Origin of the sequence: Metapseudomonas resinovorans DSM 21078 (genome assembly GCF_000423545.1) — a bacterium.
Classification (GTDB): Bacteria; Pseudomonadota; Gammaproteobacteria; order Pseudomonadales; family Pseudomonadaceae; genus Metapseudomonas; species Metapseudomonas resinovorans.
Genome location: NZ_AUIE01000002.1, coordinates 338,509 through 445,128 on the forward strand (window position 1 = coordinate 338,509; position 106,620 = coordinate 445,128).

Here is a 106,620-nt window from a genome sequence, read left to right on the forward strand (position 1 = left end):
TAGTTCGACATGGCAATCCGTTGCCTCGTGTTCGCGTCTGCTTGGTGGGCTGAAGCCCACCCTACGGATCATTCCGCATGGGTGGGCTGGTTGCTCAGGCGCGGGCGCCGCGTACGCCTTCGGCGAGGGTCTTGCAGAGGCTGAGGACGCCGTCCACGGCCTGTTCCGGAGTCTCGGCCTTGGCGATCTGATCCACCAGGGCGGAGCCCACCACCACGCCGTCGGCCAGCCTGGCGATGTTGGCGGCGTGCTCGGCGGTGCGGATGCCGAAGCCGATAGCCACCGGCAGCTGGGTGTGGCGGCGCAGGCGGGTAACCGCTTCCTGCACATGCTCCAGGGTGGCGGAGCCGGCGCCGGTCACGCCGGCCACGGAGACGTAGTAGACGAAGCCGGAGCTGCCTTCGAGCACGGTGGGCAGGCGATTGTCGTCGGTGGTCGGGGTGGTCAGGCGGATGAAGTCGATGCCCGCGGCCTGGGCCGGGTGGCAGAGGTCTTCGTTATGTTCCGGCGGCAGGTCCACCACGATCAGGCCATCGACGCCGGCTTCCTTGGCGTCGCCGATGAAACGTTCCACGCCGTAGTAGTGGATGGGGTTGAAGTAACCCATCAGCACCAGCGGTGTGGTCTGGTTGCCGGCGCGGAATTCGCGAACCATCTGCAGGGTCTTGGCCAGGTTCTGCTTGGCGCCCAGGGCACGGATATTCGCCAGCTGGATGGACGGGCCGTCGGCCATCGGGTCGGTGAAGGGCATGCCCAGCTCGATCACGTCGGCGCCGGCGTCCGGCAGGCCCTTGAGGATGGCCAGCGACGCGTCGTAGTTCGGGTCGCCGGCGGTGACGAAGGTCACCAGGGCGGCACGGTTCTGTTCCTTCAGTTCGGCAAAGCGGGTCTGCAGGCGGCTCATGCTTTCTGCTCCTGTTGCATGTGGTGCATAACGGTCTGCATGTCCTTGTCGCCACGACCGGACAGGTTGACCACCATGATGTGGTCCTTCGGCAGGTTCGGGGCGCGCTTGAACACTTCGGCGAGGGCGTGGGAGCTCTCGAGCGCCGGGATGATGCCTTCAAGGCGGCAGCACTGGTGGAAGGCCGCCAGGGCTTCGTCGTCGGTGATCGAGGTGTACTCGACGCGGCCGATGTCATGCAGCCAGGCGTGTTCCGGGCCGATGCCGGGGTAATCCAGGCCGGCGGAAATCGAATGGGCGTCGATGATCTGGCCGTCCTCGTCCTGCAGCAGGAAAGTGCGGTTGCCGTGCAGCACGCCAGGGACGCCGCCGTTCAGGCTGGCCGCGTGCTTGCCGGTCTCGATGCCGTGGCCGGCGGCTTCGACGCCGATGATGGCAACGCTCTGGTCATCGAGGAAGGGGTGGAACAGGCCCATGGCGTTGGAACCGCCGCCGATGCAGGCGACCAGGCTGTCGGGCAGGCGACCTTCCTGCTCGGCCAACTGCTCGCGGGTTTCCTTGCCGATCACGGCCTGGAAGTCGCGGACCATGGCCGGGTACGGGTGCGGGCCGGCAACGGTGCCGATCAGGTAGAAGGTGGTGTCGACGTTGGTCACCCAGTCGCGCAGGGCCTCGTTCATCGCGTCTTTTAGGGTGCCGGTGCCGGCGGTGACCGGAATCACTTCGGCGCCCAGGAGCTTCATGCGGAAGACGTTGGCCTGCTGGCGGTCGATGTCAGTAGTGCCCATGTAGATCACGCATTGCAGGCCGAAGCGGGCGGCCACGGTGGCGGTGGCCACGCCGTGCATGCCGGCGCCGGTCTCGGCGATGATGCGTTTCTTGCCCATGCGCCGGGCCAGGAGGATCTGGCCGATGCAGTTGTTGATCTTGTGTGCGCCGGTGTGGTTCAGCTCTTCGCGCTTGAGGTAGATCTTCGCGCCGCCGCAGTGTTCGGTCAGGCGTTCGGCGAAGTACAGCGGGCTCGGGCGGCCGACGTAGTCGCGCTGGAAGTAGGCCAGTTCTTTCTGGAATTCCGGATCGTCCTTGGCCTTTTCGTATTCGCGGGCCAGGTCGTGGATCAGCGGCATCAGGGTCTCGGCGACATACTGGCCGCCGAAGGCGCCGAACAGGCCCTTGGCGTCAGGGCCGGTGCGCAATGAGGTCATGGTGTGCTCCTGCTCTTGTTCCCCTCTCCCGCCGGGAGAGGGGCCGGGGGGGAGGGAGAAATGGGTGATGGCAGCCATTCTACCGCTGGCTGGCCAGCGGAAAAGCGATTAGATTGCTTGAATCTGTCAGTAAAACTCACGGATTGTCATGAGCCGAGACCTGCCTCCCCTGAACGCCCTGCGTGCCTTCGAAGCGGCGGCCCGCCTGCAGAGCATCAGTCGTGCGGCCGACGAGCTGCACGTCACCCATGGCGCAGTGAGCCGTCAGGTGCGGTTGCTTGAGGAGGAACTGGGCGTCGCCTTGTTCAGCAAGGACGGCCGCGGCGTAAAACTCACGGATGCCGGCCAGCGCCTGCGAGATGCCACCGGCGATGCCTTCGAGCGCCTGCGCGGTGTCTGCGCCGACCTGCAGAGGCGCAGCGAGGATGCGCCCTTCGTCCTTGGCTGCCCAGGCAGCCTGCTGGCGCGCTGGTTCATCCCGCGCCTGGACCGACTCAACCGCGAGCTCCCCGAACTGCGTCTGCAGCTCTCGGCCAGCGAGGGCGAACTGGACCCGCGCCGCCCTGGCGTCGACGCCACCCTCTGCTTCGCCGAGCCGCCCTGGCCGGCGGACATGCGGGTGTTCGAGCTGGCAGCGGAATCCATCGGCCCGGTGCTGAGCCCGCGCTACGCCCATCACGACGCCCTGGTCTGCGCCGCACCGGCCGCATTGCTGGAGGAACCGCTGTTGCACACCGTGTCGCGGCCCCAGGCCTGGCCCCAGTGGGCGGTGGCGCAGGGGCTGGCGATCGAGCGCCTGCGCCTGGGCCAGGGCTTCGAGCATCTCTACTACCTGCTGGAAGCGGCCGTGGCTGGCCTCGGGGTGGCCATCGCCCCGCAGCAACTGGTCGCCGACGAACTGGCGTCCGGCCGCCTGGTGGCGCCCTGGGGCTTCGTCGAGACGCCGGCACGCCTTTCTCTCTGGGTGCAGGCGCGGCAGCTGGATCGCCGCGCCGAGCGCCTGGCCCACTGGTTGCGTGAGGAGCTGACGGGCCGATAGCGGCATTCTTGGCTAGCCTTGCTGGGGAACCCACCCGTGCCTGCCACAGGAGATACGCCATGTCTGATCACCACACCTACAAGAAGATCGAGATCGTCGGTTCCTCACGCACTAGCATCGATGAGGCGATCAACAATGCCCTCACCGAGGCGTCGCGGACTATCCGTAACCTGGAATGGTTCGAGGTGGTGGAAACCCGTGGACATATCGAGAATGGCCGGGTCGGCCATTACCAGGTGACCCTGAAAGTCGGTTTCCGGATCAGCGACAGCTGACACCCATCCGGGCGAGCGAGGTGATGCACACCCCCGCTCCTGATTTCGGTTAGGCTCTGACCGTCCGCCCCTGGCCTTGCTGGAACCAGGCGGGAGCGGATGGCTCATGCGAGTCGATCATCCATTACGAGGGAGCGTCATCCATGAAGAAATTGCTGTTGGGCCTTGGCCTGTTTGCCCTGGCCGGCTCGGCCTTCGCCGCCGTGAAACCCTGCGAGGAGCTCAAGGCCGAGATCGACGCCAAGCTCAAGGCCAAGGGCGTTGTCTCCTACAGCCTGGAAGTGGTCGACAAGGGCAGCGCGGCCGGCAAGCAGGTGGTGGGCACCTGCGAGGGTGGCAGCAAGGAGATCGTCTACCAGCGCAATTGATCGCGCCGCGGTTCCGGGGCCGGCATCCCCTGCCGGCCCAATCCTTACCTTCTGGTGCCCTGGTTACCGAAAAGTGCCTTCTAGCGGCCTTGGACGCCAATCCCTAGAGTAAGACCTACTGATTCACTCGGATAAGTCTCCGGCCTATCCCCTGCCAAGGTCTTGCCCATGTCTGCCCTGTCCAATCTGCCCCTTTCCGTCCTCGATCTGGCGCCCGTCCGCGACCACGGCGGCGCCACCCAGGCCTTGCACAACTCCCTGGCGCTGGCGCGCCATGTCGAACACCTGGGCTTCTCGCGCTTCTGGGTGGCCGAGCACCACAACATGGATGGCATCGCCAGCTCCGCCACCGCCGTGTTGCTCGCCTACCTCGCCGGTGGTACCTCCCGCATTCGCCTGGGCTCTGGCGGCATCATGCTGCCCAATCACGCGCCGCTGGTGGTCGCCGAGCAGTTCGGCACACTCGCCAGCCTCTACCCGGGGCGAATCGAACTGGGGCTGGGCCGCGCGCCGGGTGCCGACCACCTCACCGCTCGTGCGCTGCGCCGTGATCGCCTGGGTAGCGCCGACGACTTCCCGCAGGATGTCGAAGAACTGGAAATGCTCCTTGGCCCGCGTCAGCCGGATCAGAAGGTGATTGCCATGCCGGGGGCGGATACCAATGTGCCCATCTGGCTGCTCGGCTCCAGCCTGTTCAGCGCACAGCTCGCCGGGCAGAAGGGGCTGCCCTATGCCTTCGCCTCGCACTTCGCGCCGCGCTACATGCACGAGGCGATTCGTGTCTACCGCAACCACTTCCGCCCCTCGGCGGTGCTCGATAAACCCTATGTGATGCTCGGCGTGCCCCTGGTGGCTGCACCCACGGACGAAGAGGCGGAGTTCCTCGCCACTACGGTGTATCAGCGGGTACTTGCCCTGATTCGTGGCGAAAGCCTGGTGCTGCGCCCGCCGGTTGAAAGCATGGCCGGTCGCTGGCTGCCCCATGAGAAGGATGCCGTGGGCAGTTTCCTGGCCATGGCCATGGTGGGTGGGCCGGAGAAGATTCGCGCGCGCCTGCAGGTGCTGCTGGACCAGACCGATGCCGATGAGCTGATCTTCACCTGCGATCTCTACCAGCACGAACATCGGCTGCGGGCGTTCGACATCCTCGCCAGCCTGCGGGACTAAGCGGGATCAGAAGGGGCCGCAGCGCGGGAAGATCTCGTGCCTGGCGAGCACTTCGCGGTTCTCGCCATAGAGCCAGGCCATCGGCTGGTTGGCGGCGTTGCGCGCTTCCACGCGGTAGCGCTTGCCGGCCTCGAAACCGTCGTAGCGCAGAATCATGTAGCACGTGATGCGGCTGGGCTCGGCATTCATGCCAAAGCCTCCGCCCGCGCCGCCAACCTCGAACTGATAGCGCAGCTCCAGCTCATGCTTGCCAGGCAGCACCTGGTAGTAACGGCCGTCATCCCAGCGCCTGTCGTCCAGGCGGTTGGCCATGAGGGTGTCGCTGGGGTCAGGCACGATATCGATCCAGGCCATTCGCGGGTCGGGGTCAGGCAACTGGCTGGCACAGGCGGTGAGGCTGGCCAGCAGCGTCAGGGCGAACAGCGTGCGCATGGCGAGACTCCTTGAGGGGCGGATGATCCCAGAATACCTCCTTGTCGGAGATTTCAGACATCGCCGCAGCGACTTTCCCGAGCCTTGGCGACCTCCTTGTTCTGTTCGTCATACAGCCGCGCCCAGGGGCGAAAGCCGATGCCGCCGGCTTCCAGCTGGTAGCGCTCGCCTGCGGCGAAATCCGCGTAGGCCAGCTTGAGCAGGCAGGTGCGCCGGTAGCTCGGACTCTCCTGGCCGATATCGTGTCCGCCGACCTCGAACTCCAGGCGAACCTCCAGTTCATGCCGCCCCGGCGTGACCTGAAAGTAGCGCGGATCGGCCAGGGCCTTGTCGTCTACCCGGTTGGCCTGCACCACCTGGCCCTCCTGCTTGCGCAAGGAAATCCACGCCTGGTCCGGGTCGGGGCTGGGCATCAGCAGGGCGCAGCCACCAAGGCTGAGCAGCGGCAGGGAAAGCAGCAGAAGGCGCATGCAGGACTCCGTTCAATGGCAGTAGGTGGTTCCAATGCGCTAGTGTCGCGGCATGCCGACCACCTTTCTTATCGAATTGCTTGACCGCATCCGCCGGCCTTGGGTTCCCCTGTTGGGCGCCTGGCTGCTGAGCGGTTGTTCCAGCCTGGATTACTACACCCAACTGGCCCGTGGGCAGATGGCGCTTTTGTACGCCCGTCAGCCGGTGCAGGGCCTGATCGACGATCCGGCCCAGCCGCAGCAGCTGCGCCAGCGTCTTACCCTTACCCAGCAAGCGCGGACCTTCGCCAGCGTGGCGCTGGGGCTGCCGGACAACGGCAGCTACCGGGTCTATGCCGATATCCAGCGTCCCTTTGTGGTCTGGAACCTGTTCGCCACGCCGGAGTTCTCCCTGCAACCGGAGACGCACTGCTTCCCCATCGCCGGCTGCGTCGCCTATCGCGGTTACTACCAGTTGGGCCGTGCCCGTGGCGCTGCGGCGCTACTCAGGCAGCAGGGGTTGGACACCTGGGTCGGGGGCGTCGAGGCCTATTCCACCCTTGGCTGGTTCGATGACCCGCTGCTTAACACCATGCTGCGTTGGGACGACGACCGCCTCGCCGCGCTGATCTTCCACGAGCTGGCCCACCAGCGGCTTTACGTGCCGGGGGATACCGCTTTCAACGAATCTTTCGCCAGCTTCGTCGAGCGTGAAGGTCTGAACCAATGGCGCACAAGACGTGGCCTGTCGAGCCAAGGCGATGACGTCTCCGAGCGCCGGGACGCCCTCACCCGCCTGGTGCTGGATACCCGCGAGCGCCTGACGCGTCTTTACGCCAGCGGCCTGCCCCCCGAGCGGATGCGTCAGGCCAAGGCCGAGACTTTCGAGCGTATGCGCCGCGACTACCGTGCGCTGCGCGACCGCGAGTGGGGCGGCTACAACCGCTACGACGCATGGGTGGAGGGGCCGATGAACAACGCAAAGCTGCTGCCCTTCGGTCTGTATGACCAGTGGGTGCCGGCCTTCGCCGCGTTGTTCCGGGAGGTGGGCGGGGACTGGCCGGCTTTCTACCAGCGGGCTCGTGAGCTGGGTGAGCTACCGCTGCAGGCGCGTACGAAGGCACTGGAAAGCCTGGTGGCAAACCGCTAGAACTTGCCAGGCTGGCTGCCAGTCAAACGGCCAGGACACCAAGGAAATGGAGCAGGCGATGAAGAGAGTTGCTGTAGTCCTGATGCTGAGTGCGCTGGCAGGTACCGCCCTGGCGGCGCCCAAGCCCTGCGAGGAGCTGAAGCAGGAGATCGAAGTGAAGATCCAGGCCGCCGGGGTGACCAGCTACACCCTGGAGATAGTCCCCAATGCCGAAGTGAAGGACCAGAACATGGTGGTCGGCTCCTGCGAGAATGGCACCCGGAAGATCATCTACCAGCGCAATGGGGATTGATCTGAAAACGCCAAGCGAACGTTTGCAGGGGCGAACACATTGGCTGTGTCTGCGTTAGCTGTTGCTAGAGGGCAACCGGTGAACCTGGACGCCTGTAGGAGCCAGCTTGCTGGCGAAAATGTCCGCGTTCGCTAGCAAGCTAGCTCCTACAAGGGATTCCAGGACCTTCAACACTTTACGCAGACATAGCCAACACATTCACCAAGCAAGCCGAAGGGTTGCCCCTGTGGCCTTCCAAGGCGCACTGCGTGCCCCTTGGCGATTGAAATCGCCCCTGCAGGGAGATCGCGTTACCCGAACGCCCGGCTCAGTTCATCCAGGCAGGCGAAGTAATAGGCTGGCGCCTCTCCCATCAGTTCCTCGCGGCTGCCGAAGCCGTAACCCACTCCCGCACCGTGCAGGCCATTGCGGCTGGCGCCGATCAGGTCGTGCTTGCGGTCGCCAATCATCAGGGTGTTGTCGCGGTCCAGGCCTTCCTCCTCCAGCAGGTGAGCGATCAGCTCGACCTTGTTGGTACGGGTACCGTCCAGCTCGCTGCCGTAGATGTGCTTGAAGTGCCGGTCGAAACCGAAATGCCGGGCGATCTCGCGGGCGAAGACCGTCGGCTTGCTGGTGGCGATGTAAAGCGTGCGGCCTTGCTCGCGCAGGCGCCCGAGCAGCGCATCGATACCGTCGAACACGCGATTCTCGTAGAGCCCGGTGACCTTGAAACGTTCGCGGTAGTGGTTCACCGCATCCCAGGCGCGCTCCTCCGAGAGGCTGTAAGTCTGCATGAAGCACTGCAGCAGCGGCGGGCCGATGAAGTGTTCCAGGTTGGCCAGGTCCGGTTCGTGGATGTCCAGCTTGGCCAGCGCGTACTGCACCGAACGGGTGATGCCCTCACGCGGGTCGGTGAGGGTGCCGTCGAGGTCGAAGAGGATGTTCTGGTAGTGCATCAGGGGTCCTTCTTGAGCTTATTCCGCTCGTTTTCGAGCTGCTGGATACTGCGCTCGGGTGTCGGCAGCTCCTCGGGCATGGTTCCGCCCAGGTCCTGGATGGTCTGGCGCACCTTCTGGCCGACCTCAAAATGCACCTGGTTGGCTTGTTGCTTGCCCTGTACATCGTCACGGCGCAGCTTTTCTTCGGCCTGGGTAGCGCGGAACAGGTTGGCCGCCAGTTCGGTGCTGCCCATGTGATCGAGGATTTTCTGGCTCTTCTTCAGTCGCTTGCGCGCGTGGATCTCGCGTGCTGACAGGCCGCCGTAGAGTCCGCGATAGCCGTGGTCCTGGAAAATGGCGTAGTCCAGGCCGCTTTCCACGCCGACATCCCGCGCGGCGGCTGCCAGGTACTTGTTGTGCTGCGCCAACTCATTGCGGATAGCCAGACGCTTTTGGTCTTCGTCGAGCCGGGCGAACTGTTCGTTATCCGCCAGCTCCTGACGGCGCGTCTGGATGGCGAAGTACGTCTGGCCGTTGGCGATGACGGGCTTGGCAGGGTCGCCGTTCTGCACGATCAGGTAGCAGGCGTAGCGGGAGAGGCGGATGTCCGCAATCTGTCGCCGGGCATTGGAGCCGATTTCGACCATAGTGAGGACCTCCTCAAAATGGTCCTCGACGGGTTGGCCACTGCGTCGGCAGGCCTCCTCCGCGCGCTCGACCACCGGCATGAAGTGCCGGTACTGCGAGTACTCCAGCACCCCAGCCAGCTGGCGAGCCAGCCAGTATTCGCTACCGTTGGCATCCTGTTGGCGGATGCTCTCGAAGGTGGTGTGGTGCGGCGCGGTCATCTTCGTGCTCATGAGAAGATTCCTTTCATGGTGACGGGTCACACATGATCAGAGCCCGTAGCCTTCGGCGATATGCAGATCCTTCAGCTTCACATAGTTGGCGGCGCTGTAAGTGAAGAAGGCCTTTTCCTTGTCGGTCAGCGGGCGGGCCTGCTTCACCGGGCTGCCGACGTAGAGGTGGCCGCTCTCCAGGCGCTTGCCTGGTGGCACCAGGCTGCCGGCGCCCAGCACCACGTCGTCCTCGATCACCGCGCCGTCCATGACAATGCTGCCCATGCCGATCAGCACCCGGCTGCCGACCTTGCAGCCGTGCAGCAAGGCCTTGTGGCCAATGGTCACGTCATCGCCGATCTCCAGCGGGTAGCCGTCCGGGTTGAAGGGACCGGCATGGGTGATGTGCAGCACGCTGCCGTCCTGCACGCTGGTGCGCGCGCCGATGCGGATGCGGTGCATGTCGCCGCGGACGGTCACCAGCGGCCAGACGGAACTGTCATCGCCCAGTTGCACGTCGCCGATGATCACGGCGGAGGCATCGACGAAGACTCGTTCGCCGAGCTGAGGGGTGATGCCCTGGTAGGTTCTGATCGGGTTCATAGCGATTCCTGAGGCTGCGTCTGGCGGCGATTGTAATTAAGATGGCCAACATCCGGGTTGTGTCTCGTCTCCTCGCGCAGCCCGCGCCCTTTCCCGAATACAGGTGAATGCCGTGACCCTGAGCAATCCCCTCCTGCAAGACTTCGATCTGCCGCCCTACTCCGCCATTCGTCCGGAACACGTCGAGCCTGCGGTCGACCAGATCCTTGCCGACAACCGCGCCGCCATCGCCGACCTGCTGGTGCGCCAGGACGGTACGCCGACCTGGCAGGGCCTGGTGCTGGCGCTGGACGAACTGGGCGAGCGCCTGGGCCGCGCCTGGAGCCCGGTGAGCCACCTGAATGCCGTGTGCAACAACGCCGAACTGCGCAACGCCTATGAGGCTTGCCTGCCCAAACTGTCCGAGTACTGGACCGAGATCGGCCAGAACCGCGCGTTGTTCCAGGCCTACGAGGCCCTGGCCGCCAGCCCTGAAGCGGCCGGCTACGAGGTGGCGCAGAAGACCATTCTCGACCACGCCCTACGTGACTTCCGCCTGTCCGGTATCGACCTGCCGGCCGACAAGCAGCAGCGTTACGGTGAAATCCAGATGAAGCTGTCCGAGCTGGGCAGTCGCTTTTCCAACCAGTTGCTGGACGCCACCCAGGCCTGGACCAAGGAAATCCACGACGAAGCGGCGCTGGCCGGCCTTACCGACTCTGCCAAGGCGCAGATGAAGCAGGCCGCCGAGGCCAAGGGCCTGGACGGCTGGCTGATCACCCTGGAGTTCCCCAGCTACTACGCGGTGATGACTTACGCCGACGACCGTGCCCTGCGTGAAGAGGTCTACACCGCTTATTGCACCCGCGCCTCCGACCAGGGCCCCAACGCCGGGCAGAATGACAACGGCCCGGTGATGGCCGAAATCCTCGATCTGCGCCAGGAGCTGGCCCGGCTCCTGGGCTTCGCGCACTTCTCCGACCTGAGCCTCGCCACCAAGATGGCCGAGTCCACTCCGCAGGTGCTGGGCTTCCTCCGCGACCTGGCCCAGCGCAGCAAGCCCTTCGCCGCCAAGGATCTGGAAGAGCTCAAGGCCTTCGCCGCCGAGCAGGGCGTGGCTGACCTCAAGAGCTGGGACGTGGGTTACTTCAGCGAGAAGCTGCGCGAGCAGCGCTACAGCATTTCCCAGGAGATCCTGCGGGCCTACTTCCCCATCGACAAGGTGCTGTCCGGGCTCTTCGCCATCGTGCAGAAGCTCTACGGCATCGAGATCAAGGAGCTGTCCGGTTTCGATACTTGGCACCCTGACGTGCGCCTGTTCGAAATCAGCGAGAACGGCCAGCATGTCGGGCGCTTCTTCTTCGACCTCTACGCCCGTGCCAACAAGCGTGGCGGTGCCTGGATGGATGGGGCCCGCGACAAGCGCCGCAACACCCGCGGCGAGCTGATCGCGCCGGTGGCCAACCTGGTGTGCAACTTCACCCCCGCCGTCGGCGACAAGCCCGCGCTGCTGACCCACGACGAAGTCACCACCCTGTTCCACGAGTTCGGTCATGGCCTGCACCACCTGCTGACCCGCGTCGAACACGCCGGTGCTTCCGGCATCAATGGCGTGGCCTGGGACGCGGTGGAACTGCCGAGCCAGTTCATGGAGAACTGGTGCTGGGAGCCCGAGGGCCTGGCGCTGATCTCCGGCCACTACCAGAGTGGTGAGCCGTTGCCCCAGGACCTGCTGGACAAGATGCTGGCGGCGAAGAACTTCCAGTCCGGCCTGATGATGGTGCGCCAGCTGGAGTTCTCCCTGTTCGACTTCGAGCTGCACGCCACCCACGGCGACGGACGCAGCGTGCTCGACGTGCTGGAAGCGATCCGCGACGAGGTGGCCGTGATGCGACCGCCGCTGTTCAACCGCTTCGCCAACAGCTTTGCGCACATCTTCGCTGGCGGTTACGCGGCGGGTTACTACAGCTACAAGTGGGCGGAAGTGCTATCTGCCGATGCCTTCTCCCGTTTCGAGGAAGAAGGCGTGCTCAACCCGGCCACCGGCCGTGCCTTCCGCGACGCCATCCTGGCCCGTGGTGGCTCTCAGGAGCCGATGGTGCTGTTCGTCGATTTCCGTGGTCGCGAGCCGTCCATTGACGCCCTGCTGCGCCACAGCGGCCTGACGGAGGACGCGGCATGACGGCGACACCGAAACGCTTCATTGCCGGTGCCGTGTGCCCGGCGTGCAGCGAAATGGACAAGATCCAGATGTGGGACGAAGACGGTGTGCCGCACCGCGAGTGCGTGGCCTGCGGTTACGCCGACACCCTCAACGCCCAGGGCCAGTCGGTGCCGAAGGAGCTTGGCACGCGGGTCAACCAGCCCAAGCCCAAGCCGGCCGATCCCAAGGTCCAGGGCGTGCAGTTCTTCCCCAATCCCAAGCTGAAGAAACCCAGCGAATAACGCGCAAGCCAAGGAGGGCGTATGTGGCATCTGGTGTGTGGGGATGTGGCGGCTGTCGGTGTTGGTCGCGTGATTGGCGAGGCGGCTGCCGCGAGCCATCTGCGTGTGTTGCGCGATGATCTTGCGGTTGGCGCGCTGGTGGATGTCGAGCAACCGCCCTGCACCGTCCGTGCGCAGTTCTGGCTGGATGTCTGGCCCGAGGCGGTGACACCCAGGCCGGATTTCGCTCGCGGGCTCAGTGCCGATGCCGACTGGCTCGCCGGGCTGGCCCGCCAGGATCAGCCGGTGACCGTCTGGCATGGCGACAGCTGCTCCGAGCAGCTCCTGCTGGCCCGCGTGGCTGCAGCACTGGTGCAGAGTGAGGTGCCGTTCTGGGAAGTGCCTTGTGGCACTGGCGACAGCAGCGTTCGCATGCGTCGCGCCGTAGGTATGGTTGAGCCTGATGCGCTGGCGGCCTATTACCTGCCGAAACGGGTCGAGGCAGGGCGCAAGGCACAGCTCGCCGCACAATGGCTCGCCGCCGTGGCGGCCAACGCCGATATTCGCCGCTGGCACGATGGCGATTTCCACGGCGAGGGCCACGCCGCAGTGGATGCCATGCTCCTCGCCGCCTGCACCCCGGAATGGCAACCGCTGCCACGGGTGATGGCCGAGCTCATGGCCAGTAGCGACGGTTTCTTCGTCACGGACTTCTTCGCCTTCTGGCGCGCTCGCGAACTGGCCGGCCAGGGGCGCATCGAACTGGGCGGGACTGCCGGCCAGCAGGGCTACGGCGCGCTGACGGTTCGCCTTGTGTAGGTTGATCCGCCATCCGGCAGAAACTGGCCAGACGTAGGAGAAAGCTGCATATACTGTATGAATATACAGCTAGCGTGGAGTTCGCCCGATGTCCGCCACTCTCCCTCCCCGTGGCCGCGGTACCGCCAGTAATCCGTTCAATCGCTACGCGCCAACCACCTCGGTGGCGCTGGATGACGGCTGGTTCCAGGAGGTCCTGCCCAGCCGCGCCACCGAGGTGCGACTGGAAACCGCCAAGAGCATCATCACCCGCAACCAATCGCCGGACCTGCCCTTCGACCGTTCGGTGAATCCCTATCGCGGCTGTGAGCACGGCTGCATTTACTGCTACGCGCGGCCCAGCCATGCGTACTGGGATATGTCGCCGGGGCTGGATTTCGAGACCCGGCTGATCGCCAAGACCAACGCGGTGGCCCTGCTCGAACAGCAGCTCTCCAAGCCCGGCTACCCGTGCGCGCCGATCAACCTTGGCTCCAACACCGATCCGTACCAACCCATCGAGCGAGAACACCGTCTCACCCGCCAGACGCTTGAAGTGCTGCTGCGCTATCGCCACCCGGTGACCATCGTCACCAAGGGTTCGCTGGTGTTGCGCGACCTCGACCTGCTCACCGAACTGGCGGAACAGAACCTGGTGGCGGTGATGATCAGCCTCACCACCCTCGACGATGAGTTGAAACGTACCCTCGAACCTCGTGCCGCGGCCCCGTCGGCGCGACTGCGGGCCATCCGCGTGCTGAGCGAGAACCGTATTCCGGTGGGCGTGCTCTGTTCGCCGATGATCCCGATGATCAATGACATGGAGCTGGAAAGCCTGCTGGAAGCGGCCCGTGATGCCGGTGCGCGACAGGCGAATTACATGTTGCTGCGTCTGCCGCGGGAAGTGGGGCCGCTGTTCGAGGAGTGGCTCCAGGCGCACTACCCTCAACGTGCCGCCCATGTGATGAGCATCATCCGCCAGTGCCGGGGAGGCGAGATCTACGACAGCCGCTTCGGGCACCGCTTCAAGGGCGAGGGGCCCTTCGCCGAGTTGCTGGCCCAGCGCTTTGGCGTGGCCATCCGCAAGTTGGGCCTGAACCGTCGTCGCGGCTACGAACTGGACTGTTCGCGCTTCTGTCCGCCCGGCGGACAAATGGCGTTACTTTGAGGTGTGACTCGGGAGGCTGTTGCGGCAGTCCTGTAGGAATTCAAATGCCGGCAATCAGATGGATAATGGGCGGCATACAAGACAATTCCTACGATGACCGAGGTTGGCAGCATGAGCAACGAGCATGACAAGCAAGGCAGTGAAAGTGCGGAAGAGGCACTGCGGAACATCGTCGAGGGCTTACAGCGGTTCCGCGACGAGGTCTTCCCGCAGCAGGAGGAACTGTTCAAGAAGCTCGCCCATGAGCAGAAACCCCGCGCCATGTTCATCACCTGCGCCGACTCGCGCATCGTCCCCGAGCTGATCACCCAGAGCTCCCCAGGCGACCTGTTCGTGACCCGTAACGTCGGCAACGTGGTGCCGCCCTACGGCCAGATGAACGGTGGCGTTTCCACTGCCATCGAGTTCGCGGTGATGGCCCTCGGCGTGCACCACATCATCATCTGCGGCCACTCCGACTGCGGCGCCATGAAGGCGGTGATGGACCCGCAGACCCTGGAACGCATGCCTACGGTCAAGGCCTGGCTGCGTCATGCCGAGGTGGCCAAGGTGGTGGTGCAGGAGAACTGCGGCTGCGCCAATCACGAATCCCTGGGCGTGCTTACCGAGGAAAACGTGGTGGCCCAGTTGGACCACCTGCGTACCCACCCCTCGGTGGCGGCGCGCCTAGCCAGCGGCCAGTTGTTCATCCACGGTTGGGTCTATGACATCGAGACCTCGGTGATCAAGGCTTACGACGCCGAGCAGGGTCGCTTCCGGGTGATTGGTGATGGTCCGCTGCCGATGGCCACGCCACGGCCGCGCTACCTGTCGGAGTGATGCAAAGGGGCTGCTGATGCAGCCCCTTTTTCATTGCCTGGGTCAGTCAGTAGCCCGGATGAAATCCGGGGTAGAGTCCAGCCACCGCTCCCGGATTTCATCCGGGCTACGATTTGCCAACTTCCTCCGACAAGGGTGAGTCATTCACCATTCAGCTTGCCGCACGCTGGCCCGGGTTGAGTTCCAGCCCGACGCCCAGTTGCTGGGACAGGCACGGCCAGCGCTTCCAGGCCTCTTCCACCTTGGGATCGTGCAACTGCTGGCGATAGGTCTGGGCCGAGGGCAGGTTGAACACTTCTTCATCGAGAAGTCCCTCCACGGCGTGGTGCACGGCTTCATCCAACTGGTTGGCGAAGGGTTCGCCGATCAACTGGTGGGCGATCAGGTTGGCCACTGTGGTATCCAGCGGAATCAGTGGCTGGCCGAAGTGGACGATGTAGCGGTCGTTGACTTCTTCCACCAGGCGATGGGCCAGGTAGGCCTCATCGAGCAGGCCTTCCAGGCCCTCGTGGCCGGCCATCAGGGCAGGCGGTTGCAGGAAGAATTGTTCGGCGACCTTGAGTACTGGCTTGATGTGGGACTCGATGCCGGCTTCGCGGGCGACGGTGGCGGCGGCATCCAGCACGTCCGGAACCTGTTCCACGTAGGCGGCGATGAAACGGGCGAGCACGCCCTGCGCGTCGTCCGCCGGCAGGCGAATGGCGGGGTGCAGGCTGTCGATCTGGGTTTCGAGAATCTGGGTCAGTTGGCTAGAGGCTGCTTCGTTCTTGAGGGCGCGCTGGATGACTTCGCGCAGTGCGGCGGTGTTCATGACTGCTCCTGAAAAGGACATGGCGGTTTGCGGGGATTAACAGGTGAAGAAGAGACCTTAGCTCGCCCGACGAAACCGCTAAGACCGGATTGTCATAATCGCTTAACAGTTATTCGGGCGCGCTATAACGGCACTTTGACATCTGCTGCCGACCCACGCCAGCCGTGGCGTTTAGGACAAGGCTTACGCGCCTTCAGACATTTCTTGGATCGCGTTGCGTGCCAGAAGTCCCTGTCTATACTCCGACTCGAAAGGCATTACCTGATGGAACCCGACTGTGCACCTGCGTGCCGAGGTCGGCGGTCTGAGTTTGGTAGTCCGGACAGCCGTCCCCAAGCCGTTGGCCCAGCCGGCGGGATAACAAGAACGAGAAGGGGAACCCGCAATGATGCGACATCCACGAGTCTGGATGGGACTCCTGCTGTGGTCGATTCTCAGCCAGGCGGAGGCTGCCTGGACAGTCAACATGGCGCCCGGCGCTACCGAGGTCAGCCGCACCGTTTTCGATCTGCACATGACCATCTTCTGGATCTGCGTCGTTATCGGCGTTGTGGTCTTTGGTGCCATGTTCTGGTCGATGATCATCCACCGCCGCTCCACCGGCCAACAGCCGGCGCATTTCCACGAGAGCACCACTGTGGAAATCCTCTGGACCGTCGTGCCCTTCGTCATCCTCGTGCTGATGGCGGTGCCGGCGACCAAGACCCTGATCGACATCTATGACACCTCCGAATCCGGACTGGATGTGCAGATCACCGGTTACCAGTGGAAATGGCACTACAAGTACCTGGGCCAGGACGTGGAGTTCTTCAGCAACCTGGCCACACCTGCCGATCAGATCCACAACAAGGCGCCGAAGGACGAGCACTACCTGTTGGAAGTCGACCAGCCGCTGGTGGTTCCGGTGGGCACCAAGGTGCGCTTCCTGATCACCGCGGCCGACGTGATCCACTCCTGGTGGGTACCTGCGCTGGCGGTGAAGAAGGATGCGATTCCCGGCTTCGTCAACGAATCCTGGACCCGCATCGAAAAGCCCGGCCTCTACCGTGGCCAGTGCACCGAACTGTGCGGCAAGGACCACGGCTTCATGCCCATCGTGGTCGAGGCAAAGTCCCAGGAGGACTTCGCCAAGTGGCTGGCCCAGCGCAAGGAAGAGACGGCCAAGCTCAAGGAGCTGACCGACAAGGAGTGGACGCTAGAAGAGCTGGTCGAGCGCGGCGACAAGGTCTACCACACCAGCTGCGCGGCCTGTCACCAGCCGGAGGGCCAGGGCATGCCACCCATGTTCCCGGCGCTCAAGGGTTCGAAGATCGCCACCGGACCCAAGGCAGATCACCTCAACATTGTCTTCCACGGCAAGCCCGGCACCTCCATGGCCGCCTTCGGCAAGCAGCTTTCCGAGGTCGATATCGCCGCCGTCATCACGTATGAGCGCAACGCCTGGGGTAACAACACCGGCGACATGGTGACGCCGAAGGAAGTGCTCGCCCTGAAGCAGGCGGAAAGCCAATGAAGAACACACCGGCCTATAGGGAGACTGACATGAGTGCAGTGATCGACCACGATCATGCCGGGCATGATCACCACCACGGTCCGGCCAAGGGCCTGATGCGTTGGGTGTTGACCACCAACCACAAAGACATCGGGACCATGTACCTGTGGTTCAGCTTCGCCGCGTTCCTGCTGGGCGGCTCGATGGCCATGGTGATCCGCGCCGAGCTGTTCCAGCCCGGCCTGCAGATCGTCCAGCCCGAGTTCTTCAACCAGATGACCACCATGCACGGCCTGATCATGGTCTTCGGCGCGGTGATGCCGGCGTTCGTCGGCCTGGCCAACTGGATGATCCCGCTGATGATCGGCGCGCCGGACATGGCGCTGCCGCGGATGAACAACTTCAGCTTCTGGCTGCTGCCGGCTGCCTTCGGCCTGCTGGTCAGCACGCTGTTCTCCGCAGGCGGAGGGCCCAACTTCGGCTGGACCTTCTACGCGCCGTTATCCACGACCTACGCGCCGGAGAGCGTGACGTTCTTCATCTTCGCCATCCACCTGATGGGCATCAGTTCGATCATGGGGGCGATCAACGTGATCGCCACCATCCTCAACCTGCGCGCTCCAGGCATGACCCTGATGAAGATGCCGCTGTTCGTCTGGACCTGGCTGATCACCGCCTTCCTGCTGATCGCGGTGATGCCGGTACTGGCCGGCTGCGTGACGATGATGCTGATGGACATCCACTTCGGCACCAGCTTCTTCAGTGCTGCCGGCGGCGGTGACCCGGTGCTGTTCCAGCATGTGTTCTGGTTCTTCGGCCATCCTGAGGTGTACATCATGATCCTGCCCGCCTTCGGTGCGGTCAGCGCGATCATTCCGGCCTTCAGCCGCAAGCCGCTGTTCGGCTACACCTCGATGGTCTACGCCACGGCGTCGATTGCCTTCCTCTCGTTCATCGTCTGGGCGCACCACATGTTCACCGTGGGCATCCCGCTGACCGGTGAGCTGTTCTTCATGTTCGCCACCATGCTGATCGCCGTGCCCACGGGGGTGAAGGTGTTCAACTGGGTGAGCACCATGTGGGAAGGCTCGCTGACCTTCGAGACGCCGATGTTGTTCGCCGTGGCCTTCGTCATCCTGTTCACCATCGGTGGCTTCTCGGGGCTGATGCTGGCAATCGCACCGGCGGACTTCCAGTACCACGACACCTACTTCGTGGTGGCGCACTTCCACTACGTGCTGGTGCCGGGCGCCATCTTTGGCATCTTCGCCTCGGCGTACTACTGGCTGCCGAAATGGACCGGCCACATGTACGACGAGACCCTCGGCAAACTGCACTTCTGGCTGAGCTTCATCGGCATGAACATGGCCTTCTTTCCTATGCACTTCGTGGGGCTGGCCGGCATGCCGCGGCGGATTCCGGACTACAACCTGCAGTTCGCCGACTTCAACATGATCTCGTCCATCGGCGCCTTCAGCTTCGGCGCGACCCAGTTCCTCTTCCTGTTCATCGTCATCAAGTGCATCCGTGGCGGCAAGAAAGCCCCGGCCAAGCCCTGGGATGGCGCCGAGGGGCTGGAGTGGACGGTGCCTTCGCCGGCGCCTTACCACACCTTCACCACGCCACCGGAAGTGAAGTGAGATGAGCGGGGAATTGAGCACTCGCCGCCTGATCCAGCGCCTGTTGGTGCTGGTGGTGGCGATGTTCGGCTTCGGTTTTGCCCTGGTGCCGATCTACGACGTGATGTGCCAGGCCTTCGGCATCAACGGCAAGACCACGGGCTCGGCCTACGAGGGCGCGCAGTCCGAAGACCAGCAACGTCAGGTGCGGGTGCAGTTCCTCGCCACCAACGCGGCGGGGATGAGCTGGGAATTTCGCCCCAGGGCGGATGACCTGGTGGTGCATCCGGGCGCGAGCAACGAGATGCTGTTCGTCGCCTACAACCCGACCGACAAGCCAATGACCGCCCAGGCGATTCCCAGCGTGGCGCCGTCCAAGGCGGCGGCCTTCTTCCACAAGACCGAATGCTTCTGCTTCACCCAGCAGGTCCTGCAGCCCGGCGAGCGCATCGAGATGCCGGTGCGCTTCATCGTCGACCGTGACCTGCCGGCCGATGTGCATCACCTGACACTCGCTTACACGCTGTTCGATATCACCGCCCGCAAGCCACCAGTCGCCAGGAATGACGGCTGACGGGACGATAAGGAGAACAACAACGATGGCAAGTCACGAGCACTATTACGTTCCGGCCCAGAGCAAGTGGCCGATCATCGCCACCATTGCCTTGCTGGTCACGGTCTATGGGCTGGGAACCTGGTTCAACGACCTGAAGTACGACCGCCCGGAATCCAACGGGCCGATGATCTTCTTCGTCGGCGGACTGTTGATCGCCTACATGATGTTCGGCTGGTTCGGCGCGGTGATCCGCGAGAGCCGTTCGGGCCTGTACAGCGGGCAGATGGACCGTTCCTTCCGCTGGGGCATGAGCTGGTTCATCTTTTCCGAGGTGATGTTCTTCGCCGCCTTCTTCGGCGCCCTCTTCTATGTTCGCTACTTCGCCGGCCCCTGGCTTGGAGGCGAGGGCGACAAGGGTATCTCCAACATGCTCTGGCCGAGTTTCGAGTACGCCTGGCCGCTGCTGGAGAACCCGGACTCCAAGCTGTTCCCGCCGCCCAAGGCCGTGATCGACCCCTGGCACCTGCCGCTGATCAACACCCTTCTGCTGGTGACGTCCAGTTTCACCGTGACCTTCGCCCACCATGCCCTGCGCAAGAACAAGCGTGGTCCGCTCAAGGCCTGGTTGGCGGCGACCATCCTGCTGGGTGTGGTGTTCCTGGGCTTCCAGGCCGAGGAATACATCCATGCCTACAAGGAGCTGGGGCTGACCCTGGGGTCGGGCATCTACGGGGCCACTTTCTTCATGCTCACCGGATTCCACGGTGCCCACGTAACCATGGGGGCGCTGATCCTGACGGTGATGCTGATCCGAATCCTGCGTGGCCACTTCGACAGCGATCACCATTTCGGCTTCGAGGCGGCGGCCTGGTACTGGCACTTCGTGGACGTGGTGTGGATCGGCCTGTTCACCTTCGTCTACGTGCTGTGAAAACGGTGGCCGGAGGTGGGGGCTTCCGGTCTACCAGGTGACTTGAGAAACGAACTGGCCGCTGTAGAAACCCCAGGCGATGAGCGCCAGGGTCAGGGCGGCCAGGACCACACGAACCGTTAGCGCATTGACCACGCGGGAGCTGCGGCCTTCGTCCTTGACCAGGAAGAAAAGGCCGCTGAACAGGCTGACCACCGTGGCAAGCAACATGAGGACGATCGCTGCCTTGAGCATGCGTGACTCCGGGGGAAGGGGGATGTTGTGCAGTATAGCCAGCCCTGCTCAGCCTCACGGACGGCGCTCCTGAGCGCCTTCCGGCCCGGCCTGGTGCCCACCCTGGTGGTGCTGGCCATGCTGCCGGTGTTGCTCGGGCTGGGCTTCTGGCAGCTCGCGCGCGCGGAAGAGAAACGCCAGCTACTGGCTGCCGCCGATGCCCGCCGCCTCGCCTCGCCTGTCGCGATCGAACAGCTCCTCGCCAGTCCCGCTCCCGCCTACCTGCGTGTACGCCTGCGCGGCCATTTCGACGCGGCGCACAGCCTGTTTCTGGACAGCCGCATCCGCGACGGCAAGGCCGGCATCGAGTTGCTGCAACCCTTTCAGGACAGCACGAGCGGGCAATGGCTCCTGGTCAACCGTGGCTGGCTGCCCTGGCCGGACCGCCGCGTGGCGCCAGCCTTCACTACCCCCGCAGGCGAGCTGGAACTCGTTGCCTGGGCCTACGTGCCGCCGGGCGCTGCCTTCGAACTCAAGCACCTGGAAGCGAGCGGCTGGCCTCAACTGATCAACCAGGTGGATACCGCGGGTCTCTGGCAGCACCTCGGTCGCAGCGGCCTGCCCCTGGAGCTGCGCCTGGAAGAAGGCGCGGCGGCTTACCGCACTGACTGGGCGGTGGTCGCCATGGGGCCGGAAAAACACCTCGGCTACGCCGTGCAGTGGTTCGCCCTGGCGGCGGCCCTGTTCGGCCTTTTCATCTATTTCGGATTGCGCAAAGGACGGGAGAACAACAATGAACCCAGCACTCGCCATGCCTGAGGCCGCACCGCCGCGCCGCCGTGGGCGGATTCAACTGCTGCTGATCCTGATGGTGGTGATCGGCCCGATGATGCTTGCCACGGCCATGTACAAGTTCAGCTTCTGGGTGCCGGAGGGCCGCAGCTATCACGGTGTCCTGATTGGCAATGGCCAGACGCTGGCCAACCTCGGCGTGCAGGACGCGGCGCCGCAGGAAACCTGGCAACTGCTGGTGACCGCTCCGGGCGGCTGCGAGGCCGATTGCCAGGCGTTGGTCTATGCCGCGCGGCAAATCCATATCGGCCTGGGTCGCGATGCCTCCCGCGCCAGCCACGCGCTGGCCGTTACCGGGTTGCCAGCGGATTACGCCGACAAGCTCAAGCAGGAGTACCCCCAGCTCAAGCGCTATGGCCTGGATGCCGGCGCCTACGGTAAGAGCACCGAGAACCTTGGCGGCGCCTTGCTGTGGATAGTCGACCCCCACGGCAATCTGGTCCTGCGCTACGACGGCACCACGAAGGGAAAGCAGATTCTCAACGACCTGCGCCACCTGCTGAAGCTGTCCAATATCGGTTGAACGACCCCTTTCACTGGAAAGGTGAGGAGCGGTTGCTGTGGATAAGTACAAGAGCCTGCCCGGATTCCGCCTCGCGCTGTTCGCCATCCTGCTGGCGGTTGTGGTCGTGCTACTGGGCGCCTACACCCGCCTGACCCATGCCGGCCTCGGTTGCCCGGATTGGCCCGGCTGCTACGGCTTCATCGCCGTGCCGCAGACCGAAGCCCAGCTGGCCCATGCCGAAGCCAACTTCCCCCACGCGCCGGTGGAAGCCGACAAGGGCTGGAACGAAATGGTCCACCGCTATTTCGCCGGTGCCCTGGGACTGGTGATCCTCGGCCTTGCCGTCCATGCCGTGCGCCAGCGTGGTCACGACGGACAGCCACTGAAGTTGCCGTTGCTGCTGGTGGGCGTGGTGATCGCACAGGCCGCGTTCGGCATGTGGACGGTGACCCTGCAGCTTTGGCCCCAGGTCGTCACCGCGCATCTGTTGGGCGGTTTCACCACCCTGTCACTGTTGTTGCTGCTCTGTCTGCGGCTGTCCAACGCTTTCCCCGCCCTCGAGCTGCCGTCCCGACTTCGGCGCTGGGCAGCCTTGGGGCTGGTACTGGTGATCGGGCAGATCGCGTTGGGCGGCTGGGTCAGCTCCAACTATGCAGCGGTAGCCTGCGTCGACCTGCCCACCTGCCACGGCGAGTGGTGGCCAGCGATGGACTTCGCCAATGGTTTCCACCTGACTCAGCACATCGGCCCCAACTACCTGGGCGGCCAGCTCGACAGCGACGCCCGCACCGCCATTCACATGACTCACCGCCTCGGTGCGCTGGTCGTGACCCTCGTGCTGCTGGGTGTTGCCTGGCAACTCCATCGCAATGGACTGTCGCGACTGGCCGGACTGCTGCTGGCGGCACTCTGCCTGCAGGTGGGGCTGGGCATCAGCAATGTGCTGTTCCATCTGCCGCTGCCGGTGGCGGTCGCCCACAACGGCGGTGGCGCCCTTTTGCTGCTGGTGTTGGTTTCAGTGAATTACCGGGTGCGTGCACCGGCGCCGGCCGCCGACACGTCCGCTACGGCTGCTCGGCATCACGCCGGCAAGCCTGCCTGAACACAAGAAGAAGGAGAGACGCCATGGCCACTCTGCTCAGCCGAGGACACAGCCAGGCCCACGCCAGCTGGCGCGACTACCTGGAGCTGACCAAGCCCAAGGTAGTGGTGCTGATGCTGATCACCTCGCTGGTGGGCATGTTCCTCGCCACGCGCGCCGGCGTGCCCTGGACGGTGTTGCTGTTCGGCAACCTCGGCATCGGCCTCTGCGCGGGCGCAGCAGCGGCGGTCAACCATGTGGTGGACCGGCGCATCGATTCGATCATGGCGCGGACGCTGAAGCGCCCGGTGGTGAATGGGCGTGTCTCGCCGGTCGCGGCCCTGGCGTTCGCCTTCATCCTGGCGCTCGTCGGCCAGGCCCTGCTGCTGGCCTTCACCAACGAACTGACGGCCTGGCTCACCCTGGCTTCGCTGGTGGGTTATGCGGTGCTCTACACCGGCTTCCTCAAGCGCGCCACGCCGCAGAACATCGTTATCGGCGGCCTGGCCGGCGCCGCACCGCCGCTCCTCGGCTGGGTAGCGGTCACCGGCCACCTGTCCGCCGAACCGCTGCTGCTGGTACTGATCATCTTCGCCTGGACCCCTCCGCACTTCTGGGCGCTCGCCATTCATCGCAAAGAGGAATACGCCAAGGCCGATATCCCGATGCTGCCGGTGACCCACGGTGAGCACTACACCAAGGTGCACATCCTGCTCTATACGCTGGTGATGTTCGCGGTGAGCCTGCTGCCCTATGCCATCCACATGAGCGGCGTGCTCTATCTGGTTTGCGCGGTGGCCCTGGGTGCGCGCTTCCTGCAATGGGCCTGGGTGCTGTACCGTGACAGCAGACCGCACGCCGCGATCAAGACCTTCAAGTACTCTATCGCCTACCTCTTCCTGCTGTTCATCGCCCTGCTGGTGGACCACTACCTGATGCTGAACCTATGACCCGAATCCAGAAAACCGTCTTCGTCCTCGTCGCCCTGGTTGCCGTGGTGCTTGGCCTCACCGTGCACAAAGTCCTGACCGGCCAGGCTCAGGCCGACCCGACCAAATTGCTCGATGCCGGCATCGTCCTGCTGCCGCAGAGCCGCACCCTGCCGGAACTGGAAATGACCAACCAGGACGGCGAAAAGATGCGCGTCGACCAGTTCAAGGACAAGTGGAGCCTGGTGTTCTTCGGCTACACCTTCTGCCCGGACATCTGCCCCACCACGCTGGCGCAAATGCGCGAACTCAAGGGCCTGCTGCCGGAGGAGGCGCGCAACAACCTGCAGATCATCCTCGTCAGCGTCGACCCCTACCGCGACACGCCGCAGCAGCTCAAGCAGTACCTGGGCTACTTTGACCCGGCCTTCATCGGCCTGACCGCCGACCTGCCGACCCTGCAGAAACTCTCCAATGCGGTAAGCATCCCCTTCATCCCGGCTGACACCAGCAAGGAAAACTACACCGTGGACCACAGTGGCAACCTGGTGGTCCTGGGCCCGGACGGCACCCAGCGTGGTTTCATCCGCTCGCCGCTGAACAACCAGAAGCTCAAGGAGCAACTGCCGGGGCTGGTGACGCCGAAGGGCTGAGCTCGGGACCGCTTCGCAGCCCTTGGCGAATGAATTGGCTATGTCTGCGTTAGCTGTTACGAGAGATCTACCATCGGGCCAAGAGCCTTGTAGGAGCTGGCTTGCCAGCGAAACGGGGCCATTCGCTGGCAAGCCAGCTCCTACGGACCATGCGCTGCTTGCAACACGTCATGCAGACATAGCGAATGAGTTCGCCCCTACAGTTGGTGCTGCCCACGGATACCTCGACACCCACAAAAAAGCCCGCTCAATCGAGCGGGCTTTTTCATTCAGCGCGAAGTGATCAGAACGCCGGCACCACGGCGCCTTTGTACTTCTCCTCGATGAACTTCTTCACCTCGGGGCTGTTCAGGGCCTTGGCCAGTTTCTGCATGTCGGCGCTGGCCTTGTTGTCCTCGCGGGCAACCAGGATGTTCACGTAGGGCGAGTCGCTACCTTCGATCACCAGGGCGTCCTTGGTGGGGTTCAGCTTGGCTTCCAGGGCGTAGTTGGTGTTGATCAGCGCCAGGTCAACCTGATTCAGCACGCGCGGCAGGGTCGCGGCTTCGAGCTCGCGCACCTTGATGCCCTTCGGGTTCTCGAGGATGTCCTTCGGGGTGGCGGTGATGCTGGTGTTGTCCTTCAGCTTGATCACGCCGGCCTTGTCCAGCAGCAGCAGGGCACGGCCGCCGTTGGTGGCGTCGTTGGGGATGACCACCTGGGCGCCTTCGGGCAGTTCGGCCAGGGATTTCACCTTGCTGGAGTAAGCGCCGAAGGGCTCGACGTGCACGCCCACCACGGACACCAGTTTCACCTTGGTCTGACGGGCCTTGTTGAACTCGTCGAGGTAGGGCTGATGCTGGAAGAAGTTGGCGTCCAGGCGGCCTTCGGCGACCTGTACGTTGGGCTGCACATAGTCGGTGAAGACTTTCACCTGCAGGTCCACGCCTTCTTTGGCCAGCTGTGGCTTGATGAACTCGAGGATCTCTGCGTGGGGCACCGGGGTGGCGGCGACTTTCAGGGTGTCGGCCTGGGCGGAGAGGGCGGTCAGGGCGGCGAACGCCACCAGCAGTTTCTTCATGAGCGGCTCCTTGTGGGAAGTCATTTGGCGGCGCGGTCGGCGCCGGCCTGGGTCATTTACGAGAGAAGTGCACCACCAGCTTGTCGCCGACGGTTTGCAGGATTTGTACGAGTACCAGCAGCAGGATCACGGTGACGACCATCACGTCGGTCTGGAAACGCTGGTAGCCGAAGCGGATGGCCAGGTCGCCCAGGCCGCCCGCGCCCACCACACCCGCCATCGCGGTGTAGGACACCAGGGTGATGGCCGTGACGGTAATGGCGGCGAAGATTCCCGGCCGCGCTTCCGGTAGCAGCGCGTTGACGATGATCTGCCGGGTGGTGGCGCCCATCGCCTGGGTCGCTTCGAGGATGCCGCGGTCCACCTCGCGCAGGGCGGTTTCCACCAGGCGCGCGAAGAACGGTGTGGCACCGACCACCAGCGGCGGGATGGCGCCGGCGACGCCCAGGGAGGTGCCGGTGATGAACACGGTGAAGGGAATCATCACGATCAGCAGGATGATGAAGGGCAGCGAGCGCAGCACGTTGACGAGCAGCGACAGCAGGCCGTACACGGCTTTCTGTTCGAACAGCTGGCGCGGGCCGGTGAGGAACAGCAGCACGCCCAGCGGCAGGCCGAGCAGCACGGTGAACAGCAGCGAGCCGCCCAGCATCAGGAAGGTGTCGACGGTGGCGAGCCAGATTTCGTACCAGTCGATATTGGCGAGCAAGGCGTCCATCAGCGCAGGATCTCCAGGTGCACGTCGGCCTCGCGGAAGCAGACGAGCGCGGCGTCAATGTCGCCGCCGGTCAGGGCCAGGGTCAGCTGGCCATAGGGGGTGTCCTTGATGCGGTCGATGCGCCCGGCAAGGATGCTGTAGTCAACGCCGGTCTGGCGCGCGACGGTGCCCAGCAGCGGGGAGTAGGTCGCTTCGCCGCGGAAGGTCAGGCGCAGGATGCGGCCGGCGACGTGGGCGAAGTCATCGCGCTGCTCACCCTCGTCCACTTGCTCGTCCTCGAGCACGAAGCGCTGGGTGGTGGCGTGTCGGGGATGCAGGAACACATCGGCCACCGCACCTTGCTCGACGATCACGCCACCATCCATGACTGCCACGCGGTCGCAGACCCGACGGATTACATCCATCTCGTGGGTGATGAGGACGATGGTGAGTTTCAGTTCACGGTTGATCTCGGCCAGCAGCTGCAAAACCGAGGCAGTGGTCTGCGGGTCGAGGGCGCTGGTGGCTTCGTCGCAGAGCAGGATCTTCGGCTGGGTAGCCAGCGCGCGGGCGATGCCGACGCGCTGCTTCTGGCCGCCGGAAAGCTGTGCCGGGTACTTGCGCGCATGGTCGCTGAGGCCGACGCGGGCGAGCAGTTCGGCAACGCGGCGATCGATCTCGCTGCGCGACAGTTCGCCGGCCAGCTTGAGTGGCAGGGCGACGTTATCGGCCACGGTCTTGGACGACAGCAGGTTGAAGTGCTGGAAGATCATCCCTACGCGCTGACGGAAGCGGCGCAGGCCTTCGCTGTCGAGGGCGGTGATGTCTTCGCCATCGATGACGATGCGACCGCCGGAGGGCTCTTCCAGGCGGTTGATCAAGCGCAGCAGGGTGCTCTTGCCGGCGCCCGAATGGCCGATCAGGCCGAACACTTCGCCACTCTGGATGGCCAGGTCGGTCGGCTGCAGGGCTGGGATTTCGCGGCCTTCGACGCGGTACGCCTTGTGGACGTTATGAAATTCGATCACTGCGGAAACCTTGTGGGTTCGTCGTTAGCCGGATCGGCTAAAAACCGGCAAGTTTACCTGTTGGTACATAGGCACAGAAAATCTTTCTGGACCTATGGCTATAGCAATAGGGAATAAGCGACAGGCGGATCTTCTGCAGTCTAGTCGCCACCCCGCAGGGGCGTTCAGTGGCGGGGGCTGAGTACCAGGCGAGGTACCTGATCGGGCTTCAGGGCCTGGCTGTACTGCGCCTTGAAGCCGGGGTCGAGTTTCTTCACCCGTGCCGACAACAGGGCGGCGACCCAGGGGTAGTCCTTGGCCTCGCGCACCTGAATCTGCACGGCACAATCGTGGGCGACGATATCGGCGGCCACACCATCGAGCAGGCGACGCAGGTTCTCGTTGTCGTCACGGTCGAGTTGCGGCATTTCCACCAGCGGCGTCAGGGCGCGCAGCGGCTTGGCGGCCTGGACGACGGGTTTCTCACCCTCGGGGGCGTTGGGCAGTGTGGTGTTCGCCTGGATGGCGGCGGCCTGGCGCTCGGCGGCTTCGCGCAGTTGGCGGGCCTGCTCCAGGCGTGCCGCATTTTCCTTGGCGGTTGCGGCCTCGGCGGCGCGACGGGTTTGCTCGGCACGGGCTTCGGCCGCTTCACGGGCCTTGTCGAGGGCACCGTCCAGGCCGGTGGCCAAGGCGGGGGCCTGGGGCAGCAGGCTGCGGGCATGGCTGAGCGCCTTGGCGGCAGTGTCCAGGTCGCCTTGCTGCAGTGCGGCCTGGCCGCGCTTCAGCCAGGCTTCGGCAAGCTGACGCTGGTATTGCTCAAGGCGAGTATCGCCAGCGGCGGTGCTTTCCAGGCCCTTGAGGCGGCCTTCGGCCTCGGTGAGCTTGCCTTCGGACAGGTCCTGGTCAAGTTGGCGGAAGCTGCTAACCAGTTCGTCCGTTGGTACGTCGGCCACTTGCTGGACGGTCTGGCAGGCAGCCAACAGCAGGGAAAAGGCGACAACGGGCAGGCAACGAGTGGCGAACAGCTTCATTCCGGCGGGTCTCTGATTGCTCAAAAAACGCGCGATTCTACACGGCGGCACTGTTCAGGACAAAAAGTAGGGGCAAATCGGCCGCGAGGATGGCATTTCTGGAGGCATCTGACCGGCCTTGCGGACCTTTCGCGGCTCCTGTCCGGCCCGGAGTTGCTGCAAGATGGCTGGCCATAACGACAGGAACGGCGAGGAGTGCCATGTACCCAGTCCACCAGGAGTTCGACTACCTCATCGTCGGCGCCGGCCCGGCCGGTTGCCTGTTGGCCAATCGGCTCTCGGCCGATCCAAGCGTGCGCGTATTGCTGCTGGAGGCTGGCGGTCGCGACAGCTATCCCTGGATTCATATCCCGGTCGGCTACCTCTATTGCATCGGCAACCCGCGCACGGACTGGTGCTTTCGCACTGAGGCAGAGCCCGGCCTGCACGGCCGCAGCCTGGGCTACCCGCGTGGTCGGGTGCTGGGCGGCAGTTCCTCGATCAACGGGATGATCTACATGCGCGGCCAGGCAGCCGACTACGACCGCTGGGCCGAGCTGGGCAATCCGGGCTGGGGCTGGGACGACGTGCTGCCATTGTTCCGCAAGAGCGAGAACCACTTCGCCGGCGCCAGTGAGTTCCACAACGACACCGGCGAATGGCGAGTGGAGCGCCAGCGGCTGTCGTGGGAAATCCTCGATGCGTTCCGCCAGGCCGCCGGTGAATGCGGCATCGCCCCGGTGGAAGACTTCAACACCGGCGACAACCAGGGCTGTGGCTATTTCCAGGTCAACCAACGCAGCGGCGTGCGCTGGAACGCATCCAAGGCTTTCCTGCGACCAGTCCTGCAGCGACCGAACCTGACGGTTCGGACGGGCGTCGAGGTGCATCGCCTGCTGCTGGAGCAAGGCCGCGCGGTGGGTGTGTCGGGACGCTGGGAGGGTCTGCAGCAGGAGTTTCGCGTGAGGCGAGAGGTGATTCTCTGTGCCGGAGCGGTCGGTTCGCCCATGCTGCTGCAACGTTCAGGGATCGGCCCCAGGCCATTGCTGGAGCGCCTCGGAGTCGGTGTGCGACATGAACTGGCCGGAGTGGGTGGCAACCTGCAGGACCACTTGCAGCTTCGGCTGATCTTCAAGGTGTCCGGTGTGCCGACCCTGAACCAGATGGCGGGCAGCCTGTGGGGCAAGCTGGGCATGGGGCTGCGTTATCTGGCCAGCCGCAGCGGGCCGCTGGCCATGGCGCCGAGCCAGTTGGGTGCCTTCGTTCGCTCAGGTCCGGAGCAGGCGCGGGCGAACCTCGAGTACCACGTGCAGCCGTTGTCCCTGGAGCGCTTCGGTGAGCCGCTGCACCCCTTCCCCGCCTTCACCGCTTCGGTGTGCAACCTGCGTCCACGGAGTCGCGGTCGAGTGGATATCCGCTCCGTGGATTCCAAGGCTCCGCCGCTGATCCAGCCCAACTACCTGAGTCACGTCGAGGATCTGCGCGTGGCCGCCGACGCCATCCGCCTGACCCGGCGCATTGCAGCCGCACCGGCCCTGGCGCGCTATCGGCCGGAAGAGTACCTGCCAGGTTCGGCGCTGCAGAGCGAAAAGGAGCTGTATGAGGCGGCGGGCCAGATCGGCACCACCATCTTCCACCCGGTAGGCACCTGCCGCATGGGTCAGGGGCGTGAGGCCGTGGTAGACGCCGAACTGAAGGTGCACGGGGTGCCGGGATTGCGCATCGCCGATGCCTCGGTGATGCCGGAGATCGTCTCCGGCAACACCTGCTCACCGACGTTGATGATCGCGGAGAAGGCCGCGTCCCTGGTGCTTGCCGACCTCAGGCGCGCCGCGGCAGGGCAAAGCTGAACAGGAACAGGCTGGCGGCAGAAACCACGATGGACGGGCCGGCCGGCGTGTCCTTGAACCAGGACAGCGCGAGGCCCGCGCATACGGCCACCAGGCCCAGCAGGCTGGCACCCAGGGCCATCTGTTCAGGGCTGCGGGCGTGGCGTTGGGCCGCCGCTGCCGGAATGATCAGCAATGAGGTGATCAGCAGTACGCCGACGATCTTCATGGCCACGGCGATGACGATGGCGATCAGCAGCATCAGGGCAAGACGGATCGCCGCCACCGGCAGGCCCTCGACCCGCGCCAGCTCCTCATGCACGGTGATCGCCAGCAACGGCCGCCACATGGGGATCAGCACCAGCAGCACCAGGGCACTGCCGCCGAGGATCCAGTAGAGGTCGGTGCGGCTCACTGCCAGCAAGTCGCCGAACAGGTAGGCCATCAGGTCGATGCGCACTTCGCTCATGAAGCTCAGCACCACCAGGCCGAGTGACAGTGTGCTGTGAGCGAGGATGCCCAGCAGGGTGTCTGAGGCCAGCGGCTGGCGCTGTTGCAGGGTCACCAGCAACAGGGCAAGCAGCACGCAGCCGACGGTTACGGCCAGGGTCGGGCTGACGTCCAGCATCAGGCCGAGGGCCACACCGAGCAGCGCAGCGTGGGACAAGGTGTCGCCGAAATAGGCCATGCGCCGCCAGACCACAAAGGAACCGAGGGGGCCGGCCACCAGGGCCAGGGCGAGGCCGGCGAGCAGGGCGTTGAGCAGGAAATCAGCCATGGTTGCAGTCGGGGCCGTGCTTGTGGACGGGAGTGAAACGGGTGCCGCTGGGGAAGGGCGTCTTCACCACTTCGCCATGCAGGTCGTGGGCATGGTCGTGATGGTGGTGGTAGACGGCCAGGCTCTTGGCATCCTGGCCGAACAGCTCGACGAAGGCCGGATCGAAGCTGACCTGTTCCGGGTGGCCGGAGCAGCAGACGTGGCGGTTCAGGCAGACCACCTGGTCGGTGGTGCTCATCACCAGGTGCAGGTCGTGGGAGACCATCAGCACGCCACAGCCGTGGCGGTCGCGCAGGCGGGTGATCAGGCGGTAGAGCTCGGCCTGGCCGGCGACGTCGACGCCTTGCACCGGCTCGTCCAGCACCAGCAGTTCAGGCTCGCGCAGCAGCGCGCGGGCCAGCAGTACGCGCTGTAGCTCGCCGCCGGAGATGGTTTGCAGCGGGCTGTCGATGACCTGGGTGGCGCCGACTTCGTCCAGGGCCGCGAGCACCTTCGTGCGGTCCACGCCCGGCACCAGGCGCAGGAAGCGCAGTACGGTCAGAGGCAGCGTCGCGTCCACCTGGAGCTTCTGCGGCATGTAGCCGATATGCAGGCGCGGCTTGCGCCATACCTCGCCGCTGTCGGGCTTGAGCAGGCCGAGCACGGTGCGTACCAGCGTGGTCTTGCCGGCGCCGTTGGGGCCGATCAGGGTGACGATCTCCCCTGCCTTCACCGCCAGGTGAACGTCCTGCAGCACCGGCTGGCCGGCGAAGTCGACGCCGACTTTGTCCAGGCGGATTAGCACATCGCTCATGCGGCCACCTGGCAGCTGGCGCAGAGACCGACAACCTCCACGGTCTGGCCTTCGACGACGAAGCCGACGGACTTGGCGCTGTCGACGATGGCCTGGCTGATGCTGGATTGCTCCAGCTCGATGGCGGTCTGGCAGTTGCGGCAGATGAGGAACTGGCCCTGGTGGGCATCACCCGGATGGTTGCAGCCGACGAAGGCGTTGAGCGAAGCGATGCGGTGTACCAGGCCATTCTCCAGCAGGAAGTCCAGGGCACGGTAAACGGTGGGCGGCGCCGCGCGGCGACCGTCTTCTTCAGCCAGCACGCCGAGGATGTCGTAGGCACCTAGTGGCTTGTGGCTCTGCCAGACCAGTTCCAGCACGCGTTTGCGCAGGGTGGTCAGGCGCAGGCCCTCGCGGCTGCAGATGGCATCGGCTTCGGCCAGGGCATTGGACACGCAATGGGAGTGGTCGTGGGGGCGGCAGGCCAGGGGAGCTTTCACGCTGATCGGCTTGAGCATGGTGGCGGCGACGTTTGGGGAAAGAGACGTTATTCTATTACTCTTTTGCCGCCGAGTCTGTGCCGTGTTCCGTCTATTCGTCTCCCTGTTCCTCAGCGCTTGCGCCCTGTCGGCCCAGGCCGACGTGCGCCTGCTGACCAGCATCAAACCGCTGCAACTGATCGCTGCCGCCGTGCAGGACGGCGCCGGCCAGCCCGACGTGCTGTTGCCCCCCGGCGCCTCGCCGCACCAGTACGCCTTGCGCCCATCCGACGTACGTCGGGTACGCGAGGCGGATCTGTTCTACTGGGTTGGCCCGGACCTGGAAGGCTTCCTGCCTCGAGTACTGCAGGGGCGCGACAAGCCCAACGTAGTGCTGCAGGAGCTTCCTGGCATGCAACTACGCCACTTCGAAGCCCCTCACGACGAGCATGAAGAGGAGGGCCACGATGAACACGAGCACGACCATGACCACCGTCCGGGCTCCCTGGACGCGCACCTCTGGTTGCTGCCGGCCAATGCCCGGGTGATCGCCGCGCGCATGGCCGCCGATCTTGCCGCTGCCGATCCGGCCAACACCGCCCGCTACCAGGCCAACCTGAAAGCATTCGAAGGCCGCCTCGACCAGCTCGACGCCCGCCTCAAGGCACGCATGGCCAAGGTTTCCAGTAAGCCGTTCTTCGTCTTCCACGAAGCCTTCGACTACTTCGAGGCAGCCTATGGCCTGCGCCATGCCGGCGTCTTCAGCGTGGCCAGTGAAGTGCAGCCCGGCGCCCGCCATGTCGCCGCCATGCGTGAACGCCTGCAGAAAGCCGGTCCGAGCTGCGTGTTCAGCGAACCGCCGGTGCGCCCGCGCCTCGCCGACACCCTGACCGCCGGCCTGCAAGTGCGCTTGGCCGAGCTGGATGCCCTGGGCATGAATGCACCGGTCGCGGCCAATGGTTACGAGACCCTGTTGCAGAACCTCGGCGATGGCCTCGCCGGCTGCCTGGAAGCGCTGTAACCGCTCCAAGGGTGGGCTGCAGCCCACCTTGCGTGGGTGGTCGGCAGTGCCTGCTAAGGTGAAAGAGGGGCCGCGGGCCGCTTTGATGCGAATCAGCGGCCGGCATTCGTGGTCAGACTAGTCTGGACTCTTCATTGAAGGAGGGCAGCGGATGGCCAGGACGGGAGCGCCCAAGCAGGTTCAGGGCAGCCATGGCATCGCCTTGCAGGCGGCGTCGGAGGATATCTGGGACAGCAAGTACCGCCTCAAGCACAAGGACGGTACACCTATCGATCTCACCCCGGACGCCACCTGGCAGCGCGTGGCTCGTGCGCTGTCCGAGGTGGAGGCCGACACCGCGGCTCGCGAGCATTGGTACGAACGCTTCCTCTGGGCCCTGCGCAACGGTGCCATTCCTGCCGGAAGAATCATCTCCAATGCCGGCGCCCAGGACATCAAGCCCGCCACCTCGACTATCAACTGCACGGTTTCCGGCACCATCCGCGACTCCATGGACGACATCCTCGGCAAGGTCCACGAAGCCGGGTTGACCCTCAAGGCCGGCTGCGGCATCGGCTACGAGTTCAGCACCTTGCGCCCGCGTGGCGCGTACGTTTCCGGGTCTGGCGCGCAGACCAGCGGGCCGCTGTCCTTCATGGATATCTACGACAAGATGTGCTTCACCGTGAGCTCCGCTGGCGGCCGCCGCGGCGCGCAGATGGGTACCTTCGACGTCTGCCACCCGGACGTGCGCGAGTTCATTCGCGCCAAGCGCGAGGATGGCCGCCTGCGCCAGTTCAACCTCAGCCTGCTGGTCAGCGACGCGTTCATGCACGCGGTGGAGAACGACACTGAATGGCCCCTGCTCTACCCGGTACACCCCAAGGAGCGTGATGAGCTGGACTTCGGCGACTCTGCCCAGGTGATCTGGCGCGACTGGCCGGTGCACGACGGCTACTTCACCCGCGAGGACGGCCTCGTGGCCTGCAAGGTCTACGGTCGCGTCCAGGCCCGGCACCTGTGGGACATGATCATGGTCTCCACCTACGATTTCGCGGAGCCAGGCTTCATCCTCATCGACCGGGTCAACGAGCTGAACAACAACTGGTGGTGCGAGGCGATCCGCGCGACCAATCCTTGTGTCACCGCGGATACCTGGGTGCATACCGCGGAGGGACCGCGCCAGGTGCGTGAATTGCTGGGCAAGCCCTTCTGTGCACGGGTCGACGGTGTCGACTACCCGTCCGCTGCTCAGGGTTTCTTCCAGACCGGTATTCGACCCGTGTTGGCCCTGCGTACTCGCGAGGGATATCAACTGCGCCTGACCGCCGATCACCGCGTGCGCAGGGTCACCGCAACCACTCGCTGGCGCCTGGAAACCCAGTGGTGCGCCGCCAGCGAGTTGCGACCCGGCGACCAGGTATTGCTTGCCGATCACCGCGCCAACGCCGTCTGGCCAGGGGATCTCGGGCAGGACGAGGGCTACCTTCTGGGGCTGTTGGTGGGGGACGGCACCCTCAAGGCGGATGCGGCGATTCTCTCCGCCTGGCCGTTGGCCGCTGCGGAAAACGACTGCGGCATCGACCGTTCACTGATGGACGAAGCGCTACGCTGTATCCGTCGGTTGGGTCACAGGGCGGACTTTTCCGGGTGGGTGGCTGTAAGCGGGCGTGGCGAGTGGCGGATGAAGTCCGCGGCCCTGCGGGACCTTGCTTATTCCCTGGGCATGAAACCCGGGGACAAGTGCCTCACCCCGAACCTGGAGCGCCTTTCCAGCGACGCTTGCCGTGGCTTCCTGCGAGGCTTTTTCGATGCCGACGGTTCCGTCCAGGGGATGCAGGAAAAGGGCGTATCCGTCCGCTTGGCGCAGTCCGATCTGGCGCGCCTGCAGACCGTACAGCGCATCCTGCTTCGCCTGGGCGTCGTCTCTACCCTCTACCGCGAGCGACGGCCAGCCGGAGAGCGTTATTTACCCGATGGTCGCGGCGGTCAGGCGCTCTATCACACCCAGGCTCAGCACGAGTTGGTGATTAGCGGCGAATCCCTGGTGCGCTATGCCGAGCTGATCGGCTTTGCCGACCGGAACAAGGCGCAACGGCTTGAAACCGCCCTCGCCGGCTACCAGCGTGCCCCCAATCGTCAGCGCTTCATCGCCACGGTGGAGGTCTTGGACGAGTGCGCAGAGGAGCCGGTCTTCGACGCAAGTGTTCCCGGTATCAATGCCTTCGATGGCAATGGCTTGCATGCGCACAATTGCGGCGAACAGCCCCTCCCACCCTATGGCTCCTGCCTGCTCGGCTCGATCAATCTCACGGCTTTCGTCGAGGAGCCCTTCAGTGAAGACGCCCATTTCGACTGGGAGCGTTTCCGCGCCGTGGTGCGGGTGTTCACCCGGATGCTCGACAACGTGGTGGAGATCAATGGCTTGCCGCTTGAGCAACAGCGCGAAGAGATCCTTGGCAAACGTCGTCATGGCATGGGCTTCCTCGGCCTGGGCTCTGCCCTGGCGCTGCTCAGGTTGCGCTATGGCAGCACCGAGGCCTGTGTGTTCACCGAAGAGGTTGCGCGGGAGATGGCCCTGGCCGGTTGGCAGGTCGCCCTGGAGCTGGCACGGGAGAAAGGCCCGGCCCCCGTCCTGGCCCGGGACTATGACGTGACCGCCGCCCTGTTGCGCAAACGTCCGGAGATGGTGGACGACGGCTACCGGGTCGGAGACAGGGTGCCCGGCCGCATCCTTCATGCCCGCTATTCCCGCTATATGCAGCGCATCGCCGAGCATGCGCCAGAGCTGGTGGCCGAGCTGGCGGAGGTGGGCGCGCGCTTCACCCACCACAGCTCTATCGCGCCCACCGGGACCATCAGCCTGAGCCTGGCGAACAACGCCTCCAACGGCATCGAGCCGAGCTATGCCCATCAGTATTCACGCAACCTGATCCGCCCCGGGCGCAAGACCAAGGAGAAGATCGAGGTGCGCAGCTACGAGCTGCTGGCATACCGCGCACTGGTCAACAGCCAGGCGCGGCCCGATGCCGAGCATTCGGCACAGCGCCTGCCGGACTACTTCGTCAGCGCCGACGACATCAGCCCAGCCGAGCACGTAGAGATGCAGGCGGCGGCGCAGAAGTGGATCGACTCCTCCATTTCCAAGACTGCCAACGTGCCCACGGATTTTCCCTTCGAAGAGTTCAAGGACATCTACCTCCAGGCCTGGCGCCAGGGTCTCAAGGGCTGCACCACCTTCCGCTTCAATCCGGCCGCCTTCCAGGGCGTGCTGGTGAAGGATGCGGACCTGGAAAGGACCGTCTACCGCTTCGAGCTGGAGGACGGCACCCAGGTGGAGCTGCGCGGTAACGAGGAAGTGGAGTACGACGGCGAAGTGCATACCGCCGCCAATCTCTTCGAGGCGTTGAAGGAAGGCTATTACGGCAAGTACTGAACGGTCGGAGGCCGCCATGACCATCAAGATCGAGAAGAAGATCAAGGGCTTCAGCCTGGTGGACCTGGACCAGGAAAAGGCCCGCAAGGCGGCCGAGGAAGCGGCAGCCGTGGTGCAGATGGACGAGACCCTGCAGCGCCCGGAGACCTTGGTCGGCGCCACCTACAAGATCAAGTCGCCGCTGTTCGAGCACGCGCTCTACGTGACCATCAATGACATCGTGCTCAACCCGGGCACCGCCTTCGAGCAGCGCCGGCCCTTCGAGATCTTCATCAACTCCAAGGGGATGGAGCACTTCCAGTGGATAGTCGCACTCACCCGCATCATGTCGGCGGTGTTCCGCAAGGGCGGCGATTGCACCTTCCTGGTGGAAGAACTGAAGGCCGTGTTCGATCCGCGTGGCGGCTACCTCAAGCGTGGAGGCGTCTACATGCCGTCGCTGGTGGCCGAGATCGGTGCCGTGCTGGAGCGCCACCTGGTGGCCATCGGCCTGATGGAAGGCCAGAAGCTGGACGAGGAGCACAAGCTCTACCTCGCCGAAAAGCGTGCCGCCTACGAAGCCAGCCTGGGCACCTCCACCGCCGAGCCGGGCGAGGGTTTCCCGCCCGGCGCCCAACTCTGCGGCAAATGCAGCACGCAGGCGGTGGTGCAGATGGACGGCTGCGCGACCTGCCTCAACTGTGGGCACTCGAAGTGTGGATGAGCCTGGAACCTTGTAGGGGCGAATGAATTCGCCCCTACGAAACGCGGATCCGGCTCGGCGTTAGAGCGCAAACGGCAGCGGTAGCTCGACCTTCTGCCGGTGCGCCAGTCGCATCTGGAACACATTGGGATCGTGGATCAGCACGTCCTGTCCGGCGAAGGTGTTGGCGGCGATCAGGCGGGACAGCCAGAAGCGCACGCAGGCAATGCGCAGTGCGGTCGGCCAGAGTTCGGCTTCGGCGGCGGTGAACGGCCGCAGTGCGGCATAGGCACCGAGCAGGGCGCGGGCGCGGGGGGCGTCGAGGCGACCGTCGGCGTCCGAGCACCAATCGTTCAGGCAGATGGCAAGGTCATAGAGCATGGGACCTGCGCATGCGTTGTAGAAGTCGATAACCCCGGACAGGTGGGTGCCGTCGAACAGCGCGTTGTCCTTGAACAGGTCGGCGTGCAGGTTGGCGCGTGGCAGGGCGAGGAAGCGCTGCTTCACCTCGGCAATTTCCTTCAGCGCATCGCGCAGCAGCGGCAGCGCGTGCTCGTCCAGTTGCAATGCCAGCGACGGGCCTTCATTGAGCATCCAGTCCAGTCCGCGATCGCTCTTGCGCTCCAGCACCCGCTCGCGGGTGGCCAGGTGCAGGCGCGCCAACAGGCTGCCGACTTCCGCGCAGTGATGGGCATTGGGCTGGTGCACATGCTTACCCGGTAGGCGCGGTTGCAACAACGCCGGCTTGCCTGCCAGCTCACGCAGGGCTTCACCGCTTTCGGTACGCAGGGCGAAGGGTACCGGCAGGTTCGCGTCGTGAAGCACGTCGAGCAGTTCGATGAAGAACGGCAGGTCGTGGCTCGGCCCGCGCTCAACCAGCGTGAGCACGTATTCACCCTGTTCCAGGCTGACGAAGAAGTTGCTGTTCTCGGAGCCTTCGGCAATGCCCTGGAAGTCCTTCAGCCGACCCAGCCCGTAAGGGGCGAGGAAAGCTTCCAGTTCCGGACGTTCGAGCGGAGTGAATACGGACATTGGACTACCTTGTTACGGGGTTGCGTGTGCGCTACCAGCTGAAGATTTCCCACGCGGGGATAAGCATGTCGGGGTTGTCCGAGCGGACGAAGTTGCTTTCGCCATCGGCACGAACCAGGAAGTACGGCTTGCCGCCCTTCGGAGTCACCTTGATGGCGTAGAGGAAACCGTTGACGCGGTATTCCTGGATGGTCTTGTCGCCTTCCTGGCGGATGGTGACGTCCGGTTCCCCGGATGGCTCGTCGGCGGCGTACGAGGCGACTGGAGCGACGGCCAGCAGGCCGGCCAGCAAAAGGCGGTTCAGTGCGCGCATGGTAACCTTGTCCCTTCTCGTCAATGATCGGTCCATTCTACTTCGGGTCCGGTGAATAAAGGTTGATTTCACGCATGAGCCAAGCTCCCCTCGTCCTGGTGGACGGATCCTCCTATCTGTACCGCGCCTTCCATGCCCTGCCGCCGCTGACCACCTCCGCCGGCTTGCCCACGGGTGCGGTCAAAGGTGTGCTGAACATGCTCAAGAGCCTGCGTCGGCAGTATCCGGACAGCCCCTTCGCGGTGGTCTTCGACGCCAAGGGCGGCACCTTCCGCGATGAGATGTTCGCCGAGTACAAGGCCAATCGTCCCTCGATGCCGGACGAGCTGCGGGTGCAGGTTGAGCCGCTGCACGCCAGCGTCCGCGCCCTCGGCCTGCCGCTGCTCTGCGTGGAAGGCGTGGAAGCCGACGACGTGATCGGCACCCTGGCCCGGCAGAGCGCCGCGGGCGGCCGCCCGGTGGTGATCTCCACCGGTGACAAGGACATGGCGCAACTGGTCGACGGGCACATTACGCTGGTCAATACCATGACCGGTAGCACGCTGGACGTGGATGGCGTGAAGGAGAAATTCGGTGTCGGTCCTGAACTCATCATCGATTACCTGGCGCTGATGGGCGACAAGGTCGACAACATTCCGGGCGTGCCCGGCGTCGGCGAGAAGACCGCCCTCGGCCTGCTCACTGGTGTGGGCGGGGGGCTCGACGTGCTCTACGCCAGCCTGGACAAGGTGCCCGCCTTGCCGATTCGTGGCGCCAAGGGCCTGCCGGCCAAGCTCGAAGAGCACAAGGACATGGCCTACCTGTCCTACAAGCTGGCCACCATCAAGTGCGACGTAGAATTGAACGTCGAAATCGACTCCCTGCACCCCGGCGAGCCGGACCGCGAATCCCTCGCCGAGCTCTATCGCATCCTGGAATTCAAGACCTGGCTGGATGATCTGCAACGCCAGGCCAAGTCCAGTGGCGAGCAGCTCGCGCTGGAAGAAGCGCCGGTGGCCGAGGCCGAGAAGCGCTACGAGATCGTGCTGGAGCAAGCGCAGTTCGACGCCTGGATGAAGAAGCTTGAAGCCGCGCCGCTCTTTGCTTTCGACACCGAGACCACCAGCATCGACGCCCAGCAGGCGCAGGTAGTAGGTGTGTCCTTCGCCGTCGAGGCAGGGGAAGCCGCCTATGTTCCGCTCGCCCACAGCTACATGGGCGTGCCGGCGCAGCTGGACCGCGACGCCGTTCTCAAGGCCCTCAAGCCGCTGCTGGAAGACCCGGGCAAGGCCAAGGTCGGCCAGCACGCCAAGTACGACATGAACGTCCTGGCCAATGCCTCAACGCCCGTCACCGTGCAGGGCATCGCCTTCGATACCATGCTCGAGTCCTACGTGCTGGACGCTACGGCCACCCGCCACGATATGGACAGCCTGGCCCTCAAGTACCTGGGCCACAGCACCATCCGCTTCGAGGACATCGCGGGCAAGGGCGCCAAGCAGCTGACCTTCGACCAGATCGCCCTCGAACAGGCAGGCCCTTATGCGGCCGAGGATGCTGACGTCACCCTGCGCCTGCACCAGACGCTCTGGCAGAAGCTGGAAGCCATCCCGTCCCTGGCCAAGGTGCTGAAGGAGATCGAGATGCCGCTGGTGCCGGTGCTTGCGCGCATCGAGCGCAATGGCGCCTATGTCGACGGCAAGCTGTTGGGCCAGCAGAGCCTGGAACTGGGTGAAAAGATGGTGGCGTTGGAACGCCAGGCCTATGACCTGGCCGGGCAGGAATTCAATCTCGGTTCGCCCAAGCAACTCGGTGCCATTCTCTACGAGAAACTCGGTCTGCCGGTGCTGGCCAAGACCGCGACCGGCCAACCGTCCACCGCCGAGAACGTGCTTGCGGACCTCGCCGAGCAGGATTACGAACTGCCCAAAGTGATCATGCAGTACCGCTCCCTGAGCAAGCTCAAGAGCACCTACACCGACAGGCTGCCGGAGCAGATCAACCCGCGCACGGGGCGCATCCACACGTCCTACCATCAGGCGGTAGCAGCCACCGGGCGGTTGTCGTCGACCGACCCGAACCTGCAGAACATCCCGATCCGCACCGCCGAGGGGCGTCGCATCCGCCAGGCCTTCGTCGCGCCCAAGGGCTACAAGCTGCTGGCGGCGGACTACTCGCAGATCGAGCTGCGCATCATGGCTCACCTGGCCAAGGATGAAGGCCTGCTGGATGCTTTCCGCCACGATCGCGACGTTCACCGCGCCACCGCCTCCGAGGTCTTCGGCGTGCCGCTGGACGAAGTCAGCAACAACCAGCGTCGCAGTGCCAAGGCGATCAACTTTGGCCTGATCTACGGCATGAGCGCCTTCGGCCTGGCCAAGCAGATCGGCGTCGACCGCAAAGAGGCCCAGGCCTACATCGATCGCTATTTCGCCCGCTACCCCGGCGTGCTGGCCTATATGGAACGCACCCGTGAGCAGGCCGCGCAGCAGGGCTTCGTCGAGACCCTGTTCGGTCGTCGCCTGTATCTGCCGGAAATCCACTCGAAGAACCAGGCCATGCGCAAAGGTGCCGAGCGCACTGCGATCAACGCACCGATGCAAGGCACCGCGGCGGACATCATGAAACGCGCCATGGTCGCTGTGGACGACTGGCTTCAGGAAAGCGGTCTGGATGCCCGCGTCATCCTCCAGGTCCACGACGAACTGGTGCTGGAAGTGCGGGAGGACCTGGTGGCGCAGGTGAGCGAACGGATTCGTCCGCTCATGAGCGGTGCCGCCGAGCTGGACGTGCCGCTGGTCGTGGAAGTGGGCGTGGGTGACAACTGGGACGAGGCGCACTGAGTGCGTCCTCGGGGCGAGCATCTGTCTCAGGTATGAAACAGATGCTTAGTTCCTGATCGAATAAACATGATTATTTTCATAGCAAACTGTTTTGATAATCAGTCTGAACTTTCTGCGAGACGGGGGAGTCACACAACTGAATGGCTGGTGAAGCCTTTCGATGCTCCTTTTGCTGTGTTTAGTGTTGGCAGATATCTGAACCCCGCCCTAGCGGTTCAGACTTAAACCCCGAACTTCCCCCTCCCCATACGAAGTCCGGGGTTTTTTTTGCCTGCGATTCAGGCTTCGGCCTCGCCTTCTTCCAGGTCCAGCTGCAGCCAGTGCGCGAGCACGGCATGGGCTTCTTCGATGCCCTGGCGCTTGGGCGCCGAGAAGAGCTGGATGGACACACCGTCGCCCCAACCCTTGCGGATTTCCTGACGCACCTTGAGCAGCGCGTTCTTCGCCGCACCGAAGGCCAGCTTGTCGGCTTTGGTCAGGAGGATGTGCATCGGCATGTTGCCGGCGCTGGACCAGTCCAGCATGAGGCGGTCGAAGTCCGTCAGCGGGTGACGGATGTCCATCAGCAGGATCAGGCCGGCGAGGCTTTCGCGGCTGCTGAGATAGGCCTCCAGGTGATGCTGCCAGTGCTGCTTGAGGGGAATCGGCACCTTCGCATAACCGTAGCCCGGCAGGTCCACCAGGCGACGGTCTTCGTCCAGGGAGAAGAAGTTCAGCAGCTGGGTGCGTCCCGGTGTTTTCGAGGTGCGCGCCAGGCTGGCGTGGGTCAGGGTGTTCAGCGCACTCGATTTGCCGGCGTTGGAACGGCCCGCAAAAGCCACTTCCAGGCCGTTATCCGGCGGGCACTGGTCGACCTTGGCGGCACTGATGAGAAAGCGGGCCTGTTGGCACAGACCGAGGATGGGGTTCTTCAATGACATGGGGAATCCAAGGGGTGCGACGCGGTGTCGCAGAGGGCGGTTTCGTTTCCGTTTATGCATCGCCAGTATATAATGCCGCGGATTTAGTGTGCGCTTTATCCCCCAGGGTCTGGTGTCCACGGCAGCGACCGACGCACGACAGAATGCGCGGCAATGCCCTCCGATGAGGTTGATCATGAAGAAAATACTGCTCGTCGCTAGCCTTGCGGCGCTGTCCTTCGCCGCGCAAGCAGCTCAGGATCCGGAAGCGGTTTTCAACCGGGCCTGCGCCGCCTGTCATAGTGGTCAGCTGCCGATGGCGCCGAAGAAAGGCGACAAGGCTGCCTGGGAACCGCGCATGGCCAAGGGCATGGACACTCTGGTGCAGAGCGTCACCAATGGTTTGAACGCCATGCCGCCGAAAGGCCTGTGCATGGATTGCAGTGCCGAGGACTACAAGGCCGTCATCCAGTGGATGAGCCAATAAAGTAGCCCGGCGCATAACACCTTTACCCTTTAGCCGTAGTTGGATTAGCTGATGAACAAAGTAATCGTGAGTCTGCTGTTGACCCTTGGCATCACCGGCATGGCCCACGCCGCTGGTGACGCCAAGGCTGGCCAGGCCAAAGCCGCTGTCTGCGGTGCCTGCCATGGCCCGGATGGCAACAGTGCCGCCCCGAACTTCCCGAAACTGGCTGGCCAGGGCGAGCGCTACCTGATCAAGCAGATGAAGGACATCAAGGCCGGTAACCGCACCGTGCTGGAAATGACCGGTCTGCTGAACAACCTCAGCGATCAGGATCTGGCTGACATCGCCGCCTACTTCGCCAGCCAGAAAGGCAGCGTTGGCGCCGCCGATCCGAAAGTGGTCGCTCGTGGCGAAGCGCTGTTCCGCGGCGGCAAGCTCGAACAGGGCATGCCCGCCTGCACCGGCTGCCACGCTCCTGACGGCTCCGGCAACGCGGCCGCCGGCTTCCCGCATCTGGGTGGCCAGCATGCCCAGTACGTGGCCAAGCAGCTGACCGATTTCCGCGAAGGCAACCGCACCAACGATGGCGACAGCATGATCATGCGCGGCATCGCGGCCAAGCTCAGCAACAAGGACATCGAGGCGGTGTCCAGCTACATCCAGGGCCTACACTAAAGGTCGATGTCTGGAACCGGAAAGAGGGTGGCTTAGGCCACCCTTTTTCGTTCCCAGGACCGTTACAATGGCCGGAACCCGCCGCATTGCCGCAGGTCGAATCATCGCCCCTGCGGTCCCATTACCCCTCAAGGAGTGAAGCATGCGTAACCTGATCCTTTCCGCCGTTCTTGCCGGTGCCAGCCTGCTGGGCATGAGCGCCGTCCAGGCTGACGACATCGAGGCCGGCAAGCAGTATGTCGAGCTGAGCAGCCCGGTTCCGGTATCCGTTCCGGGCAAGATCGAAGTGGTGGAGCTGTTCTGGTACGGCTGCCCGCACTGCTACCAGTTCGAACCGACGCTCAACCCCTGGGCCGAGAAGCTGCCGGAAGACGTCAACTTCGTTCGTATTCCTGCCATGTTCGGCGGCCTTTGGAACGTCCACGGCCAGCTGTTCATCGCCCTCGAAAGCATGAAGGTCGAACATCAGGTGCACAAAGCCGTGTTCGAAGCCATCCACAAGGAGGGCAAGAAATTGGCCACCCCGGATGAAATGGCCGAGTTCCTCGCCGCTCAAGGTGTGGACAAGGACGCCTTCCTCAAGGCTTACAACTCCTTTGGCGTGAAGAGCCAGATGGAAAAGGCCAAGAAGCTGGCCATGGCCTACCAGATCACTGGCGTGCCGACCCTGGTGGTCAACGGCAAGTACCGTTTCGACATCAGCTCCTCGGGTGGTCCGGAGCAGACCCTCAAGGTCGCCGAACACCTGATCGAGAAGGAGCGCGCCGCGAAGTAAGCGGCGCATTCGCCCGATGCTCAGACGCTGGGTGGGTGAACGGGCGGCGAGCTCGTGCGATGCACGGGTGAACCCCCATAGTGACAAAGGCAAGCTGCCTGCTGATGGCCGCTTGCGTTTGCTCAGTTTCAACATCCAGGTCGGTATCAGCACCGAGCGATACCATCACTACCTGACCCGTGGCTGGCAGCACCTGCTGCCGCACAACGGGCGCGCGGGGAACCTCCAGCGCATCGGCGCCCTGCTCGGCGACTACGACCTGGTCGCCCTGCAGGAGGCTGACGGAGGCAGCATCCGCTCCGGTTACATCAACCAGGTCGAGCACCTCGCCCAGCTTGGCGACTTCCCCTACTGGTACCAGCAGCTCAACCGCAATCTCGGGCGCATCGCCCAGCACAGCAATGGCCTGCTCAGTCGCCTGCAACCCAACCTGCTGGAAGACCACCCGCTGCCGGGGCCGCCCGGCCGTGGCGCGATCCTGATGCGCTTCGGCAAGGGGCGCGATGCGCTCGCCGTGGTGATGATGCACCTGTCCCTCGGCGCCCGAACCCGCACCCGCCAACTGGCCTACATCCGCGAGCTGGTGAGCGGATACCGCCACCTGGTGCTGATGGGCGACATGAACACCCACGCCAACGACCTGCTGGAGTTCTCGCCCCTACGCGACCTCGGCCTCCTGGCCCCGCAGGTCGAAGCGACCTTCCCCAGCTGGCGCCCGCAACGCTGCCTCGACCACATCCTGCTCAGCCCCAGCCTGACCCTGGAGCGAGTGGCAGTACTCAGCCAGCCGATCTCCGACCACCTGCCGGTGGCGGTGGACATACGCCTGCCCGACGAACTGCGGGCCGATCTGCCTCTTACCCTCAGCGAACCCAAGCGCGGAATCCCTGCATGAGCGACGACGCCCAGCGTTGGAAAGCCAAATACCTGGAAAACCTCGAGCAGCAGGAGAAGATCGAGAAGCGCTGGGACGCCCGCCTCGACTTGCTGCGTCGCGGCCTGGTGCGCAGTTCCCTGGCGGCCGAGGGTTCCGACAAGGCGGTCGACCTGTGCATGCAAGAGCTGCGCGAAATTATCCGTAGCGATCAGATGGACGCCGGCCTCTCGGCCCTGATCCCGCGACTGGAAAAGGCCGTGCTGGACTCCGAGCAGCGCCGTCAGCAGCGAATCGAACAGAACGTCAGCGCCCTCACTGGCATTGCCGACCGCATGCTTGCACTCGACTTGCCGCGGGAGGTGCGCAAGAGCCTCAAGCAGTTCGCGAAAAGGATCGACGAACGCGCGCGCCATTCGCGCGAAATGCCGGCACTGCTGGCTGAGCTGGGCGTACTCCAGGGCCAGGCCCTGCAGGCGTTGTCCAGCGACCACGCGACAGTCGTCAAGCCGGGGCTGCTGCAGCGCCTGTTCGGCAGCGGTCGGGACGAGATGCCGGCCGAAGCCACCCCGGTACCCGCCACGCCGTCCGTGGTACCCCGCGAAGCCGAACTTACAGCCGCGCGCGATGACACCCCGCCGGCTCCCCCGCCGCAGTCGCCTGCTCCTGTCGAAGCCTTACCGCCGCGGGTGGCCCCGGCTGCTCCTGTACGGAGCAGCGCACTGGACAGCCTGCCATTGGCCGCCGCCATCCTCACCGGTGAAGGCGACCCCGAATATGCCTTGCCCGCCCCGCCGGAGCCGGGATACAGCGCCATTGCCCCTCATGTAGCCGACAGCCTGCGCTCACTGCTCGACGAGCTGGACCTGCCCGAGCATCACCAGCCCCAGGCCGTGGCGCTGCGCCAGCGTCTGGAAGGCGGTCTCAACTGGTACGAGCTGGTACCGGTGCTGGACGACCTCGGCGTGCTGGTGCTGGCCGTAACCGACAGCGGTCATCGTGAGTTCGCCGGCTACCTCAAGCAGCTCAATCAGCGCCTGGTGCTGTTCCTCGAACACCTCAGCGCGGCCCAGGAAGGCTATGCCGAGTCGTTGGGCAATGCCCGCGCCCTGGACGACCAGCTGCGCGAGCAGGTCAGCGGCCTGCAGGCCAGCGTGCAAGACGCCACCGACCTTGACCACCTGAAACAGAGCCTGGAGCAGCGCCTGGACGGTCTGCTCGACACCATGAACCGCTACCAGCAACAGCGCACGACCCGCGAGCACGAAGTGGGTGAACGTCTGCAGGCGCTGATGACGCGGGTGGCGACCATGGAAGCAGAGGCCAAGACCTTCCACGACAACCTCGAAGTACAACGCCAGAAGGCCCTGCAAGACCCCCTCACCGGCCTGCCCAACCGTGCAGCCTGGAACGAGCGTCTGGAAATCGAACTGGCCCGGCAGCAGCGCTATGGCGGTGACCTGTTGCTGGCGGTAATCGACATCGATCACTTCAAACGGATCAATGACGGCTTCGGCCATCTGGCTGGCGACAAGGTATTGAAGATCATTGCCGGCGAACTCAGCCGGCGCCTGCGCAAGACCGACTTCATCGCCCGCTTCGGCGGTGAAGAGTTCGTCCTGCTGTTGCCCTCGACGCCCATGGAAGGTGGCCAGCAATTGCTCGACAACCTGCGCCTGGCCATCGAGGTCTGTCCTTTTCACTTCAAGGGCGAGCGGGTGTCCATCACCCTTTCCGCCGGTCTCACTGCACTGTTCGCGGGTGAGCCCAGCGACGCCGCATTCCAGCGCGCCGACCAGGCGCTCTACCGCGCCAAGCGTCAGGGTCGCAACCGCATCGAACTGGCGCTCGTACAGCCGTCAGCCGGGCGCAACGAACCCGATCCGCAAGGGCTGCCGGAACCAGGCTGAACGGGTTCGGGTACTCAGGCAGCGCTCGAGAGATAGGGCTTCCAGTTATCCGGAATATGCTCCAGACGTGGGTAGTCCAGCCCGGCGAACTGCGGCTCGCTGAGCATGAAGGGCGTGTGCCGATGCTCTACCGGCAAGCCACGCAACTCCGGAAGCCAGAGGCTGACGTAGGTGGCATCCGGGTCATGCTGGCGGGCCTGGCGCAGGGCGTTGAAGGCCCGTGCGCGACGCGGATCGCTGGCCACTCCGGCGAGGTAGGCCCAGTTTCCCCAGTTGCTCGCCGGGTCGTAGTCCAGCAGGTGTTCTTCGAACCAGGCCGCGCCGTAGCGCCAGTCCTGCTGCAAATCGTTGACCAGGTAAGCGGCCACCACTTGACGACCACGGCTCGACATCCAGCCGGTCATCACCAGCTCACGCAAGTTGGCGTCCACCAGTGGCATGCCCGTACGTCCGTTGCACCAGTGCAGATAGCGCTCATCGAGATTGGCCGGCGCCCGTGCGGTGGCCTTCAGGCCGTCTGCGCGGAACAGGGCGCTACCGTAACGCAACAGTGTCCAGCGGAAGAACTCGCGCCAGAGCAGTTCCATCCACAGCTGCTGGGTCGACTCGTTGCGGCCGCGTTGCGCCTCCAGCCGATGCAGCTCGGCAGCCACCCGGCGCGGTGACAGGGAGCCGTTGGCCAGCCAGGGGGACAGCTTGGAGGAATACTCGCTGCCGATCATGCCGTTGCGGGAGTCCTGGTTCCGTTGCACGCTCTGGGTTTCCCAGAGGTAGTCGCGCAGTCTTGCCAGGGCCGCGGGTTCGCCGCCGGAAAACGGGAAGGCGGTAGTCGGTACTCCCTGGGGCTCGCCCAGGCCCAGCCGCGACAAGGTCGGCAAGGGCGCCATCAGGCTTGCAGCGCCGCTGGGCAGTGGCGGCAGGTGAGTCGGCGCCGGGCGCGGCTGGAAGACGTGCAGGCGCTCCTCCATCAGGTCGCGGAAATGGTTGAAGACCGACGGCAGTTCGTTCAGCGGCCGGGGTAGCTCCTCTTCGCGCAGCAGGTTGTTTCCCGGCAGCTCGATGAGCGGTACGCCCAGAGCATGGCGCACTCGGCGCATTTCATTGCGCTCGTAGGGCGCGATTTCATCCAGGGTCAGCACTTCGTCCAGACCCAGGTGATCCACCAGCGTGGGAATCACAAGATCGGCGCGGCCGTTCACCACCAGCAACCGCGAACCGTGCTGGCGCAGGCCCGAATCCAGGGCCGCCAGGCTTTCCAGCAGAAAGCGCGCGCGGTGCACGCCGAGCCGTCGTGGGCCGAAGGGTGAGGGGCGAAGCAAGGCAGGGTCCAGGACGTACACGGGCAACAGGCGGTCAGCCTGGAGCGCCGCTTGTAGCGCCGGGTGGTCGTCGAGTCTGAGATCCTGCTTCAACCAGAGTAGCGCGCGGCGCATGGCAGTCTTCCTCGGCTGGAGTGCCCCTTACTTACAACATTACCTGCAGCCGGAAAAGCCATGGCGCCGTTCATCCCGGCCGGTTGGCCCCATGTCCGATTACATGCTGGCCTCGCGCTATAATCCGCGCCCCCATTTTCCCTTCGGCGTGCCTGGGGAAGATTTCGCAACAGGTTCGCCGCGCGGTGCGCGCGCCTGCGCGCAGACGCCGGCGCCTCCGGCCATTACACTTCTGCCCATTGGTAAAGGGGAGCCCCCATGGACATCCTAGGCATTGCCGTCCTGATCTTTCTGGTCACCGACCCGTTCGGCAACATCGCCATCTTCATTGCCGCCCTCAAAGGCGTAGCCCCCGAACGACGTCTGCGCATAGCACTGCGGGAGTTGTTGTTCGCACTGGCGCTGCTCCTCTTGTTCCTCACCTTCGGCGACAAGATCCTCAGCGGCCTCGGCCTTTCCCGCGAATCCATCGCCATCGCGGGCGGCATCATCCTGTTCATCATTGCCCTGCGCCTGATCTTCCCGCGCCCGGAGGGCGTGCTCGGCGATCTCCCTGGCGGCGAGCCCATGCTGGTGCCCCTGGCCACCCCGGCGGTGGCCGGCCCTTCGGCTCTCGCCGTCCTGATGACCCTGCGCAACACCCACGAGGGGGCGCTCTGGGAACTCTACGTCGCGGTGCTGCTGGCCTGGGCCTGCACCGCTGTGATACTGCTGCAGGCCGCCTTCCTGCAGCGCTTCCTCGGCGACCGCGGCCTGATGGCCGTCGAGCGCCTGACCGGCATGCTGCTGATCATGCTCAGCGTCGACATGTTGCTCGATAACCTGCAAAGCGTCCTGCACCTGAACCCATGAAGACCTTCGTTCTAAGTCTTGTCCTGCTCCTGCTCGGTGGTTGCGCCGGCGGCCTGCGCATCGATGACAGCCACCGCTCTGTAAGCCAGAGCAGTCGCGTGCAGTACGTGGTACTGCACTACACCTCCACCAACATGGAGAACTCCCTGCGCCTGCTGACCCGCGACGGTGTCAGCAGCCATTACCTGATCGGCGATCAGCCGGCCAGGATCTATCGCCTGGTGGATGAGAGCCGCCGCGCCTGGCACGCCGGGGAGAGCGAATGGCAGGGCCGAACCTGGCTGAACGCCAGTACCCTCGGGATTGAACTGGTCAACGACGGTTACCGCGATACCCCTGCCGGACGGGTCTACCAACCCTATAGTGAAGAGCAGATCGAGGCCCTCATCCTGCTGCTCAAGGACATCGTCCAGCGCCACAACCTGCCACTGGGCAGCATCATCGGGCACAGCGACATCGCGCCCCAGCGCAAGGTCGACCCGGGTCCGCTGTTCCCGTGGAAGCGCCTCGCCGACGCCGGCCTGGTGCCCTGGCCTGACGCGCGCGCAGTAGCCCGCGAGCAGGCGCGCTTCGCCGTTGCCCTGCCCACCGTCGGCTGGTTCCAGCAGCAACTCGCCCGCCAGGGCTACACCACCCCGCAGACCGGCGTGCTGGACAAGGAAACCCGCAACGTCATCGCCGCGTTCCAGATGAAGTACCGCCAGCGTCTCTACGACGGCCAGCCCGACGCCGAAACCGCAGCCCTGCTGCTGGTGCTCAACAGAATGCCGCTGTAGGGGCGCCTACACCGGCAACGTCATATAGAACTGTGCGCCCTGCCCCGGTCGTGAGTAGAGACCGATACGGCCGCCATGCAGTTGCACGATCTCCTTGCACAGGGCCAGACCGAGGCCGGCGCCACCCTTGCGGTGGCCGACCTGCACGAAGGGCTCGAAGATCCGCGCCTGCTGGCTGTAAGGCACGCCCTCGCCGTCGTCCGCCACGCTCAACAGCACCCGTTCGCCGTGGCGACGGGCCTGCAGACGAATGTGCCCGCCTTCCGAACTGTGGCGCATGGCATTACCCACCAGGTTGTCCAGCACGCGTTCGATCTGCAGGCGGTCCAGCTTTACCCGTGGCAGCGGTGGGTGCAGTTCCAGCTCGATCTCGATGCCGCGCTCGTCGGCATGGGCGCTGTAGCGCTGGCGCAGGGTGGCGAGCAGCTCCTCCAGGTCGCAGGGCTCACGCTCCAGGGCCTGCACACCGCTCTGGTAACGGGAGAAATCCAGCAGGTCGTTGATCAGCCGCACCAGTCGCTGCATCTCTTCGTCTACCGTCCTCTGCAGGTCGGCCTCGCGACTTTCCGAATCGAAGCGCAGGCGCTCATTGAGCAGCCCGAAGGCCATCTGCATGCCGGTCACCGGCGTGCGCAGTTCGTGGGAGGCACGCAGCACAAACTCGTTGCGTACCCGTTCGAAGGCGCGCTCTTCGGTGACGTCGCGCAACACCATCACCCCGCCCAGCAGGCGCCCCTCGTCCAGCAGCACTGGCGTCAGCCGCCAACTGAGCAGACGTTGCTCACCATCGGCTTCGATCACCAGGTCTTCAGGCTCGTCCTCCAGGGGTTCTCCGCGCAAGACGCGTTGCGCCAACTCGTCCAGATCCGGTCGGCCGAGGGCCTGCGACAGCGGCTGGCCGAGCGGCGCTTCCGCCCAGGACAGCTGCCGCTGGGCCACCGGATTGGCGTGCTGGATGCGCCCCTGGCGATCGACGATCAGCAGGCCGTCGTCAATGCTGTCGAGCACCGCTTTCAAACGCTGCTGTTCAGCCAGCAGTTTCTCGATATTGGTTTCCTTGAGCTGGCGCAGGGCCTCGGCCATCAGGCCGAAGCGGCGGACCAGCGCCGCCACCTCGTTTACCGGCGAAAGCGGCAGGGTGACCCGGAAGTCCCCGCGTCCTATCTGGTCGGCCGCCTTGGCCAGTGCGTCGATGGGCGCACCGAAGCGCCGGGCGATTCCCTGGGCGGTGACGAAACCGATCAGCAGCACCGCCACCCCGAGCAGTCCGAGCAGGCTGGCGATCAGCAAGGCGCGGTCGCGCGCCGCACCTTCCGCATCTCCCACGACCGACAGCGAATGGCGCTGCAGTTCCACCATGCTGGTGCGCAGGATGTCCAGCGCGTGGCTGAAATCATCGTCGTCCAGCAGGCTCCAGCGTAGGCTGGCGGGCTGGCGCATCACATCGAGGAACACCTGGTAGGACGCGGCGATCCGCTGGAAGTGCTCGCGGGTCTGCGCATCCGTCGTCGAACTCAGGCCCTCTTCCAGCGCGGCGAGAAACTTCTGCTGCGAGGCTTGCAGGGCCGGCGAATCGAGGTCCTTGCCCATCAGATTGACCATCTGGTCGCCCAGGTGCTGGCGCATGCGCAGGCTGATATCGATGGTGGAGAAGGCCTGATTGATCAGGCGTTCCTGGGAACCGGCCATTTGCATCACGCTGACCAGCCCCAGCAAGACGCCCACCAGGGCCACGGTGATCAGCGCGGAGATGCTCAGGAACAGCCTGGTACGCAGTCGCATGGTGGCGGCCCGTTCAGAGGCCGTAGAGCTTGCGCTTGCGGTACAGGGTCGAGGCATCGATGCCGAGTGTGCGGGCGGCCTGGTCAAGGGTCTCGCAGTTGGCCAGGACACCGGCGATATGTGCGCGCTCCAGTTCTTCCAGGCTCAGCGGGCCGCCTACCCGTGGTGCGTTGGCGATGGGGGAGTCGCCCAGGCCCAGGTGGCTGACTTCCACCTGTTCCTGGTTGCAGATGATGCTGGCGCGTTCGACCACATTGCGCAGTTCGCGCACGTTGCCCGGCCAGCGATAACCCAGCATCGCCGCCAGCGCTTCTTCGCTGAAGGCGCGTGCGGGGCGTCCGTACTCGTTGACGAAGCGAGCCAGGAAACGTTCGGCAAGGTCGAGGGTGTCCTCGTGGCGCTCCCGCAATGGCGGCAAGCGCAGGGCGATCACGTTGATGCGGTAGAGCAGGTCCTCACGGAAGCGGCCATCGCGGGACATCTCGTCCAGGTCGAGATTGGTCGCGGCGAGGATGCGCACATCGGCGCGGCGCGTCACCGGGTCGCCTACCCGCTCGTACTCCTTGTCCTGGATGAAGCGCAGCAGCTTGGGCTGCAGGCTCAGCGGGAAGTCGCCGATCTCGTCGAGGAACAGGGTGCCGCCGTCGGCCTGGTTGACCCGGCCCAGGGTGCTTTCGCTGGCGCCGGTGAAGGCGCCGCGGTTGTGGCCGAACAGCTCGCTCTCCATCAGGTCCGCCGATAGCGAGGGGCAGTTGATGGTGACAAAGGACTTCTTCGCCCGTTTGCTCCAGCCGTGGATGGCGCGTGCCAGTTCGCCCTTGCCGGTGCCGGACTCGCCAAGGATGAGGATGTTGGCGTCGGTAGCGGCCACCTGCCGGGCGGTGTCCAGCACCGTCATCATCGCCGGACTCTGCGAATCCAGGCCGTCGCCGACCCGGCGCATCTCGCCCTCCAGGGCTTCCAGGCGCGCGGTGAGTTGGCGCACTTCCAATTGCTTTGCCGCAGCCATGCGCAACTGATCCGGACTGCAGGGCTTGACCAGGTAATCAGCGGCTCCGGCCTGCATCGCGTCCACCGCGGTATCCACCGCTGAGTGCGCGGTGACGATCACCACGCGCATCCAGGGGGCCTGTACGCGCATCTGCGCCAGCACATCCAGGCCGTTGTCTTCACCCAGGCGCAGGTCGAGGAAGCACAGATCGAACACTTGTCGCTGCAGGAGCGCTTCGACCTGCGCCGCGCTACCCGCAGTGGCGACGCTGTAGCCCTCGTCCTCGAGGCAGTAGCGGAAGGTACGCAGGATGGCGGCTTCGTCATCCACCAGCAGGATTCGTCCCTGGTTCTCGGTTACCTGTTCCATGCTCTCACTCCATTTCCGAGTCATAGAAAGTTAGTCCAAGAAATATCGTGCAAGTTGCACGCGCTTTTCCTACAGCTCTTGCAGCATGCAAGTGTAGGAAGTCCTGGCTTAAAGGCTAACCATTTGATCTATATGGATATTTGCCAATCGGAAGGACTGGCACAGGCCTTGCCATAGTCCCTGTACCTGAATGTGCATGGGTCTTTTTTACCTCTTGTGACCCCTGCGCACCCCAGGAGCACTCCGCCTGGAACAGGGAGGTTCCGGGCCTTTTGAAAGCGTGCAATTTGCCCGATGAGCAGGTCCTGATCGTGCAAAGTGCCGTCAGGCCAGGCTGGAGCGCTGGCGTAACCAATTGAATTGTCGATGCTTCTTTAATGGCCACGAGTGGCATGGGCCATGCAGCTGAGAAGTCTCGAGGTCGAAAATCCGTCCCAAGGGAGGATTCGAGGATGAACGGTTTCCCATGGTGCTCATCCAAGTGGCTCATGGCCCTGCTGATCGCACTCGTGGTACTCGGCACGCTTGCCGAACACCACTTGCGCGATCGCGTCCAGCCCAGGCCATTGCAGATTCCCGCAGCGGAGCCAAGCAGCTCGACGGCACCGGTTCGCGCCGACGGCCCGCTGCACGAGGTGAGCTCGCGCATCCAGGCCGATATCGGCATCCAGCCGCGCTGGGTTTTCTGAATCTCTTGGGAGGCGTTTCGTCATGTGGAATCTCCTCGTCGCCCTGAGCCTCTCGCTGTGCCGCTTCGTCTATTCGCGCAGCGCTTTCCACAGAATCGCAACACCTGCCGACCCGACACCCTGTGTCGTGCCGGCGGTCCTTGCGCAGTCGCGCCAACGGCCGCTGCGCTGACAACACCAAAAGCAGAAGGAGAAAGGCCATGTTGAGCTGGGCACTTACTTTCCTGGTCATTGCCATCGTTGCCGCCGTGCTGGGGTTTGGCGGCATCGCCGGGACCGCCGCGGGCATCGCGAAGATTCTTTTCATTATCTTCCTGGTGCTGTTCATCGTGTCCTTCATCATGGGGCGCCGATCCGGCTGACGAGGTTCGAACGCTTCAGGGATCAATGCCCGGTAACGGGCTGATGGACCAGGGGGCCGGGTTGTTCCGCGTCATCAGGAGCGGCGTGACCCAGGGGCAGACGGGGTGCCTCCGCAGCCATGCGGGCCGGGTCAGGCAAGCTGCTGCCGGGAGCTGGAAATGCTCCAGCTCCCGGTGGGCAGCGGAAAAATACTGCCTCAGTATTGAATGCTTCGTTCGCCTCCCTTCACGTCATCCTGCTCACCATAGTCGCCACGTGTGCGCCCTGGAATTTCGCCAGGGCCAGCTCCTTGGCGCTTGGCGTGCGCGAACCGTCGGCGCCGGCCACGGTGGCCGCGCCATAGGGTGAGCCGCCGCGCAATTCGCTGATATCGCCGAGTTCCGGCGCCGAGTAAGGGAGGCCGGCGATCAGCATTCCGTGGTGCGCCAGGGTGTTCCAGAACGAGGTGATGGTGGTTTCCGAGCCACCGCCGGTGCCGGTGGAGGTGAAGACGCTGCCGACCTTGCCGATCAGCGCCCCCTTCACCCAGAGTCCGCCGGTCTGGTCGAGGAAGTTGCGCATCTGTGCAGTCATGTTGCCGAAGCGGGTCGGCGTGCCGAACAGAATGGCGTCGTAGTCAGCCAGTTCCTGCGGACTGGCGACGGGTGCGGCCTGGTCCAGCTTGGCGCCGGCTTTGCGGGCCACGTCCTCAGGCATGGTTTCCGGCACCCGTTTCAGGGTCACTTCCACGCCCGGCACGCTGCGCGCACCTTCGGCGACCGATTCCGCCATGCGTTCGATATGACCGTACATCGAGTAATACAGCACCAGGACCTTCTTCATCGCCGCTCTCCATTCAGCCACAGATTGGCGGCCCGATCGGGCCGGCCCCAGTCAGCCTAGATGGCGTGCATGCACTTTGCCGCCGCAGTCCTAGGAAAAGGCCTATACCGAAGTCGCCATACGGATAGCGCTGGAACCAACGTCCCATTCATGTGGGCTCATGCCGACTCGGCATGGGGTAGACGGTTACGGCATTAGACGATCGTTAGCACCCTATGAATCATGGCGCCCCTTTGCGGTTCGGCCGGCCATCCCGGACGAAGCCGTGCTCCCTACTTCCACAAGAAATCAGAGGGTGACGACTATGACCAAGGCCAGACTGAGCCTCGCATGGCAGATTCTCATCGGGCTGGTGCTGGGTATCGCCATTGGCGCCCTGCTCAACCACTTCAGTGCCGAGAAGGCCTGGTGGATCGCCAACGTCCTGCAACCGGCTGGTGACATCTTCATCCGCCTGATCAAGATGATCGTCATCCCGATCGTCATCGCCTCGCTCATTGTCGGCATTGCCGGTGTCGGCGATGCCAAGAAGCTTGGCCGTATCGGCCTGAAGACCATCCTCTACTTCGAAATCATCACCACGGTGGCAATCGTGGTCGGCCTGCTGCTGGCCAACTTCTTCCAGCCCGGCACCGGCATCGACATGAGCACGCTGGGTACCGTGGATATCTCCAAGTACCAGCAGACCGCCCAGGAAGTGCAGCATGACCACGCGCTGATCTCGACCCTGCTGAACCTGATCCCGTCCAACATCTTCGCCGCCGTGGCCCGTGGCGAGATGCTGCCGATCATCTTCTTCTCGGTGATGTTCGGCCTTGGCCTGTCCAGCCTGCCGACGGAAACGCGCGAGCCCCTGGTCAGGGTGTTCCAGGGCGTGTCCGAGACCATGTTCAAGGTCACCCACATGATCATGGCCTACGCCCCCATTGGCGTGTTCGCGCTGATCGCCGTGACCGTGGCCAACTTCGGCTTCGCCTCCCTGCTGCCGCTGGCCAAGCTGGTGGTGCTGGTCTACTTCGCCATCGCCTTCTTCGCCTTCATGGTCCTCGGCCTGGTGGCTCGCCTGTTCGGTTTCTCCATCATCAAGCTGATGCGCATCTTCAAGGACGAGCTGGTGCTGGCCTACTCCACCGCCAGCTCGGAAACCGTACTGCCGCGCATCATCGAGAAGATGGAAGCCTACGGCGCGCCGCGCGCCATCAGCAGCTTCGTGGTACCCACCGGCTACTCCTTCAACCTCGATGGCTCGACCCTCTACCAGAGCATCGCCGCCATCTTCATCGCCCAGCTCTACGGCATTGACCTGTCCATCAGCCAGCAACTGCTGCTGGTGCTGACCCTGATGGTCACCTCCAAGGGCATCGCCGGCGTGCCGGGCGTCTCCTTCGTGGTGCTGCTGGCTACCCTGGGCAGCGTCGGTATTCCGCTGGAAGGCCTGGCCTTCATCGCTGGCGTCGACCGCATCATGGACATGGCCCGCACCGCCCTGAATGTGATCGGCAATGCCCTGGCGGTGCTGGTGATCGCCAAGTGGGAGGGCATGTACGACGCCGAGAAGGGCGAGCGCTACCTGGCTTCCCTGCCGAGCGTTCGCAACGGCAACGCGCAGCGCCAAGGCGATGCGGTGATCGACTGAGCCTTCATCTGATCGACGGAAAGCCCCGACCTGGTCGGGGCTTTTTGTTAGCCGGCGTTCGCTGCTGTGATGGGGCAGCCTTTCGGCCTGGCTGGCGAACCTGTCCGCATTCGCTGGCAAGCCAGCTCCTACAAGGGGACTCCGGACCCTCCAACACGTTACGCAGACATCGCCAATGAATTCGCCGCGGTACAGGCTGCCCCGCTAGAATCCGCCTCATTGATTTCGGGGGGACTGCAAATGCTCAACGGCCTGTGGCTGGGGTTTTTCCTGGTGGCGGCAGTGGCCGCGCTGGGGCGCTGGATCGGGGGTGACCCGGGTGTCTGGGCGGCGATGGTGGAAAGCCTGTTCGCCATGGCCAAGCTCTCGGTCGAAGTGATGATCCTGCTGTTCGGCACCCTGACCCTGTGGATGGGCTTCCTGCGCATCGCCGAGAAGGCCGGCCTGGTGGAGTGGCTCGGGCGCATTCTCGCGCCGCTGTTCCACCGCCTGATGCCTGAAGTACCCAAGGGACACCCCGCCCTCGGCCTGATCACCCTGAACTTCGCCGCCAATGGCCTGGGGCTGGACAACGCCGCCACGCCCATCGGTCTCAAGGCGATGCGTGCCTTGCAGGATCTCAACCCCAGTCCGACCACGGCGAGCAACGCGCAGATTCTCTTTCTGGTGCTCAACGCCTCGTCCCTGACCCTGCTGCCGGTGTCGATCTTCATGTACCGCGCACAGCAAGGCGCCGAGGACCCGACCCTGGTGTTCCTGCCCATCCTCCTCGCCACCAGCGCGTCCACCCTGGTGGGGCTGCTTTCGGTGGCCCTGGTGCAACGCCTGCGGCTGTGGGACCCGGTGGTGCTGGCTTACCTGGTGCCCGGAGCGCTGTTGCTGGGCGGCTTCATGGCGTTACTCGCCGGTCTTTCCGCCACGGCCCTGGCGGCGTTGTCTTCCTTGCTCGGCAACCTCACCTTGTTCGGCATCATCCTGATCTTCCTCCTGGTGGGCGCGCTGAAGCGCGTGCCGGTCTACGAGTCCTTCGTGGAGGGTGCCAAGGAAGGCTTCGATGTAGCGAAGAACCTCCTGCCCTATCTCGTGGCCATGCTCTGCGCGATTGGCGTGATGCGTGCCTCTGGCGCGCTGGACTTCGGCCTGGACGGCATTCGCGCGATGGTCGAGTGGTTCGGCTGGGACACCCGCTTCGTCGAGGCCCTGCCCACCGCCCTGGTCAAACCGTTCTCCGGCAGCGCGGCCCGCGCCATGCTGATCGAGACCATGCAGAGCCAGGGCGTCGACAGCTTCCCGGCGCTGGTGGCGGCCACGGTGCAAGGCAGCACGGAAACCACCTTCTACGTGCTGGCGGTCTACTTCGGTTCGGTGGGTATCCAGCGTGTGCGCCACGCCGTGGGCTGCGCCCTGGCCGCGGAACTGGCCGGCGTGCTGGCGGCCATCGGCGTCTGCTACTGGTTCTTCGGCTGATCCTTCGGGGCTGTGAGACGTTCGGCCGAGTAATCAGTGGGGCTTGGGCGGCAGCTCGGACGGGGTCACCCGGAAGCGCAAGGTGCCGATCATCTGACCCGCCTCGGTCAGCACCTGCACCTGCCAGCGGCCCACGGGATTTCCGGGGAAGTTCTGCTTGTGGGTCCAGGCGCGGTAGCCCGCTTCGCGGCCGCCATGGATATCCAGGGCGATGCGGTCCACTTCGCGGCCGTTGAAGCGCCACACGTGATAGATGCGCTCGTTCAGCCCGCGCGGCGCATTGATTGCGGTATAGGCGTAGAGCCCTTTGCTACGCAGCTCGGCGGCGCTGACTTCGTTGATGCCATCACCCGGAGTGCGCTTGTGGTTGTCCAGATCCGGGGTGACCGCCACTTCGGTGAGCCAGAGGGTCGCCGGCGGTACCCAGCTTCGCGTCACCCAGCCCAGCCCACCCAGGGCCAGCGTCAGGCCTACCAGCCCCAGGCCGCGCCACCAGCTCTGCACGCGGATGACACCGAACAGACTGACGAAGGACAGCGCCACGGCAATGCCCAGCGCCCAGCGGTAGCTCTGGGCGGTGGTCTGCTGGAGGATCAGCGGCAACGCCGCCAGCAGCACGGCGAACAGCGTGAGCGTGTGATAGGCGAGGAACAACCAGCGGCGCGGCGCCAGGTGGCGGTTGTAGATCGGGTCGGTGATCGAGCAAAGCGCTGCCGCCCCCAGCAGGCCGGTGAACAGGGCCTGGCCGCTGTTCCAACTGGTGGTGATGGCAAAGAACGGCAGTACGAAGAACAGGCTTTCCTGGTGGATCAATTGGGTCAGGAAACGCATCAGTGGCGGCGGCAACTCGATGCCGAAGAGCCGTTCGACGCCGCGTCGGAAGAGGTTCTCCAGCATCAGCCAGATCCAGCTGACCAGCAGCAGGATGGCGATCACCTTGGCCACCCGCGCGCCCCGATCGACCAGGAAGAAGCTCGCCATGCCCGAGCAGAAGCCATAGAGGGCGATCAGCCGTGGGTGACGCTGCAACAGCTCGATCAGCTTGAGCACATGGGGTTTGAAGGCGGGCAGCAGCATCGGTCGCGACAGGGCTGGGGGCGGAGGCGCGCAGGATACTGCCCGCCGCCAGCCCTGAGAAGGCGCGCGGCGACCGGCCTGACGGCCTGCGGCTCAGACCAGGCGCAGGCGCATCTTCTGCGGTTGGTCGGGGCGGCCGTTGGGTAGGGTCACGGGCGGCAGGTCTTCCACCCAGAGGAAATCGAAGCGCTCGTAGAGGCGGATGGCCGGGAGGTTGGACTTCAGCACTGTCAGGTCGACCCGCGGCATGCCCAGTTGCAGGCACTGCTCCAGCGCCGCTTCCATCAGCAAGCCTCCCAGGCCTTGGCCGCGATGGGCCTTGAGTACCTGCATGCCGAGCAAGCCGAAGTCCTCGCCCGAGTCGTCCCCTTGCTGGCAGAAACTGGCCGGGAAAATCTCGATGGAGCCCACCAGCTCGCCTTCCGAATCGGCGACGAACTGCGGCAGGTTCAACGGCAGCGCGCGCAGTAGCATGGCGCGCATAGGCTCGATCGGCGGCGCTTCGGCGCGCAGGAGAAACTCGCCTTCGGCGCTGACGTCGGCGAACAGCCGGTGCAAGGCTTCGATATCGCTGATGCGCAGTTTCCTGATCGACATGGACGTCCTGCTCCGGGGCGAATGCTGGCACTCTGGCCCAGTGTGCGTGGCCTGGCAACCGGCCGGTGCCTGTCGCGATTGGCCACTCGGCCTGGCGATGTCGGCCACTGCCGGCGCGAGGGTTGAGGGCTAAGCTGCCCTGGCCTTGCGCCTGCGTGGGCGACAGAAGAACAACAAGAGACTCTCCTCGATGAACTACGACAGCAGTCAGCAACTGATACTCGGGCTGGTGCTCGCCGCGCTGATGTTCGGCGTGGCCCTGGAGCTGCGCCTGGCCCATTTCCTCCTGGTACTGAAACGGCCGCTGCCGGCCCTGGTGGGGCTGCTCTGCCAGTGCCTGCTGCTGCCCTGGCTGACCCTCGTCGTCACCCTCTTCCTCGATCTGCGCCCCGGCCTGGAGCTGGGCATGTTGCTGGTGGCCGCGTGCCCCGGCGGCAACCTGTCCAACGTCATCACCCATCTGGCGCGCGGCAATACCGCGCTCTCGGTGAGCGTCACCAGCCTTTCGAGCCTGCTGGCGATCATCAGCCTGCCGCTGAACTTCGCCGCCACCGCCAGCCTCAACCCGGACACCGCCGCCTTCCTCCAGGGCCAGATGAGCAGCCTGGATGTCGACGCTAGCGGCATCATCGGCGGCCTGGTCGTACTGCTGGTGCTGCCGCTGTTGGCCGGTATGGCCGCGGGCAACCTCGCCCCGGCCCTGAGCGCTCGCGTGCTGCCCTGGTTCAAACGCTTTTCGCTGCTGGCCTTCGGCGGCTTCCTGGTCGTGGCGGCAGCAGGCAATTGGCAGTTGCTGGTGGCCAATGCCGGCCTGGTGCTGCTGGTGGTGGTCGGCCACAACGCCACCGCCTTGCTGCTGGGCTGGAGCGCCTCGCGCCTGGTTGGACTGTCCGAGGCAGACCGCCGCGCCCTGACCATCGAGGTTGGCATGCAGAACTCCGGGCTGGCGCTGGGGCTGATCCTGACCCAGTTCGGCGGCCAGTTGGACATGGCCCTGGTGGCGGGCTTCTGGGGGCTCTGGCACATCGTGTCCGGCCTGTCGCTGGTGGCTGTCTGGCGGCGCCGTGCGCCCCGTGTCCAGGAGGAAATGCCGTGCGCGTCCTGATCACCGGCGCCGCCGGTTTCATCGGCCAGCAGGTCTTGAACGACCTGGCCGCGCGTCACCCGGACTGGACCCTGGTGGCGGCGGACATCCGCCCGCTGACTCGGCAGGGGCTCAAGCCCAATATCGAACCGGTGCCATTGGACATCAGTCTGCCCCGCGAAGTGGCCGCCTGCGTTCAGCGCTGGAAGCCCGATGCCATCGTGCACCTGGCTTCGGTGGTGACGCCGCCGCGCGGCATGAGTGAAGCGCGCCTGCACGCCATCGACGTCGGCGGCACCCGCGCCGTGCTGGACGCGGCTGTGGCTCATGGCGTGGGCCAGTTGATCGTCACCAGCTCCGGCGCCGCCTACGGCTATTACCCGGAGAACGCCGAGTGGATCGACGAACAGCACCCGCTGCGTGGCCATGACCTTTTCGCCTATGCCCGTCACAAGCGTGAGGTGGAACTGCTGCTGGCCGATGCGCGCAGGCAGCATCCGCAACTGCGCCAACTGGTCCTGCGCCCCGGCACCATCCTCGGCGAGCAGGTGAACAACCAGATCACCGAACTGTTCCAGAAGCGCTCGGTGCTGGGCATCAAGGGCCATGAGAGCCGCTTCGTGTTCATCTGGGACCAGGACGTGGTGGCGATCATCCGCGAGGGCCTGGAGCGCGGCGCCGAAGGTATCTACAACCTGGCCGGCGATGGTGCGCTGAGCATGGCCGAGATCGCCGGCATCCTCGGCAAGCCCTACCGCCCCCTCCCTGCCGGCCTGCTGCGCACCGCCCTGGCCCTGCTCAAGCCGCTCGGCCTGACCCAGTACGGCCCGGAGCAACTGGATTTCCTGCGCTACCGCCCGGTACTGGACAACCGCCGGCTGAAGGAAGAGTTCGGCTACCGCCCGACGTATTCCAGCCGCGAGGCGTTCCTGGCGTTCCTCAAGGCGCGGGGAATTGCGCCCAAGGTGGGTTGACTCCTACAGATGAAGTTGCCAAGCGCCCCGGTGATCAGTCTTTGTGCTTCTGCCGGTATTCCCCCGGCGTCAGCCCGGTCCATTGACGGAAGGCGCGGAAGAACACGCTGGGCTCGGAGTAACCCAGCAGCACGGCGATATCGGCGATGGGCAGGCGGCCTTCCTCAAGATGGCGCTCGGCCAGGTGGCAGCGAGTGTCATTGAGCAGTTGCTGGTAGCTGCTGCCCTCGTCCGCCAGGCGCCGTTGCAGGGTGCGTTCGCTGACGCCGAGTGCGGCGGCCAGCGCGCCGCGATCGGGTTCGCCACGGGCCAGTTGCGCCCCCAGCAGGGCCACCACCCGCGCCCGCAACCCTTCGCTGGGCAGGCGCGCGAGTAAGGCTTCGGCGTGCTGACGCAACACCGCCTGGAGGGGCGGGTTGGCCTGTTTCAGTGGTGCCGCGCGCAGGGCCAGGGGCAACACCAGGGCGTAATCCTCCGCGTCGAACTGCAGCGGGCAGGCGAAGCATTGCTGGTAGAGCGTGATGTCCGTCGGCGCCGAATGCACGAAGCAGGCCCGCACCAGACGCAGATCTGCCAGCAGCGGGCGCATCAGTTCCAGCCAGAAGGCCATCAGTGCGAGCACTCGCGCACGGGTCGCCGGTAGTTTCGGGTGCAGCGGGCGATACAGGGTCCAGAGTTCGTCGCCCCGCACCTCCAGTGCCAGGCTGCCGCCCTCGCCCACCAGCCGCTGATAACGCAGCTCGGCTTCCAGGGCCTCGCCCAGGGTCGGGCTGCTCTGCAGCAGGTAGCCGAGCACGCTGAACTGGCCGGGTGCCAGGGCGCGGCCAATGGCCAGACCCGGTTCCGGATGAGGAAGGCGCGTGTGAATGGCACCCCAGAGTGCCTCCTGGGCACTGAAGGGGACCCGCGCGTCCGGGTCTCCCAGGCGGTGCTCATCGAGCTGGCTGGCGCGCAGCAGCTCCTGGCGGTTGAGGCCGAGCTGGGTCGCAGCATGCAGGATCGCCTGGGTCAGACTGGCGCTGACCGAGGCACTGGACGGGTCATGTGGGGTCATCCCCGGATTCTGCCCAGCGGCCGGCGCGCTGGGAAGAGCGCCGCTCAACGATGTGAGCCGATCTCCGGCTCGAAGTAGCGCTGGGGCTCGACCGCTACGGGCTCCTCTTCCACTGCCTCTGGCGCGTCGGGGTTGTCCAGCACCGCGTAGGCAATCGCGCAGAACAGCGAGTTGAGTCGCTTCATGTCGCTGATCAGGCCCAGGTGCAGGGCGCTGGTCTCGATGCTCTGCACCACCTGCTGGTGCAGGCGCGAGACGTGCGCATGGGCGTAGCGCCGCTCGAGGATGCGGAAGCGCTGCTTGGCCCGACGCAGGCGCTTGGCGTTCTCCTGGTCGCCATTGAGAAAAACCGATAGAGACAGGCGCAGGTTCTCCACCAACTGGTCGTGGAGATTGACGATCTCCGCCAGCCCTTCATCGGAGAACGCGTGGCCCTGGGCGTTCTTCTTGCTCTGCACGTCGTCGAGCATGCGCTCGATGACGTCGCCGGCCTGCTCCAGGTTGATGGCCAGCTCGATGATTTCCGCCCAACGTCGGCTGTCGCGCTCGCCGAGATCCTCATGGGGCATGCGCGCCAGGTAGAGTTTGATGGCCGTGTAAAGCGCGTCGATGTCGTCGTCCAGCCTGTGGATATCCTTGCCCAGCAGAGGGTCGCCGCCGCGCAGCAAGTGCAGCAGGTTGTTCAGCATCTGTTCGACGATATCGCCCATGCGCAGGGTTTCGCGCACGGCGTTGGCCAGCGCCAGGCTGGGGGTGTCCAGGGCTGCGGGGTCGAGGTGGCGCGGCTTGGCCACATCGTCGGGTTGCGGGCGGTCCGGCAGCAGCCAGTCGCAGAAGCGCGCCATGGGCACCGCCAGCGGCAGGCAGAGGGCGCATCGCACACTGTTGTAGAGCAGGTGGAAGGCGATCACCAGTTCGGCGTTGGAGATGGGCCAACTGTCGATCCAGTTGGCCAGCGGCCCCACCAGCGGCAGCACCAGGACGCAGCCGGCCAGCTTGAACAGCAGGCTGCCCAGGGCCACGCGGCGCCCGGCCGGGTTCTGCAGGCTGCTGCTGAGAAGGGCGAGCACTCCGCTGCCGAGGTTCGCACCGATCACCAGGCAGAGCGCCACTTTCAGGGAAATCACCTTGGACGCGGCCAGTGTGGCGGTGAGCAGCACGGCGGCCAGGCTGGAGTAGGAGATCATCGCGAACAGCGCGCCGGTCAGTGCGTCCAGCAGGACATCACCGGTGAGGGACGAGAACAGCACCTTCACGCCCTTGGCGGTGGTGATGGGCTCGGCGGCGGCGATGATCAGTTGCAGGGCGAGGATGATCAGCCCGAGGCCGATGGCCACGCGTCCGAGTTGGCCCAGGCGCGTTTGCTTGCGCGAGAGGAAGAAGATCACCCCGAAGAAGATCAGCAGCGGCGACAGCCACGACAGGTCCAGGGTCAGCACCCGCGCCATCAGTGCTGTGCCGACGTCCGCACCGAGCATGATCGCCAGGGCCGGGGCCAGCAGCATCAGCCCCTGGGCGACGAAGGAGCTGACCAGCAGCGCGGTGGCATTGCTGCTCTGTACCAGGGCGGTGACACCGATCCCGGCGGCGAAGGCCAGGGGCGGGCGGCGCACACTGCGGCTGAGCAGGCGACGCAGGTTGGCGCCATACACGCGGAGAATGCCCGTACGCACGATGTGCGTGCCCCAGATGAGCAAGGCGACGGCCGAGAGCAGATTGAGCAGCGTCAGCATGGTGGCCCTCCTGGCGATCTCGAAGGCCGCTGTGTCCATGCGCGGGGAAACAGCGGCGCTGTCAGGCGAGGTGTAACGCGATTGTCATCTTTAGACCTTCATGGTCCTGCCGGTTATCCGGGGCTCGCCTGGCTTTTCTGGCATCTGCTGACAAGTAAAGCCTGTTCGCAGCCGTTCTGCTCGTTACCGATCAATGGCTTGAAGAAAAAAGTTGAGGTTGTTTCCGCAAGAGGGCGCCCCTGTGGGAGCGAAATCATCCGCAACTGAAATCGCTCCCCCACGCAGCGCCGGTGGCGCGGCAGGCGTCAATGGCTTCAGCCGTTCTGCCTCCGCGCCCAGAATGGCTCTCCGGCGAAGCGCCCTTCGGCGCCGTAATAGCCGCGCTTGAGGGTGAGGTACTCGTCCACGTGGTGGCGTATGTCGTCGCTGTAGGCCTGGAGCTGGAGCGGGGCTCCGGCCGGGTTGGTGAAGTGCGCGGCGGCCAGTCGCGCGGCCTGGATACCGGTGCTGAGGGCGTAGCCAATGCCCATGGACGAGAGCGGATCGAAGGCCGCCGCCGCATCGCCTGCCGCTACCCAGCCGTCGCCGCAGCAGGGCTCCAGCCATTGCGAATGGGCGGGCCAGACGCGCAGCGGCTCCAGTACGTCGAGCCCGCCGATGCGCGCCCGCGTCCGCGGCGCCAACTCCAGCGCGGCCTGCCAGAACGCGGTGCGGCTGGCGTGGTTGTCCTGCAGCAGGTCGGAGTCGGTCATCAGCACCGATACAACACGACCATCGGGCACCGGTGCGCTGTACCACCAGCCTTGGGGCACGGACTCCACCAGGGAGCAGGCCTCTACCGATGTCGCTGACGCGTCGTGGTAGGTGGCGATGCCCACCAGCCGGTCATGGCGCTGCTTCTTCGCACCCACGGCCCTTGCCAGCCATGCGCTGCGGCCGGTGGCGTCGATCAGGAAGCGGCAACGCAGGGCCAGCTCGTGTTCCTCCACTGTCGCTTTCAGCCGCCAACCGTCGTCCTCACGCGTGACCTGTCGCAGCCGCGCATTGAGCACGGGTTCGGCGCCGAAGGCCCCGGCCGCGCTGGCCAGTCCTTTGTCGAAGCGACGTCGATCCAGGTGCCAGCCGTAACCACGGCCGGTGAAGAGGAAGTCCCGCGCCTGTACCTGGTCGTCACCCCAGGCAGCGGTGAAGGCATAGGACGGGCGGAAACCGGCCGCGCGGAAGGCCTCGGCCACGCCGAGGTACTCCAGCAAGGGCAGTGCGCCGGGGGACAGGGTTTCGCCCACCTTGTCGCTGTCGTAGTCCGATTGTTCCAGCAACATCACCGAGAGACCGGTGTAGCGCCGCAGGGTGAGGGCGGCCGCACAAGCGGCCGGCCCTCCCCCGGCGATCACCACGTCGAGGGTCCTCGGCGCCTCAGCGTGCAAGGTGCCCCCGCGTGGCGATGGCCCGGCGTGTATCCACCTTCGGCCGCTCGGGATCGGGCGCCAGGTACCAGGTGTTGAAGAAGTTGGCGTCGGCGCCGGTCAGGACGTTGCCGGCGCCCGCCACCGCCACGCTGGCGGCAACGAACCGCTCGTTGTTGCGTTCGGTCTCCACGAAGTAGGGGAACAGGCTGCGGTAGGGCCCGGTCGCCTGGTTGGTGATGAAGCCCAGGTAGTGCCAGGCCTGGATCATCTCCGAGAAGCTGTTGATCCCGCGGCTGTAGATCGACTGCAGCGCCGCAGGGATGCCGGACTGGTCCTGGCTGAGCGCCGTGCTGTCGCCGGGCAGCACGTTCCATGGGCTTTGCGGCGGCCACCAGTAGGCGTAGTAGCTGGGCGCCTTGGGCACGCCGTTTTCCTTGTTCACTTCCGGGTCGGTGAAGTTGACGTACTGCACCGTGCACTGGAAGAAGTCGGCCTGCCACGGAATGGCCATGCGCTTGGTCAGGTCGCCCGGTTCGCAGCCCTGGAAGGCCAGGCCGGGGACGGTCTCGTTCTCCTGCGGGTCCAGGCCGTACTGGTAGTAGTAGGCCTCGTCGTGGCGGTGGCGGATGCGGAACGGCGCTTCATAGAGCTCCGGGCTGTACAGGCTCCAGGTCACTTCGATGCCGGGGCAGAGCGGGCCGCCCACGCAGTTGCCGACACTGGCGCGGTCAAGCGCGGTGACACCGGGCAACGGCGCCGGTGCATCGAGGCTGAACTTGCCGGCGGCCCATTGGCCGAGCAGGAAGTGCTGGGTGCGGGTCAGGGTGAGGAACTTGGCCAGCACTGCGTTGCTTACCGAGTTGGAACCTGAATTGAGCGGCATCATCGGGATGCCCGAGTCCGCGTCGAACAGTTGGCCCTGCTGGCCGTCGGTGAAACCGTTCGCGCCCGGATCACGGAACAGGCGGAAGTAGGCCTGGCGCAGTTCGGCAGTACGCTCGCTGGCGTCGGTGGCATCGAAGGGCGGCGGCGAGAAGCTGTTGAGCGACGGTACCGACGCGACCCAGCGGTAGGTGCCGGGGCGTCGCAGGATGGGCTCGATGTCGCGGCTGTAGTTGGCCACGTAGTCGGGGTTGTAGCAGCCGTTGCTGAACAGTTCCGGCAGCAAGCCGAGGTCGCGCACGGCAACATCGAAGGCCAGGTCGTCGAGGGTGACGATGTTTTCCAGTTCCGGGGCGAACTTGGGCGAGCCGACGATGCACCAGGCCGTCAGGTTCAGCACCTGGCCGCTGGTCAGCGTCAGGGTGCAGGTCACCGGCCCGTCGGAGATGTCGTCATGCCAGCCGTCGGCGCCGGCGAAGCTGGTGATCGACTGGTTGCCGCCGGCGTGGCCGTAGCCGCCCAGCACCAGCAGACGGCCCTGCTGGTCGGTGCGCATTTCCCCGAGTGTCTTGATCGGCAGTCCCTGGGACGGCGGTGGCGGGAAGGAGCCGAAGCGGTAGTCCGGCGGGATGCTGTCACTGGAGAAGTCGGCCACGCCGCCGGCGCCCTGCAGGGTGCGCGGACCGGGATCGATGATCAGCTGCTGGCGTGCCTGCTCGCCGGTAACGCTGGCATTGCGCAGCGGCACGCCGACTTTCTCGTAGCTGTTGTCCGGTCCCAGCAGCAGGTTGCCCTGGAGTTCCTGGAAGTTGTACCAGACGGCCTTTTTGTTCGCGACGTGCACGGTCCATTGCACGCTGGCCACTTGCGGGTCGTCCAGGGTGACTTCGCGGGTGGAGCCGTCCGCCGCCACGGCGTACACGGCAAAACGCGCGGCCTGGCGCTTGATGCGACCTTCGGCGTCCTTGTACTGCTCGACATACAACGGCTGGCCGTGGTCGAACAGTTGCTGGCCCTGGGCGTCGCAGGCCAGGGGACGGCCGCCGATGGATTCGGGGGCGAGATAGAAGGCGTCGGGGCTGTTGCCGACCCTGGCAATGCCGATGCTCGGCGCGATGACGTACTGGTCCATTTAGGTTCCTCCTGTGTAGCGCGGTCTTCCATTTCCACGACGGCGAGCTCCGTCGTGGGTCTCTTGCGACTAATCGAAGTAGCCGGAGCAACCGGCGAAGAATTGTTTGGCCGGCATGGCCGGGTGCTGCTCGGTTGCCACGGTTTCGATCAGCAGACCCTGGGGACCGGGCGGACCGCACAGGACCACGACGCCATCGGCGGTGCACAGCACGCGGCCGGGCGTGCCACGGTAGTCCCGCGGCGCTGGCGAGGCTCCGAGCAGTTCGAGGCGTTCGCCGGCGAAGGTGCTGAAAGCGGCGGGATAGGGGGGCGACTGGGCGCGAATCAGGTTGTGGATATCCCGTACGGGAAGCGACCAGTTGATGCGCATTTCGCGTTCGCCGCGCTTGTGGAAGAAGGTCGCCTGGCTGGCGTCCTGCGCGGTGAAGCGGGCGGATCCCTTTGCCAGGGCATCCACTGCGGCGATGGCCAGGCTGGCGAACAGCGGCAGGGTGCGCTGGAAAATGTCGGTGGCGGTGTCCCGTGGGTGGATGGGGACGATTTCCTGCAGCAGGATGGCGCCCAGGTCCAGCTCGTCTTCCACGCGATGCACGGTGACGCCGGTCTGGGTCTCGCCGTTGGCGACGGCCCAGTTGATCGGGGCGAAGCCGCCATAGCGTGGCAGCAGCGCGTCATGCAGGTTGATCCCGCCGTGGCGGGCGAGGTCGCAGACCTTGGGCGACAACCAGGTGCGCCAGTTGGACAGCACCAGCAAGTCCGGCTGCAGCGCGGCGATGCGCGCGCACAGCTCCGGGGCGTTGGCGTAGCGGCATTCGACAAGCGGAATGCGCCAGCGCTCCGCGAGGTCTGCCACGGAGGCCGCCCAGAGGTTGTCGGCGGGGTTGCGGCTCGGTGGGTGGGTCACCACCAGGGGAATATCGTGACCGCTGTCGAGGAGCGCCTCGAGGGTTTCGGTCCCCCAGCGCTGAAAGCCGAAGAAAACGATGCGCATCCTGTCGCCCGTCCCTGGTTCTTCCGTGGTGGAAAGGAAAACTAGTACCGCTGACCAATAAGTCAAATGCTGTTCATCGGGCGTGGTACTGGTCCTCCAACACTGCCTCTGCCCGCCCCCGCCGTCGCAGCAGCCACCCGCCCTGTTCATCCAGCGCCACCTCCGCCGGAGCGGGATGCAGGCCGAACTGCAGCAGGCTGTGGTGATAGGCGTACGCGCCGCAGTTGGGCAGGACCAGCAGGTCCCCCGGTACGGGGCTCGGCAGTTCGAGGTCCTCCACCAGCACGTCCTGGGGCGTGGGCAGGCAGCCGGCGATGCTGACGCGCTGCAGCGGGCGCCCTTGCCCGCCCATCAGGCGCAGCAGCCGGTTGGCCTTGCCGTTGTAACCGCGCAGCAGGTTGTGGATGCCGCCGTCGACGATCACCCAGGTACGCCCGCGCGACTCGCGCACGTCCAGCACGCGGGTCAGGTAGCAGCCACTTTCGGCCACCAGGTAGCGGCCGACCTCCAGCAGCAGGCGCACCGGCATCGACGCGTCAGCCAGCAGCTCCCGCAGGCCCCGGCTGAAGCCCGGCAGGTCGAAGGCGGGCTCATCCCCGGCGTAGGGCACGCCCAGGCCGCCGCCGATATCCAGGCAGTCGAGGTGGTCGTGACCCTGCCGGCGCAGCGCCTCCAGGCGGCCCAGCAACCAGTTGGCGGGGCGCAGCAGGCGCCCGGGCTGCAGCACATTGCTCGCCACATAGCATTGCAGGCCGCGCAGGTGCAGGTCGGCCAGCCCGTCCAGGCCGGCCACCCCCTCGAACAGCCGGGCGTCGTCCATGCCGAACTTGCTGCTCGCCTCCGCCACCGGGATACCGTCGCGGGCTGCCTCCTCCAGCACCTCGGCTGGCGGGTGCACGCGCAGCAAGACGTCCTGGCGATAGCCCAGGCGTCGGGCCAGGTCGTTGAGCCGGCGCGCTTCTTCCAGGGATTCGATCACCACCAGCGCCGGGCGTGCTGCGCACAGGCGTTCGAGCACCGGCGCGGATTTCGCCGGACCGGTGAAGAGCAGTCGCTCCGGTGGGAAACCTGCCGCCAGGGCCGTAACCAGCTCGCCTTCCGAGCTGATGTCCGCGCCCAGCCCGGCTTCCTGCAGCGTGCGGCAGATCCCCAGGGACGGGTTGGCCTTGAATGCATAGTGCAATGCCGCTCCCGGTGGCAGGGCCGCCAGCAGGTTCATCGCCTGGCGGCGGATGCGCGCCAGGTCATAGGTGAAGAGCGGGGTTGCGAAACGCTCGGCGGCCCTGACCAGGGCGGCGTCCATGGCATGGTCTAGCATGAGTTTCTTCCATGAGTTTCAACGGTTCTTGGTACGACACGGCCCGCATCCAGGGAAGGAGCACCCCATGAAGATAGTTCTTGCGTATTCCGGTGGTCTGGATACCTCCGTCGCCCTGCGTTGGCTGAGGGAGCGCTACCAGGCGGAGGTGATCGCCTTCTGCGCCGATCTCGGCCAGCCGGAGGACTTCCAGGCAATTCGCGAAAAGGCCCTGGCCAGTGGCGCCAGCAAGGTGTTCATCGAAGACCTGCGGGAGGAGTACCTGCGCGATTTCGTCTTTCCGGCGCTGCGGGCCGGCGCCCTCTATGAGCGTCGATACACCATGGCCGCTCCCCTGGGCCGCCCGCTGATCGCGCGCCAGCTGGTGCGCATCGCCCATGCCGAAGGCGCCGAGGCCGTGGCCCATGGCTCCACTGGCAAGGGAAACGATCAGGTGCGCTTCTATGCCGGCGTGGTGGCCCACGACCCGGCGCTGCAGGTGCTGGCGCCCTGCGCCGAATGGGAGCTGAAGTCCCGCGACGAGGAACTGGCCTATGCCCGGCGACATGGCATTCCCGTCAGCGCCACGCCAGACAGCCCCTTCAGCATGGATGGCAGCCTATGGGGCACCAGCACAGAGTGCGGCAGCATCGACGACTTTCGCACCAAGATTCCAGCCAATGCCTACCAGTTGACCGCTGACCCCGAGTGCGCGCCGGATCTCCCGGCGCGCCTGACCATCGGTTTCGAGCAGGGGACGCCGGTGCACCTCGACGGTCAGCGCCTGGACGCCGTCGAGCTGGTGCGCCGCCTCACGGAACTGGGCGGGCGCCACGGCGTGGGGCGCGTCGACATGGTGGAAAACAGCCTGATGGGCATCAAGAACCGCGCCCTCTACGAGAGTCCGGCCGGGGCCATCCTGCACGTCGCCCTTCGCGAGCTGGAGGACCTGACGATCGACTGCGACACCCTGCACTGCAAGGCCGAGCTGGCGCTGAAATATGCCGAACTGGCCTATCGCGGCCAGTGGTGGTCGCCCTTGCGCCAGGCGCTGGATGCCTTCGTCGACGCCAGCCAGGCGAATGTCACCGGCACCATTGCCCTGCGCCTGTACAAGGGCAGCATCACGGTGGAGGGGCGGGAAACCGACCACGCATTGCTCGATTACAGCCTTACCGCCCAGGACAGCGCGGACCGCTTCGACCACCCGGCGGGCATCGGCTTCGCCTATGTCTGGTCGTTGCCCCAGCGCATCCGCGCCAAGCTCCGCGGCCCCGCCTCGGAGCTCTGAAAACCCTGCGGACGGGGGCGACCGCCGGCCGGATCGGCTGCTAACCTGTGCCGACCTTCAGCAAGCGGCGCCCCCATGCTCAACCTCTACCACGCCAACGACCTGGAAAGCCTCGGCGAGCTGGCTTGCGCCTTGCTCGCACAACCCCAGAACGACCCGCTTGCACCCGCCCGGGTAGTCGTGCCGAGCCAGGGCATGGGGCGCTGGCTGACCCTGCAACTGGCGCGCAAGCAGGGCATCGCCATGCACCTGGACATCCAGTTGCCGGCACGCTTCGTCTGGGATGTCACCCGTCTGGTGCTTGGCGAGCTGCCGCCGCAGTCCGCGTTCAATCCGGTCACCCTTGGCTGGCGTCTCTACGATTGGCTGTGCGAACCGCACAACCTCACCCGTGCGCCACGCCTGGCGCAGTACCTGGACGGCGGCGACGAACGCCGCCGGCTGACCCTGGCCTCGCGCATCGCCGACGTCTTCGACCAGTACCTGCTTTATCGCGACGACTGGCTGGATACCTGGGAGCGCGGAGAGTTGCTGGGGTTGGGCGCGGACGAAGAATGGCAGGCCCTGCTCTGGCGTGAACTCACTGCCGATGGCCACCCCCACCGTGCGCGACTGCTGGGCGATCTACTGGCCCGGCTGCACGCTGAGCCGGTCGAAGGGTTGCCGGAGCGACTGGTGGTGTTTGGCATCAGCAGCCTGCCACCGCATCACATGCGGGTACTGGAAGGCCTGGCGCGGCATTGCGAGGTGATCCTCTTCGCCCTCAACCCCTGCCGCGAGGCCTGGGGTGATATCCGCGATATCCGCGAGCTGGCGAGGCTGCCGGAGCCCGGCATCGACGACTGGTACCTGGACGTCGGCCATCCGCTGCTGGCCAGCCTCGGCAAGCAGGGACGTGATTTCTTCGACGCCCTTTTCACCCTCGGCGGCCAGGACATCGGCGTCTATGCCGAGGACGACGACCTGCGCGACAGCAGCCTGCTGCGCGCCGTGCAGAACGACATCCTGCGCCTGCGTACCCGTCATCCCGAAGAGCGCATGGTCATGCGCGAGGATGATCGGTCGCTGGAAGTGCACCTCTGCCATTCGCCCCTGCGCGAGGTGGAAGTGCTCCATGACCAGTTGCTGGCGCGCTTCAAGGCCGACCCCAGCCTTACCCCGGACCAGGTGGTGGTGCTGACCCCGGATATCGAGCGCTACGCCCCCTACATCGAAGCGGTGTTCGCCCCGCGTGAAGGCGTGCCGCGCATCCCCTTCAGCCTGGCCGACCGCAGCCTGCGCGCCGAGTTGCCACTGGTGGAAGCCTTCCTCGCCCTGCTGGAGCTGCCGCAGAGCCGCTTCGCCGCCGAAGAATTGCTGGCCTGGCTGGAACAACCGGCCCTGGCCGCCCGTGCTGGAATCGAGAACGAAGACCTGCCGCTGCTGCGCGACTGGCTGCGCGACGCCGGTGTGCGCTGGGGGCGCGATGGTGCGCACCGGGCGCGTCTCGGCCTGCCGGAAGAAGGTGCCTTCAGCTGGCGGCAGGGGCTGGACCGCCTGCTGCTGGGATTCGCCGCGCCACCGCAACTGGCCGGCGACGCGCCCCCCCTGCTCGGCGACAGCTGGCCGCTGGATGCCCTGGAAGGCGCCCGCGCCCAACTGCTCGGCCGCCTCGCCGGCTTCGTCCAGCGCCTGGGCGCACTGGCCGACGATATGGCACGGCCACGCCCGCTGGCGGAATGGGCCGAGACCCTGCAGGGCCTGATCGACCAACTCTTCGACGAGCGCGAGGCGGGCGATACTTTGCTGCTGCTGTCCCAGGCCTGTGGCGCCCTGCGTGAACAGGCCGAGGCCGCCGGCATCGAGCGCCCGCTGGAACTGACCCTGGTGCGTCAGCATCTGGTGGCGGCCCTGGACCAGGGCAGCGGCGCCTCGGGCTTCCTCACCGGCGCGGTGACCTTCTGCACCATGGTGCCCATGCGCAGCCTGCCGTTCCGTCAGGTCTGCCTGCTCGGCCTGGACGACGGCGCCTTCCCACGCCGTACACCGGCCGCCGGTTTCGACCTGATCGCGCGCAAGCCCCGACGTGGCGATCGGGCCCGGCGCCTGGACGACCGCTACCTGCTGCTGGAAACCCTGCAATCGGCGCGCGACGGCCTCTACCTCAGCTTCGTCGGCCGCGACCCGCGGGATAACGCCCACCTGCCGCCGTCGGTGCTGGTCAGCGAACTCCTGGAAACCATCGACCTCACCGCCACTGCGGGCGAGTGCAAGGCCAGCGAGCGGGTGCTGGTGCCCCACCCGTTGCAGCCCTTCGCCTCGACCAACTTCGGTGGGGGGCAGCAGGCCGGCTTCGCCGCGCCCTGGTTCCGTGCGGCCCAGCGCCTGGCGGAAACACCCCAGCCGGCTGCCGCGCCCTTCGCCCTGCCCTTGCCGGAACCGGACGCCGACTGGTTGACCCTGGAACCGTCCCAACTGATCCAGTGCTTCCGCCATCCCGCACGCTTCCTCCTGGAACAGCGCCTCGGCCTGCGTCTTGCCGAGGCCGAAGAGGCCCTGGCCAGCGATGAGCCCTTCAGCCTTGAAGGCCCGGCGTGGCGTGGGCTGCGCCAGCTTGCCCTGGACGCTGTGGAGCGTGGTTGGTCCGAGCAGGACGAAAAGCGCATCGCCCGCGCCGCCGGCTGGTTACCCGTCGGCGAGCTGGGCCATGCGCTCTGGGGGCAACTGCGCGGCCCGGTACGCGCCTTCGCGCCGCGCCTGTTCGAAGCCCGGCCCGACGCGGTGCCCCAACCGCTGCTGGTGGATATCGAACTGGCTGGCGTGCGCATCCACGGCTGGCTGGACGGGGTTACCCCGGAAGGTCTGTTCGGCTGGCGCCTGAACCGTCTCGGTGAGTGGGAACTGGCGCCCTTCTGGCTGCGTCACCTGCTGCTCAACCTGGCCGCCACCCCCGGCATCGCCCGCGACAGCCGGCTGCTTTCTCCCGCTGGCGACTGGCAGGCCGGCCCCCTGGCCAACGCCCGCGAACTGTTGGAGCCCTGGCTGCACGCCTACCGCGAAGCCCTGCTCACGCCCCTGCCCCTGCTGACCAAGTCCAGCTACGGCTTCGCCCACGGCCTACGCAAACCGGGCCGCAAGGAGCCGATCGAGGCCGCCCGCTCCAAGGCCCGCGTGGCCTGGGAGGGCATCGACTTCGGCCCGGCCGGCGAATCCCGCGACCCCTGGTACGCCCTCGCCTTCCGCGACCGCGAGCCACTGGGCGAGCGCTTCGAACAACTGGCCGAAACCCTGCTGGGCCCGGCGCTGGATGCGCTGGCGGGAGACGACGATGAGGAATGACGCCGTGCACTCTTGTAGAGACGTATCGAACTGTGGGGGCGAATTCATTCGCCAAGCAGACTGCAGGTCTGCCCCTCGAAACCCGGCAGTGGCGTTGATCTCCCTCACCCCAACCCTCTCCCAGAGGGAGAGGGAGCCGTTCGTGCCGGAGGACGCTGTATGAGCCTCGACCTGCTCAAGGACCCCTTCACCGGCCGCAGCCTGATCGAGGCCAGCGCCGGCACCGGCAAGACCTGGACGCTCACCGCCCTGTACGCGCGCCTGTTGCTGGAGCGCAAGCTCGGCGTCGGGCAGATCCTGGTGGTGACCTACACCACGGCGGCCACCGCCGAGTTGCGCGAGCGCATCCGTGCGCGACTGGCGGCGTTGCTGGCCATGTACGAAGGCGCGCCGGCACCCGACCCGGTGCTGGCCGGGCTGTACGCGCAGTATCCCGGCGAAGATGCCCATCGCCGCCTGTTGCTGGCGGTGCATGGTTTCGACGAGGCGGCCATCTTCACCATCCACGGATTCTGCCAGCGCGCCCTGCAGGACGCCGCGTTCGAGGCTGGTGGCGATTTCGACAGCGAGCTGGCCACCGACGACCGCGAAGTGCTCGATGCGCTGCTCGCCGACCTCTGGCGGCGCGAGCTGGCCGACGCCGAGCCGGCCTGGGCGCGCTTCCTGGCACAGAAACGCATTACCCCGACCTGGTTGCGCCAGCGTCTGCGTTCGCACTTGGGCAAGCCCTACTTGCGTGTCGAGCCGCGGGAGCACGAGGTTGGCGATCTGTCCGCCGCGAGCGAGGCCTGGAGTCATGCACAGGGCTTCTGGCAGGGCCAGGGTGCCGAATGCGTTGCCCAGCTCGCCCAACTCGACGGCCTCAACAAGCGCAGCTACGACGCCGCCAAGTTCGCGCTTTGGCAGACCGAACTGGATGCCTACTTCGCCGATCCGGCCGCTCTGTTCGCCGCGCCAACGGGCCTGGAAAAGCTCGGCACCGAGGCACTGGAAAAGGCCACCAAAAAAGGCTTCGATGCGCCGGAGCATGCCGTCTGCGCCGCGTTGCAACGGCTCTGCGACGCACTGGCGGAAGCCGCTCCCGCCGGTGAGGCCCGCCTGATCGACCTGCAGGTGCGCTTGCTGGACACCCTCAATCTCGAGTTGCCGGCACGCAAAGCAGCCCAGCGTCTGCTGGCCTTCGACGACCTGCTCAATCGTCTCGACGACGCCCTGCGAGGACCGGCCGGCGACGCATTGGGCCAGGCCCTGCGCGAGCGCTATCCGGTGGCCCTGATCGACGAGTTCCAGGACACGGACCCTGTGCAGTACGCGATCTTCCACCGGGTCTACGAGCAGCAGGGCGACCTCTGCTTCGTCGGTGATCCCAAGCAGGCCATCTACGCCTTTCGTGGCGCGGACCTCGCCACCTATCTCAAGGCCCGCGAGGAAGCCGCGCGGCAATACAGCCTGGACACCAACCACCGTTCCACGCCGCAGCTGATCGCGGCCCTCAACCGGGTATTCGACCGTCCCCTGCCCTTCGCCGAGCCCGGCCTGGATTACCCGCCGGTCGGCGCCAGCAGCAAAGCCCGTGCGCAGCTGGTGCTGCCCGAAACCGGTGCGCCGCTGGAGCTGGTCTGGCTGGGCGATGAGCCCCTGGGCAAGGGTGAGGCCGGCAGCGCGGTGGCCACTGACACCGCCCGGCGCATTGCCGGCCTGCTGGCCGCCAGTGCCCGTGGCGAGGCTTATTTCGACGAGGATGGCCTGCGTTCGCCGCTCAAGGGCGGTGATATCGCCGTGCTGGTCGCCAGCCATCGCCAGGCTGGGGACGTTGCCGCCGAGCTGGCCGCCCGTGGCGTACCCAGCGTGCGTCGCGGCCGCGACAGCGTCTGGCATAGCGAAGAGGCCGAGGAGCTGGCGGCGGTGCTGGCCGCCTATGCCGAGCCCGGCCGCGAAGGGGTGCTGCGCTACGCCCTGTCTACCCGCCTGCTGGGGCGCGATGCCCAGCAACTGGCGCGCTGCCAGGACGACGAGCATGCCTGGGACGAAGAGCGCGAGAACGCCGAGCGCTACCACCAGCTCTGGCAGCAGCAGGGTTTCATGCGTGCTTTCCGCGCCTGGCTCGATGAGCAGGGCGTGGCTGAGCGCCTGATCGCACTGCCCGATGGCGAGCGACGCCTGACCAACCTCCTCCACCTGGCCGAACTGCTGCAGACCGAAAGCCTCCAGCGGCCCGGCCTGGAGCCGCTGCTGGCCTGGTTCAATGCCCAGCGCGCCGCCGAAAGCCACGGCGACGACGCCCTGTTGCGCCTGGAGAGCGATGCCGAGCGGGTACAGATCGTCACCGTGCACACCAGCAAGGGCCTGGAGTATCCGCTGGTGTTCTGCCCCTACCTTTGGGACGGTGCGCTGCTGCGCCGCGACGAGGACATCACCTGCCATACCGAGGACGGCACCCCGCTGCTCGATCTGGGAGGTGAGCATTTCGACGAACACCGTGCCGGTGCCCGCCGTGAGCGCTTCGCCGAGCGCCTGCGCCTGGCCTACGTGGCGCTGACCCGCGCCCGTGACCGCCTCTGGCTGCACTGGGGGCCGGTAGCCCTGCCCAAGGCGAAGAAGGACGGCGAGCTGCCGGAAGATGGTTTGCACAGCTGCGCCCTCGCCTGGCTGCTGCATGGCCGCGAGCTGGATGAGGCCGATGTGCTCGGCGCCCTCGCCCAGCACCTGGCTACTCGCGATGGCGCCGCCCTGCGTGTTGAGCTGGAGGCCCTGGCCGAGGCCAGTGGCGGCCAGATCGCCGTGGTGGCGCCGCAGGCCGAGGACGCCAGCGCCCAGGGCGAGTCCCGCGCCCTGCCCCCGGCTGGCCTGGCCACCCTTGACCGCACCCTGGCCAGCGCCTGGCGGGTGGGCAGCTTCTCCGGCCTGGCCGCTGGCCTGCACATGGAAGCGCCCGACCGCGACGGCCTGGTCGTGCCGCCGGCCAGCGAACCGGGAAGCGGCTTCTTCGCCTTCCCCCGGGGCGCCCGCGCCGGTACTTGCCTGCACGCCATGCTGGAGGATTGGATGCGCGGTGAAGGCGAACTGCCGGCGCTGGTGCAGAAACACTTGCAGGGCCACGGCTTGCCGGACAGCTGGACGGAGATCGCCAGCGCCCACCTGCAGCGGGTGCTGGATACCGACCTGGACGGCCAGGGCCTGCGCCTGTCCGCATTGGCCCCCAACCGCCGGCTGCCAGAGCTGGGCTTCACCTTCCCAGTGGCCGGGCTGGATGTCGGCCGCCTGCGGGCGATCCTTGCCGACCCCGTCCACGGACTGCCGGAGGTGATGCGCCTGGCCGCCGAGCGCCTGGAGTTCGACACCCTCAAGGGTTTCATGAAGGGCTTCATCGACCTCACCTTCGAGCACGACGGGCGCTGGTACATCGCCGACTACAAATCCAACTGGCTAGGCCCGGATGCCAGCTACTACGGTGGTGAGCGCCTGGAGCAGGCCATCGCTGCCGAGCACTATCACCTGCAATACCTGATCTACCTGGTGGCGCTGCGACGCTTCCTGCGCCAGCGCCTGGCCGGCTTCGCCAGCGAGCAGCTGGGCGGCGCCTGGTACCTCTTCCTGCGCGGCATGCCAGACGCCGGGGTGTTCTTCCATCGTCCTGCCGACAGCCTGCTGGATGCGCTGGATCTGCTGTTCGAGGAGGGCCGCTGATGAGCCTGGCCGACTGGTCCCTGGGACCGCTGGAGCGCCATTTCACCGAGAGCTTGCAACGCCTCGACCCACAGGCGTCGGACGCCGTGCTGGCCGCTGCCGCGCTGTGCTGCCAGGCGCTGGGTGACGGCGATGTCTGCCTGCCCCTGGCGCGCTGGGCCGGACAGCCGTTGTTCGTCGAGGGCGGCCCCGGCCTGCAGGCGCCTGCCCTGCCCGCCTGGCTCACGGCCCTTCAAGCCTCGCCCCTGGTGGCGCCCCCCGGTGGCTATGCACCGCTGACCCTGGACGGTGCACGTCTCTATCTCAGCCGTTACCACGCCTACGAGGCGAGATTGGCGCAGAACCTGTTGCAGCGGGCGACGGCACGGCCGAGCGTGGACGAGGCGCAACTGGGCGAGTCCCTGGCCCGCCTGTTCGCCCGCAACACTCAACAGCCCGACTGGCAGCGGCTGGCAGCCGCGCAGGCGGTACGGCGCAACCTGGCCGTGATCTCCGGTGGCCCCGGTACCGGCAAGACCACCACCGTGGTCCGTCTGCTGGCGGCGCTGCTGGAACAGCCGGGCGGTGAACGGCTTGCCATCGGCCTGGCCGCGCCTACCGGCAAGGCCGCCGCGCGCATGGCCGAAGCCATCCGCAACGCCAAAGCCGAATTGCCGGTAGCTGACGCCATCAAGGCCGCGCTGCCGGAAGAAGCGCGCACCCTGCACCGGCTGCTGGGCAGCCGTGGTGACACGCCGAAGGTTCGCCATCACGCGGATAACCCGCTGCCGCTGGATGTGCTGGTGGTGGACGAGGCCTCGATGGTGGACCTGGCGCTGATGGCCAAGCTGCTGGACGCCTTGCCGCCCAATGCGCGGTTGATCCTGCTGGGTGACAAGGACCAGTTGGCGGCGGTGGAGGCGGGTGCGGTGTTCGCCGAACTGTGCGAAGGGCGTGGCTTGGATGCGGCTGCGGCCGCCGACCTGACGCGGATCACCGGGCAACCGGTGCCGGTAGAGCAACCCCGCTCGCGTCTCGGGGACGCCGTGGTACTGCTGACCCACAGCCACCGTTTCGCAGGCGACAGTGGCATTGGCGAGCTGGCGCGACGCATCAACGGTGGCGATGCCCGTGGCACGCTCGAGCTGCTGCGCGGCGGTCACCCGGACCTGGCGTGGAATGCCGGCCCTACTCCGGCGGCCCTGTTGGAGCGGCTGGAGACGGGTTATGCGCCCTACTTCGTCACCGTGCGCACCGCTGACCCGGCTTCCGCCTTTGCCGCCTTCAACGGCTTCCGTGCGCTCACCGCACAGCGCGAAGGCTCCTGGGGCGTGAGTGGCATCAACGAAACACTGGAGGCGCGTATCAAGCGCCGCCTGGGCGTGCCTTCGCGCGAGCGCTGGTACCCCGGCCGCGCGGTGATGGTGCGGCAGAATGACTACGCCCTGGGTCTGTTCAACGGCGATATCGGCCTCTGCCTCGCTACGCCCCACGGCCTGCGGGTGTTCTTCGAGGGCGATGAGGGCTACCGCCCCTTTGCTCCAGCCCGGCTTCCGAGCCATGACAGTGCCTTCGCCATGACCGTGCACAAGAGCCAGGGTTCGGAGTTCACCGAGGTGCTGCTGGCCTTGCCGGAGCAGCCCAGCCCCCTGCTCAGCCGCGCGCTCTTCTACACCGGCATCACCCGGGCGAAGAAGAAGGTGGAAATCTGGGGGCTGCCGGCACGGCTGAGTGAAGCGGTATCGACCCGTGCCGAGCGGGCAGCGGGATTGGCGGAGCGCCTTGGCGTCACGGCGCCTGTCGACAACCCGCAAGCGCCGACGCCCGCAGCGGTCAACGGGCAGGATCAGTTGAGCCTGTTCTGATCACGACGCGGATGGAACCGCTCTTGTCGGTTGGTACGGGTGGCCTTTGCATAGGATCTACAGATTGCGGATACCCACAAACACCAAGCCCGGCATCCGCCGGGCTTTGAGGGTTTGCAGCGAGTTGGATCAGCTGACGCGCTGGGCTTGCAGCAGGCGGTCGGCGCCACCTTCGGCGACGCGCAGGGCGTTGGTGCGATCGGAGCCGCCTTCAGCTACGCGGAAGCTATTGGTGCGATCCGAGCCACCTTCGGCAATGCGGTTGGCACCAGTACGGTCGGAGCCACCTTCAGCGACGCGGTTGGCACCGGTGCGGTCGGAGCCACCTTCAGCAACGCGGTCCAGCACCATAAAGCTGCCTTCAGCAGCCACCGGCTCGATGACCTGGATAGTGGTGGCTTCCCTGGACTCACCCAGCACCGGCTGGGAGTCAGACGGCAGGGCGAAGACGGAGGTGCTCAGAGTGGCGATGAACAGGGCGGCGAAGGCTTGGGTTTTCATGATCGTGGGCTCCTCAAGGGGGCTGGAAACTGGGTACGGAGCCAATCTTACGGATGGGGTGTTGATTAAGAAGTGATCACTCCAGATAGAGAACATCAACGTTGTTGATGGTGCAGTGCGCCCTTTCAGATCAATGGGTTAGTTGATTCACGCGGCCGCCCTGGCCGTTCGACCCAGGAGAGATCGGCTCGCCGAAGTGCATTTTCCCCCCGGCAGCGGGGCCACCATTCGTCTGCAATCCCGCCTGGCCAGCGAATGCGGTCAATCCTTGCCTGTACAGCCCCGACCTGGACAGGGAGGTCAGCATGGCCAAGCGCACCGAATCGACGAAACCCCGCAGAAAGGCTGCAGGCAAGCGACTGGACGTCCGCCGCGACTCCATGGATTTCCGCGACCTCACCTACTCCGCGTCCCTGGCGCCGCTGCCCGACGAGCTCTATCCGGACTGGCCGTTACTGCACATCCTCGACCAGGGCGAGGAAGGCGCCTGTACCGGTTTCGGCCTGGCCGCAGCGATCAACTACTTGCGTGGCCGACGTGCGCTGCCCGGCCGCGCCAGTCCGCAGATGCTCTTCGCCATGGCCCGGCGTTATGACCAGTGGCCGGGGGAGAACTACGACTTCAGCAGCGCCCGAGGCGCCATGAAGGGCTGGCACAAGCATGGTGTCTGCCTGGAGGGCAGTTGGCGGGGTGGCAGCGGCTTGACCCCCGCGATCCAGCAGGAGGCGCTGGATATCCCCCTGGGTGCCTATTTCCGGGTCTTCTCGCGGATCAACGACGTCCAGGCAGCCCTGCGTGACGTCGGCGTGCTGTTCGCCTCGGCGCGTACCCATGAGGGTTGGCGCGCGCCCCGGCGTGGCGTTATCGACTGGAAGCCGGATTCACCGGACATCGGTGGTGGGCACGCCTTCGCCCTGATCGGCTACAACCGTGACGGTTTCCTGGTGCAGAACTCCTGGGGGCCTGACTGGGGCGGTTACCGCCAGGGCAAGGCCTCATACGCGGGGGTGGCGCTGTGGAGCTACGCCGATTTCGAGGCCAATGTCTGGGACGTCTGGGTCGCGCAGCTGGGGGTTGCGGTCAACCATGGTGTCACCGACACCGCCACCCGCTATGTGTCCGACGGCGGCACTGCACGCCTGGCGCTGCAGGGACCGCCCCAGGAAGCGATCTACCTGCATTACCTGCACATCGACGATGGCCGTTTCGACGGCCTGGGCCAGTACGCCTCCGACCTGGTCCAGGTGGAGGCCATCATCGAAGAGCTGCAACACAGCAAGCCGCAGCACCTGCTGCTCTACGCCCACGGCGGGCTGAACAGCGTGAACGGCTCGGCCATGCGCGCGTTCAAGTGGCGGCCGGCATTCCGCGACAACGGCGTGCACGAACTGCATTTCATCTGGGAGACCGGCCTGCTGGCCGAACTGGGCGACATCCTGCTCGGCAAGTTGCCCCTGGTAGGCGAGCGCGTGGGCTCGGTGAGCTCCTGGTGGGACAACCAGGTGGAAAGCCTGGTGCAGCCCGCCGGCTTCGCTCTCTGGCAGGAAATGAAACGGGATGCCGATCGCGCCTTCCAGAAAGGTGCGGCGGGAACGCAGGCGCTGCAGCGCCTGGTGGGCTGGCTGGCCGCCCAGGGAACCCAGGCACCCAAGGTCCATCTGGTCGGCCACAGCGCGGGTTCCATCTGGCATGCACGCCTGTGGCAGGCCTGGCAGGCGCTCAACGGTCCGGCCATCGACAACCTGGTGTTGTTCGCCCCGGCCTGCACCCTCGAGCTTTACCAGACGACCTTCCTCAAGGCGCTGGGGCACGGCATCCGCCAGCAGACGCTGTTCGTGCTGTCGGACCAGGCCGAACAGGAAGACAACGTCGCCAAGGTCTACCGCAAGTCGCTGCTCTACCTCGTCTCCAATGCGCTGGACGACCGGCAACGGCGGGTGCCGCTACTGGGCATGCAGAAGTTCCAGCCAGCCCAGCAGCCGCCTGGCAGCACCCTGGTGGTCGCTTCCACCAGCGGCCCGGCCAGCCGCAGCACCAGCCATGGTGGATTCGACAACGACCTGCAGACCATGGACCACCTGCTCCGGGTGGTGCTGGGCAGCGGCGGCTTCCGTGGTTTCAAGGTGGATGAGTTGAAGGGGTATTGAATTCATTCGCTAGGCAGGCCGAAGGTCTTCCCTTGGACCGCGGGGGGCAGCGGCGCAGCCCTTGGCGAATGAGTTCGCCCCTACAAGTAAGCCGTTCACCATGAAAAACGGGGCCGAATGGCCCCGTTCTTCATTGCTTCGGCTTACTGCCCAGGAATGTCCTTGCGCAGTTTCACCGGGTCTTCCTTGCGCCCGCGTGCGATACGCATGCGGATGTTCAGCGCCTCCACGGCCAGGGAGAAGGCCATGGCGAAGTAGACGTAGCCCTTCGGCACGTGAACTTCGAAGGATTCGGCGATCAGCACGGTACCGACCACCACCAGGAAGGCCAGGGCCAGCATCTTCAGGCTCGGGTGCTTGTCGATGAAGTCGCTGATGGTACCGGCGGCCAGCATCATCACCAGGACGGCAACGATGATCGCGGCGACCATGACCGGCACGTGAGACACCATGCCGACGGCGGTGATGACCGAGTCCAGGGAGAACACGATGTCGATGATGGCGATCTGGATGATGGTGCCGATGAAGTTGCGCGCCGCGCCTGAGGGCGCCGCGTTGGTCTCATCTTCGCCTTCCAGGCTGTGGTACATCTCGGTGGTGCTTTTCCACAGCAGGAACAGGCCGCCGAAGAACAGGATCAGGTCACGGCCGGAGATGCCCTGGCCGAACAGGTGGAACAGGTCGGTGGTGAGCCGCATGATCCAGGTGATGGAGAGCAGCAGCAGGATGCGGGTGATCATCGCCAGCGCCAGGCCGAAGAGGCGGGTGCGTGCCTGCATGTGCGGCGGCATGCGGGCCACGAGGATGGCGATCATGATGATGTTGTCGATACCCAGGACAATCTCCAGGGCGGTCAGGGTGAAGAAGGCGACCCAGATTTCCGGGCTGGTCAGCCATTCCATGATGCGTTGATCCTCATGAGTGTCGTGTGGCTAGGGATGGGACACGAAGAAGCCGGAAAGAGCTTAGGCAGTTTCCGGCTTCCTCGGGGGTGTCATTCAGCGGCTGGTCAGTGCGATCCAAAAAGCGGGAACACACCCAGCAACAAGGCGGCGAGGAGGATACACAGACAAATCATCACCGCCCACTTCAATGTGAAGCGCTGGTGGTCGCCGAACTCGACCTTGGCCAGGCCCACCAGCAGGTAGGTGGAGGGTACCAGCGGACTCAGCAGATGCACCGGCTGGCCTACGATAGACGCTCGCGCCATCTCTACCGGGCTGATGCCGTAATGGCTCGCCGCCTCGGCCAGAACCGGTAATACGCCGTAATAAAAAGCGTCGTTGGACATGAAGAAGGTGAACGGCATGCTCACCACCGCGGTGATCACCGCCATGTACGGACCCATGGACGGCGGGATGACCGCCAGCAGGCTCTTGGACATGGCTTCTACCATGCCGGTGCCGGACAGGATGCCGGTGAAGATGCCCGCCGCGAAGATCAGGCCGACCACCGCCAGCACATTGCCGGCATGGGCCGCGACCCGTTCCTTCTGCTGCTGCAGGCAGGGGTAGTTGATGATCATGGCGATGCTGAACGCGATCATGAACAGCACCGGCAGCGGCAGCAGGCCGGCGATCAGGGTCACCATCAAGGTGGCGGTCAGCGCGCCGTTCACCCACAGCAGCTTGGGCCGGCGGGCTTCCGGGTACTGCGAAACGCTGATCTCGTCATGGTTGAGCTGGTCGTCCGGCAGGTGCAGCACGCCGAGACGCGCACGTTCGCGCTTGCCGTAGGCCCAGGCCAGGCCGAACAGGGCGATGGCGCCGGCGGCCATGGCCGGGATCATCGGCACGAAGATGTCCGAGGGGTCGACGTGCAGGGCGCTGGCCGCGCGGGCGGTGGGGCCGCCCCAGGGGGTCATGTTCATGATGCCGCCAGCGAGGATGATCAGGCCGGCCATGATCAGCGGGCTCATGCCCAGGCGGCTGTACAGCGGCAGCAGGGCGGCGACGCAGATCATGTAGGTGGTGGCGCCGTCACCGTCCAGGGAGACGATCAGGGCCAGGGCGGCGGTGCCCATGGACACCTTCAGCGGGTCACCCTTCACCAGCTTGAGGATCTTGCGCACGGCCGGGTCGAACAGGCCGGAGTCGATCATCAGGGCGAAGTAGAGGATGGCGAACATCAGCATCACGCCGGTGGGCGCGAGCTTGCTGATGCCTTCCAGCATCATCGGGCCGATACCTGCGGCGAAGCCGCCGAGCAGGGCAAAGGCGATTGGGACGATGATCAGGGCGATCAGGGCGGACAGGCGTTTGGTCATGATCAGGTACATGAAGCAGATGACCATGGCGAAGCCGAGCAGAGTCAGCATGGCAGTTCTCCGGACGTGATTCGGGCGGGACGGGGGCGGGTCAGCGCGTGGCCGAAGGCGTGCGGAGAGCGGGCGGAGGGGTGCCGGGACGGCAGCAGGAACGGAGCATGGCGATCACCAATCTTGTTGTTGTCGGGTTGCCGGTCTCGTGCCGGCAATGGGGCGGATGCTAAGCGCGCAACCTTTCAGCCAGCTTTCGGCGGTGATCGGAGCCGATTGTGCGGAGTTTTAGCGACGAATGGCGGATGGCCGCCGTGTCGCTTCAGCCAGATACGCTGCGCATGACCAGCAGCAGCGAGCCTGCGGCGAGCAGCGTCTGCAGCGTGATGATCCCGGCCATGAAGTGACTGTCGCCGCCGAGCTGACGGGTCAGCACATAAGCGGTAGGCGCGGTGGGCAGGGCGAAGAACAGCACCAGGATGCTGCTTTCCATGGTGGGCAGATCGAGCACGCGAGCCACCGCAAAGGCGAGCGCAGGCATGGCCAGCAGCCGCAGTGCACAGTTCCAGGCCAGTGCCGGTACTTCGCCGGCCAGTTCCTGCGGGCGCAATGCCGCGCCGACGCAGAGCAGGCCGAGCGGCAGGCTGGCCACCGCCAGCAGGTTGAGCAGGCGGTCGGTGCCGCCAGGCAGGCCGAACCCGGCGAGATTGACCAGGGCGCCGGCCAGGCAAGCGAGGATCAGCGGGTTCTTTGCCATCGGCAGCAGCAGGCCGCGCAGGCTCACGCCACGCTCGGCGGTCAGCGCCCAGACCGACATCAGGTTCACCGTCGGCACCATCAGCGCCAGCATCAGCGCGGCCATGGCCAGGCCGTCCTTGCCGTAGAGGCTGCCAATGGCCGCCAGGCCCAGGTAGGTGTTGAAACGCAGGATGCCCTGGGTGATGGCGCCGAAGCGCGCTGCGGGCCAACCCAGCAGGCGCCGGGCCAGTAGCAGTGCGAGCCAGCCGATGCCGAGGCCGAGGAACACCGCCAGGGCCAGTTGCGGCAACGCCGGGTTGTCGAGTGGGGCGGTGGCCAGGCTGCTGAACAGCAGGGAGGGGAAGAGGATGAAGTAGTTCAGCCGTTCGGCGGAGGGCCAGAAGGCTTCGCCAGGGAAGTCCCAGCGGCGCAACAGATAACCGCCGACGATCAACGCAAAGAGGGGCCAGAGGGCTTGGAGGAGGATCAGCACGGCGACATCCGGGTCAGCTGGGGACGCTCTATCTTCAGTTCCGGATCGGTGGCATGCAACCGCCTGCTAGGGTGAAAGGCAGTGCTCAAGCCGGAGATCATCATGGCCGAACTCCATACCGGCGGCTGTCATTGCGGGCAGCTGCGCTACGTTGTTGAAGCACCGCTGCGCGATGTCGCCCATTGCCACTGCTCGATCTGCCGGCGCACCACCGGAGGGATCGTAACCACCTGGGCGACGGTACCGCTCGCGAGCTTCCGCTGGACGGCCGGCACGCCGGCCGAATACGCCTCATCCGCGACTTGCATCCGTTACTTCTGTCCGCGTTGCAGCAGCCAGCTGGCGCTGTTCACCCAGCTCGCGCCGGACACGCTGGACCTCACCATCGCCACCCTGGACCATCCCGAGGCGGTTTCCCCTGACCGGCATATCTGGGTGACGAGCCGATTGCCCTGGCTGCATCTGGACCCGCAATTGCCGGAGGAGGATGAGGAGGTGTTGTGAGGGGCCAACGATACCCATCAGCAAGGGATCAAGGGAGCACGAGCCCGCCGGCGTCCTTGTGCAACTGGCGCAGGTGCGCACCGATGGCCTTGAGGTTGGCCTCGGTGGCGTTCAGCTCAGACATGCGCTGGGGCTCCAGCAGGCTGCGCACTTCGCGGTCGAGGTCGTCGTTGAGCTTGCGCATGGTCTGCTGGCGGCTGCTGCTTTCTGCCTCCAGGCGCTGCCATTCGGCGCTCTGCGGCAGGCCATAGCCCCCTTGCAGCAGCTCCGCCGGGCGGCTGAGGAAGCCGCTGTTGGCGAGCAGTTGTTCCAGGGTGCCACCGGCCTTGGCGAAACGGGTCTGCCCGGCCTGCTCGCGGGAGCTGAGGTAATTGCGCTTGAGTTCGTCCTGGGCCAGCAGCAACTGGCGGCGCTGGGCAGCCTGCTCCAGCAGGAGCAGGGCGGCGCTGGCGCGTAGATCGGCCTTGTCGAACCAGGGGCGGCGCTGTTCGGCAGTCAGTTCCAGCCAGTCTTCCACCTCTTCCTGGGGCACCTTCAGCCGCTCGCGGATGACCGTGAACATGGCCTGGTAGCGGTCGCGGAAGGAGTCGAAGCGATAGCCAAGGCGCAGCGCCTCCCTGGGATCTTCCAGCGGCGTGCGGTCGGCCACGTCGCGACCCTCCAGCAGCTTCAGCAGGCCGTTGGGCATGATGCTGTCGAGGTCGCGCAGCGCCGGGTGATCGGTGCCGCTGCGGAGCAGCTTGAGGGTCTCCACCGCGCAGTTGTTGGAGAGGAACCAGTAGTCGCCGTCGTAGCTCCAGTGCATCTCGGCTGCGTGCTCCACCAGGGCGTCGACCTCCCCGCGGCTGAGCTTGAGCGGGACCGAGGCGAGGCTGCGCAGCTCCACCTTGGTGTATTCCTCGATCACCTGGTGCAATGGCAGCACGAACAGGCGGGAGGGATAGGCGCCGGTGAGGCCGTCCCAACTGGAAAGCTGCACATCGCCGACGAAGGCGCGGTAGGAGAGCACCAGATGCTGGTCGAGGTCGAGGCGGCAGTCCGGCCCACGTGGGCGACCCGGGGCGCAGATCACCAGGCGCAGCATGCTGTGGCCCCAGCGGCTGACCCAGTTCTGGTTGGCCTCGGCGAACAGGTAGTCGACTTCGTAGACGCGCTCGGGATCGAGCTTGCCCAGGGGCTGCTTAGCGAAGTCGCGGCCGGCGTTGAGGTAGGCGTAGCCGTCGTTACAGTCGGCCCGCTGCGCCGGCGCCCAGCCGAAGTGCGCGCGGTAGTAGCGATAGAGCGCCGGTCGGCGGCAGGCATAGGCCGGGTCGAGGAGAAAGTACTCCATGTTCACCGCGACGAATTCGCGGGAGTTCTTCAGCTCGTAGATGTCCGGGCTGCGTGCCACCTGGTGGTTGTCCTGTTCGCGCAGGCCACGCTTGCCGACGTACTGCGGCCAGCCGGCGAGGTCGAGTAGACGCGGGTCGTCGCTGAAGGTGAAGCGTCGTGCTGTCTGGCCCCGGCAATCGCCCGGCAAGCCCACCAGGCCGCTGCTGGCGGCCTGGTTACGGCAGCGGAACTGTTGCGTCCGGTCGGCGGCGGACCAGAGCCGGGCGCGGTCGTAGAGATGGGTCAGCTCGTGGAGCACCGTGGCGAGCATTTCGCGGCGCACGGTGCCGTGGACGCGGTCGGTTCTCTGCGTGGCCGCACTGCCATCGGTCAGGCTGGCCAGCAGGTTGCGATTGAGCACCAGGGCGTCGAAACGGGTGGTGCGGCCGTAGCCGTTTTCCGGCAGATCAACGCTCCAGGCCACTTCCACGTCCCGATCCAGGCGCTGGATGAAGGCCGGTGGCAGGGCGGCGTAGGCTTCGTCCAGCAGTTGCTGGCTGGCCTGGCGCTGGGCCGGAGTGAGGCCTTCGCCGTCCAGCACCAAACGCAGGTCGGCCCGGGCCGTGGCCGCCAGCAGCAGGCCGCCCAGGCAGATCAGGCGCAACCAGATGTTCAGAGGTCGATACTCGTGCGGGGTCAGAGGGCGAGGATGCTTTCTGCCAAGGCCAGGTCGCTGGCCTCGCGGGCTTGCGGGAACTGCTCGCGCAGGGCACCGAAGGCGGCCTCCAGCTGGGCGCCACGGATTTCGCCGGCGCTGGCGACGAAGCTGGCGGCGTCGTCACGGGCGGCGATCACCACCTTCATGTCACGGATAGAGGTGGTGGTATCGGAGGTGAAGTCGAGGGTGCGGTCCAGCGCGCGGACGATGATGTTGCTGGTCGCCACCAGGGTCTGGGCCTGGGCGGCACCGGCAACGAGGGAAAGGGCGATGGCTGCGACAGACAGCGAGCGGCGCATGGAGGCTCTCCGTTGGAAATTTCTAAGGTAGTTGGACGGAAATATCCTTCGGCAGTTCTCAGCCGCGGATACCGGGCGCGAAGGTTAGCGGAATGGGCAGACGAGAGCCAGGCAGCACGGGGGGTGCAGCCCGATGGGCCGCGCGTTGTGCGCGGCCCGATGGGTGCCGTCAGAGGGCGAGGATGGCCTGAGCCAGTTGCAGGTCGCTGGCAGCCAGTTGCGGCTGGGCGCCGCGGATGTGCTTGAACGCGGCTTCGAGCTGGGCGCCACGGATGTCACCGGCGCTGGCGACGAAGCTTGCCGCGTCGTCACGGGCGGCGAGCACGATCTTGTCGTCCTTGAACGAGGAGGTGACGTCGGAAGTGGCATCCGAGGTGGCCGCGACGGCGTTCACCACGGCGTCAGTGGTGACCACGAAGCTAGTGGCTGAGGCACTTGTGGCAAGCGCCAGCAGGGCGGCGGCGCTGAGCAGGCGGAAAGAGGTCATGGGGGGCTCCTTTGCTGACCGGGGCGGTAGCGCGAAGAGCGCCACCGGCTGGATGGAAAGCCTAGTCAATGTGAGGCTCGCGGGCCAGTGCTGGCAAGGAGCCGCCCATGGCTGCAAGGCTCAGCGCCAGAACGGTTTCTCCAGTTCCGCGAAGCGATCGCTGGGGCTGATACCGACATCTGCGAGGGCGCGGCCATCCAGCTTCGCCAACTGACGGCGGGTGCGAGCGTTGCGTGCCCACTGGGCCAGGGTGGCGAACAGGCGCAGGTACCAGGGGGCCGCCGGGAGTCCGGTTGGGGATTGAGTTGGGTGAGCCGAGGCCGTCAGGGTGCGGTCCATGGCGTGACTCCTTCCCGCGTCGACGCGGGGATGGGTTATGGAGGGCCATGATCTCGTTCCCGGGGAAAACTGTGCAGTCACAGTCAGGTTAAATTGTGCTGTAGCAGGTTCGTACTTTTAGCAACTGTACTGGTTGGATTGAAACTGTCTGTGCCGGAAGAGTGGGGCGCGCTCATCCAGAGGCGGGGATGTGGGCGATGCAGGCGTTTCCTGGGCCCAGAAACGACGAAACCCGTCGCGGGCTGCGACGGGTTCTGTCTGGGGTATTGCCTGCGGGCCGTTTGGCCCGGCGAACTGCTTAGCGCCAGAAGGGCTTGTTCAGTTCGGCTTCGCGCTGGGCTTCGCTGATGCCGGCGTCGGCCAGCAGGCGGTGGTCCAGCATGGCCAGTTGGTGACGGCTGGCGATGCGACGCTGCCACAGCAGCAGGGTGGAGATGGTGCGCAGGGCCCACGAGGATTTCGGGGATTGTTCGGCGCTTTCGAAAATCAGGTCGGAACTGAGGGTACGTTCCATGGCGGCAGGTCCTTCCCGCTTGTGACGGGGCTTGGTTATCAACTGGTGCCTATGATCTACCCAGAACAGCCGCGACTGTAGTCACAGTTCCTCTAAATTGTGTTGGTCTTTATTAGCATGCTTATCAACTGTTTCGCTTAAATAACACGAAACTGTACGGGTGCCCCGTTGAATCACTCGTGATCCAACGGGAAACGGCATTTTTTCCTGTTCAAATAACAAGCAGTAGGGTTTTTGAACAGTACAGTTCAGGATTTTCAGAAACTGTTTTTTGATCTTTTTGTCAGAAACAAAGGTTACAAGCTCATAACTGTTTTGCTCAGAGCGGATCAGTTGGCCAGCATTCGACCGTTTTCTTCCAGATTGATATGCCAGGACATGGCTTCGCGTAGCAGGTGCGGGGTGTGACCACCCTTGGCGCAGGCTGCACTGAAGTAATCCTGCAGCGGCTGGCGGTAATCCGGGTGGACACAGTTGTCGATGATCGCGCGGGCGCGCTCGCGAGGTGCCAGGCCGCGCAGGTCGGCCAAACCCTGTTCGGTGACCAGGATGTCCACATCGTGCTCGGTGTGGTCCACGTGGCTGACCATGGGCACTACGCTGGAGATGGCGCCGCCCTTGGCAATGGATTTGGTGACGAAGATGGCCAGGTGGGCATTACGGGCGAAGTCGCCGGAGCCGCCGATGCCGTTCATCATCCTGGTGCCGCCCACGTGGGTGGAATTCACATTGCCGTAAATGTCGAATTCCAGCGCGGTATTGATGCCGATGATGCCGAGGCGGCGCACCACTTCGGGGTGGTTGGAGATTTCCTGCGGGCGCAACACCAGTTTGTCCTTGTAGCGCTCCAGGTTGCCGAACACGTCGGCATTGCGGCGCGCGGACAGGGTGACGGAGCTGCCCGAGGCGAAGCGCAGCTTGCCCGCGTCAATCAGATCGAAGGTGGAATCCTGCAGCACCTCGGAATACATGGTGAGGTCCTGGAACGGCGAATCGATCAGGCCGCACATCACGGCGTTGGCGATGCTGCCGATGCCGGCCTGCAGCGGGCCGAGGCTGTTGCTCATGCGGCCGGCTTCCACTTCTCGCTTGAAGAAGTCGATCAGGTGGTCGGCGATGGCCTGGGTCTCGTGGTCCGGCGGCAGTACGGTGGACAGGGAGTCCGGCTGCTCGGTGATGACGATGGCGGCGATCTTGGCCCGGTCGATCGGAATGGCGCTGCCGCCGATGCGATCGTCCACGCGGGTCAGCGGGATCGGCGTGCGGGTCGGCCGGTAGGTGGGGATATAGATGTCGTGCAGACCTTCCAGGTTGGGGTTGTGAGCCAGGTTGATCTCGACGATCACCCGCTTGGCGAAGATCGCGAAACTGGCGGAATTGCCCACGGATGTCGTTGGTACGATGTGACCTTGCTCGGTGATGGCCACCGCTTCGATCACGGCGATGTCGGGCAGCTTGAGTTGGTGGTTGCGCAGCTGTTCGACGGTTTCCGACAGGTGCTGGTCGATGAACATCACCTCACCGGCATTGATCGCCTTGCGCAGGGTGCTGTCCACCTGGAAGGGCATGCGGCGGGCCAGCACGCCGGCTTCGGTGAGTTGCTTGTCGAGGTCGTTGCCGAGGCTTGCGCCGGTCATCAGGCTGATCTGCAGCGGATGCTCCTTGGCTCGTGCGGCCAGTGCCTGGGGCACGGCCTTGGCTTCGCCGGCGCGGGTGAAACCGCTCATGCCGACGGTCATGCCGTCTTCGATCAGGGCAGCGGCGTCGGCCGCACTCATCACCTTGCCCAGCAGGGAGGGCAGGCGCACGCGATCAGAGTACATGGGGAAAACCTCGGACAACGGGTGGGAGCCGCGCAGTCTAGGGACTGAGGCTGTGCCCGGCTTCTATACCAAGGTCGAAGAAATGGCTCTATTCAGGGCCTTTTGTCGGTTAATGGCCGGCGGGTCGGATTGCCGGCAGGGGCGATGTCAATCGCCAAGCACGCCGAAGGTCTGCCATCCGCAATCTCGAATCGGGGCCGCTGTGCGACCCTTGGCGATTGAATTCGCCCCTACAACCAAGGCACCCCATACCGGGAGCGCTGAAAACAAAAACCCCGGCACCAGGCCGGGGTTCTCGGTATCGCGGGGTAGGACTCAGTCGACAGCCTTGACCATGTCCTCGATCACTTTCTTCGCGTCGCCGAACACCATCATGGTCTTGTCCATGTAGAACAGTTCGTTGTCCAGGCCGGCGTAGCCGCTGGCCATGGAGCGCTTGTTCACGATGATGGTCTTGGCCTTGAAGGCTTCCAGGATCGGCATGCCGGCGATGGGCGACTTCGGATCGTTCTTCGCAGCGGGGTTGACCACGTCGTTGGCGCCGAGCACCAGTACGACGTCGGCCTGGCCGAACTCGGAGTTGATGTCTTCCATCTCGAACACCTGCTCGTAAGGCACTTCGGCCTCGGCCAGCAGGACGTTCATGTGGCCCGGCATACGGCCGGCAACCGGGTGGATCGCGTACTTCACGTTCACGCCACGGTGGGACAGCTTCTCGGACAGTTCCATCAGTGCGTGCTGGGCACGGGCCACCGCCAGGCCGTAGCCGGGAACGATGATCACGCTGTCGGCGTTGGTCAGCAGGAAGGCGGCGTCGTCGGACGAGCCGGACTTCACCGGACGCTGTTCCTTGCTGCCAGCCGCGGCTCCGGCGTCAGCTTCGGCACCAAAGCCGCCGAGGATGACGTTGAAGAAGGAGCGGTTCATCGCCTTGCACATGATGTAGGAGAGGATCGCACCCGAGGAGCCCACCAGGGAGCCGGCGATGATCAGCATCGAGTTGTTCAGCGAGAAGCCGATACCGGCCGCCGCCCAGCCCGAGTAGCTGTTCAGCATGGACACCACCACCGGCATGTCGGCGCCGCCGATCGGGATGATGATCAGCACGCCGATGACGAAGGCGAGCGCCACCAGCAGGGCGAAGGCAGCAATGTTGCCGGTGAAGGTGAAGTACAGGCCCAGGGCGATGATCGCCAGGCCTACCAGCAGGTTCAGCTTGTGCTGGCCGGCGAACTGCACCGGAGCACCTTGGAACAGGCGGAACTTGTACTTGCCCGACAGCTTGCCGAAGGCGATTACCGAACCGGAGAAGGTGACGGCACCGATGGCTGCGCCGAGGAACAGCTCAAGGCGGTTACCGGCCGGGATGGCATCGCCCAGGGCAGCCACGATGCCGAGCGACTGGGGCTCGACCACGGCGGCGATGGCGATGAACACGGCGGCCAGACCGATCATGCTGTGCATGAAGGCGACCAGTTCCGGCATCTTGGTCATTTCTACGCGCTTGGCCATGATCGACCCGGCGGTGCCGCCGACCAGCAGGCCGACGATGACGTAGCCGATGCCCTGGGTCGCCAGTTCGGCGCCGAGTTTATAGATGAGGCCAACGGTGGTGAGTACGGCGATGGCCATGCCGACCATGCCGAACAGGTTGCCGCGACGCGACGAGGTCGGGTGCGACAGGCCCTTGAGCGCCTGGATGAAGCACACCGAGGCGACGAGGTAGAGAACAGTGATCAGGTTCATGCTCATGGTCAGTGTTTCTCCGCAGCCGCTTTCGGCGCTTTCTTCTTGAACATTTCCAGCATGCGACGGGTGACCAGGAAGCCACCGAAGACGTTCACCGCAGCCAGGGCCACGGCCAGGGTGCCCATGGTCTTGCCCAGCGGGGTCACAGTGAGGGCGGCGGCCAGCATGGCGCCGACGATCACGATGGCCGAGATGGCGTTGGTCACGGCCATCAGCGGGGTGTGCAGGGCCGGGGTAACGTTCCACACCACGTGGTAGCCGACGTAGATGGCCAGCACGAAGATGATCAGGTTGTAGATGCCGTCAGAAATCAGATCCATGTCCGCTTCCCCTTAGCCGTTGTTACGGACGACCTGGCCGTCGCGGCACATCAGGCACGCGGCGACGATGTCGTCTTCGAGGTTGAGATGGAACTGGCCGTCCTTGTCGATGACCAGCTTGAGGAAGTCCAGCAGGTTGCGTGCATAGAGGGCGGAAGCGTCCGCCGGGACCATGGCTGCCAGGTTGCTGTGGCCGACGATGGTCACGCCGTGCTTGACCACGACCTGGTCGGCTTCGGTCAGCGGGCAGTTGCCACCCTGGGAGGCGGCCAGGTCGATGACCACGGAGCCCGGCTTCATTTCGGCAACGGTGGCCTCGTGCAGCAGGGTCGGCGCCTTGCGGCCCGGGATCAGTGCGGTGGTGATGACGATGTCCGACTGCTTGGCGCGCTCATGCACGGCCTTGGCCTGGCGCTCCATCCAGGAGGCCGGCATCGGGCGGGCGTAACCGCCGACGCCCTGGGCGCATTCGCGCTCTTCATCGGTCTCGAAGGGCACGTCGACGAACTTGGCGCCGAGGGATTCGATCTGCTCCTTCACCGCCGGGCGCACGTCGGAGGCCTCGATCACCGCACCCAGGCGCTTGGCCGTGGCGATGGCCTGCAGGCCGGCAACGCCAGCACCGAGGATGAGGATGCGCGCGGCCTTCACGGTGCCGGCAGCGGTCATCAGCATGGGCATGAAGCGCGGATAGTGGTGAGCGGCCAGCAGTACCGACTTGTAGCCGGCGATGTTGGCCTGGGAAGACAGCACGTCGAGGCTCTGGGCGCGGGAGGTGCGCGGCGCCGCTTCGAGGGCGAAGGCGGTGATGCCGCGGGCGTTCATGCGCGCGATGATCTCGTTGCTGAAGGGGTTGAGCATGCCGACCAGCACCGCGCCTACGCGCATATGGGCCAGTTCGGCCTCGGTCGGGGCAACCACTTTCAGCACGAGGTCGGCACCAAAGGCAGCGGCGTCATTGCCGATGGCGGCGCCAACGGCTTCGAAGGCGCTGTCCGGAATGCAGGCGCTGACGCCGGCACCGCTTTGCACCGTCACCTGGTGGCCCTGGCTCACCAGCTTCTTGATGGTCTCGGGTGTTGCGGCAACCCGCGTCTCCCCGGCGTGGGTTTCGAGAGGAACACCGATGTGCACTTCAAATCTCCTGCGTGATCGATCTGGTGAACCAGTGCACTACGGATGGTGCTCTGGCGAGGCGGATCCGCCTTTCAACAGCCTGGTATCGCAACGGCCAAAACCTTAGAGGCGCGGCATTCTGCAATCGGAACCGCAACTGCTTCAAGCAGTTCTGGAGTAAAACGCTCTAATAACTACAAGTCATGTTTAGACCTGCTGTCTCTGGTTGGCCTTCCAGGCCCCGTCATGGCTGGCAGAGACCCTTGTTGGTCGGTTCAACCAGAACCGCGTCCTATCCCGAAGCTGAATGACTTTCCATCAAAGCGGCGCCAGTACAGGCTTGCAGTCCGTAACATCCTGCCGTTAATGGCTGGAGCACTGTTAATCAGACTTTTTAATAGTTGCCATAAGGCGGCGGAAAATGGGCGTTCTGTAGCTTTTGAAAATGTTTGACTACAGGGTCAAGAATGGCTTCTCGGCCTGTTTGCAGGGAGAAGCGTAGTTCGCGCGCAGGCCAGTCGCTCCGGGGGTTGCGCCATATTGTCGCGGTATGGAAAGGGGGGAAACGTCATTGGTAGCCCGGATTTCATCCGGGCTAGGGTTCTGCATTCAGTGCGGGGATGGGCACTGTCAGACCAGCAAGCCCAGCGTCTTGGCGCGCATCACTGCCTGCGTGCGGCGCTTCACGCCGAGCTTGCTGTTGATCTTCTTGGTATGGGTTTTCACGGTGTTCACCGAAATGAACAGGTAGCCGCCGATCTCCTGGTTCGAGAAGCCCTCGGCCAGCAGTTGCAGCACGGCGCGTTCGCGCTGGCTGAGCAGGCTGGCCTGGTCGCCTTCTGCTGTTCCTGTGCCGTCTCTGCGCGGGTAATCGCGCAGCAGCCCGTGCATGCCCAGACGCTCGGCGTGTTCCAGCGCCTGGCGTTGCAGTTCGCAGGCTTCGGTGCGGCCGAGGGCGCGCCAGGTAGCGGCAAGGGCAAGGCGCACTTCGCAGCCCAAGGGCGCGAGCTGCAGCAAGTGGCAGTGTTCCAGCAGCGGCTGGAGCAGGGCTTCGGCCTGTTCGGCGCGGCCGGACTCCAACTGCGCGCGGGCCAGCAACAATTGGTTGCGCAGGGGCAGGGTGGGGTAGTCCAGCGGTGCCATCCAGGCGCGCTCGCCAATGAAGTAGCGCTGGATGCGCAGGGCAGCCGGTTCGATACGCTCCCAGCGGCCTTGGCGCCCCTGCACCCGCATGCTTTGCAGATGCAGCACTCCGCTGTAGGAGTAGCGCCACACCTGGCGGCAATGCATCTGCCGCTCGGCCTCGCGAAGTTCCTGGTAGGCCTGGTCGAACTGGCCGCGGCGGGCGTGGAGTTCCGCCAGCCCGAGGAATCCGTGGAGGGCGAAGGGGTCCAGGCAGCCCAGGGCCTGCTCCAGGCCGGTGTGCAGGGCGCGCTCGGCGTCGTCCAGGCGATCGGCGATCAGGTGCAACTCGGCCTGGATCAGGTGCAGGCGGCCGAGCATCAGGCTGTCGACCTGTTTGCGCTGGCCGATCAGGGCAAAGCTTTGCTCCAGCAGGTTCTGGGCCCGGCCGAACTCACCGCGCAGCAGGAGCAGGCGAATTCGATCGAGGTTGATCAGCACCTCGAACAGCAGGCTGCCCTGGCGGCGGGCGATCTCCAGCGCCTTGTGCAGGTGCGGCTGTGCCTCCTCCGGGGCGCCGCTGGACATGGCGACCCGCGCCAGGCTGGAGTAGCACAACAGAATGGGCATCCAGTCGTGCTCCGGCAGGTGCTCCAGGGCCTCGCGACAGTGCAGCTGCGCGTTGGCCGCGGATTGGCTGCGCAAGGCCGTGAGTACGCCGTTCAGGGCCTGCCAGTTGGCCAGCAGCTTGCGGTTGCGCAGGGAGGTCGGCTGCGGCAGGAAGTGGCCGAGCTTGGCGATGCAGGCTTCGGCTTCGTCAAGGCGCCAGGAAATCAGCAGGCCCCAGGCATTCAGGCAGAGCAGGCGCGGGGTGCTCTCCAGCAGGGCGGCGGGCAGGCGTGCGCGCCAGGCCAGCAGGTGGGCCAGATGCTGTTCTCCGGTCAGCCATTCCTGGCCGAGGCGCTCCAGGTAATTGGCGGCCGCTTCCGGTTGGCCGGCACAGAGCGCCTGCTCGATGGCGTCTTCCACCTGGCCGGCGGCGATGAACATGCGGCAGGCGCTGAGGTGCAGGCGGGTGGCGGCGGCTTCGCTGATGCGATGGCGCAGGGTGCGGGCCACCGCGGGCAGCACCCGGTACCAGGTGCCGTGTTCGTCCAGCGGCATGCAAAAGGCCTGTCGCGCCAACAGGCGCTCGAAGAGCTCGGCGCCGTCGCTGTCTTCCCAGAGGTGTTGGCAAAGGTCGGCGGACACCTTCGGCAGGTGCGACAGGGCGAACAGGCAGTTGGCTTCTTCCGGGCTAAGGCGATTGAGCAGTTCGTGGTCCAGGTATTCCTTGAGCCAGCAGTGATTACCGCTGGAGCTGGTGGGGGCCTTGCCGGACAGGTGCAGACGCACGCCGGCGCACCAGCCTTCGGTTTCCTGCCAGAGCTCCTCGCGCAGGGCGGCGCTGGTTTTAGGCGCCAGTTGGTCTACCAGTCGCTCGTGCTGCTGACGGTCGAGGGCCAGTTGGTTGGCGTCCAGTTCCAGCAGTTCGCCGGCCAGTAGCAGCCGGGGCAGGTTCCAGGCCGGCCGCTGGCGCACGCTGACCAGCAGGCGCAATTCGGGCAGCGCGCGGGCCAGGAGCTGGTCGATGCAGTCATCAAGACCGGCCGGGGGGTGGCCTGGGTAGTCATCCAGGACCAGCCAGATCCGCTCGCCGCGATGGGCCAGCAGGTGCTGCAGGGCCTGGGCAGCAGGCAGCGATGGTACCGTTTCACCCAGCTCGGCCGCGAGTTGCGCGAGCACGTGTTCCGGTGGCAATGGCTGGCCGGCGAGGTTGAGCCAGATGACCAGGGCGGACTCGGTCTGGGTGCGGAGGAATTCGTTGAGTAGCACGCTCTTGCCAAATCCGGCCGGGGCGCAGAGCAGGCGTAGCTGGGCATCCTGCGCGGCGAGGCGGTCGACCAGCTGCGGACGCGGGACATGAGCCGGCGGCAGGCGTGGCAGGCGAGACGGAAGGACGTGCGGTGTCTGGCCGGGGCGGTGCATGGGCGGTTCTCGCGATGTTGTTGTTATGGATGAACCGAATCCTCGCAGACTAGATGGCCCCTGGGCGGGCTTGAAGCAGCATGGACAGCGCTGATGAGGCGCCATAACGCAGCGGGAAGGGGAAAGGGGGCGCCCCGCGATACGGGGCGCCCGTGGAGATCAGCGGATGCCCGCGTTGCGCAGGGCTGCCGGGGTGTAGTCGGCGCCGGTAGCGGCAAAGCCGAACTCGATGCCGTGCTTCTCTTCGTTCTTCAGGCCGAGGGCGATGTAGCGTCCGGCGATGATGTCGTAGAGGGCCTCGACCGCGTAGGTGCTGACCTGGCGCTGGAAGTGGTAGCTGGCGTGGCCTTCACCGACGCGCCAGAGCTGGCCACGGCCGTCGTAATGGTCGGCATAGGCGATCTGCCAGCTGTCTTCGTCGATGAAGTAGTGGCGCTTGGCATAGATGTGCCGCTCGTTGGGCTTGAGGGTGGCGACCACTTCCCACACGCGGTGCAGTTCGTAGCGGGTCAGGTCCTGGTTCAGGTGACCCGGCTGGACGATCTCCTTGTACTTGAGTTGGGGCGATTCGAGCTTGTAGCTGTTGTAGGGGATATACATCTCCTTCTTGCCCACCAGCTTCCAGTCGTAACGGTCCGGGGCGCCGGAGAACATGTCGAAGTTGTCGGCGGTACGCATGCCGTCTGCGGCAGTGCCGGGACCGTCATAGGCCACCTGCGGTGCGCGGCGCACGCGGCGCTGGCCGGCGTTGTAGAGCCAGGCCAGGCGTGGCTCCTTCACCTGGTCGATGGTCTCGTGAACCAGCAGCACGTTGCCGGCCAGGCGCGAGGGTGCCAGGACCCGCTGCTTGAAGTAGAGCAGCACGTTGGCCGACTTCTCCTTGTCCAGCTGGGCCATGTCCGCCGGGAAGGCGACTTCGTCCTCGAACTGCACCGGGGTGAAGGAACCGTTGGTCTGCGGCGTGGCCTGGATTACCAGGCGGCGGGCATTACCGCCGCGGTAGCGGGTGATGTGGTTCCACATCACCTGCACGCCATCCTTGGGAACGGGGAAGGCGTAGTAGTGGCTGTCGGCGAAGTTGGACAGGCCGTTGCCGCCGTCCACCGGCTGGGTGCTGAGGGCACTTTGCCGGGCCGCGTCATAGATGGCCTGAGGCGCGGCGGCGCTGCGGTGGCTGGGGTATACCGGGATCTTGTAGGTACTGGCGTAGCGCTTGAACATCGCCATCTGCCCGGGGGACAGTTTGTCCTTGTACTGCTCGGCGTTGGCAGCGGTGATGGTGAACAGTGGCTGCTCGTTGGCATAGGGGTTGCCGAGGAAGCCATTGGCGTCGACTACGGCGGCGTTGGTCGGCAGGCCGCCGGTCCAGGCCGGGATGCCGCCGTCGGCGTTGCCGACCTTTTCCGCGCCCAGCGGGGTAAGGCTGGCACCTAGCTGCGCGGCCTCTTCCTGAGTGACAGCGGCCATGACGTTGGTGGCCAGCAGGCTAAGGGCCAGGACACCACTTTGCAGGATGCTTCTCTTGGTCATTCCGGGAATCCTTGCGATCAGAAGTTGAGGCCGAAGCTGAGGGCGACGAAGTCGCGGTCAGTGGTCGTGTTGTAGTGCCCGCCGAAGAAGTCGGTGTAGCTGAGGCTGGCGGTGTAGGTGTTCTGATAGTCGGCGTTGAGGCCGAGGCTGATGGCCTTGGAGCCTTCGTTGAAGTTCGGGCCATAGCCGTCGACGTCATGGGACCAGGCGACGCTCGGGGTCAGGTTGATGCCGGCAATGACGTTGCTGTAATCCAGGCTGGCGCGGGCGCGGTAGCCCCAGGAGCTGCTGGTGTAGAAGCCTTTGTCGTTGCACTCGCGCTGGGTTGGGCTGGTGGCGGTAAGCGCCTGGCAGAGCGCCTGGGAGGAGAGCTGGCCTGGACCGTAGATGGGGTCGCGGCCGTAGCGCAGTTCGCCGATGTCGTCGTTCAGGCCGCCGATATGGTTGTAGCCCACCTCGGCCACCAGGGTCAGGCGGCTGGCGCCCATTACCTGGTCAACGAACTGGGTGGCGGTGACCTGCGCCTGCGTGACCGGCTTGCGCTCGTAGCCATGCAGGTCTTCGCCTGCGAGATTGCGACCATGGCCGCTCTCGAAGACCGGCGAAACCGGTACGCCGAGGGCTGCGAAGGACAGGTCGGTACTGTTGAGTTGCAGTGGCATGTTCGGCCGGAAGCTGACTTCGCCTGCCAGCGACGTGCCTTCAACGTTGGTCTGGAAGCTCAAGCCGTAGAGGCGAATGTCTTCCGGGTACTCGATGAAGTAACGCGCACCAGGAGCGCCGGGGATGATCGCAGCGCTCGGGGTCGTGGTGCGAATGGTGCTGAAGATCGGGCCGCGGCTGTGATAGTTCATCGCATAGGCGCCGAACTCGGTGTCGTTCATTTCCGGCACGAACCAGCGCAGCGCTACGCCGAACTGGCCACTGTCCCGGGCGTCGCGGTCGCCGGCGCGGGGGATATAGAGGGTGCCACCGGTGTTGGTGGACTCGCCGGGCGGCAGGTCCGGTCCGGCGACCACCAGGCGGTCGACGCAACCGTCGGCCACCACGTCCGCGGTGGAGAAGAAGGTGCCGCAGTTATCGGCCACCGTCTGGTCCCATTCCAGCTGGTAGAAGGCTTCGGCGGAGAGGTTATCGGTCAGGCTCTGGGACAGGTAGATCATGTTCACCGGGATCAAGCCTTCCTTGATCTCGGCGCCAGGGCGGCGGAAGGCCGCTGCGTCGATGGGGTTGATCGAGTTGATGCTGTTGCCGATGAAGGTGCTTTCGCCCCAGCTCACCACCTGCTTGCCGACCCGGAAGCTGCCCGGCAGGTCGCCCAGGTTGTAGTTGTGGTAGATGAAGGCATCGAGCAACTGCGCGCCGGAAGACTGGGCCCCCTCTTTACGGTTGTGGTCGTCGATGTCGTAGAAGAGGCGGTGTTCATCCTTAAGTTCGAAGTCGTACCAGTACTTCCCGCGGAGGAATACCCCGGTATCGCCGTACTTGAGTTCCAGGTCGTGAATGCCCTTGAAGATCTTCGAGAAGGTTTCCCCCTTCTTGAAGTTCAAGCGGCCGTCGTCTGAGGTACGCGACAGCGCCTCGCCGCCGCTGGCGGTGGAGATGAACTCCGGATCGGGCGAACGCACGGCCCAACTGGCCCCGACCGAGAGGGAGGAGTCGAACTGAGCTTCGATGTCACCGATGTTGAACGTGATGGCATGTGCCTGGGCGCTGCAACCCAGGGCGACGGCGGCGGCCAGCGTGTGCGGCCGGAAGATTCCGCGCATTGTTCTTGTTGTCATGCGGCTCTCCAGAGCGGGTCTTGGGAGGCTTCATGCTAATCAGCCGCAACCTGCGCCATAACTGCCTGAACGGGCGATTTCACCTATCACCCGAGTGGGTGATAGGGCTGCTGGGAGGGGACGCTGGAAAGGGGTGTTTCGTAGGCGTTTCGAGGTGGGTGCCGAGGATTGCTACCTGGGGTTACAGCGGGACTCAATCCAGCCCGGCTTCACTTCGATACTGGTGGGCAGCGTCCACCAGCCAGTCGCGGAAGGCCCCCAGGGCGGCGGATTCGAGCTTGCGTTCGGGGATGATCAGGTAATAGGCCTTGTCGCTGCGGAAACTGTGGGGGTGAGCCACCATCAGGTGACCGTCGGCCAGTTCGCGTTGGATCAGGAAGGGCGGAATCAACGCCACGCCCATCTCGTGCATGGCGGCCTGGGCCAACATCGAGAAGAGTTCGTAGCGCGGCCCGCTGAGGTCGCGGGCGACGTTCATTCCAAGGGAGCTGAACCACTGGCGCCAGGCGTAGGGGCGGGTGGTCTGCTGCAGCAGTGGCAGGCGGGCGATGGATTCGGCATCCAGGCTGCTGCGCCCTTCCAGTAACGCCGGGCTGCACACCGGCACCGAGTTTTCGTGCATCAGGAAGTCGGCGCGAGTCCCTGACCATTCGGCATCGCCAAAATAAAGGGCGGCATCGAAGTCGGTGTCGGCAAAGAGGAAGGGGCGGGTGCGGTTGGTCAGGTTGACCGTGACTTCCGGGTGCAGACGCTGGAAATCCTTCAGTCGGGGTACCAGCCACTGGGTGCCGAAGGTGGGAACGATGGCCAGCTCCACCGTCATCGCCCCCTGCTGGCCCATCACGGCGAGGGTATCGCGCTCCACCGCATCGAGCTGGGTGGCGATACGGCGAGAGTAGGCCAGGCCAGCCTCGGTCAGTTTTACCCCGCGCCGTGAGCGGCGGAACAGCTCCAGGCCGAGGAATTCCTCTAACCCGGCAATCTGCCGGCAGATGGCGCTCTGGGTCAGTGCCAGCTCGTCGGCCGCCTTGGTGAAGCTCTGATGGCGTGCGGCGGATTCGAAGGCGATCAGGGCGGCGGTGCTGGGGATCTTCCGACGCATGCTGTACCTCTGCGGCACAAGTGGTGGCTGTAAATAGCGTGGTATAGCGTTTCGGAGTGAGAAATTAGCACAACAGCATGCGAAATCCTCGTTTGTCTGATCCGGCCTAGGCTGTCTAGGATGCGTCAACACTAATAAGGCAGGGTCCCGCGATGGCCCAGCCCCTGATTCCCGCTTACCGAGGACACTCCCCATGGCCGCCAAAGCAAGCTTCAACTGGATCGACCCGCTCCTGCTGGACCAGCAGCTCAACGAGGAAGAGCGCATGGTGCGTGACAGCGCCCAGCAGTTCGCTGCTGACAAGCTGGCTCCGCGTGTCCTCGAAGCCTTCCGTCATGAGCAGACCGATCCGGCGATCTTCCGCGAGATGGGCGAGACCGGCCTGCTCGGTGCGACCATTCCGGAAGCCTACGGTGGCAGCGGCCTCAACTACGTGTGCTACGGCTTGATTGCCCGTGAAGTGGAGCGCGTGGACTCTGGCTACCGCTCGATGATGAGCGTGCAGTCCTCCCTGGTGATGGTGCCGATCTACGAGTTTGGCAACGAAGCCACCAAGCAGAAGTACCTGCCGAAACTGGCCAGCGGCGAATACATCGGCTGCTTCGGCCTGACCGAGCCGAACCACGGTTCCGACCCGGGCTCGATGATTACCCGCGCCAAGAAGGTCGACGGCGGCTACCGCCTGACCGGCAGCAAGATGTGGATCACCAACAGCCCGATCGCCGATGTCTTCGTGGTCTGGGCCAAGGACGATGCCGGCGAGATCCGCGGCTTCGTGCTCGAGAAGGGCTGGCAGGGCCTGTCCGCGCCGGTGATCCATGGCAAGGTCGGCCTGCGCGCCTCCATCACCGGCGAGATCGTCATGGACAACGTCTTCGTGCCGGAAGAGAACGCCTTCCCGGACGTGCGCGGCCTGCGCGGTCCGTTCACTTGCCTGAACTCCGCCCGTTACGGCATTTCCTGGGGCGCCCTGGGGGCTGCTGAGGCGTGCTGGCACACCGCCCGCCAGTACGTGCTGGACCGCAACCAGTTCGGTCGCCCGTTGGCCGCCAATCAGTTGATCCAGAAAAAGCTGGCCGACATGCAGACCGAAATCACTCTCGCCCTGCAAGGCTGCCTGCGCCTGGGCCGAATGAAGGACGAGGGCACTGCCGCGGTGGAAATCACTTCGATCATGAAGCGCAACTCCTGCGGCAAAGCCCTGGACATCGCCCGTATGGCCCGCGACATGCTGGGTGGCAACGGTATCTCCGATGAGTTCGGTGTGGCCCGTCACCTGGTCAACCTGGAAGTGGTGAATACCTACGAGGGGACCCACGACGTCCACGCACTGATCCTCGGTCGCGCACAGACCGGCATCCAGGCGTTCTTCTGATCCTCGACCGGTTCTCTCCTTATATAGAAGGGAGGACCGGGTCCTTTCGCGAATCCAGGTGATCCCATGGCCGGTGCTCTCTCCCATATCCGTGTGCTCGACCTCTCCCGCGTACTGGCTGGCCCTTGGGCCGGTCAGATCCTCGCGGACCTGGGGGCCGAGGTCATCAAGGTCGAACGTCCGGGCTCGGGCGACGACACCCGCGCCTGGGGGCCACCTTTCCTCAAAGGCGCCGACGGCCGTGATACCAGCGAAGCGGCCTACTTCCTCGCGGCCAACCGTAACAAGCAGTCGGTAACCGTCGACTTCACCCGCCCCGAGGGCCAGAAGCTGGTTCGCGAGCTGGCGGCGAAGTCCGACATCCTCATTGAGAACTTCAAGGTGGGTGGGCTGGCGGCTTATGGGCTGGACTATGAATCGCTGAAGGCCATCAACCCGCGTCTTATCTATTGCTCCATCACCGGCTTCGGTCAGTCCGGCCCTTATGCCAAGCGCGCCGGCTACGACTTCATGATCCAGGGACTGGGTGGGCTGATGAGCATCACCGGGCGTTCCGATCAGGAAGAGGGTGCCGGTCCGGTCAAGGTCGGTGTGGCCCTGACCGACATTCTTACCGGGCTCTATTCCTCGGTGGCCATGCTGGCTGCACTGGCCTCAAGGGAAATCAGTGGCAAGGGTCAACACATTGACATGGCGCTGCTGGATGTTCAGGTGGCCTGCCTGGCGAACCAGGCGATGAACTACCTGACGACGGGGAATCCGCCACGGCGGCTTGGCAATGCTCATCCGAACATCGTGCCCTACCAGGACTTTCCGACAGCGGATGGCGATTTCATCCTCACCGTGGGTAACGACAGCCAGTTCCGCAAGTTTTGCGAGGTCGCCGGTCATCGGGAGTGGGCGGACGACCCGCGTTTTTCAAGCAACAAGGCACGAGTCGCTCATCGTGCCGAGCTGATTCCCCTGATTCGACAGGCCACCGTCTTCAAAACCACGGCTGAATGGGTCCGCGCGTTGGAAGAAGTCGGCGTGCCCTGTGGTCCGATCAACGACCTGGCGGCGGTCTTCGCCGATCCCCAGGTGTTGGCGCGGGGTCTCCGGGTCGAACTCGAGCATCCGTTGGCGGGTGTGGTGCCACAGGTGGCCAGCCCATTGCGCCTTTCCGATACCCCTGTTGAGTACCGCATGCCACCGCCGCTTCTCGGCGAACACACCCAGGACGTGCTGCAGCGTGTGCTGGGACTGGCAGCGGAACAGGTGGAGGCGTTGCGCCAAGCAGAAGTTATCTAGCCCTTCTTATATAGGCACGAGAAAGGCGCTGAAGATAATTTCAAATAGGTGTTGACGGCAGAATCTGCATCCCTATAATGCGCACCTCTTCCAGCGGAGTTGCCAAGCAAAACTCCTTGTAGATCAATGAGTTAAGTGGTTGGCGAAGGTGCTGGGAGGTTCCGCTTCGCAAGGTTCGCCGGTGGCGAGCGAAGTTGGAAAGGAGGTGTTGACAGCGTGATTGAGCGCTGTAGAATGCGCCTCCCGCTGACGAGAAGAGAGATCGGATCGAAGGCGCAAGCGGTTGAGTAGAAAAGAGATTTTCGAAAAACAGCTTGACAGTAAGAAAGGCTGCTGTAGAATGCGCAGCCTCGGTTGAGACGAAAGACTTGATCGAAACGCTCTTTAACAACTGAATCAAGCAATTCGTGTGGGTGCTTGTGAGGTAAGACTGATAGTCAACTGATTATCAGCATCACAAGTAACACTCGTGAATTCGAGAGTTTATTTGCGATTGCTGAGCCAAGTTTAGGGTTTTCTCAAAACCCAAGCA

General features: G+C 65.1%; 96 protein-coding genes (1 of these 96 only partly in view). 47 read left to right on the top strand and 49 right to left on the bottom strand.

Annotated features, from left to right (window positions below; translation table 11 throughout):
• The 3 genes from G559_RS0104145 to trpB all read right to left on the bottom strand — a co-directional run.
• Positions 1–11, bottom strand: partial view of an REP-associated tyrosine transposase gene (locus G559_RS0104145; RefSeq protein ID WP_028627044.1) — the 5' end (the start) only. The gene continues 514 nt to the left of window position 1, outside the view; 11 of the gene's 525 nt are visible here — the first part of the coding sequence; the start codon lies at positions 9–11; its stop codon lies off the left edge, out of view.
• A gap of 83 nt (positions 12–94) precedes the next feature.
• On the bottom strand, positions 95–904 hold the full coding sequence (trpA, locus tag G559_RS0104150) for a tryptophan synthase subunit alpha (protein WP_028627045.1): 810 nt from the start codon (positions 902–904) through the stop codon (positions 95–97).
• Positions 901–2,109 (bottom strand): tryptophan synthase subunit beta, encoded by a 1,209-nt coding sequence (gene trpB / locus G559_RS0104155; RefSeq protein ID WP_028627046.1) that lies wholly within the window; start codon positions 2,107–2,109, stop codon positions 901–903. Before trpB ends, trpA begins: the two co-directional genes overlap by 4 nt.
• 148 nt (positions 2,110–2,257) lie before the next feature.
• Between trpB and G559_RS0104160 the strand changes: the two genes are divergently transcribed.
• The 4 genes from G559_RS0104160 to G559_RS0104175 all read left to right on the top strand — a co-directional run bounded on the left by G559_RS0104160 (position 2,258) and on the right by G559_RS0104175 (position 4,958).
• Positions 2,258–3,148 (top strand): LysR family transcriptional regulator, encoded by an 891-nt coding sequence (locus G559_RS0104160; protein WP_028627047.1) that lies wholly within the window; start codon positions 2,258–2,260, stop codon positions 3,146–3,148.
• A gap of 59 nt (positions 3,149–3,207) precedes the next feature.
• Entirely contained in the window at positions 3,208–3,423 is a 216-nt protein-coding gene (locus G559_RS0104165) for a dodecin (RefSeq protein ID WP_028627048.1), read from the top strand.
• 143 nt (positions 3,424–3,566) lie between these two features.
• Positions 3,567–3,791, top strand: a complete 225-nt coding sequence (locus G559_RS0104170) for a DUF1161 domain-containing protein (RefSeq protein ID WP_028627049.1) — start codon at positions 3,567–3,569, stop codon at positions 3,789–3,791.
• Between the two features lie 168 nt (positions 3,792–3,959).
• The gene (locus G559_RS0104175; RefSeq protein ID WP_028627050.1) at positions 3,960–4,958 is read left to right on the top strand and encodes an LLM class flavin-dependent oxidoreductase; all 999 of its coding nucleotides are present in this window, start codon (positions 3,960–3,962) and stop codon (positions 4,956–4,958) included.
• 6 nt (positions 4,959–4,964) lie between these two features.
• Here the strand turns inward: G559_RS0104175 and G559_RS0104180 are convergent, their stop codons facing one another.
• Positions 4,965–5,390 carry a PA0061/PA0062 family lipoprotein gene (locus tag G559_RS0104180; protein WP_028627051.1) on the bottom strand — a complete coding sequence of 142 codons (426 nt, stop codon included), beginning with the start codon at positions 5,388–5,390 and terminating at the stop codon, positions 4,965–4,967.
• Positions 5,391–5,443: 53 nt separating this feature from the next.
• On the bottom strand, positions 5,444–5,860 hold the full coding sequence (locus G559_RS0104185) for a PA0061/PA0062 family lipoprotein (RefSeq protein WP_028627052.1): 417 nt from the start codon (positions 5,858–5,860) through the stop codon (positions 5,444–5,446).
• A gap of 52 nt (positions 5,861–5,912) precedes the next feature.
• Between G559_RS0104185 and G559_RS0104190 the strand changes: the two genes are divergently transcribed.
• Both G559_RS0104190 and G559_RS0104195 read left to right on the top strand, forming a co-directional pair.
• On the top strand, positions 5,913–6,989 hold the full coding sequence (locus tag G559_RS0104190) for an aminopeptidase (protein WP_028627053.1): 1,077 nt from the start codon (positions 5,913–5,915) through the stop codon (positions 6,987–6,989).
• Positions 6,990–7,047: 58 nt separating this feature from the next.
• On the top strand, positions 7,048–7,281 hold the full coding sequence (locus G559_RS0104195; protein WP_028627054.1) for a DUF1161 domain-containing protein: 234 nt from the start codon (positions 7,048–7,050) through the stop codon (positions 7,279–7,281).
• Between the two features lie 290 nt (positions 7,282–7,571).
• On the opposite strand, the gene G559_RS0104200 is transcribed toward G559_RS0104195, so the two are convergent.
• The 3 genes from G559_RS0104200 to G559_RS0104210 are packed head-to-tail and all read right to left on the bottom strand — an operon-like array spanning position 7,572 to position 9,640.
• Positions 7,572–8,216: an HAD family hydrolase gene (locus tag G559_RS0104200; protein WP_028627055.1), complete on the bottom strand. Its 645-nt coding sequence runs from the start codon at positions 8,214–8,216 to the stop codon at positions 7,572–7,574.
• Positions 8,216–9,058: a DNA damage-inducible protein D gene (gene dinD, locus G559_RS0104205; RefSeq protein ID WP_028627056.1), complete on the bottom strand. Its 843-nt coding sequence runs from the start codon at positions 9,056–9,058 to the stop codon at positions 8,216–8,218. Before dinD ends, G559_RS0104200 begins: the two co-directional genes overlap by 1 nt.
• Positions 9,059–9,094: 36 nt before the next feature.
• On the bottom strand, positions 9,095–9,640 hold the full coding sequence (locus G559_RS0104210) for a gamma carbonic anhydrase family protein (protein WP_028627057.1): 546 nt from the start codon (positions 9,638–9,640) through the stop codon (positions 9,095–9,097).
• A 112-nt stretch (positions 9,641–9,752) separates the two neighbouring features.
• Here G559_RS0104210 and prlC point away from each other — a divergent pair, with 112 nt between their 5' ends.
• The 5 genes from prlC (at position 9,753) to G559_RS0104235 (ending at position 14,828) form a co-directional block, all read left to right on the top strand.
• Complete coding sequence (gene prlC, locus G559_RS0104215; protein WP_028627058.1) at positions 9,753–11,801, top strand: oligopeptidase A; 2,049 nt, start codon at positions 9,753–9,755, stop codon at positions 11,799–11,801.
• Positions 11,798–12,064 carry a YheV family putative zinc ribbon protein gene (locus G559_RS0104220; protein WP_028627059.1) on the top strand — a complete coding sequence of 89 codons (267 nt, stop codon included), beginning with the start codon at positions 11,798–11,800 and terminating at the stop codon, positions 12,062–12,064. The genes prlC and G559_RS0104220 overlap by 4 nt, the downstream gene beginning before the upstream one ends.
• Before the next feature lie 21 nt (positions 12,065–12,085).
• On the top strand, positions 12,086–12,862 hold the full coding sequence (locus G559_RS0104225; RefSeq protein ID WP_028627060.1) for a DUF3658 domain-containing protein: 777 nt from the start codon (positions 12,086–12,088) through the stop codon (positions 12,860–12,862).
• Positions 12,863–12,950: 88 nt separating this feature from the next.
• Positions 12,951–14,009, top strand: a complete 1,059-nt coding sequence (locus tag G559_RS0104230; protein ID WP_028627061.1) for a PA0069 family radical SAM protein — start codon at positions 12,951–12,953, stop codon at positions 14,007–14,009.
• Positions 14,010–14,120: 111 nt separating this feature from the next.
• Entirely contained in the window at positions 14,121–14,828 is a 708-nt protein-coding gene (locus tag G559_RS0104235; RefSeq protein ID WP_028627062.1) for a carbonic anhydrase, read from the top strand.
• 151 nt (positions 14,829–14,979) lie between these two features.
• Here the strand turns inward: G559_RS0104235 and G559_RS0104240 are convergent, their stop codons facing one another.
• A complete protein-coding gene (locus G559_RS0104240) occupies positions 14,980–15,639 on the bottom strand; it encodes a hypothetical protein (protein WP_028627063.1) in 660 nt (219 codons plus the stop codon).
• Between the two features lie 385 nt (positions 15,640–16,024).
• Here G559_RS0104240 and coxB point away from each other — a divergent pair, with 385 nt between their 5' ends.
• Genes coxB through G559_RS0104260 form a run of 4 tightly spaced genes read left to right on the top strand, consistent with a single transcriptional unit; the run spans position 16,025 to position 20,237 of the window.
• On the top strand, positions 16,025–17,152 hold the full coding sequence (coxB, locus tag G559_RS0104245) for a cytochrome c oxidase subunit II (protein ID WP_028627064.1): 1,128 nt from the start codon (positions 16,025–16,027) through the stop codon (positions 17,150–17,152).
• Positions 17,153–17,181: 29 nt separating this feature from the next.
• On the top strand, positions 17,182–18,771 hold the full coding sequence (ctaD, locus tag G559_RS0104250) for a cytochrome c oxidase subunit I (protein WP_028627065.1): 1,590 nt from the start codon (positions 17,182–17,184) through the stop codon (positions 18,769–18,771).
• Between the two features lies 1 nt (position 18,772).
• The gene (locus tag G559_RS0104255; RefSeq protein ID WP_028627066.1) at positions 18,773–19,324 is read left to right on the top strand and encodes a cytochrome c oxidase assembly protein; all 552 of its coding nucleotides are present in this window, start codon (positions 18,773–18,775) and stop codon (positions 19,322–19,324) included.
• Between the two features lie 25 nt (positions 19,325–19,349).
• Positions 19,350–20,237: a cytochrome c oxidase subunit 3 gene (locus tag G559_RS0104260; protein ID WP_028627067.1), complete on the top strand. Its 888-nt coding sequence runs from the start codon at positions 19,350–19,352 to the stop codon at positions 20,235–20,237.
• Positions 20,238–20,267: 30 nt separating this feature from the next.
• Here G559_RS0104260 and G559_RS0104265 read toward each other — a convergent pair whose 3' ends face one another.
• Positions 20,268–20,471 carry a twin transmembrane helix small protein gene (locus G559_RS0104265; protein WP_028627068.1) on the bottom strand — a complete coding sequence of 68 codons (204 nt, stop codon included), beginning with the start codon at positions 20,469–20,471 and terminating at the stop codon, positions 20,268–20,270.
• Between the two features lie 69 nt (positions 20,472–20,540).
• On the opposite strand from G559_RS0104265, the gene G559_RS0104270 reads away from it, so the two are divergent.
• The 5 genes from G559_RS0104270 to G559_RS0104290 are packed head-to-tail and all read left to right on the top strand — an operon-like array spanning position 20,541 to position 24,470.
• The gene (locus G559_RS0104270) at positions 20,541–21,269 is read left to right on the top strand and encodes an SURF1 family protein (protein WP_028627069.1); all 729 of its coding nucleotides are present in this window, start codon (positions 20,541–20,543) and stop codon (positions 21,267–21,269) included.
• Positions 21,244–21,825 carry a hypothetical protein gene (locus tag G559_RS0104275; RefSeq protein ID WP_245586466.1) on the top strand — a complete coding sequence of 194 codons (582 nt, stop codon included), beginning with the start codon at positions 21,244–21,246 and terminating at the stop codon, positions 21,823–21,825. The genes G559_RS0104270 and G559_RS0104275 overlap by 26 nt, the downstream gene beginning before the upstream one ends.
• Positions 21,826–21,862: 37 nt before the next feature.
• A complete protein-coding gene (locus G559_RS28415; RefSeq protein WP_051246389.1) occupies positions 21,863–22,909 on the top strand; it encodes a COX15/CtaA family protein in 1,047 nt (348 codons plus the stop codon).
• A gap of 23 nt (positions 22,910–22,932) precedes the next feature.
• Positions 22,933–23,838 (top strand): heme o synthase, encoded by a 906-nt coding sequence (gene cyoE, locus G559_RS0104285; RefSeq protein WP_028627071.1) that lies wholly within the window; start codon positions 22,933–22,935, stop codon positions 23,836–23,838.
• On the top strand, positions 23,835–24,470 hold the full coding sequence (locus G559_RS0104290; RefSeq protein ID WP_028627072.1) for an SCO family protein: 636 nt from the start codon (positions 23,835–23,837) through the stop codon (positions 24,468–24,470). The genes cyoE and G559_RS0104290 overlap by 4 nt, the downstream gene beginning before the upstream one ends.
• Positions 24,471–24,753: 283 nt before the next feature.
• Here the strand turns inward: G559_RS0104290 and G559_RS0104295 are convergent, their stop codons facing one another.
• The 4 genes from G559_RS0104295 to G559_RS0104310 all read right to left on the bottom strand — a co-directional run bounded on the left by G559_RS0104295 (position 24,754) and on the right by G559_RS0104310 (position 28,265).
• Positions 24,754–25,530: a MetQ/NlpA family ABC transporter substrate-binding protein gene (locus G559_RS0104295; RefSeq protein ID WP_028627073.1), complete on the bottom strand. Its 777-nt coding sequence runs from the start codon at positions 25,528–25,530 to the stop codon at positions 24,754–24,756.
• Positions 25,531–25,582: 52 nt separating this feature from the next.
• Complete coding sequence (locus G559_RS0104300) at positions 25,583–26,248, bottom strand: methionine ABC transporter permease (protein WP_028627074.1); 666 nt, start codon at positions 26,246–26,248, stop codon at positions 25,583–25,585.
• The gene (locus G559_RS0104305) at positions 26,248–27,255 is read right to left on the bottom strand and encodes a methionine ABC transporter ATP-binding protein (RefSeq protein WP_028627075.1); all 1,008 of its coding nucleotides are present in this window, start codon (positions 27,253–27,255) and stop codon (positions 26,248–26,250) included. The genes G559_RS0104300 and G559_RS0104305 overlap by 1 nt, the downstream gene beginning before the upstream one ends.
• Positions 27,256–27,419: 164 nt before the next feature.
• On the bottom strand, positions 27,420–28,265 hold the full coding sequence (locus tag G559_RS0104310; protein ID WP_028627076.1) for a PA5502 family lipoprotein: 846 nt from the start codon (positions 28,263–28,265) through the stop codon (positions 27,420–27,422).
• A gap of 200 nt (positions 28,266–28,465) precedes the next feature.
• Between G559_RS0104310 and G559_RS0104315 the strand changes: the two genes are divergently transcribed.
• Positions 28,466–30,094, top strand: a complete 1,629-nt coding sequence (locus G559_RS0104315) for a GMC family oxidoreductase (RefSeq protein ID WP_028627077.1) — start codon at positions 28,466–28,468, stop codon at positions 30,092–30,094.
• Here the strand turns inward: G559_RS0104315 and znuB are convergent.
• Genes znuB through G559_RS0104330 form a run of 3 tightly spaced genes read right to left on the bottom strand, consistent with a single transcriptional unit; the run spans position 30,066 to position 32,141 of the window.
• Entirely contained in the window at positions 30,066–30,851 is a 786-nt protein-coding gene (znuB, locus tag G559_RS0104320; RefSeq protein ID WP_028627078.1) for a zinc ABC transporter permease subunit ZnuB, read from the bottom strand. The two genes, G559_RS0104315 and znuB, sit on opposite strands and share 29 nt — an antisense overlap.
• On the bottom strand, positions 30,844–31,644 hold the full coding sequence (gene znuC / locus G559_RS0104325; protein ID WP_028627079.1) for a zinc ABC transporter ATP-binding protein ZnuC: 801 nt from the start codon (positions 31,642–31,644) through the stop codon (positions 30,844–30,846). The genes znuB and znuC overlap by 8 nt, the downstream gene beginning before the upstream one ends.
• Complete coding sequence (locus G559_RS0104330; protein WP_028627080.1) at positions 31,641–32,141, bottom strand: Fur family transcriptional regulator; 501 nt, start codon at positions 32,139–32,141, stop codon at positions 31,641–31,643. Before G559_RS0104330 ends, znuC begins: the two co-directional genes overlap by 4 nt.
• Positions 32,142–32,205: 64 nt before the next feature.
• Here G559_RS0104330 and G559_RS0104335 point away from each other — a divergent pair, with 64 nt between their 5' ends.
• The 3 genes from G559_RS0104335 to G559_RS0104345 all read left to right on the top strand — a co-directional run bounded on the left by G559_RS0104335 (position 32,206) and on the right by G559_RS0104345 (position 37,241).
• Complete coding sequence (locus tag G559_RS0104335) at positions 32,206–33,123, top strand: zinc ABC transporter substrate-binding protein ZnuA (RefSeq protein ID WP_028627081.1); 918 nt, start codon at positions 32,206–32,208, stop codon at positions 33,121–33,123.
• A gap of 151 nt (positions 33,124–33,274) precedes the next feature.
• Positions 33,275–36,538, top strand: a complete 3,264-nt coding sequence (locus G559_RS0104340; protein WP_028627082.1) for an LAGLIDADG family homing endonuclease — start codon at positions 33,275–33,277, stop codon at positions 36,536–36,538.
• A gap of 16 nt (positions 36,539–36,554) precedes the next feature.
• Positions 36,555–37,241, top strand: coding sequence for a TSCPD domain-containing protein (locus tag G559_RS0104345; protein WP_028627083.1), 687 nt, complete (start codon positions 36,555–36,557; stop codon positions 37,239–37,241).
• 60 nt (positions 37,242–37,301) lie between these two features.
• Here the strand turns inward: G559_RS0104345 and G559_RS0104350 are convergent, their stop codons facing one another.
• Entirely contained in the window at positions 37,302–38,252 is a 951-nt protein-coding gene (locus tag G559_RS0104350; RefSeq protein WP_028627084.1) for a homoserine kinase, read from the bottom strand.
• Positions 38,253–38,283: 31 nt separating this feature from the next.
• Positions 38,284–38,565: a DUF2782 domain-containing protein gene (locus G559_RS0104355; RefSeq protein ID WP_028627085.1), complete on the bottom strand. Its 282-nt coding sequence runs from the start codon at positions 38,563–38,565 to the stop codon at positions 38,284–38,286.
• A gap of 74 nt (positions 38,566–38,639) precedes the next feature.
• On the opposite strand from G559_RS0104355, the gene polA reads away from it, so the two are divergent.
• A complete protein-coding gene (polA, locus tag G559_RS28420; RefSeq protein ID WP_036996842.1) occupies positions 38,640–41,387 on the top strand; it encodes a DNA polymerase I in 2,748 nt (915 codons plus the stop codon).
• Positions 41,388–41,665: 278 nt separating this feature from the next.
• Here polA and yihA read toward each other — a convergent pair whose 3' ends face one another.
• Positions 41,666–42,307 (bottom strand): ribosome biogenesis GTP-binding protein YihA/YsxC, encoded by a 642-nt coding sequence (gene yihA, locus G559_RS0104370; RefSeq protein WP_028627086.1) that lies wholly within the window; start codon positions 42,305–42,307, stop codon positions 41,666–41,668.
• Between the two features lie 175 nt (positions 42,308–42,482).
• Between yihA and G559_RS0104375 the strand changes: the two genes are divergently transcribed.
• The 5 genes from G559_RS0104375 to G559_RS0104395 all read left to right on the top strand — a co-directional run bounded on the left by G559_RS0104375 (position 42,483) and on the right by G559_RS0104395 (position 46,989).
• Positions 42,483–42,773, top strand: a complete 291-nt coding sequence (locus tag G559_RS0104375) for a c-type cytochrome (protein WP_028627087.1) — start codon at positions 42,483–42,485, stop codon at positions 42,771–42,773.
• Positions 42,774–42,824: 51 nt separating this feature from the next.
• On the top strand, positions 42,825–43,430 hold the full coding sequence (locus G559_RS0104380) for a c-type cytochrome (RefSeq protein ID WP_028627088.1): 606 nt from the start codon (positions 42,825–42,827) through the stop codon (positions 43,428–43,430).
• Between the two features lie 142 nt (positions 43,431–43,572).
• Entirely contained in the window at positions 43,573–44,205 is a 633-nt protein-coding gene (locus G559_RS0104385; protein WP_028627089.1) for a thiol:disulfide interchange protein DsbA/DsbL, read from the top strand.
• 16 nt (positions 44,206–44,221) lie between these two features.
• Positions 44,222–45,100 carry an endonuclease/exonuclease/phosphatase family protein gene (locus G559_RS0104390; RefSeq protein ID WP_028627090.1) on the top strand — a complete coding sequence of 293 codons (879 nt, stop codon included), beginning with the start codon at positions 44,222–44,224 and terminating at the stop codon, positions 45,098–45,100.
• Positions 45,097–46,989: a GGDEF domain-containing protein gene (locus tag G559_RS0104395; RefSeq protein ID WP_028627091.1), complete on the top strand. Its 1,893-nt coding sequence runs from the start codon at positions 45,097–45,099 to the stop codon at positions 46,987–46,989. The genes G559_RS0104390 and G559_RS0104395 overlap by 4 nt, the downstream gene beginning before the upstream one ends.
• Before the next feature lie 14 nt (positions 46,990–47,003).
• Here the strand turns inward: G559_RS0104395 and G559_RS0104400 are convergent, their stop codons facing one another.
• A complete protein-coding gene (locus G559_RS0104400) occupies positions 47,004–48,422 on the bottom strand; it encodes a DASH family cryptochrome (RefSeq protein ID WP_028627092.1) in 1,419 nt (472 codons plus the stop codon).
• A gap of 258 nt (positions 48,423–48,680) precedes the next feature.
• Between G559_RS0104400 and G559_RS0104405 the strand changes: the two genes are divergently transcribed.
• Positions 48,681–49,274, top strand: coding sequence for a MarC family protein (locus G559_RS0104405; protein WP_028627093.1), 594 nt, complete (start codon positions 48,681–48,683; stop codon positions 49,272–49,274).
• Positions 49,271–50,050, top strand: coding sequence for an N-acetylmuramoyl-L-alanine amidase (locus tag G559_RS0104410; protein ID WP_028627094.1), 780 nt, complete (start codon positions 49,271–49,273; stop codon positions 50,048–50,050). The genes G559_RS0104405 and G559_RS0104410 overlap by 4 nt, the downstream gene beginning before the upstream one ends.
• A gap of 6 nt (positions 50,051–50,056) precedes the next feature.
• On the opposite strand, the gene G559_RS0104415 is transcribed toward G559_RS0104410, so the two are convergent.
• Together G559_RS0104415 and algB are read right to left on the bottom strand one after the other, a co-directional pair.
• The gene (locus G559_RS0104415; RefSeq protein WP_028627095.1) at positions 50,057–51,832 is read right to left on the bottom strand and encodes a KinB sensor domain-containing domain; all 1,776 of its coding nucleotides are present in this window, start codon (positions 51,830–51,832) and stop codon (positions 50,057–50,059) included.
• A gap of 13 nt (positions 51,833–51,845) precedes the next feature.
• Positions 51,846–53,192: a sigma-54-dependent response regulator transcription factor AlgB gene (gene algB / locus G559_RS0104420; protein ID WP_028627096.1), complete on the bottom strand. Its 1,347-nt coding sequence runs from the start codon at positions 53,190–53,192 to the stop codon at positions 51,846–51,848.
• A 452-nt stretch (positions 53,193–53,644) separates the two neighbouring features.
• Between algB and G559_RS0104425 the strand changes: the two genes are divergently transcribed.
• Genes G559_RS0104425 through G559_RS29725 form a run of 3 tightly spaced genes read left to right on the top strand, consistent with a single transcriptional unit; the run spans position 53,645 to position 54,243 of the window.
• Complete coding sequence (locus G559_RS0104425; protein ID WP_137822096.1) at positions 53,645–53,881, top strand: hypothetical protein; 237 nt, start codon at positions 53,645–53,647, stop codon at positions 53,879–53,881.
• 22 nt (positions 53,882–53,903) lie between these two features.
• On the top strand, positions 53,904–54,053 hold the full coding sequence (locus G559_RS30585) for a hypothetical protein (protein ID WP_162144799.1): 150 nt from the start codon (positions 53,904–53,906) through the stop codon (positions 54,051–54,053).
• A 28-nt stretch (positions 54,054–54,081) separates the two neighbouring features.
• Positions 54,082–54,243: a DUF1328 domain-containing protein gene (locus G559_RS29725; protein WP_028627098.1), complete on the top strand. Its 162-nt coding sequence runs from the start codon at positions 54,082–54,084 to the stop codon at positions 54,241–54,243.
• Positions 54,244–54,469: 226 nt separating this feature from the next.
• Here the strand turns inward: G559_RS29725 and wrbA are convergent, their stop codons facing one another.
• Positions 54,470–55,066, bottom strand: coding sequence for an NAD(P)H:quinone oxidoreductase (gene wrbA, locus G559_RS0104435; protein WP_028627099.1), 597 nt, complete (start codon positions 55,064–55,066; stop codon positions 54,470–54,472).
• Positions 55,067–55,370: 304 nt separating this feature from the next.
• On the opposite strand from wrbA, the gene gltP reads away from it, so the two are divergent.
• The gene (gene gltP, locus G559_RS0104440) at positions 55,371–56,702 is read left to right on the top strand and encodes a glutamate/aspartate:proton symporter GltP (RefSeq protein ID WP_028627100.1); all 1,332 of its coding nucleotides are present in this window, start codon (positions 55,371–55,373) and stop codon (positions 56,700–56,702) included.
• A gap of 240 nt (positions 56,703–56,942) precedes the next feature.
• Positions 56,943–58,169, top strand: a complete 1,227-nt coding sequence (locus tag G559_RS0104445) for a nucleoside recognition domain-containing protein (RefSeq protein WP_028627101.1) — start codon at positions 56,943–56,945, stop codon at positions 58,167–58,169.
• Positions 58,170–58,202: 33 nt separating this feature from the next.
• Here the strand turns inward: G559_RS0104445 and G559_RS0104450 are convergent, their stop codons facing one another.
• Entirely contained in the window at positions 58,203–59,246 is a 1,044-nt protein-coding gene (locus G559_RS0104450; protein WP_028627102.1) for a DUF5924 family protein, read from the bottom strand.
• Positions 59,247–59,339: 93 nt separating this feature from the next.
• The gene (locus G559_RS0104455; protein WP_028627103.1) at positions 59,340–59,843 is read right to left on the bottom strand and encodes a GNAT family N-acetyltransferase; all 504 of its coding nucleotides are present in this window, start codon (positions 59,841–59,843) and stop codon (positions 59,340–59,342) included.
• 190 nt (positions 59,844–60,033) lie between these two features.
• Between G559_RS0104455 and G559_RS0104460 the strand changes: the two genes are divergently transcribed.
• Both G559_RS0104460 and G559_RS0104465 read left to right on the top strand, forming a co-directional pair.
• Positions 60,034–60,948 carry a bile acid:sodium symporter family protein gene (locus tag G559_RS0104460; protein WP_028627104.1) on the top strand — a complete coding sequence of 305 codons (915 nt, stop codon included), beginning with the start codon at positions 60,034–60,036 and terminating at the stop codon, positions 60,946–60,948.
• Complete coding sequence (locus G559_RS0104465; protein ID WP_028627105.1) at positions 60,936–61,901, top strand: SDR family oxidoreductase; 966 nt, start codon at positions 60,936–60,938, stop codon at positions 61,899–61,901. The genes G559_RS0104460 and G559_RS0104465 overlap by 13 nt, the downstream gene beginning before the upstream one ends.
• Positions 61,902–61,935: 34 nt before the next feature.
• Here the strand turns inward: G559_RS0104465 and G559_RS0104470 are convergent, their stop codons facing one another.
• The 6 genes from G559_RS0104470 to G559_RS0104495 all read right to left on the bottom strand — a co-directional run bounded on the left by G559_RS0104470 (position 61,936) and on the right by G559_RS0104495 (position 70,422).
• Positions 61,936–62,955, bottom strand: coding sequence for an AraC family transcriptional regulator (locus tag G559_RS0104470; protein WP_028627106.1), 1,020 nt, complete (start codon positions 62,953–62,955; stop codon positions 61,936–61,938).
• A gap of 44 nt (positions 62,956–62,999) precedes the next feature.
• Entirely contained in the window at positions 63,000–64,688 is a 1,689-nt protein-coding gene (locus tag G559_RS0104475; protein WP_028627107.1) for a Na/Pi cotransporter family protein, read from the bottom strand.
• A gap of 314 nt (positions 64,689–65,002) precedes the next feature.
• Positions 65,003–66,115, bottom strand: a complete 1,113-nt coding sequence (locus G559_RS28425) for a tryptophan 7-halogenase (protein ID WP_162144800.1) — start codon at positions 66,113–66,115, stop codon at positions 65,003–65,005.
• Entirely contained in the window at positions 66,105–68,111 is a 2,007-nt protein-coding gene (gene lodA / locus G559_RS28430; RefSeq protein WP_051246394.1) for a CTQ-dependent lysine 6-oxidase LodA, read from the bottom strand. The genes G559_RS28425 and lodA overlap by 11 nt, the downstream gene beginning before the upstream one ends.
• Positions 68,112–68,180: 69 nt before the next feature.
• Positions 68,181–69,104, bottom strand: coding sequence for a methionyl-tRNA formyltransferase (locus tag G559_RS0104490; protein ID WP_028627108.1), 924 nt, complete (start codon positions 69,102–69,104; stop codon positions 68,181–68,183).
• A 73-nt stretch (positions 69,105–69,177) separates the two neighbouring features.
• Complete coding sequence (locus G559_RS0104495) at positions 69,178–70,422, bottom strand: type III PLP-dependent enzyme domain-containing protein (RefSeq protein WP_028627109.1); 1,245 nt, start codon at positions 70,420–70,422, stop codon at positions 69,178–69,180.
• Between the two features lie 67 nt (positions 70,423–70,489).
• On the opposite strand from G559_RS0104495, the gene G559_RS0104500 reads away from it, so the two are divergent.
• The 4 genes from G559_RS0104500 (at position 70,490) to recD (ending at position 80,541) form a co-directional block, all read left to right on the top strand.
• On the top strand, positions 70,490–71,692 hold the full coding sequence (locus tag G559_RS0104500; RefSeq protein WP_028627110.1) for an argininosuccinate synthase: 1,203 nt from the start codon (positions 70,490–70,492) through the stop codon (positions 71,690–71,692).
• A gap of 75 nt (positions 71,693–71,767) precedes the next feature.
• Positions 71,768–75,010, top strand: a complete 3,243-nt coding sequence (recC, locus tag G559_RS0104505) for an exodeoxyribonuclease V subunit gamma (RefSeq protein ID WP_028627111.1) — start codon at positions 71,768–71,770, stop codon at positions 75,008–75,010.
• A gap of 159 nt (positions 75,011–75,169) precedes the next feature.
• Positions 75,170–78,697: an exodeoxyribonuclease V subunit beta gene (gene recB, locus G559_RS0104510; protein WP_028627112.1), complete on the top strand. Its 3,528-nt coding sequence runs from the start codon at positions 75,170–75,172 to the stop codon at positions 78,695–78,697.
• Entirely contained in the window at positions 78,697–80,541 is a 1,845-nt protein-coding gene (gene recD / locus G559_RS0104515; protein ID WP_028627113.1) for an exodeoxyribonuclease V subunit alpha, read from the top strand. Before recB ends, recD begins: the two co-directional genes overlap by 1 nt.
• Positions 80,542–80,670: 129 nt before the next feature.
• On the opposite strand, the gene G559_RS0104520 is transcribed toward recD, so the two are convergent.
• Positions 80,671–81,042, bottom strand: coding sequence for a hypothetical protein (locus G559_RS0104520; protein WP_028627114.1), 372 nt, complete (start codon positions 81,040–81,042; stop codon positions 80,671–80,673).
• A gap of 305 nt (positions 81,043–81,347) precedes the next feature.
• On the opposite strand from G559_RS0104520, the gene G559_RS28435 reads away from it, so the two are divergent.
• Positions 81,348–83,189, top strand: coding sequence for a C1 family peptidase (locus G559_RS28435; RefSeq protein ID WP_051246397.1), 1,842 nt, complete (start codon positions 81,348–81,350; stop codon positions 83,187–83,189).
• Positions 83,190–83,332: 143 nt separating this feature from the next.
• Here G559_RS28435 and G559_RS0104530 read toward each other — a convergent pair whose 3' ends face one another.
• The 3 genes from G559_RS0104530 to G559_RS0104540 form a co-directional block, all read right to left on the bottom strand.
• On the bottom strand, positions 83,333–84,091 hold the full coding sequence (locus G559_RS0104530) for a TerC family protein (protein WP_028627115.1): 759 nt from the start codon (positions 84,089–84,091) through the stop codon (positions 83,333–83,335).
• A 107-nt stretch (positions 84,092–84,198) separates the two neighbouring features.
• On the bottom strand, positions 84,199–85,506 hold the full coding sequence (locus tag G559_RS0104535; protein ID WP_028627116.1) for a CitMHS family transporter: 1,308 nt from the start codon (positions 85,504–85,506) through the stop codon (positions 84,199–84,201).
• 262 nt (positions 85,507–85,768) lie between these two features.
• The gene (locus G559_RS0104540) at positions 85,769–86,677 is read right to left on the bottom strand and encodes an AEC family transporter (RefSeq protein WP_028627117.1); all 909 of its coding nucleotides are present in this window, start codon (positions 86,675–86,677) and stop codon (positions 85,769–85,771) included.
• A 102-nt stretch (positions 86,678–86,779) separates the two neighbouring features.
• Between G559_RS0104540 and G559_RS0104550 the strand changes: the two genes are divergently transcribed.
• Positions 86,780–87,181, top strand: a complete 402-nt coding sequence (locus tag G559_RS0104550; RefSeq protein ID WP_028627118.1) for a GFA family protein — start codon at positions 86,780–86,782, stop codon at positions 87,179–87,181.
• Positions 87,182–87,209: 28 nt separating this feature from the next.
• Here G559_RS0104550 and G559_RS0104555 read toward each other — a convergent pair whose 3' ends face one another.
• The 13 genes from G559_RS0104555 to G559_RS0104615 form a co-directional block, all read right to left on the bottom strand.
• Positions 87,210–89,162: an Lnb N-terminal periplasmic domain-containing protein gene (locus tag G559_RS0104555; RefSeq protein WP_036996850.1), complete on the bottom strand. Its 1,953-nt coding sequence runs from the start codon at positions 89,160–89,162 to the stop codon at positions 87,210–87,212.
• A gap of 26 nt (positions 89,163–89,188) precedes the next feature.
• Entirely contained in the window at positions 89,189–89,509 is a 321-nt protein-coding gene (locus G559_RS0104560; protein ID WP_028627120.1) for a DUF2388 domain-containing protein, read from the bottom strand.
• Between the two features lie 169 nt (positions 89,510–89,678).
• Positions 89,679–89,996 (bottom strand): DUF2388 domain-containing protein, encoded by a 318-nt coding sequence (locus G559_RS0104565; protein ID WP_028627121.1) that lies wholly within the window; start codon positions 89,994–89,996, stop codon positions 89,679–89,681.
• Between the two features lie 120 nt (positions 89,997–90,116).
• Positions 90,117–90,335 (bottom strand): DUF1127 domain-containing protein, encoded by a 219-nt coding sequence (locus tag G559_RS0104570; protein WP_028627122.1) that lies wholly within the window; start codon positions 90,333–90,335, stop codon positions 90,117–90,119.
• A 298-nt stretch (positions 90,336–90,633) separates the two neighbouring features.
• Entirely contained in the window at positions 90,634–90,849 is a 216-nt protein-coding gene (locus tag G559_RS0104575; protein WP_028627123.1) for a DUF1127 domain-containing protein, read from the bottom strand.
• Between the two features lie 329 nt (positions 90,850–91,178).
• Positions 91,179–92,672, bottom strand: a complete 1,494-nt coding sequence (locus G559_RS0104580; RefSeq protein ID WP_028627124.1) for an acetyl-CoA hydrolase/transferase family protein — start codon at positions 92,670–92,672, stop codon at positions 91,179–91,181.
• A 315-nt stretch (positions 92,673–92,987) separates the two neighbouring features.
• Complete coding sequence (locus G559_RS0104585; protein WP_028627125.1) at positions 92,988–94,424, bottom strand: NAD(P)(+) transhydrogenase (Re/Si-specific) subunit beta; 1,437 nt, start codon at positions 94,422–94,424, stop codon at positions 92,988–92,990.
• A gap of 2 nt (positions 94,425–94,426) precedes the next feature.
• Positions 94,427–94,741, bottom strand: coding sequence for an NAD(P) transhydrogenase subunit alpha (locus G559_RS0104590; protein WP_003458205.1), 315 nt, complete (start codon positions 94,739–94,741; stop codon positions 94,427–94,429).
• Positions 94,742–94,753: 12 nt separating this feature from the next.
• Complete coding sequence (locus G559_RS0104595) at positions 94,754–95,875, bottom strand: Re/Si-specific NAD(P)(+) transhydrogenase subunit alpha (RefSeq protein ID WP_028627126.1); 1,122 nt, start codon at positions 95,873–95,875, stop codon at positions 94,754–94,756.
• 612 nt (positions 95,876–96,487) lie between these two features.
• The gene (locus tag G559_RS30590; protein ID WP_028627127.1) at positions 96,488–99,007 is read right to left on the bottom strand and encodes a LuxR C-terminal-related transcriptional regulator; all 2,520 of its coding nucleotides are present in this window, start codon (positions 99,005–99,007) and stop codon (positions 96,488–96,490) included.
• Positions 99,008–99,166: 159 nt separating this feature from the next.
• A complete protein-coding gene (locus tag G559_RS0104605; RefSeq protein WP_028627128.1) occupies positions 99,167–100,537 on the bottom strand; it encodes a DUF1329 domain-containing protein in 1,371 nt (456 codons plus the stop codon).
• A 17-nt stretch (positions 100,538–100,554) separates the two neighbouring features.
• Positions 100,555–102,321 carry a DUF1302 domain-containing protein gene (locus tag G559_RS0104610; protein WP_028627129.1) on the bottom strand — a complete coding sequence of 589 codons (1,767 nt, stop codon included), beginning with the start codon at positions 102,319–102,321 and terminating at the stop codon, positions 100,555–100,557.
• Positions 102,322–102,514: 193 nt separating this feature from the next.
• Positions 102,515–103,423 carry a LysR family transcriptional regulator gene (locus tag G559_RS0104615; protein ID WP_028627130.1) on the bottom strand — a complete coding sequence of 303 codons (909 nt, stop codon included), beginning with the start codon at positions 103,421–103,423 and terminating at the stop codon, positions 102,515–102,517.
• A 193-nt stretch (positions 103,424–103,616) separates the two neighbouring features.
• On the opposite strand from G559_RS0104615, the gene G559_RS0104620 reads away from it, so the two are divergent.
• A complete protein-coding gene (locus G559_RS0104620; protein ID WP_028627131.1) occupies positions 103,617–104,798 on the top strand; it encodes an acyl-CoA dehydrogenase in 1,182 nt (393 codons plus the stop codon).
• A 66-nt stretch (positions 104,799–104,864) separates the two neighbouring features.
• Positions 104,865–106,088 carry a CaiB/BaiF CoA transferase family protein gene (locus tag G559_RS0104625; protein WP_028627132.1) on the top strand — a complete coding sequence of 408 codons (1,224 nt, stop codon included), beginning with the start codon at positions 104,865–104,867 and terminating at the stop codon, positions 106,086–106,088.
• Positions 106,089–106,620 lie beyond the last annotated feature (532 nt).

Coding starts and splice junctions, on each gene's coding strand:
- G559_RS0104610 (WP_028627129.1), bottom strand. CDS start 102,321: ATGACAACAAGAACAATGCGCGGAATCTTCCGGCCGCACACGCTGGCC.
- trpA (WP_028627045.1), bottom strand. CDS start 904: ATGAGCCGCCTGCAGACCCGCTTTGCCGAACTGAAGGAACAGAACCGT.
- dinD (WP_028627056.1), bottom strand. CDS start 9,058: ATGAGCACGAAGATGACCGCGCCGCACCACACCACCTTCGAGAGCATC.
- trpB (WP_028627046.1), bottom strand. CDS start 2,109: ATGACCTCATTGCGCACCGGCCCTGACGCCAAGGGCCTGTTCGGCGCC.
- G559_RS0104575 (WP_028627123.1), bottom strand. CDS start 90,849: ATGGAACGTACCCTCAGTTCCGACCTGATTTTCGAAAGCGCCGAACAA.
- yihA (WP_028627086.1), bottom strand. CDS start 42,307: ATGTCATTGAAGAACCCCATCCTCGGTCTGTGCCAACAGGCCCGCTTT.
- G559_RS0104445 (WP_028627101.1), top strand. CDS start 56,943: ATGCTCAACGGCCTGTGGCTGGGGTTTTTCCTGGTGGCGGCAGTGGCC.
- G559_RS0104425 (WP_137822096.1), top strand. CDS start 53,645: ATGAACGGTTTCCCATGGTGCTCATCCAAGTGGCTCATGGCCCTGCTG.
- G559_RS0104490 (WP_028627108.1), bottom strand. CDS start 69,104: ATGCGCATCGTTTTCTTCGGCTTTCAGCGCTGGGGGACCGAAACCCTC.
- G559_RS0104185 (WP_028627052.1), bottom strand. CDS start 5,860: ATGCGCCTTCTGCTGCTTTCCCTGCCGCTGCTCAGCCTTGGTGGCTGC.
- recB (WP_028627112.1), top strand. CDS start 75,170: ATGAGCCTCGACCTGCTCAAGGACCCCTTCACCGGCCGCAGCCTGATC.
- G559_RS30590 (WP_028627127.1), bottom strand. CDS start 99,007: ATGCACCGCCCCGGCCAGACACCGCACGTCCTTCCGTCTCGCCTGCCA.
- G559_RS0104355 (WP_028627085.1), bottom strand. CDS start 38,565: ATGCGCGCACTGAACCGCCTTTTGCTGGCCGGCCTGCTGGCCGTCGCT.
- G559_RS0104330 (WP_028627080.1), bottom strand. CDS start 32,141: ATGCTCAAGCCGATCAGCGTGAAAGCTCCCCTGGCCTGCCGCCCCCAC.
- G559_RS0104380 (WP_028627088.1), top strand. CDS start 42,825: ATGAACAAAGTAATCGTGAGTCTGCTGTTGACCCTTGGCATCACCGGC.
- G559_RS0104195 (WP_028627054.1), top strand. CDS start 7,048: ATGAAGAGAGTTGCTGTAGTCCTGATGCTGAGTGCGCTGGCAGGTACC.
- G559_RS0104460 (WP_028627104.1), top strand. CDS start 60,034: ATGAACTACGACAGCAGTCAGCAACTGATACTCGGGCTGGTGCTCGCC.
- G559_RS0104520 (WP_028627114.1), bottom strand. CDS start 81,042: ATGAAAACCCAAGCCTTCGCCGCCCTGTTCATCGCCACTCTGAGCACC.
- G559_RS0104405 (WP_028627093.1), top strand. CDS start 48,681: ATGGACATCCTAGGCATTGCCGTCCTGATCTTTCTGGTCACCGACCCG.
- G559_RS0104190 (WP_028627053.1), top strand. CDS start 5,913: ATGCCGACCACCTTTCTTATCGAATTGCTTGACCGCATCCGCCGGCCT.
- G559_RS0104290 (WP_028627072.1), top strand. CDS start 23,835: ATGACCCGAATCCAGAAAACCGTCTTCGTCCTCGTCGCCCTGGTTGCC.
- G559_RS0104550 (WP_028627118.1), top strand. CDS start 86,780: ATGGCCGAACTCCATACCGGCGGCTGTCATTGCGGGCAGCTGCGCTAC.
- G559_RS0104295 (WP_028627073.1), bottom strand. CDS start 25,530: ATGAAGAAACTGCTGGTGGCGTTCGCCGCCCTGACCGCCCTCTCCGCC.
- G559_RS0104310 (WP_028627076.1), bottom strand. CDS start 28,265: ATGAAGCTGTTCGCCACTCGTTGCCTGCCCGTTGTCGCCTTTTCCCTG.
- G559_RS0104220 (WP_028627059.1), top strand. CDS start 11,798: ATGACGGCGACACCGAAACGCTTCATTGCCGGTGCCGTGTGCCCGGCG.
- G559_RS0104450 (WP_028627102.1), bottom strand. CDS start 59,246: ATGCTGCTGCCCGCCTTCAAACCCCATGTGCTCAAGCTGATCGAGCTG.
- G559_RS0104530 (WP_028627115.1), bottom strand. CDS start 84,091: ATGGAATGGCTGACCAGCCCGGAAATCTGGGTCGCCTTCTTCACCCTG.
- G559_RS29725 (WP_028627098.1), top strand. CDS start 54,082: ATGTTGAGCTGGGCACTTACTTTCCTGGTCATTGCCATCGTTGCCGCC.
- G559_RS0104180 (WP_028627051.1), bottom strand. CDS start 5,390: ATGCGCACGCTGTTCGCCCTGACGCTGCTGGCCAGCCTCACCGCCTGT.
- G559_RS0104235 (WP_028627062.1), top strand. CDS start 14,121: ATGAGCAACGAGCATGACAAGCAAGGCAGTGAAAGTGCGGAAGAGGCA.
- G559_RS0104170 (WP_028627049.1), top strand. CDS start 3,567: ATGAAGAAATTGCTGTTGGGCCTTGGCCTGTTTGCCCTGGCCGGCTCG.
- G559_RS0104620 (WP_028627131.1), top strand. CDS start 103,617: ATGGCCGCCAAAGCAAGCTTCAACTGGATCGACCCGCTCCTGCTGGAC.
- G559_RS0104500 (WP_028627110.1), top strand. CDS start 70,490: ATGAAGATAGTTCTTGCGTATTCCGGTGGTCTGGATACCTCCGTCGCC.
- recC (WP_028627111.1), top strand. CDS start 71,768: ATGCTCAACCTCTACCACGCCAACGACCTGGAAAGCCTCGGCGAGCTG.
- G559_RS0104260 (WP_028627067.1), top strand. CDS start 19,350: ATGGCAAGTCACGAGCACTATTACGTTCCGGCCCAGAGCAAGTGGCCG.
- G559_RS0104475 (WP_028627107.1), bottom strand. CDS start 64,688: ATGCTGACGCTGCTCAATCTGCTCTCGGCCGTCGCCTTGCTCATCTGG.
- G559_RS0104345 (WP_028627083.1), top strand. CDS start 36,555: ATGACCATCAAGATCGAGAAGAAGATCAAGGGCTTCAGCCTGGTGGAC.
- G559_RS0104210 (WP_028627057.1), bottom strand. CDS start 9,640: ATGAACCCGATCAGAACCTACCAGGGCATCACCCCTCAGCTCGGCGAA.
- G559_RS0104175 (WP_028627050.1), top strand. CDS start 3,960: ATGTCTGCCCTGTCCAATCTGCCCCTTTCCGTCCTCGATCTGGCGCCC.
- gltP (WP_028627100.1), top strand. CDS start 55,371: ATGACCAAGGCCAGACTGAGCCTCGCATGGCAGATTCTCATCGGGCTG.
- algB (WP_028627096.1), bottom strand. CDS start 53,192: ATGGAACAGGTAACCGAGAACCAGGGACGAATCCTGCTGGTGGATGAC.
- G559_RS0104605 (WP_028627128.1), bottom strand. CDS start 100,537: ATGACCAAGAGAAGCATCCTGCAAAGTGGTGTCCTGGCCCTTAGCCTG.
- G559_RS0104415 (WP_028627095.1), bottom strand. CDS start 51,832: ATGCGACTGCGTACCAGGCTGTTCCTGAGCATCTCCGCGCTGATCACC.
- G559_RS0104495 (WP_028627109.1), bottom strand. CDS start 70,422: ATGCTAGACCATGCCATGGACGCCGCCCTGGTCAGGGCCGCCGAGCGT.
- G559_RS0104395 (WP_028627091.1), top strand. CDS start 45,097: ATGAGCGACGACGCCCAGCGTTGGAAAGCCAAATACCTGGAAAACCTC.
- G559_RS0104585 (WP_028627125.1), bottom strand. CDS start 94,424: ATGAGCATGAACCTGATCACTGTTCTCTACCTCGTCGCCTCGGTGTGC.
- G559_RS0104225 (WP_028627060.1), top strand. CDS start 12,086: ATGTGGCATCTGGTGTGTGGGGATGTGGCGGCTGTCGGTGTTGGTCGC.
- G559_RS0104400 (WP_028627092.1), bottom strand. CDS start 48,422: ATGCGCCGCGCGCTACTCTGGTTGAAGCAGGATCTCAGACTCGACGAC.
- G559_RS0104200 (WP_028627055.1), bottom strand. CDS start 8,216: ATGCACTACCAGAACATCCTCTTCGACCTCGACGGCACCCTCACCGAC.
- G559_RS0104625 (WP_028627132.1), top strand. CDS start 104,865: ATGGCCGGTGCTCTCTCCCATATCCGTGTGCTCGACCTCTCCCGCGTA.
- G559_RS0104385 (WP_028627089.1), top strand. CDS start 43,573: ATGCGTAACCTGATCCTTTCCGCCGTTCTTGCCGGTGCCAGCCTGCTG.
- G559_RS0104410 (WP_028627094.1), top strand. CDS start 49,271: ATGAAGACCTTCGTTCTAAGTCTTGTCCTGCTCCTGCTCGGTGGTTGC.
- cyoE (WP_028627071.1), top strand. CDS start 22,933: ATGGCCACTCTGCTCAGCCGAGGACACAGCCAGGCCCACGCCAGCTGG.
- G559_RS0104615 (WP_028627130.1), bottom strand. CDS start 103,423: ATGCGTCGGAAGATCCCCAGCACCGCCGCCCTGATCGCCTTCGAATCC.
- G559_RS30585 (WP_162144799.1), top strand. CDS start 53,904: ATGTGGAATCTCCTCGTCGCCCTGAGCCTCTCGCTGTGCCGCTTCGTC.
- G559_RS0104390 (WP_028627090.1), top strand. CDS start 44,222: ATGCTCAGACGCTGGGTGGGTGAACGGGCGGCGAGCTCGTGCGATGCA.
- znuC (WP_028627079.1), bottom strand. CDS start 31,644: ATGAGCGATGTGCTAATCCGCCTGGACAAAGTCGGCGTCGACTTCGCC.
- G559_RS0104340 (WP_028627082.1), top strand. CDS start 33,275: ATGGCCAGGACGGGAGCGCCCAAGCAGGTTCAGGGCAGCCATGGCATC.
- G559_RS0104300 (WP_028627074.1), bottom strand. CDS start 26,248: ATGGACGCCTTGCTCGCCAATATCGACTGGTACGAAATCTGGCTCGCC.
- G559_RS0104315 (WP_028627077.1), top strand. CDS start 28,466: ATGTACCCAGTCCACCAGGAGTTCGACTACCTCATCGTCGGCGCCGGC.
- lodA (WP_051246394.1), bottom strand. CDS start 68,111: ATGGACCAGTACGTCATCGCGCCGAGCATCGGCATTGCCAGGGTCGGC.
- G559_RS0104535 (WP_028627116.1), bottom strand. CDS start 85,506: ATGCTGACTCTGCTCGGCTTCGCCATGGTCATCTGCTTCATGTACCTG.
- G559_RS0104165 (WP_028627048.1), top strand. CDS start 3,208: ATGTCTGATCACCACACCTACAAGAAGATCGAGATCGTCGGTTCCTCA.
- G559_RS0104565 (WP_028627121.1), bottom strand. CDS start 89,996: ATGACCTCTTTCCGCCTGCTCAGCGCCGCCGCCCTGCTGGCGCTTGCC.
- G559_RS0104590 (WP_003458205.1), bottom strand. CDS start 94,741: ATGGATCTGATTTCTGACGGCATCTACAACCTGATCATCTTCGTGCTG.
- coxB (WP_028627064.1), top strand. CDS start 16,025: ATGATGCGACATCCACGAGTCTGGATGGGACTCCTGCTGTGGTCGATT.
- G559_RS0104230 (WP_028627061.1), top strand. CDS start 12,951: ATGTCCGCCACTCTCCCTCCCCGTGGCCGCGGTACCGCCAGTAATCCG.
- polA (WP_036996842.1), top strand. CDS start 38,640: ATGAGCCAAGCTCCCCTCGTCCTGGTGGACGGATCCTCCTATCTGTAC.
- G559_RS0104570 (WP_028627122.1), bottom strand. CDS start 90,335: ATGGACCGCACCCTGACGGCCTCGGCTCACCCAACTCAATCCCCAACC.
- G559_RS0104350 (WP_028627084.1), bottom strand. CDS start 38,252: ATGTCCGTATTCACTCCGCTCGAACGTCCGGAACTGGAAGCTTTCCTC.
- znuB (WP_028627078.1), bottom strand. CDS start 30,851: ATGGCTGATTTCCTGCTCAACGCCCTGCTCGCCGGCCTCGCCCTGGCC.
- G559_RS0104560 (WP_028627120.1), bottom strand. CDS start 89,509: ATGCGCCGCTCGCTGTCTGTCGCAGCCATCGCCCTTTCCCTCGTTGCC.
- G559_RS0104375 (WP_028627087.1), top strand. CDS start 42,483: ATGAAGAAAATACTGCTCGTCGCTAGCCTTGCGGCGCTGTCCTTCGCC.
- G559_RS0104240 (WP_028627063.1), bottom strand. CDS start 15,639: ATGAACACCGCCGCACTGCGCGAAGTCATCCAGCGCGCCCTCAAGAAC.
- wrbA (WP_028627099.1), bottom strand. CDS start 55,066: ATGAAGAAGGTCCTGGTGCTGTATTACTCGATGTACGGTCATATCGAA.
- recD (WP_028627113.1), top strand. CDS start 78,697: ATGAGCCTGGCCGACTGGTCCCTGGGACCGCTGGAGCGCCATTTCACC.
- G559_RS0104455 (WP_028627103.1), bottom strand. CDS start 59,843: ATGTCGATCAGGAAACTGCGCATCAGCGATATCGAAGCCTTGCACCGG.
- G559_RS0104275 (WP_245586466.1), top strand. CDS start 21,244: ATGAACCCAGCACTCGCCATGCCTGAGGCCGCACCGCCGCGCCGCCGT.
- G559_RS0104470 (WP_028627106.1), bottom strand. CDS start 62,955: ATGACCCCACATGACCCGTCCAGTGCCTCGGTCAGCGCCAGTCTGACC.
- G559_RS0104580 (WP_028627124.1), bottom strand. CDS start 92,672: ATGTACTCTGATCGCGTGCGCCTGCCCTCCCTGCTGGGCAAGGTGATG.
- ctaD (WP_028627065.1), top strand. CDS start 17,182: ATGAGTGCAGTGATCGACCACGATCATGCCGGGCATGATCACCACCAC.
- G559_RS0104160 (WP_028627047.1), top strand. CDS start 2,258: ATGAGCCGAGACCTGCCTCCCCTGAACGCCCTGCGTGCCTTCGAAGCG.
- G559_RS0104265 (WP_028627068.1), bottom strand. CDS start 20,471: ATGCTCAAGGCAGCGATCGTCCTCATGTTGCTTGCCACGGTGGTCAGC.
- G559_RS28435 (WP_051246397.1), top strand. CDS start 81,348: ATGGCCAAGCGCACCGAATCGACGAAACCCCGCAGAAAGGCTGCAGGC.
- G559_RS0104255 (WP_028627066.1), top strand. CDS start 18,773: ATGAGCGGGGAATTGAGCACTCGCCGCCTGATCCAGCGCCTGTTGGTG.